Raw genomic sequence first — 112,613 nt, 5'->3', positions numbered from 1 at the left:
TCGCAAAGAGCCAGCTTGGCGGCGGCACCCGCGTGCCGCGCAAGGGCACGGTGTTCGTCTCGGTGCGCGAGACCGACAAGAACCGCATCACCGAAGCGGTCCGGCTGCTGCATTCGCTCGGCTTCAAGGTGATGGGCACTTCGGGCACCCAGCGCTTCTTGACCGACAACGGCATTCCAACCGAGAAGGTCAACAAGGTGCTGGAAGGACGGCCGCACATCGTGGACGCCATCACCAATGGCGACATCCAGCTCGTTTTCAACACCACCGAGGGGCCGCAGGCGCTGGCCGACAGCCGTTCGCTGCGGCGGGCTGCCCTCTTGCATAAAGTGCCATATTACACCACTCTTTCAGGTGCTGTGGCGGCCGCCCAGGGCATCCGTGCCTATCTGGGCGGGGACCTTGAGGTCCGCACGCTGCAGAGCTACTTTTCCGAAAACTGATCGTTGGCTGGGCCAAATGCCCGCCAAACGATTGGCAATAAAGCCGTATGGCCGGAACTCACCGCCCGTTTGGATGTTGAATCGGCCCTTGAGCGGGCCGAAATTAATAGGCTGGCGGGCTCGCGTTGGGCCATGAAAGCCCGAATTGAAATCTAAAAAGTGCCTCGTGCGCGCGACGCCCTGGGCGGTTCGCACGATGGAAGGACGGAAGATATGGTGGAAAAGGTACCGATGACCGCGAGCGGCTATGCCGCCCTGGAGGTCGAGTTGAAGCAGCGCCAGTCGGTGGAGCGTCCGCGCATCATCGAGCATATCGCCGAGGCGCGCTCGCATGGCGACCTTTCGGAAAACGCGGAATATCACGCCGCCAAGGAAGAGCAGTCGCACAATGAAGGCCGCATCGCCGAGCTCGAAGACAAGCTGGCGCGCGCCGACATTATCGACATCAGCAAGCTCTCGGGCGACACCGTGAAGTTCGGCGCCACTGTCACGCTGGTCGACGAAGACACCGAGAAGAAAACGGTGTGGCAGATCGTGGGCGAGCCCGAAGCCGACGCCAAGAAGGGCCGTATCTCGATCACCTCGCCGCTGGCCCGCGCCCTGATCGGCAAGAAAAAGGGCTCGACGGTGGAAGTCGTGGCGCCGGGCGGCGCCAAGGCCTACGAGATCACCAAGGTCGAGTGGCGATAGAGCGCGACGACATCGTCATCCCGATGACATCGTCATCCCGCTCTATCTCTTTTGATCTGAGCATGATCTCCGCGCAAACGCGTTCCGCGTTTGTCGCGAGGGAAAACCGGTATCCACTTAGCGCTAACGCGGCCCTTCGGGTCCGGATCATGCTGTAGTCACCTGCGAGTAACTGTTGCGACAAAGCCGCGTTTCGACGCGGCTTTTTTATTGCCGCCGCGCTGACAGGATTGTGAGTGGAGATGCGGCGGATTCCATAATAATCCGACTCCGGACAATGCTTATAAATCATAACTAAATGGACGAGGCGCCGGCGCTGCAGGTCTTGCCGTTTTCGCCGCAAGGCGCGCGGCGAGCGGCAGGCTCCGTTGCTTCCGGCGGCATCTTGTTGCGCTGCAATCGCGACAATGCCGTGAAGCGATGACTTGCGAAGGGAATGATTCAATCTTGGGGGTGTTGTGCCTGCATCACACGCAATCGGGCAACACCGTGTAATGTCGTGATGTTAGTAAGTGCGTCAAACAAGGGGGACTATGACATGGACCAAATCGACAAGATGCTCGCGAAATGGGAGCCGACAGCGCTGAGCCTGTTTCGCTTCATCACGGGGCTGCTGCTGTTTCAATTCGGCGTCGCGAAAATTCTGAAGTTTCCGGTAATTCCGGACGGTAACGCTTACGCCTTCCTCAACAAGGTGCAATTGATGTCGCTATCGGGCGCCGCCGGTGCGATCGAGTTGGTTCTGGGCGCGCTTTTGCTGGTCGGACTGTTTACACGGCCCGTCGCCTTCATTCTTGCCGGCGAGATGGCCTTTGCTTATTTCATCGGTCATGCGCCGAGGAATTTCTTCCCGCTCATCAACGGCGGCACGCTCGCGATCCTGTTCTGCTTCGCCTGTCTGTATCTTTCGACCGCGGGCGGCGGACCGTACAGCGTCGACGCGATGCGCAAGAAGTAAGTCGAGACCCGTGGACTCGTAGGGTGGGCAAAGGCGCACTTGCGCCGTGCCCACCCTTTCTTCGGTGTAGAAAAAAATGGTGGGCACGCTTCGCTTTGCCCACCCTACGAAAATTCCGCGCGCTCTCGCTTTAACCCGCCACCTTCACATCGAGCGGCACCGCCGCTTCATATTTCGAATTGTGCAGCACCAGCGACGTCCGCACATTGCGCACGTGGGGGGCTGCCGTCAGATGCGTGACGAAATCCTGAAACGTCGCCATGTCGGGCGCGACGCATTTGAGGATGAAATCCACCTCGCCCGACAGCATCCAGCATTCCCGCACCAACGGCTCGGCGCGGACGAAATCCTCGAACGCGCGCAAATCCGAGTCCGCCTGGCTGGACAGGTGGACGGAGGCAAACACCGTGACGTCGAAGCCGAGCCGCCGCGGATCCAGCAGGCCCCGATAGCCCTGGATGTATCCTTCCTCCTCCAGCGTGCGGACCCGGCGTAGGCAGGGTGGCGGGGAAATACCGACGCGTTTGGCCAGTTCCACGTTGGTGATTCGGCCGTCCGCCTGGATTTCGGAAAGGATTCTGAGGTCGATTTCGTCAAGATTCTTCGACACGCGCGTCGGGTTCCCTAATTTGGCTGCGCTGGGCAGACCTTACTGGCAACTCTCTTAGCGCACAGCGCGCGGCTTGCGCAATTTTATTGCGCGTGCACCGCCACATTTCGCGAATGTGACTTCAGTTCCGGGGAAAATTCGCTGGGATGAATTGCAATTCTTGCATAGCTACCCAGATATCCTAGACTTGGATTTGACACTTTCAGCGCCCCGCGACGTCCTTCCGGGCGCTTTCTGCTGAAGTCACTGAAAACCCCCGAATAAGAGAGGGATCCGCCGATGCCCGCGCCTATCCATGCCAAGGTCGTCATTATCGGTTCCGGCCCCGCCGGTTACACCGCGGCGATCTACGCGGCGCGCGCGATGCTCGAACCCGTATTGATCCAGGGCATCCAGCCCGGCGGACAGCTCACCATCACCACCGACGTGGAAAACTATCCCGGCTTCGCCGACGTCATCCAGGGCCCGTGGCTGATGGAGCAGATGGAGAAGCAGGCGGCGCATGTCGGCACCAAGCTCGTCACCGACCTCGTCAGCAAGCTCGAACTCGCGCAGCGGCCGTTCCGGCTGACCTGCGACAGCGGCGACGTCTATCTGGCGGAAACCGTCATCCTCGCCACCGGCGCGCAGGCGCGCTGGCTCGGCATTCCCTCGGAAGAAAAATTCAAAGGCTTTGGTGTCTCGGCCTGCGCGACCTGCGACGGCTTCTTCTACCGCGGCAAGGAAGTGATGGTGGTCGGCGGCGGCAACACCGCGGTCGAGGAAGCGCTGTTCCTGACCAACTTCGCCTCGCAGGTCACGATCGTGCATCGCCGCGATCATTTCCGCGCCGAGCGCATCCTGCAGGATCGCCTGTTCAAGAACCCCAAGATCAAGGTGATCTGGGATTCCGCGATCGACGAAATCTGCGGCACCGAAAACCCGGGCAAGGTCACCCATGTGCGGCTGAAGAACGTCAAGAGCGGCACGCTGACGGAAGTGCCGGCCGACGGCGTCTTCATCGCCATCGGCCACGCGCCCGCCACCGACCTCGTCAAAGGCCAGATCAAGCTGAAATCATCAGGCTATGTCGAGGTGGCGCCGAACTCGACGGCCACCTCGATCCCCGGCCTGTTCGCTGCCGGCGACGTCGCGGACGAAACCTACCGGCAGGCGGTCACGGCGGCCGGGCTCGGCTGCATGGCGGCCCTTGAGGCCGAACGTTTCCTGGCTTTGCGCGCGAGCGATCGCGCGGCGGCAGAATAATCATGCCTAGATCACGGGACGGATCGGATATGGATTGGGACAAGCTGAAAGTCTTTCACGCGGCTGCGGAGGCGGGAAGCTTTACCCATGCCGGCGAACAGCTCGGGCTTTCGCAATCGGCGGTATCGCGACAGGTCAGCGCGCTGGAGCAGGAGCTCGCGGTGTCGCTGTTCCACCGCCACGCGCGCGGGCTCATCCTCACCGAACAGGGCGACCTGCTGTTCCGCACCGCGCATGACGTATTCATGCAGTTGCAGGCGGCGCGCGCCAAGCTGACCGACAGCCGCGAGAGGCCGAGCGGCGACCTCAAGATCACCACGCCGCCGGCGCTCGGCATCAACTGGCTGATCCCGCGGCTCGACGAGTTCACCGCGCTCTATCCTGATATCCGCATCTCCCTGATCGTCACCGACGAGGATCTCGATCTGTCGATGCGCGAGGCTGACGTTGCGATCCGGACGCGCAAGCCGACCCAGCCGGACCTGATCCAGCGAAAGCTGTTCTCGATCGGCTTCCATGCCTATTGCTCGCCCGAATACATCAAGCGCTTCGGCACGCCGCGGACGCTCGACGACCTCGACTCGCACCGCATCATCATGCTGGGCGACGCGCAGGTTCCGGTGCATCTGCAGAACCGGAGCTGGCTGATCGACGCCGGCCGCAACGGCTCGGGCCCGCGCGAAGCCTACTTTAAGGTCAACAATATCTTAGGACTGGTCCGTGCCTGCCAGCAGGGGCTCGGCATCGCCGCCCTGCCCGATTACCTGGTCGAGGAAAACAACCGCCTGGTGCAGCTGTTCGGCGAAACCGATTCGATCGCGATCGATACCTACTTCGTCTATCCCGAAGAGTTGAAGACGGTCGCACGCGTGCAGGTGTTCCGCGATTTCGTGGTGAGCAAGGCGCAGCGCTGGCCCTCCTAGCGCATGATCGCCGGGCAAACGCTTCGCGTTTGTCCCGAGGGAAAAGCGTTTTCCGAGAAGATTATGCTCCATAAGAAGCTGGGCGCGGGTGACGGTTTCGTCATCCCGCTTTTGCGGATTAGCCTATTTAATAGAGGGCCCGCTCACCGCATGTCAGACATGCGGCTCGGACGGTTGCCGCACAGCACTGATGAGGATCATAGTGCTCAAACGCTGAGCGGTCGCGTCGCGCATATGTCCCCCTCCTCCAGTGGCGCGGCAGTTCAGTAATCCCTCTTGGAAGGTGATTGTGTCGGCCTCACGTGGCCAATACCTCAAGCCGGGCTCTCTTGGGCCCGGCTTTTTTTTCGTCCACGCGTCATGTTGCTACGCGGATTGACATCGAGATCCTCTGCCACCATCATCCCCACATGATCACGAGTTCGTGCGCAGCCTTGTCGTCGAAAAAAGGTCCCCACCTGGGGACCCGAGATCGACGCGCGCGCTAAACTGCCGCAACCCGCGATCCCGAAAGCCCCGCCGTCTGGACGGGGTTTTTTTATTGGTCCCGTCTCCGGCTCACCCCATGAGGAGATGGAACGATGACTACCCCTTTGACTGACGACCTCACAAGCCGCCTTCAGGACCTGTGGCTGCCGCTCATCACGCCGTTTCGCGACGGCGAACTCGACGAGGCGTCGCTACGCCGGCTCGTCAGGCACTATGCGGCCGGCCCGGTCGACGGCTTCATTCTCGCGGCGACGTCGGGCGAAGGCATGTCGCTCCGCACGGACGAACTCGAGCGGCTGGTGACGGTGACACGAAGCGAGCTATCCGGCAGCGGTCGCCACCTGCCGATCCTGCTGGGCCTGTCCGGCGCCTCGACCGCGAAGCTTTTGGATGCACTGGATGAGACGGCGACCTGGCCGATCGACGGCTATCTGATCGCGAGCCCCTATTACATCCGCCCCTCGCAGCGCGGCCTGGTGCAGCATTTCACCGCGCTCGCCGATCACGCCTCGTGGCCGATCGTGCTCTACAACATCCCCTACCGGACCGGCGTCAGCCTCACCAACGAGACGCTGCTGCAACTCGCTTTGCATCCGAACATCGTCGGCATGAAGGATTGCGGCGCCGACCGCGCGCAGTCAATCGACCTCTTAAGTCGGCGGCCACCCGGCTTTCGCGTGCTGACCGGTGAGGACGCGCTGTATCACGAAGCGCTCGCCGACGGCGCAGACGGCGCGATCCTGCTGTCGGCGCATCTGGAGACCGAAGCGTTCGCCTCGGTGCAGACGCTGTTGAAGCAGGGCGATCGCGATGGCGCACGCGCATGCTGGAAGGCCATTTCCGCGCTGACCCGCCTGCTGTTCGCCGAGCCGAGCCCGGCGCCCGCGAAGTATTGGCTCAAGCGCGGCGGACTGATCGACAGTGCGGAAGTGCGCCTGCCGATGGTGGAGGTGAGCGCGGAGCTCGCGGCGCTGCTGGATGAGGAAATCGAGCGGCGCACGCCACCGCTGTTGCGTCGGGCCTGAACGTCGCGCCAAGAGTGATGACTCGGCCCCGCTCGCCTTGGATTGCGAGCGGAAGCAATGCGCTTTAGCTGACCAGCAGCCGATAGGTCAGCACCGGCGCGAAGCCGAGCACCATCGCCCAGATGGCGAACGACGACACCAGGAGAACGTCATGCGCCCGCTGGGCGAGTTCGCTGGTCGGATATCTCTTGTCGTGCGTGATCATTGTGGTTCCCCCCGGTGATGTTCTTTGAGGAGAAACCTACAGATAAAATTTTAATGTCACGGTCGGGCCTTCGCTCGAAGTTGCGGCTTCGCACTCACCAGCCGTTAACCAGGATACCGTGCTGGTTAATCGGCGGTAGCAGGCGCGGTCAAATGCAAGCAAAATCGCAACCGGGTTTTTAAAACCGCTCGCCTATCAAGCTATCAGGAGCAACAAAAACGCGGGGGCGCGTCGTGCACTTCGAAAACAACAACACCATCCCTCAACAGGGCTTTTCCACCGAGGACATTGTGTGGGCCGTCGGCATCTGGTCGGTGATCCTGACGCTGTCGCCGGTCGTCGTGTTCTACGTGCTGATGGTGGCGTAAGCCATATCCTCCTCCGTCATTGCCTGCGACAAACGCGAAGCGTTTGCGCAAGGGAGCGAAGCGACGAAGCAATCCATCTTTCCTTTCGGGGGAAAGATGGATTGCTTCGCTTCGCTCGCAATGACGATGATAGTAAGTTGCCAAGCGCACAAAAAAGAAAAACGCGCGGAGCGCCGCGCGTCTTTGTCAGTCAAGAAAAATCAATCCAGGAAAGAAAGCGGCGTTGTTACGCCGCCTGCTTGTGCATGGCGCCCGAAGCCGACGCCGACCCGCGGATCGCCTTGATCGAACGTTCGATCGCGCCCCACAGCCTGGTGATCTCGGCAGCCGCCCGGCCTTCCGCGTAATATTCGCGGGCGCCTTCGCCCTGGCTCAGCGCCATGATCAGGTCGGCGCGGTTGGTGATCTGGCCGCTCCACACCGGCGCACGGAATTTCGCCAGGGCTTCACGTGCGATGGTGACGATGCGGCTCTCGGCGCCGTCACGTTCGGCAGGTGCGCCGTTGACCACGACCGCGTAGGGCTTGCGCGCCGAGCGGCAGGTCTGAATGGTTTCCTGCACCGCGTTGACGTCGAACACGCCGGGCCGCGCCGGAATGATCACCATCGTGGCGTTACGGATCGCGTCGTCGACGACGGCCGACAGGTTAGGCGGCGTGTCGATGAACACCCATTCGATGCCGTCGCGCTTGGCGGCAGCGACGATGCCGCTGACGGAATTCACCGCGGCCTTGATCGGCGGTTCGTTGGTGCCGCGCAATTTGTGCCAGAGCGTAAGCGATCCCTGTGGGTCGGCATCGACCAGAAGGATGGGCTTCGTTGCCTTGTGAACATGGGCAGCGAGGTGAGCAGCCAGGGTACTCTTTCCCGAGCCCCCCTTACGTGATGCGAAAACAATTACGTTCATATCTTGGCCTCCAGTTGACCCCAGAAGTCGAAAATGAATCACCGGGCTGATTCGCGAAAGAAAAATTTACTGGATGCCGCGATGAAGCCACGTAATTGCCAACAAGGCTGGTTTTTGAGTCACACGTGTGAGCACGGTCACAACCGAAAACGGAATCGGTTGAATGCCTTGCAAAGCGCCTTGATCGCTCATTGCACGGTTTTTGCGCGCTCGCGTTCGAGCTTTGCGCGCTGGCGTTCGAGCCATTTGCGCTCGATCCATCCGAGTCCCTGCGCCATCGGCTTCCGCAGCGGCGGTACGTCCTGCGCGAACAAAAGGAGTCCGAGCGGCAGCATCCAGAGTCCAAGCACTGGCAGGAAGCTGAGAAAGCCGCCGACAACCAGGAGAAGCGCGAGCGGAATCCGAACATAGATCGACGACGGCTTGCGTACCCAGCCGACGAACTTCGCCGGCCCCGACGGCAGCTTCTTCTGAAACCAGGCGAAGTGCCGGTCCAGTTCCTTTTGGTGTTTGCTCAATGAACCCTCTCCTCTTGGCCCAAGGAGATGTTCATTGCAGATGGCGCAAACAAGGCGTCCGTCGGCAGCGCGAGCGAATCTTAAAATAACGTAATACCGTCAGATCGCCCGCGTCGTCAGGTCGCCCGCGCCGTTCAGATCGCGCGTTTCGCCGGCTTTTTGGTTTTGCGCGGCTTGGCGCTCACGGCCTTGCGCGGCGTTGCGGGCCGGATGACCGTCGGCCGGCCGACCGGCCTGGCCGCAGCTTCGCGAGGTTCTGGATCCGGCCTGAAATGCGCCCGGCAAGCCGGCGAGAGCTGGGACTTCTTGGCGACCATGCAGGCGGTCACGCGGCTGATATCGGGAATCTCGGAGCTGCAGAGCCGGAACGCATCGCCGGTGCAGGCCTGCTCTTGTTCGGGCGTGTAGCCCTGAGCCGCGGCGGGCCCGATCGACACCGACAGCGCGACGGCCAGCAGCAATCCAAACTGAAAATTCCCTGCTCGAAAAATCGTCATCCATCCCCCCAGCTCAAAGTTTGGCGAAATTGTGGGTGAACGGATCAGGATTCGCAAGCACGGGTGGACAGCGCGCCACAGCACAAGTGTCGCGGAACATCGAGCCTCCGGGAAAGTAGAGGCCTAAATCAACCGCCCGCATTCATCACTCGAAGGCGAACTCTTACCTCCTCCGCTTCCTCCTTAAGTATTACAATACCTCTATGAAAGCGGACGGCGCAGATGCTGACAAATGGAAGTCGATTTCGACGTCTGCAAAGCGCTAAGCCTCCGCCGCGCGACCGAGAGCACGACATAAATGAAGTCATCCCACGCTGCCGTGAAGATTACAGGCAAGCACTGGAGCGGCTGGCGCTTTTGGCATTGCTTGCGACCGGCGGGCTCATTGCCTCAGCGCCGCACCCGGTCGATAGTATCGGGTCTCCGATAGTGGATCTTTCATGAACGTTTCCGCCCGCAACAATGTCAGGATCAATGGCTCCGGGGAAAAGGCGATGGTCTTTGCCCATGGCTTTGGCTGCGATCAAAACATGTGGCGATTTGTCGAACCAGCCTTCCGAAACAGTTTCCGAACGGTTCTGTTCGATCATGTCGGCGCGGGGGGTTCTGATTTATCGAAGTACGATCCTGTAAAATACGGCAGCTTGTCCGGCTACGCGGACGACCTCATTGAGATCGGGAGAGAGCTGGACTTGAAGGACGCCGTGTTCGTCGGTCACTCCGTGAGTGCGATGATTGGCATCCTGGCCTCGCTCAAAGCGCCAGGTCTGTTTTCAAGCCTCGTACTCGTCGGCCCATCTGCGCGGTATATCGATGACGGTGATTACAGGGGCGGGTTCAGCGCAAACCAGATCGAGGAACTGCTCGAATTCCTCGAGGCAAATCATATGGGATGGTCGGCTCAGATGGCCCCGGCCATCATGGGCAATGCTGACCGGCCGGAGCTGGGCGAAGAATTGACCAACAGCTTCTGTCGAACCGATCCCGATATCGCGAAGCACTTTGCCCGCGTCACCTTCACATCTGACAATCGCGATGATCTCGCAAAAGTGACGACGCCAACGCTCGTTCTGCAATGCTCTGAGGACATCATTGCCTCGACGGAAGTCGGCGAGTACGTCCAGCGTCGCATCCCCGGAAGCAAGCTCGTCATTTTGAATGCGACGGGCCACTGCCCAAACCTGAGTGCGCCGGATGAAGTCATCGCGGCGATGCGCGCCTTTGTCTGAACTCACACCATCGGTACCGGCTTCATCCATCATAGAGGATCTTGAGGACCTTTATGAAAACGCGCCTTGCGGCTATCTCTCGCTCGAACCGGGCGGACGCATCTTCAAGGTAAACAAGACGCTGTGCAATTGGACAGGCTATGGCCCTGAAGAGTTACTCGGCAAGCGACTCCATCACCTTCTGAACATCGCAGGCCGCATGTTTTACGAAACCCACATTGCACCGCTGCTGCGGATGCAGGGTTTCTTTCATGAAGTCGCACTCGATCTCGTCACCGCAAAAGGTGACCTCCTGCCGATGATCGTGAACGCTGCGGAGCGCCGCGATAGCGAGGGAAAGCCGATCTCCACGCGGATCACTTTTCTCAGGGCGACCGAACGTCGCCGATATGAGCGCGAGCTTCTCGACGCCCGCGATCAAAGTCGAAGCCAGGAGGCCGCCGCTCGGGCGAGCCTGACAAGCGAGCGTGAGACCTCGGAACTGCGGGAGCAGTTCATCGCTGTGCTCGGCCATGACCTGAGAAATCCGCTCGCTTCCATCAGCGCAGGCGCCCGCATACTGCTTCGCAAGCCAAAAGACGAAACCGAGACCAAAGTCTTGCAGATGATGGAGACGACCGTCCTGCGCATGGCCGGCCTGATCGATAACGTCCTGGATTTTGCGCGAGGCAGGCTTGGCGGCGGCATTACCCTGAGCAGGAATGCGGACACATCGATAGAGCCTGTTCTGCAGCAAGTGGTCGATGAGTTGCGGACAGCGATGCCGGACCGGCGCATCGAGAGCGATTTTCGGATAACACAGCCGATCAACTGCGATCGAACCCGTCTCGGCCAACTGGTTTCAAATCTGCTTGGAAATGCGCTGACGCATGGCGCGCCTGACAAGCCGGTACTTGTTCGGGCTCTCACCGACAACGGCATGTTCGAGCTTTCGGTCTCCAACGCGGGCGAGCCGATCTCGGCGGAAGCGATGGAGCATCTGTTTCAGCCCTTCTTTCGCGGACGCGTAAGGGCAAGCCTTCAAGGCCTGGGTCTCGGCCTGCATATCGCGTCCGAGATCGCCAGGGCGCACGAGGGCACATTGACCGTGAAATCGGACAGTGAGGAAACCCGGTTTACTTTTCTCATGCCGTTGCGGATCTGATCGCAGAAGCTGGTGAAAGGGCGGGGACTCTCAAGCACGGGTGAACGACACGCCACAGCGCAATCGTCGCGGCAGTTTCGAGTGGGAATTCAGCGCAATGAAGGTTGGTACAGTTGGGTGGGCTCGAACCACCGACCTCCTGTTCCACAGACAGGCGCTCTAACCAACTGAGCTACAACTGCATACCTCACGCGAGGGCCCCAAAAAGGGGGCCTGCGAATGGGCCGGAAACTAGGTGCAACGCCTCGCTTTGGCAAGGCCGCGGAGTGACTGATTGTAGTCGTCCCGAGGGCATTTTGCGTTCATTTGACAGGTCACTCGGCCCTGCCAAAATCACCCGCGGCAGCAAAAAGCCCGGGCTGCTTCGCCCGGGCTTTCGTTATCAATACCGAAAAACGGTCAGGCAGCCGGCTTGTACAGCTTCGAGGCCGAGGCCTTGATCGGCTCGACGGTCTCGCTGGCGACCTTCTGGCTGAGCTCGGCGAGCTCCTTGGCCTGGGCGGTGAGGGTCTCGTACTGCTTCTTGGCATGCGAGGTCCACAGCTCCATCGCCGCCGCCGGCGTCTTCACGCCGAACAGCTCCTGCGCGAAATCGAGCGAGGACGAGGTATTGGCCTTGAAGAACTCGATCAGCTTGGCGTTGTACTCGCTGGCACCCTTGCTGGCCGAGGTGAACACGGCCTCGATGGTGCCGTTATGGGTTTCGGCGGCATCCTTGAACTTGGCGTAGCTGTCGCGGGCCTGCGAGACGCCCTTTTCAGCAAGCGCGCGCATCTGCTCGGGGACTTCGAAGGGAATGATGGAGGCGGAGAAGGGATCGGTGGAGCTGGTCACGGCTTGCATCCTTCACAATGGGGTTAAACGATGTTCCCCCTCGCGGACGCCGGGCGGGCAAATGGCCGGACGCCGAAGGGATCACGTACTCACACACACATTCACGGGAAGTGCCCATTCGCGGGCTCGCCCAATAAGCACCCATATCGTGTCAAATTTGTGCAACGCAATGCAATTTCTGGTGCAACGCCGCAAATTTAACCCGGCATACGAGTTCCAGCAGGCGAATCAGTGGCAGCTTCTCGCCGGCGGGCGTCAGGCTTTCGGTTTCGCCGCCTCCATGGCGGCCTTGCTGACGACCTGGCCCATTTCGCTGGCCTGCTCCGCCAGCGCGCGCATCTGCGCCTGCACATATTCGCTGTGCAGCCGCATCACCTCGGGCAAGTCCTTGGCTTTCAGCAGCGATTGCGCGTGGTCGAGCGAAGCCTGCACGTTCTGCTCGGCATAGGCGATGGCCTTGCCGCTGACATCCTTGGCGCCGGCGCGAACCATGGCGTTGCGCTCCTCGATGGTGCCGGCGGCATCCTGCGCGGCGGTGACGAACTTCTCAAAAGCCTTGCGGGCCTGCTCGACGCTCGCTTCCGCCATCGATCGCATTTCCTTGGGTATCTCGAATCGGTCTCGCACTTCGTCACTCATGGGTGCGTTCCTTTGCATTGGCAGGGATTGCGTCCGGATACCGTCAGGGAGCCGCTCCGGGTCGGATGCGGCGCCGGGGAGGTTCCCCTTTGAACCCTTGACGGCCGTTTGCAACCACCCAACGCCGCGGCCGGCCAAAGGGTCCCGCCGGGTTAAGGTTATCCGCCGCTTAATTTCCGCCGGCCCGTCGGGCCGTGGACCTGCCGCTGCCGGCTTGCAATAGTAATGTTCCCTTAACGCTGTCGGCATTTGGCTGCCGATCCTGATGCCGGGCGGTCATGTGGTTGCGATGAAGGATGGGGAATTTCAGTGGCTGGCCTCGAGCGATCCGCGATTAGTGGCCTATGCGGCGAGCCGGCTGCCCGCATGGCTGTGGACCGCCGACGGCAAGCGGATCCTGTGGGCCAATGAGGCCGGCGCCCGCGTGTTCGGCGCGGCCAGTGCCGCAGCCCTTGCCGAAAAAACCTTCGGGCCGGCCGACCGGCACCGGCGGCAGGTCGCGCGGCTCGCGGGCCGGTTGCTCGCCAACGGCGCCATCCGGCTGGAGCGCTTGCAGGGATTTGGCGCGGCGCTCGGCGGGCCTGCGACCTGCGGCTGCTCGCGGTTCGACTTTCCCAATGGCAGCCACGGCGTTCTGATCGCCGCCGGCAATATCGCGCTGATCGCGCCGCGGCCGACGCAGACACAGTCCGATAACGGGATGCAGCCGGCCACCACATCATCATCCGAGCCGCCCTCATCAGAGCCGGTCTTCTCAGAGCCAGTCTTGCAGCCGAGCGCACCCATCATGCCCGTCACGGAGCAACCGGTCGCGCCGCAACCGGCTCCGGATTACCAGCAGCCGGCACAATCGGGCGAAGCGCCTGCCGAGTTTGCCCTGTTCGATGCTTTTGCCGAGCCTGCCACAGCCGAGGAGCCTGCCGCTGTCGAGGAGCCGCCGCCGGCCGAAACCACTCCCCGCGCGCCGTCGCCTGCGCCCGGCGCATTTGGGCTCGAAGCATTTGTCGGCCAGCCGGCGCCGCAGGCGCGCCGCCTGCCGCTGCGCTTCACCTGGCAGATGGATCGGGAGGGCCGCTTCACGCTCGGCACCGACGAATTTTTGGGCTTGATGGGCCCGAGCACCACGGCCGCCTTCGGCCGGCCATGGCGCGAGATCGCCGAGACCTTCGGATTCGATCCCGCCGGCCGGATGATGCAGGCCTTTGCGACGGGCGCGACCTGGAGCGGCATCACGCTGAACTGGCCGGTCGACGGCGGCGGCACCTTGCCGGTCGAACTGTCCGGCCTGCCGATCTTCGATGCGGCGCGGAATTTCATCGGCTATCGCGGCTTCGGCGTCTGCCGCGATTTCGATGCGCTGGCGCGGCTCGCCGCGCTGCGCCTGGCGGAATTGTCCGGCGAGATCGTGACGCCGCAAGAACGGTCCGCTGCGCCATCTGCCGAGCCGGCCAGCGTTGCACCGTCTTCATCAGACAAATTGCCTGAACCGATTGCTGCCAAGACCACTGCTGCAGAAACTTCTGCTGCAGAGCCTTCACATCAAAAAGATTTGGAAACGCCCGTGGAACCTCCCAAGGAAGCCTTTGAGGAAAGCGTCCAGGAAAGTGTCCAGGAAAGCGTCGACGCAAACGTCCAGGAAACCGTCAAGGACGCGCCGACGGAAACCACAATCGAGTTGCCTCCAGACGCTGCCGCAAACGTCTTGCCGTTCCGCGTCCCGGGCGAAGCGAAGCAGCCAGCGCTGACGCCGGTTGAAAACAGCGCCTTCGACGAACTCGCGCGGCAATTGTCGGCGCGCCTCCACACCGAGAACGGCAACGAGGCATTGGACGCCGACGGCGAAGCCATCTTTGAACCGCTGGCCGCGCGCGAACCGGCTCCCGCGCCGCCCGAATGGCTGGCGCCGCCCGAGCCGCCGGCGCGAGGCGAAGCGGCGCGCGACAAGGCGCTGCTCGATTTGCTGCCGGTCGGCATCCTGATCTACCGGCTCGACCGGCTGCTGTATGCCAACGCCGCCTTCCTGACGCAGATGGGCTATGCGAGCCTGCACGCGCTGGAAGATGCCGGCGGCCTCGACGCGCTCTATGTCGAACCCGGCGTATCAAACGCCTCCTCGACATCGGACACCGGCAAGCCGGTGACGATTTCGGCAAGCCAGCCCGCGGACGCGGATACGCCGGCAGCGGCGGCCGACGCGCGCCTCTACACCATCTCGTGGGACGGCGACTCGGCGCTGGCCTTGATCTTCTCGGGCACGCGCCACGAGGGCGCGGCGATCGCGGCCGCCATCGCGCGAGCCGAGCCGGTATCGGAGCCCGAACCGGCGGCCTCGGAGCCTGACGTTTTCGAACCGTCCGATGTCGGCCATGCCAACGCCGAAGACCTCGCCGCCATCCTCGACACCACGGCCGAAGGCATCCTGATGTTCGACGCCGAGGGCAACATCCATGCGGCCAACCGCAGCGCCGAAGCGCTGTTCGGCCATGACGGCAACGAACTCGCGCAACGCAATCTCGCCGAGCTGTTCGCGCCCGAAAGCCGGCATGGCGTGTTCGAGTATCTCGCCGGCATCAAGGCTTCCGGCGTCGCCAGCCTGCTCGATCACGGCCGCGAGGTGCTGGGCCGCGAAAGCAAGGGCGGCATCATCGCGCTGTCGATGACCATGGGCCGCACCCGCCCTGACGGCCCGAATTTCTTCGCGGTGTTCCGCGATCTGTCGCAAGCCAGGCACACCGAGAGCGAATTGCGTGAGGCGCGGCGGCTGGCCGAACGTGCCACCAATGCCAAGGCCGACGTGCTGGCGCGGATCAGCCACGAGGTGCGGACGCCGCTGAACGCCATCATCGGATTTTCCGAGGTGATGATCGGCGAGCGTTTCGGCGCGCTCGGCAACGAGCGCTACCGCGAATACATGAAGGACATCCGCGCCTCCGGCGAACGCGTGATCGCCATCGTCAACGACCTGCTCGATCTCTCGAGGATCGAAACCGGGAAACTCGATCTCGCCTTCACCAACCAGAATCTCAACGAACTGGTCGAGAGCTGCGTTGCGGTGCTGCAGCCGCAGGCCAACCGCGAGCGCATCATCATCCGCACCTCGCTTGCACACTCGCTGCCGCCCGTGATCGCGGATGCGCGGGCGTTGCGCCAGATCACGCTGAACCTGATCGGCAATTCGATCCATCTGGCCAACGCCGGCGGCCAGGTCATCGTCTCGACCGCGCTGTCCGATTTCGGCGAGGTGATGCTGCGGGTCCGCGACACCGGCAACGGCCTCAACGACAATGAAGTTGCCGCCGCGCTCCAGCCGTTCCGCACGCCTGCGCCATCGGATCGGGCCGAAAGTTCGGCCGTCAGCCTGTCGCTGACCAAAGCGCTCGTCGAAGCCAACCGCGCCAAATTCCAGATCAAGACCGGCGGCCGTTCCGGCACGCTGATCGAGATCGTGTTTCCGCACGCGGTCGTGCGCGCTTAGAGCGTTTTCGAGCGAAGTGGACACCGGTTCGCGTTAAGAAAACGCGTCAAAACAAGAATCTAGAGCCCGGTTCTGATTCAATCAGAACCGAAAAGGCTCTAGCGTCGATCACCCCGCTATTGGCGAGAGAAACGCTGGAACGCTGCGGCCATCGCTGCGCAAATAATCGGCCATCGGTGCGACGACTTTGATGACAGCCGGTCTTGCCGTCATGCGCTGCCGCCATTGCAGAAGGTTTGGCGTCTCATTGGTCATGCCGGCCCCCATGCGGGCACCGAACAGCTGGGCCATATAGAACGCGATATCGGCAAAGGAGTATTCGCCGGCGAGAAACTCGCGGTCGCCAAGCGCGCGCTCCATAGTTCGGTAAAAAGCGGCAGCGGCCTCGCGCGCGGGTTTCCCGGCGGGATCGTCTGGCTTATTCCAGAGCGGCATCAATTTGATGATATGGGGGAAATAGACCTCGTCCGATTCATGCTCCAGCCGGCGAGCCCAGGCTCGCGCTGCCGGAGTCGCGGGCCACAGCGCAGGATTCGGCTTGATGTCTTCGAGATATTCGAAGATCTGGGTGGAATCGAAAATCTCGAGGTCACCGTCGATCAGCACTGGGACCTGGCGCTTCGGATTGATGCGCAGGACTTCCGGATGCTTTGGCGCATAACCCTCCTTCTGGGTGAAGGGGACCATGACCAGCTCGAAGTCGATGTCCTTCTCGTGCGCAGCAATCTGAACCTTGGCGCCGAACATGCTCAAGGCGGCGGAGAACAGCCGCATCTTGCGGCCGCTGCTTCGATCGGCTTCTCGGCCGGATTGAGAATTCTCGTGCATTGATTTCCCTTCCATCATCGCCGGCGCGTTCGCGCCCCGAGCCCCTGGCCACCCTTTGTCATCGCGTCCTACTCAGGCGCCCTAGCCAAGGCCAAGCAAAGCACGGCTCCTCTTCGGACGTGCCGAGCAGTTGGCGTTTCACTTCGTTCAAGGCAAGTGCCGAACGCCAAAAACGCACACGCTTCAAAGCCCTACCGAAATCTTTGAGATCCGGTTCGGACACGTAAAGGTCCTTCTGGACAGCGGCGGCTTTTCCGGCTGATATGCGGCGAATTGACACAGAGCCGCTCTGTGTGAGCCTGGAGGAACCCCCATGATCCCGTTTCAAACGCGCCTGTTCGGCGCGGTCGTCGCGCTTTCGCTTGCAGCTAGCGCGCCTGCCCTCTCGCAGCAGCTCGAGCTCAAGATCATGGCGCCCGCCGCACCTGGCGGCGGATGGGATCAGACCGCCCGGTCGATGCAGCAGGCGCTGGTCGCCGCCAAGATTGCCCGCAGCGTCCAGGTTACCAACGTTGCCGGCGCCGGTGGCAGCGTCGGCATCGCGCAGTTCGTCACCGGCGCCAAGGGCGACGGCAACCAGATGATGGTGAACGGCTTCGTCATGGTGGGCGCGCTCGCCATGAACAAATCGCCGGTGACACTCGAACAGGTGACGCCGATTGCGCGCCTTACCGAGGAGATCCAGGTGATCGTCGTGCCGGCGAATTCACCGCTCAAGACGGCGCAGGATCTTGCCGCTGCCGTGAAGGCCGACATCGCCAAGGTGACGTTTGCCGGCGGCTCGGCCGGGGGCGTCGACCATGTGATGGCGGCGCTGTTTGCGGGTGCGATCGGCGCCGACGCCAAGAAGGTCAACTACATCCCGTTTTCCGGAGGCGGCGAGTCGCTGGCGGCCATTCTCGGCGGCAAGGTCACCGCCGGCATTTCGGGAATGAGCGAATATGAAGGCCAGATCAAGTCCGGCAAGCTGCGCGCCCTCGGCGTGACCTCGGAGAAGCGCATCGCCGGCAGCGACATTCCGACCTTCAAGGAACAGGGCATCGACCTGGTGATCGCCAACTGGCGCTCGGTGGTCGCGCCTCCCGGCATCACGCCGGAACAGCGCAAGAACCTGAGCACCGCAGTGGAGAACATGGTCAAGTCGGACGCCTGGAAGGACATCCTCAAGCAGAAGGGCTGGGATGACGCCTATCTCGGCGGCGATGCGTTCGCCGATTTCCTGAAGAAGGAAACCGCGCGCGTCACCGACGTCTTGAAGTCGGTCGGCCTCGTCAAATCATGACGGATCTTCCGCAGGAGCCGGCGTCGCGGCGCGTCGATCGCGCCGGCGTCGTCATTGCGCTGGCGCTCGCGGCAGTTGCCGCGGTGCTGGTATGGGACTCAAGGCAACTGCCGGCCACCACGATGTACGGCATGGGTCCCGAGGTGATGCCGGTCGTCATCGCCATCGGGCTCGGCCTTCTCGCGATCGGCAATCTGATCGACGCGCTGCGCGGCAACCTGCCGCCGCGCGAAAGCGCGGACCCGAAGGCTGTGCTGCTGATCCTCGGGGGCCTGGCGCTGCTTATCGCCATCATCGGCCTTGGCGGCGGCTTCATCCTTGCGACCTCGGCCTTGTTCGTCACCACCTCGGCTGCCTTCGGACGGCGCGCCATTCTCGCCGACTCCGCCATCGCCATCGTGATGACCACCCTGATCTATCTCGCTTTCGATCGGCTGCTGACGTTGAGCCTCCCCACCGGGCCTCTGGAAAGACTGCTGTAATGGAAACTTTCGCCGCGCTTGCGCATGGCATGGCCGTCGCCGTGCAGCCCATGAATCTGCTCTACGCGCTGATCGGCGTATTCCTCGGCACTGCGGTCGGCGTGCTGCCCGGCATCGGTCCGGCGCTCACGGTCGCATTGCTGCTGCCGGTCACCTACAAGCTCGATCCCGGCGGCTCGCTGATCATGTTCGCCGGCATCTATTACGGCGGCATGTATGGCGGCTCGACCACCGCCATCCTCATCAACACGCCCGGCGAGAGCGCATCGATGGCAACCGCGCTCGAGGGCAACAAGATGGCCAAGGCCGGCCGCGGCGGGCCCGCGCTGGCGACGGCTGCGATCGGCTCGTTCGTCGCGGGCACCATCGCCACCATCGGGTTGGCTTTTCTCGCGCCATGGCTGGTGGATTTCGCAGTGCGCTTCGGGCCTGAAGATTATTTCGCGCTGATGTGCGTGGCCTTTATCACGGTGTCCGCAACCTTCGGAGATTCGCCGATCCGCGGATTGACCAGCCTGTTTGTCGGGCTGACGCTCGGGCTGATCGGCATCGACAAGCTCACCGGCCAAGCCCGGCTTGCGTTCGGCATTCCCGAACTGCTCGACGGCGTCGAAGTGACGACGCTTGCGGTCGGCCTGTTCGCCCTCGGCGAGGCGCTCTACGTCGCCTCGCGCCACCATCACGCCGAGGAGAAGATCGAGCCGGTGCGCGGCTCGTTGTGGATGACGAAACTGGACTGGAAGCGGTCATGGAAACCGTGGTTGCGCGGGACGATGTTCGGTTTTCCGATCGGTGCGCTCCCCGCCGGCGGTGCGGAGATTCCGACATTCCTGTCCTATTCGACCGAGAAGCGGCTGACGAAACATCCGGAGGAATTCGGCAAGGGCGCGATCGAGGGTGTCGCGGGGCCGGAAGCCGCCAACAACGCCTCCGCCGCCGGTACGCTCGTGCCTTTGCTGACGCTCGGCCTTCCCACCTCGGCAACGGCTGCGATGATGCTGGCGGGCTTTCAGCAATACGGCCTGAACCCGGGACCGCTGTTGTTCGCCGAGCGGCCCGATTTGGTGTGGGGCCTGATCGCGAGCCTGTTCATCGCCAACGTCATGCTGCTGGTTCTCAACCTGCCGCTGGTCGGCCTGTGGGTGAAGCTGCTCGCGATCCCGCAGCCATGGCTGTACGCCGGCATTCTCGTGTTCGCGACCATGGGCACCATCGCGGCAAAACCATCGGTCGTCGAACTGTCGATGCTGGCAGGTTTTGGCGTGCTGGGCTTTCTGATGCGCCGGTTCGATTTTCCGATCGCGCCGGTCGTCGTCGGCCTCATCTTGGGGCCGATCGCCGAAAGCCAGTTGCGCCGCGCGCTGGCCATCAGCCTCGGCGATCCCATGGTGCTGCTGCAAAGCCCGATGTCGGCCACGCTGCTCGGCATCGCGCTGGTCGCGCTGCTGGCGCCGTTCGTGCTGAAGGGGATGAACCGGTTCAAGGCGAGCGAGGACTAAGGCGCGGACTCAGCGCCTCGAAGTGCCTCATCCAGTTGCTCAGCCTGTGCATTTGAACGCTGGGCGGGGGATGTGTGACCTTCGTCAAAGAGGCAGTTGAACGGATCCAATATTTGCAACGGGATTGTTCCATGAATGCGATGAATTCCCGTGAAAAACTATTTCTCATTGCTGGATCCACTGCGCTTCGGGGCCGCTCTCGGCGTCGCTGTTTTTCACCTGATGTTTTGGTCCTCGGCCTGGTCTTCAATCAACGTTCCGCCGGGTTTTGAGCACTACGTCGCCGCCGACGTTAAATTCCCGTCGGCTGCGCCTTTCACGTGGTTCGGTTGGGTGGGAGTTGAAATATTCTTTGTCATTTCCGGCTTCGTCATCGCGAATTCCGCGAGCAAGTCGTCGGCGAAGGAGTTTCTTTTCGGTCGTGCACTCCGGCTTTATCCGGCGGTCTGGGTTTGCTCCACCTTGACCTTCCTCGTTCTGCTTTTCTTTGCGCGTGAGAAGGCATCCGACTTCATTCTCCCCTACATCCAGGCGATGCTGCTCATTCCCAAGGGAATCAAAGGTCAATGGCTTGACTGCATCTATTGGACGCTGGCGGCAGAAATGGCCTTTTATGGGCTGGTGTTTTGCACGCTGCTCACGAAGAAAGTCACGCTGCGGCACCTGGCCTGGGGTCTCACCATCTATAGCGCCGCGTTCAACGCCTTTTCCATGCTGGTGCTATCGGGCGCGATACAGTCCGACATGCTTTATTGGGTTGTTTTGATGTTTCGAGTGCCGGGCGCAACATGGTTGTTGTGTCACGGCTGCTTTTTTGCGCTCGGGATTTGGCTGTTCATTTCGGCAAACAGAAAATTGACGGCCCTCGAACAGTTCGCCGTGGTCGTGACATGTCTTTCCGGGTGTGCCGAAATATACTATTTTTCCTCTTTCCTTTTGACGAATATACCCGCCATCTCGGATCAATCAGCCTTTCTGCCGATCCTCGTTTGGGCTGCGGCGGTGTTGCTCATTGCCGTCGCCGCGAACCGGAGCAGGCGCTCTGCCGGCACCGCTTCTGCTGAAGCGCCGGCTTATTTGAGAACGCTCGGGCTAATCACCTATCCGCTTTATCTGACTCACAACGTCATTGGCTCGGCGATCATTCGTGTCCTGATCGATGCTGGCCTGGATGCCACCCTGGCCCTGTGGGTTGGTCTGGGTATGCTTGTCCTGGTCTGCTGGCTCATCTGCGCGAAGATAGAGCCCGCCATCAGACGGCTGCTAAGCGAAATCTTTTCAAACTTCAAACTGCGTCCGAAAGCAGCGCCACCATCGAGCCTTCCAAGTCCGCCTCCCCGGCTGCGGCTTCCGGTGCCCATCCGAGCACAAGCGAACTTCACGGGGCGGTAGCGCAGTTCGCAGGGTGGGCTGGCGATTTGTCCGGCGAAGGTTGCAGCTTCAAGCACTGCGATACCCTGATTCCAAGCATGAAGGATGCCAAGGCCATTTTGGCCGGCGGCACGCACGCCTTCACCACGGCATGGCACACTTTGGAATCGCTCTAAATCGGAGCGTTGGAATCGCTCTAAATCGACCCGTTCGCGACATCCAGTCGCTGACGGCATGGCAGCCGCTGCGCTACTGAAACCGGCATCTTCACCAGCTTTGTCGGGCAACTCTCATGACCAAATTTCGCGCTACCGCCGCAACCGCCGCGTTGCTTTGTTTTACCGCGTTCGGAGCCTCGCCGGCGTCCGCCGACGGCGAGGTCAACGTCTACACCTATCGCGAAACCAAGCTGATCCAGCCGCTGTTCGATGCCTTCACCAAGGACACCGGCATCAAGGTCAACGTGGTCTCGGCAAGCTCAGGTCTCGAACAGCGCATGAAGGCCGAAGGCGCCAACAGCCCGGCCGACGTGCTGCTCACGGTCGATCTTGGCCGCCTCGACGACGCCGTGAAGGCCGACGTCACCCAGCCGATCAAATCCGTCGTGATCGACGAGATCGTGCCGGCGCAGTATCGCGATCCGGACGGACACTGGGCCGGCATTTCGATGCGCGCGCGCGTGATCTACGCCTCGAAGGAGCGCGTCAAGCAGGACAAGATCACCTACGAAGAGCTCGCCGATCCCAAGTGGAAGGGCAAGATCTGCATCCGCTCCGGCCAGCACATCTACAATAATGGGCTGTTCGCGGCCTATGTGGCCAAGCACGGCGAGGCCAAAGCCGAGGAATGGCTGAAGGGCGTGAAGGCCAATCTGGCGCAGAAGCCGTCGGGCGGCGACCGCGAAGCGGCGCGCGACGTGGCCGCCGGCAAGTGTGATATCGGCATCGGCAACACCTATTACTGGGCGCTGATGATGAACAACGATCCCGAGAAGAAGCCGTGGGCCGAAGCCACCAAAGTGATCCTGCCGACGTTTGAGGGCGGCGGCACCCACGTCAATCTCTCCGGCGTGCTGCTGGCGAAGAACGCGCCCAACAAGGCCAACGGCGTCAAGCTGATCGAGTGGCTCGCGGGCGAGAAGGCGCAGCAGATCTACGCCGATTCCAACTACGAATACCCGATCCGCGCCGGTGTCGCCGTCAACCCGACCATTGCGGGCTATGGCAAGCTCACCGCCGATCCGACGCCGATCGCCAAGATCGTCACCAACCGCAAGGCGGCCTCGACGCTGGTGGACAAGGTCGGATTCGATAATTGATCGCACCAGGTCGCGACAGCATTTCCGCCAATATGCCCTCTCCCTCCCCGGGAGAGGGCATATTGCTGCTTGGGCTTCGCGCTTCTTGCCGATGTGAGCCGGCGTGACCCGGACCACGCGCTCGGGCCGGATCGCCGCATCGATCGCGGTCGCGACCGCCATTCTTGTTGCCGCTCCCGTCATCTCCATCATCGCGCTGGCGCTGCAGCCTGCGCCTGATGTCTGGCAGCCCCTCATCGAATACGTACTGCCGCGGAGCCTTCTCGACACCGCGCTCCTGCTCTTTGGCGTCGCCGCCCTGTCGCTCGCGATCGGCACCGGCACGGCGTGGCTGATCTCGCTGCATGAGTTTCGCGGCCGGCAAATGCTGCTCTGGCTGCTGCCGCTGCCGCTCGCGATCCCCACCTACCTCGCGGCTTACGTGTACGTCGATTTGTTCGACCCGCTGGGCCTGGTCCACAAGACGCTCGCGCTCTGGCTGCCGCTGCAGGACGCGGTGCGCGTGCTTCCCAATTTGCGCTCGCTGCCCGGCGCCATCATCGTCATCGCGCTGGTGCTCTATCCTTACGTCTATCTTTCGGCGCGCACGATGTTCCAGTTCCAGAGCGCGGAGTTCGCTGAAGCCGCAAAGACTCTCGGCGCCGGCCGCTGGACCACCTTCTGGCGCATCTCGCTGCCGATGGCACGTCCCGCACTGGCGGTCGGCGTCGCGCTGGTGTCGCTGGAAACGCTGAACGATATCGGCGCCAGCGAATATCTCGGCGTCCGCACGCTCACGGTCTCGGTGTTCACGACCTGGCTCAACCGCGGCAGCCTTGCCGGCGCCGCGCAGCTGTCCTGCTTCATGCTGGCGATCGTGGCCGGGCTTATCGCAATTGAACGCTACGGACGGCGCAACGTCACGACGGAGTTTTCCGCCGAGAGCCCGCGGCTGACGCAGCGGACGACGCTTGCCGGCATCAAGGGCGGCTTGGCATTCGCCGCCTGCCTGCTGCCGGTGTGCCTCGGATTTCTGGTGCCGCTATCGTATCTCGCGCATCAGAGTTTCAAGCGCGGGCTGTTTGCCAATTTCGACATGGCGTTGTGGCGCGACGCCTTCAACTCGGTCGCGTTCGCGAGCCTTGCCACGCTCGCCGCGCTGCTGCTCGGCTTTGCGACCATTCTGGCCTGGCGCTGGCGGCCGAACAGGCTGCGCTTCGTCGCGATGAACATCGCACAATTGGGTTACACGCTGCCCGGCCTCGTGCTGGCGCTCGGGCTGCTGGCGCCGTTGCTCGCTATCGACAACGCGCTGAACACGCTCGCCGCATCGCTCGGACAATCGCTGCCGGGACTGATTTTGATCGGCTCCGGCGGCGCCGTTGTCATTGCCTATGTGATCCGCTTTCTGGCGGTGCCGACCGGATTCATCAAGGCAGGTTTCGAGCGGATTCCGCACGATTACGACGACAGCGCGCGCGCCGTCGGCGCTCGCCAGGCCACGACGATGCGGCTGATCCATCTGCCGCTGCTGCGCCCCGCCATGCTCGGCGCCGCCATCGTGGTGTTCGTGGATTGCCTGAAAGAGTTGCCGGCAACGCTGCTCTTGCGGCCGCTCAACGTCGAAACGCTGGCGACCTCGATCTACCAGTACGCCAGCCGCGGCAGCTTTGAGGAAGGCGCGCTGGCAGCGCTGCTGATCGTTGCCGCCAGCATCGGCCCGGTGGCGTGGCTGACGCGGTTCTCGGACATACCAAGCGGGCCGGCGTAGTCGAGAATCGTAGGGTGGGCAGAGCGCAGCGTGCCCACCATTCAGGATGGTGATCGAGGATGGATGGTGGGCACGCTGCGCTTTGCCCACCCTACGAAATTTTCTACATCGCGCGCGTAAACCGTCGGAAGCCCGGCGAACCCGTGATCGCCTCGAACGCCGGGTCGCGTTTCTCTTCAGCGAATGCAAAACCCGCTTTGGCGTAACATCGCTCCGCCGCCTCGTTGCCGATCAGGAACGAGATCGAGGCCCGCTCGAATCCCGCAGCCCTGCCGGCGGCGAGGGCGTGATCGATCAAGGCCTGCACCAGCCCGCGCCCGCGATACTCAGGCAGCGTGGCGACATGCTCGATCAGCCAGTCGCCCTCGCCGCCCTGCACCCAGCAATTCCTGGTGTAGGCGCCACGCCGGAAGATCGCCGCCACGTCCGATGCGGCGAGCCCGCTCTCGCCGGCTGCCGCTTCGATCGCCGCTTTCGCGGCAGCGCCGGTGCCGGAAGCGGGCAAGGCGCACAGCGAGGCCGCCGGCTTTCCCTCGGCTTCGGCGATGATGGATTGCGAGACGTGCCACCAGGATGGCGTTGGCGCGACCGCGATCCGCTCGACGAAGTCAAGGCATTGCGGCTCGTCCCAGCCGAGCGCGATGTCGAACCAGCCGCGCGGGAACGGGCCGCGCTGCGACGCCAGGATGTTGCGGGCAACGAAGCTTGCGTCTTCGGGACGCGCGGGACGGATCGCAGGTCGCGACCGCCCCGCCGCCATCATTTCAGGCGTTCTTCAGCGCGACGCGGAACTCGGCTTCGGTCTTTGCCTTCACCTCGTCCAGCGTGACGCCGTCGGCGAGCTCGATCAGCGCCATGCCGTCCTTGCCGTGCTTGTCGATGGTGAAGACCGCGAGATCCGTCACCACCATGTCGACGACCTTCTCGCCGGTCAGCGGCAGGTTGCACGTCTTCAACAGCTTCGGGCCGTCCTTGGCGGAGTGCTCCATGACGACGACGACGCGCTTGACGCCGGCGACGAGGTCCATCGCGCCGCCCATGCCCTTCACCATCTTGCCGGGGATCATCCAGTTGGCGAGGTCGCCGTTCTGCGCCACCTGCATCGCGCCGAGGATCGACAGATCGATATGGCCGCCGCGCACCATGCCGAAGGAATCGGCCGAGGAGAAATAGCTGGTCGACGGCAGTTCGCTCACCGTCTGCTTGCCGGCGTTGATGAGGTCGGCGTCTTCCTCGCCCTCATAAGGAAACGGCCCCATGCCGAGCATGCCGTTCTCGCTCTGCAGGTTCACGTCGATGCCGTCGGGGATGTAGTTCGAAACCAGCGTCGGAATGCCGATGCCGAGATTGACGTAATAGCCGTCGCGCAACTCTTTCGCGGCACGCGCGGCCATCTGTTCACGGGTCCAGGCCATGAGGCTCTCCAGCTTCGAGTTGAGGGTTAAGCGGCGGGCCGCGGGCGGGTGTTGCGGAACTCGATCCGCTTCTTGCCGGTGCCCACTTCGATGATGCGTTTGACGAAAATGCCGGGCGTATGGATGTGATCAGGATCGAGTTCGCCGGCCGGCACGAGCTGCTCGACCTCGGCCACCGTGATCTTCGCAGCGGTAGCCATCATCGGGTTAAAGTTGCGCGCGGTCTTGCGGTAGATCAGGTTACCGGCGGTGTCGCCCTTCCAGGCGTGGACGATCGCGAGGTCGGCGAACAGGCCGCGCTCCATGATGTATTTTTCGCCGTCGAATTCCTTCACTTCCTTGCCTTGGGCGATCAGCGTGCCGACGCCGGTCTTGGTGTAGAAGGCCGGGATACCGGCGCCGCCGGCGCGGATGCGCTCGGCCAGCGTGCCCTGCGGGTTGAATTCGAGTTCCAGCTCACCGGCGAGGTATTGCTGCGCGAACAGCTTGTTCTCGCCGACATAGGACGAGATCATCTTTTTGATCTGCCGCGTCTCCAGCAGCCTGGAGAGGCCGATGCCGTCGACGCCCGCATTGTTGGAGACGACCGTCAAACCCTTGACGCCGGAATCGCGGATCGCGTCCGACAGCGTTTCGGCAATACCGCACAGACCGAAACCGCCCGACATGATCATCATGCCGTCCTTGAGAACGCCATCGAGTGCCGATTTGGCGTCGGGGTAAACCTTGTTCATGGAATATGACCTGATGGAGGGAACGGCTGTAAGCCGGCATTTATGTCCGAATTATTAGGCGAATTCTTCGCGGTGCGTCAATGACGGGTGGATTATGCCGCCGAACCGCCCGCCGGGCGCCACCTCGGCCTTGAAAGCGTCAAGAAAACCCTTCAAGTTGTGTGGGTTGGCACGGGCTCAACCTTTGCGCCGCCTGCCCTAATCAACATAGACCCTTAATCAACAAGTACCCGTAGCATCAACCGAGTTCGGTTTAGCCAGATCCGGATATGTCATTGACGATGGCCCAAGGAATGAAGCGCCTCGGGATGCCGATTGCGGCGCTGTTCGGCGTGGCCGTGCTCGCTCTGATCGGAACCTCCTGGTTCCTTAACCGCGATGCGCTGCGGCAGGCGGTCGAGGCGCAGATCCGCGATGTCACCGGGCTCGATCTGATCGTGTCAGGCGCGATCGACGTTTCGGTGTTTCCGGGCAGCTACGTTTCCTTTCACAATGTCGGGCTGAAGGGCGGCGGCACCACCGACCCCGCGCTGCAGGTCGATGTGCTGACCGCGAACCTGCGCCTGCTGCCATTGCTGCTGCGCCGCTTTGAAATCGCCGATGTCATGATGTTGCGGCCGCATATCCGCGTCATCAGGGAAACGGGGGGCGAGAGCAACTGGACGCCGTTCGTCGAACGGATCGCGCGCACGATGAAGCCCGGCGCCGAAAACCAGGTGTCGTTCTCCGAAATCAGGATCCAGGACGGCGTGCTCAAATATGAGGACGCCGCCAACAACGTCAAAGAGCAGCTCGGCGACATCGATCTCTCGCTGGCCTGGCCATCGATCTCGCGCTCGTTCGCGGCGACGGGACAATTCGACTGGCGCGGCGAACGCGTCGACGGCTCGATCTCGGCCAGCGATTTCGTCGCGATGCTGTCGGGCGACCGCTCGGGCCTGAAGGCGCGCATCGTGAGCGCACCGCTGAAACTGGCCTTCGACGGCTCGGTCGCCAACCGCACCAGCCTGATGATGGAAGGCACTGTCACCGTCGACAGCCTGTCGCTGCGCAACGCGCTGCGCTGGATGGGACAGCCGGTGCCCGGCAGCGGCGGGTTCGGCCGTTTCGCGCTGAAAGCCCGCGCCAATGTCGTCGGCGCCTCAGTTGCGCTTACCAACGTCAATGTCGAACTCGACGGCAACGTCGCCGAGGGCGTGATGACGGTGGCCAACAACGGCCGCCAGACGCTGCAGGCGACGCTCGCCGCGGGCAACCTGGATTTCACGCCCTACATCTCCACGGTGCGCCTGCTGGCGAGCGGCGCGCGCGACTGGAATCGGCAATTGTTCGACCTCACCTCACTTTCCGCCACCGATCTCGACATGCGCCTGTCGGCGGCGAGGGTGACGGTCGGCCCGACCAGACTCGGCCGCACCGCGTTTGGCGCGAACCTGCGCGGCGGCGCGCTGGCGCTCTCGATCGGCGAAGCGCAGATGTATGGCGGTATCGCCAAGGGTTCGTTCGGGATCGCGCGTTCGGATGCGATCGCCGACGTCAAGGCGCAGTTCCAGTTCACCGATGTCGACCTGCAGGCCTGCGCCAGTGAATTGTTCGGGATCACAAAACTCTCCGGCCGCGGCAATCTCGGGGTTTCGCTGACGGCCTCCGGCTCGAGCCCGTTCGGCCTCGCCTCCTCGCTCGACGGCACCGCCACGCTGATGGGCCATGACGGCGCGATCGCGGGCTTCAATGTCGAGCAGCTCCTGAAGCGGCTGGAGCGCCGGCCGCTATCCGGCGGCGGCAATCTGCGCTCAGGTTCGACGCCCTACGACAATCTGAACGTCTCGGTGCGCTTCAACGACGGCATCGCCACCGTCGAGGACGTCCGCGTCGACGGGCCGACGACGCGCCTGACCCTGACCGGCACCGCCTCGGTGCCGAGCCGCGAATACGACCTCAAGGGCGTCGCCAGCCTGACCGCGGCCGCGGCCGGCGGCGACAAGGGATTTGAGCTGCCCTTCGTGGTGCAGGGCCCATGGGACGATCCCCTGGTATTCCCCGATCCCGAAAGCCTGATCCGCCGCTCGCCGGGCGCAGCCCCGCTGCTGGATGCCGTGAAGGACCGCAAGACGCGCGATGCGGTGCGCTCGGTGATCGAGCGGTTTACCGGTGGCGGGCGGCAACCGGCGGTGCCGGACACGACAGTGCCGGCGAATGGATCGGCTGGCGCGAAGGCGAATTGATCACCTCGCCTACTGTCGGAGCAAGCGCAGCCCGGATGAGCCAACGGGTCGCGCGAATGCGCGCCCGCTGACAGGCTCCGCGACATCCGGGATCTCATTCTCCCGCATATCGCTGCGCTCATGCGGGCTACTTGCTGTCGGTGACCCCGCGTCCTCTATACGACGTGAAGTTCCAAACCCGCACGCTTCTGAAGATAACCGAGAACGCTAAAGAGGTTCTTGGCCTGCGGATTGCCGCGCGGACCGAACATCCGGATAAGACTCTTGGGCTGGGTCCCGGTCGCTTCGCCAAGCTTTTCAAATCCGACGGTTGCCTTGATATAGTCACGCAGGATCGTCTTGCCGGTTTCGACATCCCCGCTCAGCATCGCATCGATGCCTTCTCGAAGAAGCGCTTCGGCAAACTTCTTGTCGTTCTTGACGCGGTTCTGCACCAGCTCCTTGAAGCTTCCTGTCTTCGCCATCTGTCTCTCCACTCTCCTCAACGCCGTCCGCGCTTGCTCAGCTTGTAGTCCCGCCAGTACGCCTTTGCCGCATCGATATCCCGTTGCTGCCGCTTCTTCGTACCTCCTGTGAGCAAGATGACGATCGTGTCGCCGTCTAGCCCGAAGTACACGCGATAGCCCGGACCAAAATCGATCTTGTATTCCTGCACGCCCTCTCCAACGCCCTTGGCATTGGAGAAATTGCCTTGCTCCATGCGAGCAATGGCACGCGCAATCCTGGCGCTTGCCACCGGCTCTAACTCCGCAAACCATTCGGCAAACGGCGCATCGCCGCCCACATCGACGTAGTAGCGGATATCAACTATGGGATTAGGGTAACACATATGTTACCCCACTTCAACCCTGCGATATGGGGTGGGTCGATGAACAATCTGCAATTCAACAAACACCGTCACGGAACGTTGTCATTCCGGCCTCCCCCAACGCCATACGGCTTGTTGAGAAAATAACTCCGGTTACCCAGCGCCGCTTCGGCATACTGATCGATCGCAACGATGATCGCCTGCACATGCGCGTGGCACCAGCCTTCCCGCGTCGCTCTTATGCGAACTTCCGCCAGGGCTTTTATCCATGGCGGGTTATCCGCGTTGTGGTCGTACCATCTGAGCGGTGCTGACATCGCTGGCCCCTGTTGATGAAGTCTTCCAGCTCCGCCCGCTTGCGCGAGAGCAGGAGCTGCGCCCGCGCGTTGTCGAGGCCGGATTGACTGAGCTGACGCGCAAGCTGGTCCAGTTCGCCAATCCGCCGGCGCAGGGCTTGAATCGTCTCATCGCTCACGGCGGCCTCGAGCCTTTTCCGTTCCGGTTGAATCGGATCGGGCTCCAGATTTTTGATCGGACGCGTTTTCCTGGCGCGAACCGGTCCCCACCCCGGATCAAGTCCGGGGCAGGCTTTCGTCGGAAACCGCGCTGGCGCCCCGGTCGAAGGCTTTCTGCTGGCCGAGCGGACATCCAGCTTCAGCCGCTCATCGACATTGAGCAGGCGTTCCTCGCCGCCGAGACGGTTCCTTTCGCCGATCAGGCCAAGCATGACGACCCGCATCGCCATCAGGTGAACCGCGGCCTCCGAACAGTCCTCGTCGCGGTTGACCTGTTTGCGGATATTATCCTCCGCGCCCAGCATTTCCGAACGTAAGAACCTGATTTTCCTTCTGATTTCGTTGAGCTTGTTGTCCATGGGCCACCTCGCTGCGGTTGAACCCTATAAGAACAAATAAAGAACAAATTTCAAGTTAAGAGTCCGCAGCGAAGCAAAGATTCTTAGGAAGTTCCAAATGACCCGCCTCCCCGACCAGGTCGACGCCCCGATGACGCCCCGCCAGCTGGCGACGCTCCGCACCCTCAGCGCCGAGGCGTATCAGCCAAAACAGTTCGAGAAGAACCTGACGGCCAAGGAAGCCGAGCGGCGGATTGCGGCGCTGAAGGCGGAGATCGAGTTGGCGAATTCGTTTTGAGCGGGCGGCCGCTGCTTCAAGGATAGGCCCTTGAAAGGATATCGGAGACATCCATATACCATCCATACAGATGGTTTATGGAGGGTACAATTGTGGAAACCAATGTCCGGGAACTTCGACCCAGGCCGCCTGAAACAGAGAAAATCACGATCAATCTTGGTTATGTCGACCTTGGTCACGTCGACCTCATGGTTCAGGAAGGGTTCTACTCGAACCGCACCGATTTCATCCGAACAGCGATCCGGAACCAACTCGAACGTCATGCCGACGTCGTAAAGCAGTCAACGGCCCGAAAAAGCCTGGACCTCGGTTTGCGGAACTACAGCCGCGAGGATCTCGAAGCCGTACGGCGCGCCGGTGAGATGCTGCACATCAATGTTCTGGGCCTTGCCAGCATCGCCCAAGACGTCACGCCCGAGCTTGCTCGCGCGACCATCGCCTCAGTCTCCGTGCTGGGCGCATTGCATGCCAGTCCGGCGGTCAAGGCCGCCCTAGCCGACAGGACACGGTGAAAGCCATGCTGAACCAGGACATCATTCAGGAGGCGACACGCCTCACGCGCGCGGGCCATCTCGTTGAGGCCACCGCGCTCCTGCAGCGCATGCTTCGCGGCGAGAGTGCGCCAGACGCGCCATCGCATGCCAGCGGTCGCATCGCTCTTGCGGGACCGCTCATCATTGATGCCAAGGCCAATGTTGAGAAGACGGATAGTCATCTAAAATCAGAGCCAACTACCTCAACGCAACCTCGCACGCTCCGGGCGTTGATGGATCGCAAGAAGGGGCGCTCCGGGATCGGACTGCGAGGCGTAATCAAGCGCGCCCCGCTGTCCACACCGGACATCGTGCCGGAGGGCGCGCGGTTCATCGAAAGCACGTACAGCAGTGCGGCAGGAAGCCGTTCCTACAGGCTCTTCATTCCGAGCCGCTATCAGGAGCAACCGCTTCCTTTGGTCGTCATGCTTCACGGCTGTACCCAGTCGCCGGATGATTTCGCCGCCGGTACGCGAATGAACTTTATCGCAGAAGAACAAAATTGCTTGGTGGCCTATCCTGCACAGCCCCGCGAGGCCAACCAGGCGAAATGCTGGAACTGGTTTCGCACAGCCGACCAGCAGCGAGGCAGAGGTGAACCCTCGCTGATAGCAGGTATCACTCGCCAGATCATGCGCGACTATTCGGTTGATCCAAAGCGCGTCTACGTTGGTGGACTGTCGGCCGGAGCGGCCGCCGCCGCTATCATGGGAGCAACATACAACGATCTGTACGCGGCCATCGGCATACACTCCGGCCTCGCGTGCGGGGTTGCCACGGACCTTCCCTCTGCGTTTGTCGCCATGCGACAAGGTGGCGGGTCCGATCACAGGGTAATTTCAGCTGACCGGCCACCTGTCCCGACCATTGTTTTTCACGGCGATCGCGACACTACCGTACATCCAAATAACGGCGGTCAAATCCTTGAGCAGTCCGTGAGAACGATCAGCGCTCAAAAGAAGGTGCATCGCGGGCAAGTACCCGGAGGGCACGCCTATACAAGAACGATCCTGAGTGACGCGAATGGACGGCAAATGTTGGAGCACTGGAATATCCACGGAGCCGGACACGCATGGTCCGGAGGCAGCTCTGCGGGCTCCTACACGGATCCGCGAGGACCCGACGCAACAAGGGAAATGCTTCGTTTTTTCCTCGAGCATTCGCTCCCGGAGAAGTAAGGCCGCCTCAGTCGGCGGCCATTGAAAGACAGCGGCCTCCGCATGACCCTGCCTCTTTTCTTTATCTCAAAATTGAGATATAATCAGCCGTGCCTCGGCGAGTTGAAATCCTCGACGAAACCGTCGCCGCAGAGATCGCCGTCCTTCCGGCCGACATGCAGGCGCGGTTTTTGCGACTCGCCGAGCGGATCACGTCAGCGGGGCTGGAAAGCCTGAGCGAACCGCACGTGAAGCACCTCGAAGGGAAGCTCTGGGAGTTGCGTTTGACGGGACGCGATGGAATTGCCCGCGCGCTTTATGTCACGGCGATCGGCAGAAGGGTCGTCGTGGTTCGCGCTTTCGTGAAGAAGACGCAGAAGACGCCGCGCACCGAGATCGAACTCGCGCTGCGGCGAGCAAAGGAGATCACATGACCATTCAGTTTGAAAAGCTCAAAGCCCGCCTGCTCGCCAACCCGAAGGTCAAGGCCGAGTATGAAGCGCTCGCGCCGGAGTTCGAGATTGCCGCCGAGTTGCTCAGGGCTCGCCTGCGTGCGGGCTTGTCGCAGACCGAGCTTGCGGCCCGGATGGGCACCAGCCAATCGACCATCGCGCGGCTTGAAAACGGTCACACGCTTCCAAGCACCAAGACGCTCCTGCGCTACGCGGAAGCCACCGGCAGCAAATTCCGCGTGCGGCTATCGGCGGCCTGACGCATCAGCGAGCATGGCCCGGATGAGCGCGGAAACATTCGGGGCCTTCGCTATCTAGTTCCCCGCATATCGCTGCGCTCATGCGGGCTACTTGCTGCTTGCTAGGGCGACCGTCGAATAGACCAAAGGATAGCATTCGCTAGGATTCGCTGGTAGCGGGCGTCCTGCCAGACTGACGGCTCGTGGCCCAGCGCCGTATAGAATACGCGCCCCTCGCCGTAGGTTCGCGTCCATGCGAGCGGCCATCCATAGAATCGTTGATGCACGCCGCTCCTGCCAAGGTCCACCGAGCTAGGGTCGAGGCGCAGGAGCACGCGTGATCCACGATAGTCGAAGTCGCTGATTTGGTAGATCTCGTCCTCGACTTGCAATGAATTCCCGAGAAAAGCCACCAGGGGATCACTGGGATCGACCACCTCGATCGTCACGGCCTGATGCCAGGGATGACCATTAAAATAGCCGCCGACCAGATCGAGATAGTCAGGCCAGGAGTAGAATGTGTCCGTCGCCGAATGAACGCCGAGGAAGCCACGGCCCGAACGCACAAAGTTGAGAAGAGCTGTCTTTTGCGCGTCGCGCATCGGAAGTTCTCCTGACGTGAAGAACATCACCGCGGCGTAGCGCTGGAGGTTTTCGGTGGAAAATTCAGACGTGTCTTCCGTTGCAGTGACTTCAAAGACCCCCGAATTGCTTCCAAGCTGCGTCAGGATTGCCTTGGAAAGCGGTATGACATCATGCCGGTAGCCGGCCGAGTATGTGAAATAGAGGATCCGCTCTGGCGGGCGCTGCGCATGCGCGCTGACTGGTCGCATTGCCGCCGCGCTGCCGAGGAGCGCGATGAACTCACGTCGCCTCACAATCCACTCCGTTAAACCCAACCATTCATGGGTTGAAAGAAGCTTAGTACAGATCCAGCCCCAGCGCTGGCCCTGCAACCCTCTGCCGTCCTATGCAACGCCCACGTTCAGTTCATGGCCGCGGCTTAGCGGCATTCGTTAACGGCCAGCCAGCAAGTGGATCCCGCATATCCCTCTGCGGGCTACTTGCTGCGCCAGGAGGGGGCTGTTCCCAGCTAAAAGCACAGCACAGCACAGCCCGCCCGGCGTCACCTGTGCGCATTTCGGCCCGCGGGCCGCCCAATCTTCCCCGCATTTCGACGTCAATCCGGCAAGGCGGCGGCGGCCGACGATGGGGGCTTTGGGACCGGTGTGGGAAGGAGTTTGGGAATGCCAAATTCGCAAGAACACAACCATCTGCGCCGTCAGGCGATCATGATTGTCTCGCAGCTACCCGATAATACTGCCGAGGCTTTGACAGTCCTTGATTATGCCCGTCACTTCGTGACGGAGTTCCTGGAGGAACCGTCAGCCGGCACCTCCGCCAAGTTCAAGACCATCGCGGCACCGTCCAATCACAGTTGAAAGAACGGCATAGGCTGGCGAAATGCCCGAGCGCGTGGCCAGGGGAACGCCTCCGAACGATCTGTCATCATGCCGCTTAACTGCTGATCAGCGTCACGCCCTCTTGCTCGCGATCGCTCGCGCGATGTCGGCCAGATCACTGTGGTGATCGAGCACGCGCTCGCGGCAAACTTTGATGCAGATTTGTTCGATGTCGAATTGGCTTTCCGCGACGCCGCCTGCGCGGCTCATGTGATCGCTGGCCCCAGCAAAAGCGTTTCACGTGGTCACCGGCGGTCCGTCGGCGATGTTGGCCGCGCTCGGCGCGGCCGGGAGGTCGCCGCTTGAACCCGGCGGTGCTGGCAGGCAAACCCGGAGCGCCGCGTCGCCCTTGACCAATCGCGCCGCGAGAACGCGGGTTTGCGCCATGCGGTCAGCCAACTCCCCCGCTTCCGGTATCCGAGGGCGCAATATGATTGAACCAAAAAATGATTGAACCAAAACGCCGAGGTGCACTCTCGACGGTTTGCCGTATTTGCGCCCGGAATGTCCCCCTACAGAAGTTTGTCCTGCTCCATCTGGATAACGCCTGATGGTTGCGCTATCATTAGCTAACCGGTTAATAAGCCGGCGTTTTAAGGGAGAACAACGTGATATCCAAAAAATTAGGTGGGCTTTCACTCGCGGTCGCTGCGGTCGGGCTGTTTTACGCCACTGCACCCGCGCTCGCCCAGCAAAAGACCATCACCGTCTGGTTCGGCAAGGGCTTTTACAAATCCGAGGACGACGCCCTCCTGGAGGCGATCAAGAAATTCGAAGCCAAGACCGGCATCAAGGTCGAACTGTCGCAATACGCGATTCAGGACATGATCCCGAAGACGGTGGCGGCGCTGGATTCCGGCACCGTGCCCGATGTCGCCTATTCCGACAGCTACGACGTGCAGGCGCAGGGAAAATGGGCGTTCGAGGGCAAGCTCGAGGATCTCGGCGACATCCTGACGCCGATGAAATCGGCGTTCGCGCCGAACACGCTGGAAACAGCGCTGCTCTATAACGACGTCGCCAAGAAGAAGGCCTATTACGGCTTCCCGATCAAGCAGCAGAGCATGCACGTTCAGATCTGGCAGGACTTGCTGGAGCAGGCCGGCTTCAAGCAGAGCGACATCCCAACCAAGTGGGAAGACTACTGGTCGTTCTGGTGCGACAAGGTGCAGTCCGCCAGCCGCAAGGCCACAGGTCAGCGCGTCTACGCCGTCGGCCAGCCGATGGGCGTGGAATCCACCGACTCGTTCCAGTCGTTCTACACCTTCATGGACGCCTACAACGTCAAGCTCGTCGACGACGACGGCAAGCTTACGGTCGACGATCCCAAAGTCCGGGAAAACCTGATCAAGGCGATGAAGGATTACACCGATACCTACATCAAGGGCTGCACGCCGCCCTCCTCCACCACCTGGAAGGATCCGGACAACAACGTCGCCTTCCACAACAAGACGATCGTGATGACGCACAACTTCACGATCTCGATCGCGGCGAAATGGCTCGACGACGCCAACAACCCGGCGCTGACACCGGAACAGCGGGCGCAGGGCAAGAAGAACTATGACGAGACCATCATCACCGCCTCGTTCCCGAACAAGCCGGACGGTACCCCGATCAAGTACCGCTCCGACGTCAAGACCGGGCTGATGTTCACGGTCGCCAAGAACAAGGCCGAGGGCAAGGAGTTCATCAAGTTCCTGCTGCAGGAAGAGAACGTCCGGCCCTATATCGAAGGCGCGCTGGGCCGCTGGTTCCCGGTGACGACGGCCAGCCAGCAGAGCCCGTTTTGGCAGGCTGACCGCCATCGCAAGGCGGTGTACAATCAGTTCACCGGCGGCACCACGCCGTTCGACTTCACCAAGAACTGGAAGTTCACGATCCTCAACAACGAGAACGCCTGGGCCAAGGCGATGAACCGCGTGGTGAGCGAGAAGGTGCCGGTCGACAAGGCCGTCGACGAACTGATCGCCCGCATCAAGCAGGTCGCGGGTTGATGTAACCGATGCCGGCCGCCGCGAAAGTATGTCCGTCGTCCCTGCCGAACGCAGGGACGGCGTAGCCGCGGCCGGCGTCTCCTTCTTAAGAGTAAACGTATGGCAATCACGCTAGGGGACGACCACACGATACTGTCCGCGTCGTCCCTGCGAAAGCAGGGACCCATACGCTGCGGCGGTCGTTGTGGACGGGGGTGGTCGACGGCTTGTGCGCAACAACAAAAGCCTGTGGTTATGGGTCCCTGCGTTCGCAGGGACGACGGCGTAGCTACGGCCGGCATCTCGTTCTAAGAGTAAACGTATGGCAATCACGGTTTCGGGCTCCGATGCTGCAATAGCTAGCCCGCCACTCTCGTCCCGGCTGACGACCCCGCAGGTCTGGGGCATCGTACTGCTGGCGCCCTATATCCTCGTGTTTCTCGCCTTCGTGGTCTATCCGATCGGCTACGGGCTGTGGCTGGCGCGGCATCCGGCGAGCTATGTCGCGCTCTGGCACGACCCGATCTTCGCGCGCGCCGCCGTCAACACGCTGATCTTCCTCGTGGTCGGCATCAATCTCAAGATGGCGATCGCGCTGTTTTTGTCCGGCTTCTTCGCGCAGCAGCGCACCTGGATCAAATGGCTGTCGGTGCTGTTCATCCTGCCCTGGGCGGTGCCGTCGATTCCGACCATCCTGTCCGTGCGCTTCATGCTCAATCCCGAATGGGGCATGATCAATACGCTGATCTTCAGGCTCACCGGCGAAGACGGCCCGAACTGGCTGAACGATCCGACGGTGGCGCTTTCGATGGCGATCGCCGTGCACATCTGGAAATCGCTGCCGTTCTGGACGCTGATCCTGATGACCGGGCGGCTCGCCATTTCGCACGATCTCTATGAGGCGGCCGAGGTCGACGGCGCGAGCTGGTGGCAGAAGTTCCGCTTCATCACCTGGCCGTCGATGCAGACGCTCTACATCACCTGCACGCTGCTCTCGATGATCTGGACACTCGGCGATTTCAACAGCGTCTATCTGCTCACCGGCGGCGGCCCCGCCGATCTCACCCACGTGCTGGCCACGCTCGGCATCCGCTATCTCCGGCTCGATCAGCTCTCGCTGGCGATGGCATCCATCGTCTGCGCGCTGCCGTTCGTGCTGCCGCTGGTCTATTTCATGATGAAACGGTTGTCGCGATGAAGCTGCCAACACTCCGCGAAATCGGCACCGAAGCAAAGCTGCTGCTGATCGGCATTCCCGTGCTGATCTGGACCATGGTGCCGATCTACCACATGTTCCTGTTCGCGATCTCGCCGAAGCAGGATGCGTTCTCCGGCAAGCTCTGGCCGGATCATCCGACGCTGCATAATTTTCACATCGTGTTCTACCAGCAGCATTACTTCCTGCGCGATTTCTGGATTCAGTTCTGGAATTCGGTGGTGATAGCGCTTTCCGCGGGCGCGCTGACGCTGCTGATCGCGACCGCGGCCGCGTTCTCGATCTCGCGGCTGCGCACGCCCGGCGGCCGGTGGGTGATGAATCTGGCGCTGCTCACCTATTTCATTCCGGCGGCGTTCCTTGCCGTGCCGATGTACCGGACGATGGGTACTTACGGCCTCTTGAACAATCACTGGTCGCTGATCCTGGCGATGGTGACGATCGCCTCGCCCTATGCGATCTGGGTGCTGAAGCAGGCCTCCGACAAGCTGCCGGTCGAACTCGACGAAGCCGCCACCATGGACGGCGCCACCACGCTGCAATTGTTCCGCCTGGTCTATGTGCCGCTGATGATGCCCTCGCTGGTCGCGATCGGCACCTACGCGATCCTGCTCGCCTGGAACGAGTATCTCTACGCCTTCCTGCTGCTCTCGAAGGACACCGAGATCACGCTTCCCGTCGCGCTCGGCAACTTCCTCGCGGCGGACGACTCGCCGTGGGAATTGCTGATGACCACCGGCTTCATCTACGCACTGCCGCCGGCCGCGATCTACTACGCGTTCAAGCGCTACATGGTGGGGGGACTGACCGCGGGCGCGGTCAAATCTTGAACGTTATCTTTCAACGTCATTGCGAGGAGCGTAGCGACGAAGCAATCCATCTCCCCGCGTGGAGAGGTGGATTGCTTCGCTTCGCTCGCAATGACGGAGAGCTACAGCGGCGCCGCGCTCTTAGCCTCCGAGCTCGACAGTTTCGAGACGAGTGAAGCGATCACGATGATCACCGCGATCAGCGCGATCACCATGGTGCAGATCGCGTTGATCTCGGGCTTCACGCCCAGCCGCACTTCGGAATAGATCCGGATCGGCAGCGTCGCCGAGCCCGGACCAGTGGTGAAGCTCGCGATCACGACGTCGTCGAGCGAGAGCGTGAAGGCCAGCATCCAGCCGGCGGCAATCGCCGGGATGATCAGCGGCAGCGTTACGCGAAGAAACGCCTGCACCGGATCGCAGCCGAGATCCATCGCGGCCTCCTCCAGGCTGCGGTCGAGCGAGGCGAGGCGCGACTGCACCACAACGGTCACGAAGCACATGGTCAGCGTGGTGTGGGCGATCGTCACCGTCCAGAAGCCGCGTTCGGCGTTCAGCGCCACGAACAGCAACAGCAGGGAAAGCCCCGAGATCACCTCCGGCATCACCAGCGGCGCATAGAGCATGCCTGACAATAGCGACCGGCCCCTGAAGCGCTCGCCGCGGACCAGCCCGACCGCCGCCAGCGTGCCGAGCAGCGTCGCGATCGTGGCTGATACCGCGGCGACACGAAGGCTCATCCAGGCCGCATCGAGCATCGCGCGGTCGTTGAAGAACTCGCGATACCAGCGCAACGACCAGCCGCCCCACACCGTGACCAGCCGCGAATCGTTGAAGGAGTAGATGACGAGGATAACGATCGGCAGATACAGAAACGCCATCCCCAGCGCGAGCGCGGTGATGTTGAACGGCGATAGCCTGTTGGCCTTGCGGCCCATCAGTTCGCTCCTCCGAGCGTGCGGCGCTGCAGCCGGTCGTAGAGCAGTAATGGCGGCACGAGCAGCACCAGCAATGCGACAGCGGCGGCGGCGGCGACCGGCCAGTCCTTGTTGGTGAAGAATTCCAGCCACAACGTCTGGCCGATCATCATCGAACTCGAGCCGGCGAGCAGATCGGGAATCACGAACTCGCCGACGATCGGGATGAAGCATAGCAGCGCACCGGCGCCGACCCCCGGCAGGGACAGCGGAAACGTCACCAGCCAGAAGGACCGTAGCGGCGACGCGCCGAGGTCGCTTGCGGCTTCCAGCAGCGAGGACTCCATCCTGGCGAGCGTTGCATAGAGCGGCAGGATCATGAACGGCAGGTAGGAATAGACGATGCCGATATACATCGCGGTGTCGGTCGACAGCCACACCACCGGCGTCGAGACCAGATGCAACGCGAGCAGAACCTTATTCAACAGCCCGTCATGCTGCAAAATATTGATCCAGGCATAGATGCGGATCAGGAACGAGGTCCAGAACGGCACGATCACCAGCATCATCGCAATCGCCTGCCAGCGCTGCGGCAGCCGCGCCATGCCATAGGCGATGGGGTAACCGATCAACAGCAGGATCAATGTCGAGGTCACCGCAACGACGAGGCTGCGCAGGTAAGAGCTGATGTAGAGACTGTCCGAGACCAGCAGTTTGAAATTATCCAGCGAAAGCTGCGCGAAGGCCGCCTTGATCGCCGCCCATCCTTCGCTGAAATCGAACAACGGGACATACGGCGGCTGCGCGATCGCGGTCTGCGACAGGCTGATCTTCAGCACGAAGCCGAACGGCACCAGGAAGAACAGCACCATCCAGAGGTATGGCGCGATGGCGGCATAGCGCGCCGGCTGCGCAAAGATGCGGCGCGCGCTCATCGCTCCAGCACCACGCAATCGTCGGGCCTGAACCAGGCCACCACGCGCTGGCCCGCGCTATAGGTGTCCCTGTCGAGCCGCGAGGTATTGGCTATCGACGAACGCACCACCGCACCGGAATCGAGCTTGACCTTGTAGACGGTCGAGCCGCCGAGATAGCCGACATCGGTGACGACGCCTTCGAGCCGGTTGATCGCCTCCGAAGTGACCGCGTCCGACGCCGGGCCGCGGCGCGACAGCTTTAGCTTTTCGGGACGGATCGCGACCGATACCAGGGACTTCGTGACGGGCTGACGCGGCTCCGCGACCACGATGGCGCCGCCATCCCGGGTCGCAACCGTCAGCCGATGATGCTCGTGCGAGGTGACTTCGCCCTCGAACAGGTTGACGTCGCCGACGAACTCGGCGACCCAGCGCGAGGCAGGCGCCTCGTAAAGGTCGCGCGGGGTCGCGACCTGTTCGAGCCGGCCGGCATCCATCACGCCGATTCTGTTGGCCATCGTCATGGCCTCTTCCTGGTCGTGGGTGACGATGATGAAGGTCATGCCGAGGCGGCGCTGCAGCTCCATCAATTCCAGTTGCGTGCTCTCACGCAGCTTTTTGTCGAGCGCCGCCAGCGGCTCGTCGAGCAACAGAACCTTGGGCCGCCGCGCCAGTGAGCGCGCCAGCGCCACGCGCTGCCGCTGGCCGCCGGAAAGCTGGTCCGGCTTGCGCTTCTCCATGCCCCCGAGCTTGACCAGCGCGACCATCTCGGCCACGCGGGTGTCGATGGCGGCGCGCGGCATCCCTGCGCGCTTCAGCCCGAACGCGATATTGTCCCGCACGTTGAGATGCGGAAACAGCGCGTAGTTCTGGAACATCATGTTGACGGGCCGCTCGTGCGGCAGCACCGGCGCGATGTCACGGCCGCCAAGCAGGACGCGGCCCTCGTCCGGCGTCTCGAAGCCGGCAAGCATCCGCAGCAGCGTGGTCTTGCCGCAGCCGCTCGGGCCCAATAGCGCAAAGAACTCGCCCGCCCCGATGTCGAGCGAGAGCCGGTCCACCGCGCGGAAACTGCCGAATGTCTTGGATACCCCCTCGATCCGGAGCAGCGGCATGTCGGCCGCCGCCTCGGCGGGTGCCGCCGATACGTCGACATTCGGCCTGCCGGTATCAGGCGATTCCTCGGTCATGTGGTCTGCCAGCCCCATCGTGCAGCGCACGCTAGCGGCGGATCGCCATCCGCTCAACTGGCTGGAGACGGGCAGCCACAATATTGTGGATGCCGCGCCTCTCGCCTTGCTAGGTTTGCCCCACCGCTTGCTGCCCAAGGACAAGAACAATGAACCGGGACAGATACGATCTTCCGCTGACGACCGCATCGGACCGCGCCGCGGCGCATTATCGCAACGGCGTCGACTGCATGCTGTCGGCCTGGCACGGCGCCGAGGACGCTTTCGACAGTGCGATCGCGGAAGATCCGGGCTTTGCGCTGGCGCATATCGGTCGCGCCCGGCTGCATCAGCTCAACATGGAGGGCGGCAAGGCGCGCGCCACGGCGGCGCAGGCGCGCGAGCTGGCCGCCGGCGCGACGCCACGAGAAAAGAACCATGTCGAGATCATGGCCGCCGTGATCGAGAGCAAGCCGAAAATCGCTGTCACCGGCGCCGAGGCGCATCTCGAAGAATATCCGCGCGACGCGCAGGTGCTGTCGATCCTGCTCGGCGCGTTCGGCCTCTACGCGTTCTCGGGCCGTCCGGACCACGATTCCGCCAAGCTCGCGATCTGCGAACGCCATGCGCGGCATTATGGCGAGGATTGGTGGTTCGTCAGTTACCTCGGCTGGTCGCACACCGAGGCGGGTAATCTCTCCACCGGCCGGACATTGTCCGAACACGCGATGGGGCTGCGTTCCGAAAACGCCAACGCCGCGCATGGCCTCTCGCACGCGATGTTCGAGCAAGGCGACATGGCGGTGGGCCGCAAATTTCTCGCGCAATGGATGCCTTCGCATGATCGCAAGAGTTTTCTGCACGGGCATCTCGCCTGGCACGTCGCGCTGACCCACCTCGACGAAGGCGATCTTGATGGTGCGCTTGCGATCTATGAACAGCATATCAAGCCGGCGGGCCGGCCCTATCCGCCGCTGAACATCTTCACCGACGGCGCCTCGCTGTTGTGGCGATTGTCGCTAGCCGGCAAGGCCGGGCTAGAGCCGCATTGGCGGGATGTTGCGGCTTATGGCGAGAAATATTTTCCGCAGGCGGGCGCACATTTTGCCGACGTTCACTTTGCACTGGCGGCGGCGACAACGGACAGCGCTGCCCTGGACACGCGACTGGCCCAACTGCAAGCGCGCGCGGCGGACGGCAAGCTGGCGCCGGGCGACTGCGCGATCGATCTCTGTCGTGGCATCCGGGCGTTTGCCGAAGGCGACAATGGCAGCGCGATCCGCCTGCTCGAACCTGCGATTTCCGAACTGACGCGGATCGGCGGCAGCCACGCCCAGCGGCAATTATGGGAAGACACGCTGATCGTCGCCTATATGCGCGCCGGTCACGGCGACAAGGCCGCCCGACGCATCTCGGCGCGGCTCGACCGCAGGCCTTCGGCGCGCGACGAAGCCTGGTCGCGGCAAGCGCAGCGAAATTGAAGTCGTCCGTGAGATCAGCTACGACGCTCGACGGCAAGCACCTCGATTGCCGCCGCGCGACCCCGCAAGCGAACCTCCCCCAGTGCTTCGACGGCGAAAGCCGGCTTCAGCTTCATATGGCGCAACAGGTCCGCCGACACGAGCAAATTCCGGCCAACCTCCTTGCAGTGCTCCTGCAGCCGTGCCGTCACGTTCACGGTATCGCCGAAATAGGCAAGCTGGCGGCGCGAGCTGCCGCACTCGCTGATCACCACGTGACCGGCGTGCAGGCCAGCCCGGAAACTCGGCACCATGCCGAACTCCTGGCGGTACGAGCCCGCTCGTTCCGCGATGCTGTCGGCAATCGCGAAGAAGCAGTCGATGCAGCGTCCTCCCAACATCCGCTCGTCGAGCGGCCACGTTACGATGACCTCATCGCCGACATAGGCGTGAACCTCGCCCCCGTGCGCGACGATTGCGCCGTCGATGTCGAAGAAGAACCGGGTGAGCAGGCTTTGCACGCGTAATTCGCCCATCGCCTCGGCGAGCGAGGTCGAGCCTGCAAGGTCGAGGAACATCAACACACGCGCTTCCCGCACCGGGCTCCGGTAGCGCCCGAGCGCTATATTGAACAACACGCGACTGCCGACCAGCCGTATCAATTCGTAGGCCAACCCGACGAACAGCGACGCGAAAAACCCGATCGCAACGAGCCAGGGGAAAGCGCCAAAGAGCCATTTCGCCTCGATCCGATGCCAATAAAGCAGCGCCTCCAGGCTCAGAATGACTGACGCAACGACGACGGCCATGGTCGCTGATCGCACCGCAAGATCGATCAGCAGCGGCCATTTGTTGATCCACTCACTTCGTCGCGATGTAAAGTAGAGATGAACGCCCCAGCCGGCCAGCGTCATGCCCATCCCGTGAAAGCCGCTGCGGAGATAGTTCGACACCGAGGCTTCGATCGGAAGGTCAAAGAAATAGCGATAGGCCATCCCGCCAAGGAAGCCATTCACCGCAAAAACCAGCGTTGGGTTTATCGAGCGGCGCATCTCAGCTCCGGCGTCGCTGCCGCCATGAAGGCCGCCAGCGCGTCGCGATCCGCAGGCAGCATAGTCAGCCCGAGCTTGGTCCGCCGCCACAGGACGTCGTCCGGGAAACGCGCCCATTCCTTTTGCATGAGATAACGTACTTCGGCGCCCGTCAATTCCGGCCCAAAGGCCGGGCCGAGGTCGCCGCGCTCCCTGGCGTCACCAAGGACCGCCTTGACGTTCGACCCGTAGGCCGCGACCAGACGCCTCGCTTGCTCCTCACCGAGAAACCGCCAGCGTTCGCGTACCTCATCGACCTCGTTATCGAAGCGGTCCCAGGCAAAATCGCCGCCGGGCAGCGCCGCCTTCGCGGTCCAGCGCGCCGACATCGGATAGAACGGCGCCAGCTTCGATACCGCCCTTTCGGCGCGCAGCCGCGAGGTGGTGACATCGCCGCCGAAAACCGTGAGCAGCGGCGCCTTGCCGCGTCCATAGTCGAGCGCCATCGCGCCGTCGCGCTGATGCCGCCTACCCGTAGGACCCGGCACCATGTTGGCGCCGGAAAGCGTGCGCACCACATCGACCGTCTCGATGCGCTCGCGGAAATAACGGTTCGCCGCATCGCAGAGATAGGCGACGTCGCCCGCCGCCATCGCAACGATGGCGGGATCGCTCTTGAAGGCATGGCTGACGGTGCCGATCAGGGTAAAGTCCCGCTCATAGGGGCTGGCGAAGATCAGGCGCCCATCGCTGTTCTGGAACACATAGATGTTGTCGCTGTCGAACAGGCGGCGGACGACGATCTGGTCCATCTGCACGGCGGCTACCTTCGGCGCCGGCACACGCAACACCGTCTCGGCGACGGACGGCGTCCAGGCGCCGGCGGCGTTGGCGACCGCCCTGGCCGTGACGATCTGGCGAAAGCCGCGATCTTTCGTCACCAGCCGCCACTCCTTGCCGCGTTCGGCCCGGGTGCAGCGCGCGCCGGTGCGAATCACCGCGCCACGCGCCGCGGCGTCGACGGCGGTGAGAACCACCAGCCGGGAATCGTCCACGACGCAGTCGGAATACTCAAAGGCGGTGCCGAACGGCCGCTTCAGCGCGTTGCCAACGGGATGATGGGTGACGTCGACGGTCGCCGAGGCCGGCAGACCGTTGCGCGAGGCCAGCCGGTCGTACAACAAGAGCCATGAACGCAACTGCCAGGCCGGGCGCTCGTCCGAATGCGCGGGGATGGCAAAGCGCATCGGGCGCACCAGATGCGGCGCAATCCTGAGCCAGACGTCGCGCTCGGCAAGCGCCGAACGGACGCGAAGAAAATGCCGGCGCTCCAGCCCAGCCAGATCGCCATGGATCAGCCGCGGCGAGGCCGAGGAGGCGCCCGCGCCGAGATCGCCCTGCTCCAGCAGGATGACGCGCAGGCCGCGTCCGGCGGCGTCGCGCGCGATGCTGACGCCGTTCAATCCGCCGCCAATGATCGCGAGATCGTAGTCCGCCATACGCAAGGGTACTGTAGAGAAGCTGACTTCACTACACTAGGTCATGATGGCCAAAAGTGGATGCCGCTCCCGGAAATGAATCAAGTCCAGGCAAGAACCGGCCATCCGCCGCTGCTCTAGCCGGTTGCGCCGATCGATGCGAAGAAGCGCTCCGGTCCTTCCAGTTCCACCAGCCTCTTTTTTTCGATCAGCCAGAACCGGTTTCCTACCGTTCGCACGAAGTTGCGGTCGTGTGAAACCAGCAGGCAGCTTGCCTGATGCTCCAGCAATTCGTCTTCCAGCGCTTCCTGCCCCTCGGTATCCAGGTGGTTGGTGGGCTCATCGAGCAGATAGAAGTTTGGCTGGGCCAGCCGCAGCAGAAGCATGCCGAGACGCGCCTTCTGTCCGCCGGAAAGCCGGCCGATCGGACGGCTTTGCATCGCAACCGACAGGCCTGCGCCGGCGAGCAATGCGCGCGCACGCTGATCGCCGACCTCGAAACGGCTGACAATCGCCCGCATCGGCGTGTCGGCATCGGAAAGATCGGCAAGATTCTGTTCGCAATAGCCGAGCGCAAGCGACTGCGAGACCTTGATGCCGGCTTGCGCGGCTTCCGGATTTTCAATCGCCCGACGCAGCATCGCCACGAACCGGGTCTTGCCCGCCCCGTTCGGCCCCAGCAGCACGATCCGGTCTTCCTTGCAGATGAACTGCTTGCCGGTCTTGAACAGCAACCTGCCGTCGGGGGTAGCAACAGCAGCATCATCAAGCGCAATCAGAACCTTGGCATGCGTTCCCCGGTTGGCCAGCTTGATCGTCCCTGCGGATCGTTCCAGGTGGGCGGGTTTTGCCGCATCTTCCAGCTTCTCGGCCCGCTGCTTCAGTTGCCTGGTCTTCTGCAACAGAAGGTCGCTACCGGAATTGACGCCGATATTGTTGAGCTTTGCAGCGTGCTGGCGAAGCTGCTCGGCCGCCTTCAGGTCGCGTCGATAGCGCCGTTCATCCGATGCATCCGCCTCGCTGAGCGCGGCGCGGGCCTGCGTATAGGGCAGCGAAAATATTGGCGACCGCTCGGGTCGCAAAAATACCGTGCGGTTCGTGGTTGCGTCGAGAAAGGCGCGGTCATGGCTCGATATCACGACCGGCATATCCCGTGGCAGCGCGTTCAGCCAGGCTTCAAGCTGACAAATCCTCGCGAGGTCCAGGTGGTTGGTCGGCTCGTCGAGCAACAACACATCGGCGTCGGCCACCACAACGCGGGCAAGCATGGCAAACCGCTGCCAGCCGCCGCTCAGCTGCTTCAGCGGCCTTTCCCGCAGCGCCTCGGGCACATCAAGCGATTCCAGGGCAACGTCGACCCTCCAGCCTTCACTTGCCCGTCGTTCAACGGGAAGCATGTCGAGCACCGCCGCATAGAACGGCGTATCCGCGAGCGCGGACGGTACATCCTGCTCGACATAGCCGATGGTCAGCCCGCGCGATCTGGTGATCTCGCCATCGGTGGGCTCCGCCATGCCTGCGATGCAGCGCAGTAACGTGGACTTGCCGCGCCCATTGGCGGCAACGAGCCCGATGCGGTCACCAGCATTGACAGAAAGTTCCAGTCGGGAAAACAGCGGAGCGTTCAGCGTCACGCCAAGATTACGAATATTGATAAGGGTCATGGTCGTTCCCTGGTCTTGCCGGCCAACACGACGTCCGGGGCATGCAGCCATCATCGGATGTTCGTGCGGGAGCGCGGCGAGCTACACAAATGCGGGCGCGAACGATCAGACGTTCGACGCCGCATTGCCACGGGGGCAGACCAGGAAGAGATTTACGGAGAAGTCTCTGGTCAGCCCTGCAAACGCATTTGCAGGGCGTTGACGGGGCCACACTGGCGATAGTGCCGGAAAAATGTCGTCACCGCGCAGCCCTCCTTTTTCGAACCAGCTATGTCGCCAAAATATCCGGGCCTGCAAAGGAAGGCAAGCGATGCCCTCGTCGGCTCAAATCCGAAATGCCCGAGAGGTCACGCAGCCGATGACATCGTCGGATCACAGTACCCGGCGCAGGGTGACACGGTTGGCGAAATCAGGCGCTGGCGAGCTTGCGCGCGGTTTCGACGCCGTTTGCGGCGCTGCGGCCGACGAGTACGGCGTACTGCCCGATCGGCTGCGGCTTGCCGAGGAAATAGCCCTGCACCGCGTCGCAGCCCTCGTCCGCGAGGAAGCTGAGCTGCTCCTGGGTCTCCACGCCTTCAGCAACGATCGACATTTCGAGGCCGTGGCCGAGATCGATGACGGCGCGAACGATCGCCGCCGACTGCGGATTGCGCCCGAGATTCATGACGAAGGCGCGGTCGATCTTGATCTTGTCGAACGGGAACGCCTGCAGATAGCTCAGCGAGGAATAGCCGGAACCGAAATCGTCCATCGAGATGCGGACGCCAAGCGCCTTCAGCCGCCGCAACAGCGCAAGTCCGCGGTCGAAATCCTCGATCAGCACACCTTCGGTGATTTCAAGCTCGAGCCGGTCGGGCGCCAATCCGGTTTCGAGCAGGATCGAATGCACCAGGCTGACGACGTCACCGTGCATGAACTGCGCCGGCGACAGGTTGACGGCGATCTGCATCGGCAGCGGCCAGGAGGCGGCCTCGCGGCAGGCTTCGCGCAGGATCCAGACGCCCATTTCGACGATCAGGCCGCTTTCCTCCGCCAGGGGGATGAACTCGCCCGGCGACACGAAGCCGCGCACCGGGTGCATCCAGCGTGCCAGCGCCTCGAAGCCGATGACCTTGCTGGCGGCGACCGTTGCGCCCGATGCGGCCTGCGGCTGATAGTGCAACGACAATTCGCCGTTCCTGATCGCCATCGAGAGGTCCTGGTGCAGCACGCGGCGGTCGCGGATCTGCTGGTCCATCTCGGGCGCGAAAATGCTGATCGAGCCGCGCGACTTCTGCTTGGCGCGGAACAGCGCCGCGCCGGAATTGGCGAGCAGCGAAGCCGCGTCCGAGCCGTGATGCGGAAACACCGAGATGCCGGTGGTGACCCCGGTGCGCACCGATTTGCCGTCGATCAGGAATTCGTCCGACAGGGCTTGCGCCAGCAGTTCGGCCAGCGCCTTGCCGGCATCAGGCTGCTTGCCGTCGATGATCAGGCCGAACTCGTCGCCGGAGAGCCGGGCCACCACACCGCCTCGGGCGGAAGCCTGGATGCGGCCAGCGACCTCGATCAGGAGCTTGTCGCCCATCGCATGGCCGAACACGTCGTTGATTTCCTTCAAGCCGTCGAGGTCGACGCACAGCACCGCGAATTCCTCGTCGGTGCCGGCGCAGGCCTCGATCATCTGGGCCAGCGCCTGCAGGAAGGCGGAGCGGTTCGGCAGGTCCGTCAGGCCGTCATGATAGGCCATGTGCGCCATCCGCGACTCGGTCTGGCGGCGGTCGGTGACGTCCTCGTGGGTCTTGATCAGATATTGCGGCTCGCCGGTCTCGTCGAGAACGGTCATGCGGCGGGTCAGGAACAGCCGCAGCCCGTCCTTGGTGGAGATCGGGTGCTCTTCGGTGAGCAGGCCGCGCTTCTTGATCGCGGCCTCGTCGCGCGCGATGATCAGCTTGGCTTCGCGCGGGTTGAAGATGTCGGAAGCAGTCAAGCCGGTGGCGTCCTCGCGGCGGCGATTGAGGATGGTCTCGGCGCTGCGGTTGGCGAGCAGGTACCGCCCGTCGCTGACGCGCTCGACGATCAGCGACACCGGGATGTTGTCAACCACGAGTTCGAGGAACTTCTTGGTATTTTCGAGCTCGCGCGACAGCGACCGTCTATCTGTGACGTCATCGAACAGCGTGATCAGGAATTCCGGCTTGTTGTTCTCGTTGCGGGCGACCACGCGGTTGGCGGAGAGAACGCGCCGGTCATCGCCCCGTTCGACGGTGTATTCGCTGCGATGATAGCCTTCGGGCGCCGTCAGCGCGGCGTGATCCGCAGCCTCGATGCTTTTGGCGGTTTCCAGCCGGCAGATTTCGTCGGCGCGCTTGCCGATGATGTGATCGCGGGAGAAGCGCGAGAAACGCTCGAACGCGCGGTTGACGAAGATATAGCGGCCGTCCTCGATGTTCTTGGCGGCGACGCAGACCGGAACGTTGTCGAGCACCGATTCCAGAAATTTGGTGGTCGATGCCAGCTTGCGCGACAATTGGCGCTGCTCGGTGCAATCCTCATGCGTGCCGATCGTCCCGCCATTGGGCAGGCGGAAGATCTTCGAAAGCACCGATCGTCCGCCCGGCAGTTCGGTGACGACGCCTTCAGGGCGGCGGGCAAGCTTGGCGAACTCCTCGACAGTGAGATTGAGCAGTCCCCGCGCGCGTCGCAGTTCGAGCAGTTCGCGTCCGGTCATGGCGCTCGAAATCTCGGCGCGGCTGAGCCCGTACATTTCGAGAAAGCGCTCGTTGCAGAAGACCACGCGGTTTTGCGCGTTGGTCATCATCACGCCCTGGTTGAGCGTGTTGAGGGCCGAGCTGATGAATGCGCTGCGCTGCAATTGGGCGCGCTTGGCCCCGCGTAACGCCGTCAGTATCCAGATCCCGATCGCAACCAGGAAGGAAACGACGGCGATCCCGCCGAGCAGGAGCTCCCACACCAGATTGGGATCGAGTTCGCCGATATAGCTCGCCGGCGCAAAGCCCGCGGAAGGCGCGGCAGCCCACGCAAGTCCGCACGGCGCAGCCATGACGAGCAGAGCAATGGCGAGCAGACAGACAAGGGCCTGCGCCGGAATCGAATTCTTCCGTCCTGCCTGCCGGTTCCTGTCAGCCATTACCCACCCAAGGTTTGCGGGCGGAGTGTCTGGCTTGACGGGTTTGGATCGGGTAAATGACTACCCGCACAATTCTAAAATGTGACCCAAATTACGGCAATTGGCCTGACATGATTAATGCTTCACTAACGGGACTGCGTTCGCGGCGTATTTCGAGGCAAACCAACGGGTTGTTTGACTGCTTCAGCGGACGAAACGATGATTGCCAAGCGTGGCAAGCGCCGATTTCCACGCCAGATTCCCAGGTCCGAAGCTGACATGGACAAGGTCGATTGCGTCGTCATCGGAGCGGGGGTGATCGGGCTTTCGATCGCACGACGGCTGGCCCAGGCCGGCCGCGAAGTGATCGTGCTCGAGGCCGCTGAGGGCATCGGCACCATCACCTCCTCTCGCAACAGCGAGGTGATTCACGCCGGCATCTACTACCGCGCCGGCAGCCTGATGGCGCAGATGTGCGTGAGCGGCAAGCACGCGCTCTACCAGTATTGCCGCGACCACGGCATCCCCCATCGCAACTGCGGCAAGCTGATCGTGGCGACGACGCCGAGCGAAACCGAAAAGCTACAGTCGATCCGCGCGCATGCCGAAGCCAATGGCGTCGATGATCTGCAGTTGCTGACGGGCGAGGCGGCGCGGGCGCTGGAGCCGGCGCTCAACTGCGATGCGGCCCTGCTCTCGCCGTCCACCGGCATTATCGACAGCCACGCCTACATGCTGGCGCTGCGGGGTGACGCGGAGGAAAGGGGCGCGGCCTTCGCGTTTCATACGCCACTCCTGCACGCCCGGGCCCAAACCGGGTACATCGAAATCGAAGCCGGCGGCGACACGCCAATGACCCTTGCATGCAATCTGCTGGTTAATTCGGCCGGACTCGGCGCGCCCGCGGTAGCACGCAGCATCGACGGGATGCCGATCGAAATGATCCCCTGCGCCTATCTGGCCAAGGGCAATTATTTCAGCTGCAGCGCGCGGGCCCCGTTTTCACACCTGATCTATCCCGTGCCGGAGCCCGGCGGGTTGGGCGTACACCTGACACTCGACATGGCGGGACAGGCGCGTTTCGGCCCCGACGTCGAATGGGTCGAGAGCATCGACTATGCGGTGGACCCTGCCCGAGCCGAACGATTCTATCCCGCGATCCGGCGCTATTGGCCGACGCTGCCGGATGGTGCGCTGCTGCCGAGCTATTCCGGAATGCGGCCGAAAATCGTCCCGCCGGCTGTCGCCACCCAGGATTTTCTGATCCAGGGCCCAGCCGATCACGGCGTGGCCGGACTGATCAATCTGTTCGGTATCGAATCGCCCGGGCTAACGTCATCGCTCGCGATCGCCGATCACGTCGGCGCGCTGGCGGAGCTGTAGCGAGAGCGCAACACAACCATAAAGCGGACGGGCGCATCGGCGCCCATCCGGTTGTGCGGCTTTTCGATACTCTGCTGGGACTGATTAGTGGAGGGTTTCGTCGGCGGTTTGTTTCAACCGCTCGATCTGGTCCTTGACCATCAACTTGCGGCGCTTCAACTCGACAATTTGCAGGTCGTCTGTGGAAAGGTGCACGAGCGCTTCGTGCAATTCATTCTCGAGGATCTTGTGTTTACGTTCAAGTTCAACAAGATGCGCCTGTAGTGCCATACGAAATCTCCTCGGTGGTTGAACCTCAGATTCGATCCGGACGCGAGAGTGTACACCAGCCGCCGAATCTGTCGATGGCTATCCAGAATCCGGCCTCTCAATATTTTCGGGTTTATCTGTAACCAATCGTGACTAGGGAACCCAATCGGCTTGCGGACCGGCCTGACAGGGACGATATTCACCGCCAGGAAAAATCCATTCACAACCGCATCGCGCTTTCAGTTAACGTACACCATGACCGACGATGATGAGCGCGAGCTTGAGAACGAGCTCGCCCGCCTGCAGCAAGAGCATCGCGATCTCGATGTGGCGATCGACGCGCTGCATCAGTCGCCGGCGCCGGACCTGCTGCGGCTGCAGCGGCTGAAGAAACGCAAGCTGCAATTGCGCGACCGCATCGCTTTCATCGAAGATCAGATCACGCCTGATATCATCGCCTGAGCGTCATGCCGGATTGGCATTCCGGAATGACGGAGAAAAGTCCGTCAACTCGCCCCGGCGGACCGTCGATGTCCCTTGCAAAGCCGGGCTTCGACCAAACCCCGGCAGACCCTTTTTCCCCGACATCCACAAGGCCCAAGGTCGCGACGATCTTGATGGGCGGCCAGTGCCCCTTACCGCGCCAGCGAGCTTCGACCTCTCCATCGGTCCCGGCATCTCCTGGTTCCGGCGGCCGCTTAACTCGACACACGCCAGGGCATCGGCTAGCGTTTTTTGCCGGACACGTTCAAAGGCGTATGATGTCTACTGACTTCGGCGCGGACATTGCTGCCGTGCAGGGTATCGCAGCGGTTCCGCGAATTCTGGAAGTGGTCTGCCGCTCCACCGGCATGGGTTTTGCGGCTGTGGCCCGCGTCACCGAACAGCGATGGATTTGTTGCGCAGTGCGCGATGAGATCGCGTTCGGCCTGACGCCCGGCAGCGAGCTCGAGGTCGAGACCACGATTTGTCACGAGATCCGGCAGAGCGGTGAGGCCGTGATCATCGACAGCGTCGCCGACAACCTAGCCTTTTGCGGTCACCACACGCCGGCGCAATACGGCTTCCAGAGCTACATCTCGATGCCGATCCTGCTCGCCGACGGCTCGTTCTTCGGCACGTTGTGCGCGATCGATCCGAGGCCGGCGCGGCTGAACACGCCGCACACCATCGGCATGTTCAAGCTGTTTGCCGAGCTGATCGCGACGCATCTGGACGCCGCCAGACGCGTTGCCGTCAGCGAAGCGCGGCTGCTTGGGGAACGCGAGACTTCGGAATTGCGCGAACAGTTCATCGCCGTGCTCGGCCACGATCTGCGCAACCCTCTGACCTCAATCTCAGCGGGAGCCAATTTGCTGGTGCGCGGCGGCAGGGATGCCGCACCGATCCTCGCGCTGATGCAGCAGAGTGTGGCGCGGATGTCGGCGCTGATCGACAATCTGCTGGATTTCGCCCGCGGCCGGCTCGGCGGCGGCATCGCCTTGAACCGCGCGGTGCAGCCGCTCGAGCCGGTTCTGGATCATGTGATTGCGGAACTGCGCGCGAGCTTTCCGGCGAACCGGATCTCGTCCAATTTCGATCTGACGCAACCGGTGGATTGCGACAGCGGCCGCATCGCGCAGCTGCTTTCCAACCTGCTCGGCAACGCCTTGATCCACGGAACGGCCGATAGCCCGGTTCGCGTTTACGCCAGCACTCGCAAGGGCCAGTTCGAACTGTCGGTTGCGAATGCCGGCCGGCCGATTGCGCCGGCGGCGATCAAGCGGCTGTTCCAGCCGTTCTACCGGGTCTCCGACGACGCCCGGCAGGGTCTCGGGCTCGGGCTCTACATCGCCTCCGAAATCGCGCGCGCCCATGGTGGCACGCTGGAGGCCACTTCATCGGCGGAGGAGACGCGGTTTACGTTCAGGATGCCGTCTAACTGATGGTACGGCGTCACCGCACGAGATGGGAAAAGCGGGCTCCGGCCGTCAGCACGGCTTGACTTCAAAAGAACAAAGAGAGAACATACCGGCCTGCTGCCAGCAAGGGAGTCCCGCCATGTCCGTCACATCGTCCCTGTCCGACAACAGCCGCTACGAGCAGGCCTGCGATCAGGCCATCGCGATGTGCGACGGCAATCTGCGCTCGACCATCAAGGCGCTGATCATGGCGAACGAGTATCTGGAAACCGAACTGGAGGAATTGCAGGCGGCAATTGCCGCCGGCTGCGTGCCGGCGAGAACCTCCCATGCGGAGAGCGACGCTGCCTGATCAATCAAACCCGGAGCGATACAATGGCCGATGTCACTTATTACGTCGCAATGCCATTCCTGCAGGACGATAGCGGTTTGCCGATGGCGGGCGCCGCGGAAGAATGCCAGAGCCCGACGACCGCGTTACGGCGCGCCGAGATGATGTCGCGAATGGCCGGCAGCATCGGGGCCGTCGCCTTCAGCCGCAGCGGCGATCCCATGATCGGCGAATTCGGTGACGCGAAATTGCTACGCAAGTTCGGCGATGTGCCGGATGATCTCAGCGGGCTTTGAGAATCGTCGGATTGGTAGGGTGGGCAAAGCGCAGCGTGCCCACCATAATGCTCGTTATAGAGACGGTGGGCACGGCGTAAGAACGCTTTTGCGCACCCTACAAATCTCCAGCTATTCACGACACCTCGTGCCGCCGCAGCGCCTTGCGCACATACATGGCGCTATCGGCCGCTTCCAGCGCGCGGCCGGCTTCGGAATGGGTATCGAGAAGAGAGACGCCCGCCGAGGCGCCCGCGGTAATGGTGCGGCCATCGAACACGAAAGTGAGACGATCGATGGCTTCCTCCAGCGCGGCCGCCTTGGCCCGGGCGTCGGTCTCGCTGAGATTCCACAACAGCAGCGCGAACTCGTCGCCGCCGAGCCGGCCGACCACGTCGGAAGCGCGCACTTGCGCGAGGAGTGTCGTGACGATGGCCTTGAGCACCTGGTCGCCTGCGGCGTGTCCGAAGGCGTCGTTGATCGGCTTTAAGCGATCGACGTCGAGCACGACCAGAGCACCGCCGGCGCGATAGCGTTTGATGTAGGCAATCGCGCGATTGAGCTCGCGCTCGAAGCCGCGCCGGTTCGGAATGCCCAGCAGGAAGTCGGTATCGGCGGAGGCCTGAAGTTCCTCGATCTGCGCCTGCGTCCGGGCCAGTTGCGCCTTCAGCCGGCGAATCGTCGCCTTGGTGCCGTTGGATACCGCCGGCGGCCGGGATCCTGGGGCGGATGACCGACGCGGCGCGGCTTTTCGCCCGGAAGCCCCGCTTTTGGGGCGTTTTGCGGCCCTGGAGGCGGTAGCCCTGGTTTTTTTCTTCATGGCCTTCCCTGTGCAGGCTTGCTTATGAAGGCTTGCCGGGATTCACCAAGACAGGATAGTCCATTCCTGATCCCTTGCCACGCCTTGGATGAGCCCCGGGTCGACCCTATAATCGGCCTATGTTTCTGGATTCCCGAACAGAATTGACGAGATGACCGCACCGATCGCCATCATCATGGGCAGCCAGTCCGACTGGGAGACCATGCGCCACGCCGCCGAAACGCTGACGGCGCTCGGGATCGATTGCGAAAAACGCATCGTCTCGGCCCACCGGACCCCGGACCGGCTGTTTGCCTTCGCCAAAGGCGCCAAGGCCCAAGGCTTCAAGGTCATCATCGCCGGCGCCGGAGGGGCAGCCCATCTCCCGGGCATGGCGGCGGCGCTGACGGAACTCCCCGTCTTCGGCGTTCCCGTCGAATCCAAGGCGCTGTCGGGCGTCGATTCGCTCTACTCGATCGTGCAGATGCCGGCCGGCGTTCCCGTCGGCACGCTGGCGATCGGAAAGGCCGGCGCTATCAACGCCGCCCTGCTCGCGGCAAGCGTGCTCGCGCTGAATGACGCACCGCTCGCCGTACGGCTCGCGGCCTGGCGCAAGCAGCAGACGGACGCGGTCAAGGAGCGCCCGGAGGAATCGGCGTGACCGCTTCAGGCAAGGTGAAGCTGAAGCCGGGCGACACCATCGGAATTCTCGGCGGCGGACAATTGGGCCGGATGCTGGCGATGGCGGCGGCGCGCCTTGGCCTCAGATGCCAGGTGTTTTCGCCGGACCCGGACTCGCCCGCCTTCGACGTGGTGCTGAACGCCACCTGCGCCGAATATGCCGACGTCGAGGCGCTGGAGTTGTTCGCCAACGATGTCGACGTCATCACCTATGAATTCGAGAACGTGCCGGCCGCCACCGCCATGGTACTGGCCGCGCGCCGTCCGGTATTGCCCGCGCAGAAGATCCTCGAAACCACGCAGGACCGGCTGATCGAAAAGGACTTCGTCAAACGGCTGGGCATCGACACCGCCGACTATGCCGACGTATCGTCGGTTGAAACCCTGCACGCGGCGATCGCGCGCATCGGCCTTCCCGCCGTGATCAAGACCCGCCGCTTCGGCTATGACGGCAAGGGACAGGCGATCATCCGCGAGGGCGACGATCCCGCTCAAGTCTGGGAAGACCTCGGCACCAAATCCGCGATCCTTGAAGCCTTCGTTCCGTTCGAGCGCGAGATCTCCGTGATCGCCGCGCGCTCAGCCGACGGCGAGGTCGAATGTTACGACGTCACCGAAAACGAGCACCGCGATCACATCCTGAAAACCTCGCGGGCGCCGGCCGCGATATCGGATGCGCTGGCCGCCGACGCGCGTGCCGTCGCCGAGAAGATCGCCAACGCTCTGAACTATGTCGGCGTGCTCGCAGTCGAATTATTCGTGGTCGGCGGAAACGGCGGACCGCATGTGCTGGTCAACGAGATTGCGCCGCGGGTGCATAATTCCGGGCACTGGACGCTGGACGGCGCCTCGGTCTCCCAGTTCGAGCAGCACATCAGGGCAATCGCCGGCTGGCCGCTCGGCAAGCCGGTTCGTCACGGCGAGGTCACCATGACCAACCTGATCGGCGACGATATCCTCGACTACGAGCAATGGCTGACGGTGCCCGGCGCCACGGTTCACCTTTACGGCAAGGGCGCGCCGCGGCCGGGCCGCAAGATGGGCCATGTCACCGAAGTGGCCCCGGCGAGCAAGAAATAGCGCTCTCGCCGGGCGCGTTTTTCGGATCAGGCCCTCTTCAGGCCTTCCACGACGCCGGCCGGCTCCTCGCTGAGCCAGCGATAGATCACGCCGCCGAGCGCACCGCCAATCAGGGGCGCAACCCAGAACAGCCAAAGCTGCGCCAGCGCCCAGCCGCCGACAAACAACGCCGGCCCGGTGCTGCGCGCGGGATTCACCGACGTGTTGGTGACGGGAATGCTGACGAGATGGATCATCACCAGCGCCAATCCGATCGCCAGCGGCGCAAAGCCCGCAGGCGCCTTGCCGTGGGTGGCGCCCATGATGATGAACAGGAACATCATGGTCATCACCACTTCGGTGATGAAGCAGGCCACCATGCCGTATTTACCTGGCGAATGCGCATCAAAGCCATTGGCCGCAAAACCCTTGCTGACGTCGAAGCCGGGCGCGCCGCTAGCGATCACATAAAGCAGCGCCGCGGCAATGATCGCGCCGATCACCTGAGCGATGACATAAGGCAGGATTTGACCGGTCGGAAACCGTCCGCCGGCCGCGAGGCCGATCGTGACCGCGGGATTGAGATGGCAGCCGGAGATATGGCCGATCGCATAGGCCATGGTCACGACGCTCAGGCCGAACGCCAGGGACACACCGACCAGGCCGATACCGACCTGCGGAAAGCCGGCGGCGATGACCGCGCTGCCGCATCCAGCAAAAGTGAGCCAAAACGTGCCGATCGCTTCAGCCGCATATTTTTTGGTATTCATTCGCGCCTCCCGCATGTTTTGCGTGACTCGATGCTAGGCAGGCGCCGTGAAGGGCTCGTTATTTGAGGAAACCGGGCCCTATCGGCCGAAATCCCGCCGATTTTCGGCGCTTTCCTGGGCCGGAAACCGCCTTCGCAGGTGGACATTAGCAGTTTTGTCTGCTACATGCCCGCGTTCAGGGTTAAGGGCCAGGCCTTTCGCCGGCCCTTTAACTTTACCAGAATTCCTATCCGATCAATTGAAAGAGGATGCCGCGTGCAGGTTCTCGTCCGCGATAACAATGTCGATCAAGCCCTCAAGGCGCTGAAGAAGAAGATGCAGCGCGAGGGTATCTTCCGCGAGATGAAGCTCCGCGGCCATTACGAAAAGCCCTCCGAGAAGAAGGCCCGTGAAAAGGCCGAAGCCGTGCGCCGTGCGCGCAAGCTGGCCCGCAAGAAGCTGCAGCGCGAAGGCCTACTGCCGATGAAGCCGAAGCCGGTGTTCGGCGCCGGTCCCGGTGGCGACCGTGGTGGCGCTGGCGGTCGTGGTGGCCCCGGTGCAGGTCCGCGCGGACCGCGCTGAGCGCGTTCTGAAAGATTTGAATTGAAAACGCGGGCCTTGGGGCCCGCGTTTTTGTTTTCGCCATCGCAGATCCGGCAGCATGGGATCATCGGCGCGGGTGCGCGCGGCGCGCTCGATCACTCGTTTCTCCTTCGCCGGCCGTTGCGGCTATTTTGACCGATGCATTTTGCGATCCATCGGGTTACCTATGCTGGATTCGACAAGCGAGAGTATTCCGCTGCATGGCCGTTACGGATTGCAATGCCCTTCCCTGCGCTTCGCGCTTGTCGGCCGTACCCATCGCGCTGCTGGCGATCGTTCTCACCGCTCCTCTCGGCGGCTGTTCGTTCGACCTGGGATCATGGGGATCGGACAAGGAGATGCCACAGGCCGTCGAGCAGAAACCGACGGGCACGATCAGCGGACAAAGCCTCAGCGACGCTCAAGGCTACACGACGCGCGGCCTAACTCTCGCCAAGTCCGGCAAGACCGTCGAAGCGCTGGCGGAGTTCGACCGCGCGCTCGCACTCGATCCCTACAACGTGCAGGCGCTGTACGGCCGCGGCCTGATCTATCAGGCCGACAAGCGGCATGAGCAGGCGATCGCGGATTTCACCGCAGCCAATGGCCTGACGCCGCAACGGGTCGAGCCGCTGCTGGCGCGTGCAACCAGCTACCTCGCCATCGACAAGGCAAAGGAGGCCGCTTCCGATCTCGACGAAGCGGTGCAGGCCGATCCCAACAGCGCGCAAGCCTGGTCGGCTCGCGGCGTCACCTATGAACGTCTAGGCGACAAGGCCAAGGCGTTCACCTCCTACGGCCGTGCGCTCGCGCTCCGCCCCAGGGACGAAGCCGCCCGAAGCGGCCTCGCTCGCACCGGCGGCTAACTTCTCCAGAATTATTTCGGCAGCACCGCGTGGAAGATTGACTTGGCGGTCGACAGCGCGTCCTCGGCGGCCGCCGTGGCGCGTTCGCGCACGGAAGGCTCTGCCACTTCCGCACGCAGATCGAGCGGGCGCGAGAGCGGAATCTCGGCGGGCGGGGTTGGGCGGTTCGGGTTGACGGCCTCGGCATAAGGCGGCCGTGCCGGCGACGGAGTCTGACCATGGGGTTCGCCGGCCGGCGAGCCCGAGATCATGATCGGCGGCGGCAGCGGACGAAGCGCAGGCGCATTCACGGCGGCAGGCGCATTGGCGACCACGGGTGCATTCGTCACCGCAGGCGAATTCGCTACCGCGGGTGCATTCGCTACCTTGGGCGCCTCGTGAGCGCGGGCCGCCTCGGACGCGCGCGGAGAGATTTCGCCGTTGGCACGCAGGCGCTCGATTGCAGCGCGCGCCAGATCGTTGGCATCGCGCCGTTCTTCCGGCGCAGCCGCGGGCTCGACCGGGGCGGCCGGTGCAGCCGCTACAACCGGAGCCGCCGGGGAATTCGCGGGCTGGATGGGCGACGGCAGCACGACCCGGATCTTTTCCTTTTCGCGCGGCGCCGCTGCTTGGCGGCGCTGGTCGGCGTCGGCCGGGCTCTCGGCCGATTTCACATCGGACTTGGTATCGGAAGCTTTGGCATCGGCGGACTTGGTATCAGGTTTGGCGTCAGCCTTCGCTTCGGCTTTGGCTTCGGTCTTCTCTTGGGGCTTTTCGACCACCGCCGGCCGTTCGGCAGCGGTCTTCTCCATGATGGCCTTCTCGGAGATGCCCCTCGCCTTGACGCCGGCGGCCGGGAGATTGCTGACACTGGCCGTGGTCTCAGCCGGCTTGGCATCGGATTTAGCTTCAGCCTTGCCTTCCTCCTTGGGATTGGCAGTCGACGCCGCAGCGGCAGGCGCGTCCGCGCTGGGCTTGCTCACGATGTAGTGGTTGACGATGTACGCCCCGATGACCGTTGCGGCCACCGAGGGGAAGATGTCCACCGCAAATTTCTTCAGGTAATTCAACATTCCGGCCACTCCCCGCGACCCCTCAATTGCCGGAACTTTGAGGCACATTCAGGGATCAACTGCGACGGATCGGTGGCAATTCAGCAGTTCCCGTGCAGGCCGGCGACACCGGCTTGGGTCGGTTAAAATTTCCTAACCAGTCCGGGGCGATAGGCGAGGCCCGGAGCAACCTGGAACCTGAAGTCAGGGTGGGTCAAGGCTTCAGTTCGACCTCCAGAAACACGATCTCGGCTGTCGTCTCGTTGAGCACGTCGTGCTGGACGCCCGCTTTCCGGAAGTAGGATTTGCCGGCCCCGAGCTGCGCCTTGGTGCGTTCGCCGTTCGGCGCGACGATGGTCATCTCGCCCGAGGTCACCGGCACGATCACGTAGTCCATCCCGTGGGTGTGATGGCCGGTGGCGCTGCCCGGCGCCAGCCGCCACTCGGTGACGCGGACTTCGGGGGTATCGACCTGAACGTCGGATTTGGCGGCAAGCATATCGGGTTCACTCCAGGGGAATTTACGGCACGAATACCATGAACAGGAACACGGCGAATACCAGCATATGCACGAGCCCGAACAGGATGTTGGTACGGCCGGTGCCGAAGGTGAGCATGCTGATGACGAAGGTGAGCACCAGGAGCACCATCTCCGGCGCATTGAGCCCGAGCACCAGCTGCTTGTCGAGCGTATAGGCGACCACCGCGACCGCCGGCACCGTCAGCCCGATCGTGGCAAGCGAAGATCCGAGCGCTAGATTGATGCTTTTCTGCAGGTCGTTCTTGCGCGCAGCGCCGACAGCCGCAACGCTCTCCGGCAGCAGGATCAGCAGCGCCACGATCACGCCCGCGAAGGCCGGCGGCGCGCCGATCATCGCGGTGACGGTATCGACGGTCGCCGAAAATTTCTTGGCCAGCAGCACCACCGCCAACAGGGACACAAGCAATAGCGCGATGCTGAGCGCCAGCATCCGGTTTGACAGTCGGGAATCGGCCGCCTCGCCTTCGGCCTGGTTGATGAAATAATCACGATGCCGGATGGTCTGGGTATAGAGAAACACGGCATAGAGAACGAGCGTGACGATGCTGACGAAGCCGAGCTGGACCGCCGAATAGATCGGCCCCGGCGCCGTCAGCGTATAGTTCGGCATGATCAGCGTGATGGTCGCCAGCACGAACAGCACGCTGAGATAAAGGTTGGCGCCGGAGACCTGGAAATCCTGCTCGCGGTAGCGCAGGCCGCCGATGAAGATGCAGATGCCGACGAGGCCGTTGCACACGATCATCACCACCGCAAAAACGGTATCGCGCGCCAACGCGGGCTGCGGTTTTTCGCCAAGCATGATGGTGGCGATCAGCGCGACCTCGATGATGGTGACCGCAAGCGTCAACAGCAGCGTGCCGTAGGGTTCGCCGATTCGCTCGGCGATCACCTCGGCGTGATGCACGGCTGCGAACACGGTGCCGAACAGGATCGCCAGCAGCACCACCGCGAACAAAAGACCACCAATTGACGGCGTAAAGTTGAGCCCGAGGCCGGTCGCCACGGCAAACAGCAGCATCGCCAGCGCCGGGAATATCCAGGCCGATCTCGGCATTGGTCCGTGTGCGCTCATGCGATCAAGTTCCCAACCGGTTCCTGGATGGAAGATGTGCCCCCTTCGCAAGGTTGATGAAATTTCGCGCGATTTCAATCGCGCCGAAATTATCCAGATCGTTATGTCCGCCCCGTGCAAGGCGGACAAACCGTTTTGGCTCGTTCGCCAGCGCAAACAGCCGTTCACCAAAGGCAACGGGTATCGTGGCGTCGAGCGCGCCATGCATCACGAGCAGCGGCACCTTGACCCGCGCGATGCGCGCGTCGGAGCGGAACTGATCCTGCATGAATAATCGCACCGGCGCGAACCAGAATGCCGACGCGGCCACGTCCACAATGGAGGTGTAGGGCGCTTCGAGGATCAGCTTTCCGACCGGCTGTTCGGCCGCCAGCGCAACTGCGACGCCGGTGCCGAGGGAGAATCCCCATGCCACGATCTTGTCCGCGCTGTATCGCGCTGCCGTGAAGGCATAGGCGGCCGCGGCATCCTGCAGCAATCCCTGCTCGCTTGGTTGCCCGCTCGATCCGGCATAGCCGCGATAGGACAACGCGACGATTCCCGTCCCGTCAGCGATCAGGTCGCGAAAGCGGCCGAAGAAGCCGGCGAGATAATCGCCATTGCCGTGGAAATAAAGCACGACCGGACGGCCCGGCCCGGCCGGAACATGCCAGAGGATGACCTTCTCACCGTCCGCCGTGGTGAGGACATGCTCTTCCGCTTCCGGAAAGCCTGCCGCTTGTGGCGCGGTGCGCGCACTCGTCGGGGCCGGAAACAGAACCGCGCGTTGCGCGAAGAACAGTGCGAGCAAACCACAGACATAACCCGCCGAAACGACGATCAGCAGCCATTTCAGGGCGGTCATGATTTCCTGCGTACGGTCACATCCCCTTGACGATGTTCTCGGTGACCTTCTTGGCGTCGCCGAGCAGCATCATGGTGTTATCGCGGTAGAACAGCGGATTGTCGATGCCGGCATAGCCCGACGCCAGCGAGCGCTTGATGAACATCACGGTGCCGGCCTTCCAGACCTGCAGCACCGGCATGCCGTAGATCGGCGAAGTCTTGTCTTCTTCCGCAGCCGGGTTGGTGACGTCGTTGGCGCCGATCACGAAGGCAATGTCGGCCTGCGCGAATTCGGAGTTGATGTCCTCGAGCTCGAACACCTCGTCATAGGGCACGTTGGCTTCCGCCAGCAGCACGTTCATGTGGCCGGGCATGCGGCCGGCGACCGGGTGAATCGCGTACTTCACCTCGACGCCTTCCTTCTTCAGGAGGTCGCCCATTTCGCGCAGCGCATGCTGGGCCTGCGCCACCGCCATGCCATAGCCCGGCACGATGATCACCTTCTGCGCGTTCTTCATGATGAAGGCCGCGTCGTCGGCCGAGCCGAGCTTTGCAGGCTTCTGCTCGCCGCCGCCGCCACCCGTGGCCGCCGTCTCGCCGCCAAAGCCGCCGAGGATGACCGAGATGAAGGAACGGTTCATCGCGTGGCACATGATGTAGGACAGGATCGCGCCCGAGGAGCCGACCAGCGCACCGGTGATGATCAGCGCGGAGTTGCCGAGCGTGAAGCCGATGCCGGCCGCGGCCCAACCCGAATAGGAGTTCAGCATCGAGATCACGACCGGCATGTCGGCGCCGCCGATCGGGATGATCATGAGCACGCCAAGCACCAGCGCGATGATGGTGATCAGCCAGAAGTCGATCGCGCTGCCGGACCGGACCAGGCCGAAAATGAAGAACACCAGCGCAAGCGCGAGCGCGATGTTGATGATGTGGCGGCCGGGCAGGATGATCGGCGCGCCGCTCATGCGCGCGGAAAGCTTCAGGAACGCGATCACCGAGCCGGTGAAGGTCAGCGCGCCGATAGCGACACCGAGCGACATCTCGACCAGGCTGGAAGCGTGAATCGCGCCGGGCTTGCCGATGTCGAAGGCTTCGGGCGCGTAGAACGCGCCGGCGGCGACCAGCACCGCGGCCATGCCGACCAGCGAGTGGAAGGCGGCGACCAGTTCCGGCATCGAGGTCATCGGCACGCGGCGCGCAATGACGGCGCCGACACCGCCGCCGATGGCGATGCCGAGAATGACCAGAAGCCAGGCGACACCGTCCGCCGGCGGATGACTGGCGAGCGTGGTGGCGACCGCGATCGCCATGCCGATCATGCCGAACAGGTTGCCCTGGCGGGATGAGGCCGGACTGGACAAACCGCGCAGCGACAGGATGAACAGCACACCCGCCACGAGATAAAGAATTGCAGCCAGATTGGCGTTCATCTCAGGTCCCCTTTGTCTTCGTCACCCCGAGGTGCACGCCGCTCACTTGGCCTTCTTCTTGTACATCGCCAGCATGCGCTGGGTGACAAGGAAACCGCCGAAGATATTCACACAGGCGAAGATCAGCGCGATGAAGCCGAAGCCGCGCGCCCAACCGCTGCCGCTCGAGATCATCGGGACGCCGACCGCGAGCAGCGCGCCGACCACGATCACCGAGGAGATCGCATTGGTCACCGACATCAGCGGCGTATGCAGCGCCGGGGTCACCGACCACACCACGAAATAGCCGACGAAGACGGCGAGGACGAAAATCGACAGCCGGAATACGAAGGGATCGACGACTTGGGCGATGTGCTCCATGGCTTCTCTCCTTTAGGCTTTCGGCAGGAAGTTCGGATGGACGACGGCGCCGTCTTTGGTCAACGCGGTGGCTTTCACCAACTCGTCATCCCAATTGACCGCGAGCGCCTTGTTCGGCTTGTCGACCATGGTCTCGATGAAGTTGAACAAATTGCGGGCATAGAGGCTCGAGGCCGATTGCGCCACGCGGCCGGCGACGTTGGTGTAGCCGACGATCTTGATGCCATCGACATCGACGACTTCACCAGCCTTGGCGCCCTCGACATTGCCGCCGCGCTCGACCGCAAGGTCGACCAGCACCGAGCCCGGCTTCATCGACTTCACCATCTCGGCGCTGACGAGCTTTGGCGCCGGCCGGCCCGGGATCAGGGCCGTCGTGATGACGATGTCCTGCTTCTTGACGTGCTCGGCGGTGAGCGCGGCCTGCTTGGCCTGGTACTCTTTCGACATTTCCTTGGCATAGCCGCCGGCGGTCTGCGCGTTCTTGAATTCCTCGTCCTCGACCGCGAGGAACTTTGCTCCGAGCGATTCGACCTGTTCCTTGGTGGCCGGGCGCACGTCGGTTGCGGTGACGACGGCGCCGAGCCGGCGTGCGGTCGCGATCGCCTGCAGGCCGGCCACGCCGACGCCCATCACGAACACTTTCGCCGCCGGAACGGTGCCGGCCGCGGTCATCATCATCGGGAACGCGCGGCCAAAGGACTCGGCCGCCTCGATCACCGCGCGATAGCCGGCGAGGTTCGCCTGGCTGGACAGCACGTCCATGACTTGTGCGCGCGTAATGCGCGGCATCAATTCCATCGCAAATGCCGCGACGCCGGCGTCCGCGATCGTCTTCAGCGCCGCTTCGTTGCCGTAGGGGTCCATGATGGCGATGACCAGCGCGCCGCGCTTGTATTGCGAAAGCTCGGAAGCCTCCGGCCGTTTCACCTTGATGATGATGTCGGCGTCCTTCAACGCGTCCGCGCTGACGGTGGCGCCGACGGCGGTGAATTCGGAATCCGGCAGGCCCGACTTGATGCCCGCGCCCGGCTCGATCGCAACTTCGGCGCCGAGTGCCTTGAACTTCTTCACGGTATCCGGGGAAGCGGCAACCCGCGGTTCGGACGGATCGATTTCCTTGGCAACGGCAATCTTCATGAGGCCTCCCGGCGCGGCGGGCGCGCGCGCAAGCAAACTAGCGTCTTTTTCGCTTAGTTGGATACCGGTTTCGCGACCGGCATGCGTGCAAATTGTGGCCACCGCCGGCGTGGGCGGTGCAGGCTGCGCTGCATCAGGTCAGGAAGTAGCCCATCAGGGCGACAATGATCACCACGGAGACGGTGCCGTATTTGACCAGCATGATGAACCCTTCATAGGTCTGCTCATGGGCCGGATAGTCATTGCCGTCAGCGGTCGTGTAGGCCACTTCGTTATGGTCTGCCATCGGTATCCCCAGTCAAAATCCGTGTTTCCCGCGTGCAATTACCGCAAAGCGTTTGGCAGGGCAACGGCGAACGCGCCGCTCTTCCCTGCTTATCGGGTCATTCGGAAGGCCAATTATCCCGGATCCAGCGGGTCAGGCTTTCCTCGCTGACCTCGCCTGCGGCGAGGGAGAGGATGATCGCTGTGGCGTGCGCCGGGTCGGGCGCAAAGGGTATGTCGTTGCCGCGCAAGAAGACCATCATGGCGTGGAACGCGATACGCTTGTTGCCGTCCACAAAAGCATGGTTGCGCGCAAGACCGAACGCATAGGCTGCCGCGAGTGCAGCCATATCCGCCTGTCCGCCATTCCATTGGTTGACTGATCGCAAAACCGCCAACTCGAGGAGGCCACGATGCAGAATGCCTTCTGGTCCGCCGAATATCGCCAGTTGCTCGGCATGCATGTCGATGACTTCATCGACATCGAGCCAAATTGGCTCGTTCATTTTGCAAGCGCCGCAAACGTATCGCGATATTCGTGCATGACCTGGCGGGCAATTTCCATGGTCCGCGCGTGCTTGGGGTTGAATGGCGAAAGCCGCAGGCTCCCATCCGGTTGCTCAACCGGATAGAACTTGTCCCCCTCCTTGAGATTGAGCCGGGCAAGAAGCTCTTTCGGCAGGATGACACCAACCGAATTGCCAATCTTCCGAATTTGAAGGGCGGTGTCCTCCAGCTTGTATTCGCGAGAGGCCTCTTCCATGCCGCGAGGGGTTTTGGTCATCGTATAGGCTCCGTTATACAATATGTATAACATGGTTTTCGACCTGTTCAACAAATGTTTTACGCGCGAATCCTGGTGGCCGCTGGCCCCCGTATTTCAGGGAGACGTACGAGGTAGGCTGATATCGTCCTAGGGTCGGAAAATCCTCTATCCGACCACGAAATCGAAACGCCCGGCCAGCCATCCTGCGTTCTTGGCCGTGCGTATCTGCAAGTCCTTGCGGAAGAGGCCGTCGGAGCGGTTTTTTGCCTCGCCGGGGAAATAGAGCTGGGTCGTCAGCACGCGGCCGCCGCGCGGCTGCACCTTCACATGGATGTGGCGCGTCCGGCCGACGTAAATGCCGGGCACGATGCTGCGCAATCGATAACGCCCTTCCGCATCGGTGAACTGATGGCCGCGCAGGCTGAAACCGGAATTGTCGTAGCGGCCCTTGTCATCGGCCTGCCAGAAATCCAGCAAGGCGCCGGCAAGCGGCTTGCAGGCGCGACTGAGCACGAAGCCAGCCAGTTCGATCGGCTGCCCCGGCATGCCCTCTTCGAACAGTTCGGTTCGCTCAGGCGATGACGGCTTGAAGTATGGTCCTTCGGTTTGCGGCACGGTGGCGTCGTCGCCGTCGCGGCATGCGGGCGTCGGGGCAAGCGGGGCCTGAGCCACGCTGCCATCAACCATGAGCAGCGAACCGGCTGCGAAGACTCCCGCTCCAAGTACAACGCGCCGCGTCGGGGTGTCGATCATGGGGCGCTCCCCTCCTGTCGTCACCGTCATCATGGCGGGCGACGGCGGCTGAAATTGTGTCCGCGCCATCACAAATCCGTTTCGTGGCGCCCGTCAGCCCATCTCTTCCAACTCGTCGATCATGCCTGATATGACCGACAGCCCGCCGTCCCAGAATTTGGGATCCTTGGCGTCCAGCCCGAACGGCTTGAGCAGTTCGGAATAATGCTTGGTGCCGCCGGCCGCGAGCATGGCGAGGTAGCGCTCGGCAAAGCCTTCGGAGGCGTTCTCGTAGACCGCGTAAAGCGAGTTCACCAGGCAGTCGCCGAACGCATAGGCGTAAACGTAAAACGGCGAATGGATGAAGTGCGGGATATACATCCAGAAATTTTCGTAGCCGGGACGGATGTCGATGGCCGGCCCGAGGCTTTCACCCTGCACGCTGAGCCAGATCTGGCCGATGCGCTCGGCGGTCAGCTCACCGTTCTTGCGCTCGGTGTGCACGGCGCGCTCGAACGAATAGAACGCGATCTGCCGCACCACGGTGTTGATCATGTCCTCGACCTTGCCGGCGAGCAGCGCCTGGCGCTGCTTGGCGTTCTTGGTCTGCGACAGCAGCCGCTTGAAGGTCAGCATTTCGCCGAACACGCTGGCCGTCTCGGCCAGCGTCAGCGGCGTCGGCGCCATCAGCGCACCATTCTTGGCCGCCAGCACCTGATGCACGCCATGGCCCAGCTCATGCGCCAGCGTCATCACGTCGCGCGGCTTGCCCTGGTAATTCATCAGCACATAGGGATGCGCCGACGGCGTGGTCGGATGCGAAAACGCGCCCGGCGCCTTGCCCGGCCGCACCGGCGCATCGATCCAGCGATCGGTAAAGAAACGTTCCGCAATCGCCGCCATCTCAACCGAGAAGCCGCGATATGCCGTCAGCACCATCTTCTGCGCTTCGGGCCAGCCGATCGTGCCGGTCGCGGCAAACGGCAGCGGCGCATTGCGGTCCCAATGCGCGAGTTTTTTCTTTTTGAACCAGCCGGCCTTCAGATTGTAGTAGCGGTGCGACAGCCGCGGATAGGCCGCGCGAACCGAGCCGACCAGCGCGTCGACGACCTCGCGCTCGACGCGGTTGTTCAGGTGGCGCGAATCCGCAACATCCTGGAAGCCGCGCCAGCGGTCGGAAATCTCCTTGTCCTTGGCGAGCGTGTTGGTGATGAGCGCAAAGGTGCGCTCATTGTCCTTGAAGGTCTTCGCCAGCGCCTGTCCCGCGGCCTTGCGCTTTTCCGGCGCGCGATCCTGCAGCAGATTGAGCGTCGGCTCGATCGCGAGCTCCTTGCCGGCGACCTTGAAGCGCAGGCCGGAGATGGTCTGGTCGAACAGCCGATTCCAGGCGGCATAGCCGCTCTGGGATTTTTCGTGAAACAACTGCTCGACGCGATCTTCGAGCTGATACGGCTTGTCCTTGCGCAGATCCTCGATCCACGGCCGGTAATGGGCGAGCTCGGGCGTCTGCATCGCGCGCTCGATCACGGCGTCATCGACGCGGTTGAGTTCGAGCGCGAAGAACAGCAAATGCAGCGAGGCTGCCGTCAGCCGCTCGGAAATGTCGCCATAGAATTTGGAGATGACGGGATCGACGCTGTCGCCGGCATGAACGAGGCCGGCATAGGAGCCGAGCCGGCCGGCGAGATCGTCGATCGCCTCGTAGCGCCTGACCGCCTCGGCGAGCCAAAGGCCGCCATCGTCGCGGGCAATGCCGTCCGGCAGCCTGCCCTTGTAATCCGTTTCAAACGCAACGCAGTCGGCATCCATCTTTTGCAGATCGCGCGCGACTTCGGCCGCGTCGATACCGGAGTAAAGATCGGCGAGGTTCCATTCGGGCAATTTGCCGGTCTTGGATTTGGATGGGGCCACCTTGCTGCCCATGGCGGGCTTGCGGGACGTCTTGCCGGCTCGGGAGGTCGCAGATTTTGCGCTCATGACACTTTCAAAATTGGGAGGTGATCAGGAAATGGCGGGAAGATCAGGCGAAGGCCGCAAGCTGCGGGACAAGCTGCACGACCAGCTCTTCGCCCTCGACGAGCCACGGCTCTGCCTTTTCGTGGAGTGCGCTGCGAATCGCACACCACAACGTGATCGCACGGACCATGAGCCATGACGTCGACGGCACCGCGGCCTTCGCATGCAACGCCACAAGATCGAGGTTGCGATGCTCGAACAGCAGCCGGCCCATTCCGTCTTCCAGGATGTAACGGCCCCCGAGGCGGGACACGCACAACTCGCAGGCCTGATCCGGAAGCGGGCTCAGCAGATAGAACTGGACGTCGCCCTTTTCCGTCACGCCGGTTTCCCACTCGCGTCCGGTCCCCGGCGCAGTCGCCGCGCTCAGCGCCGCCAGGATGGTGCTCAGCTCCCTTTCACTCCATTCGCCGGTGTTCTGTTTGCGCTCGAACGCCACGACGCTCATTTGCTTTCCGCTCCGAATAGCAGCCGGTGCAATTCCGGCTCGTAGTACATTAACAGATGCTTAGCGAAGGCTGACGGTTCAATACCCAATTCGTTGGCCCATGCCCCCATGATTTCAGTTGGAACTCGGCTGAACCCGTTCTCGACCTGTGAGATGAAAGTGTAATACTTCAGGCCAAGGCGTGCAGCGAGATCTGCCTGCGACAATTCGGCATCCGCCCTGCGCAGCTTGAGCCAATCCCCGGCCAGTTTCCGCAATTGCTTGGCCTCCGGCACAGCCTTGCCGGGAAGATGTTCAGTGGAAACATCTTGATGTTTTCCGCGTTTCATGTTTACTAAACTATCTAATTTGAATGACTGGGTAGGTCTTGTTCCCTACCACAATCTCAGCTCGCGAATAAGAATCAGATGGCTTTCTTAGACCGCAGTCAGATTGTTGAAACGAACCCCCGGCCCCCCGCGGCCCGCGGCAAGGAGCTGTTTGTCGGCATCCTGCTCGTGGCGCTGATCGCGACCGTGGGAATCCGGAACGTGGTGCCGGTGGATGCCTTGGCACCCGCGATCGTCACCCTGCTGTTTGCGGTTGCCGCTGTGACGGCCGGCTTCGCGCTGCTCTGCCGGCGCGATCGATTCCGCATCATGTGGTTCGACCTCGCCGGGAGCCTGACGTTCATTGGCGTCGTCCTCTCCGTTCTGATCGAGCCGGACCAGATGGTCAGGCTCCTCACCCTCTCGGATCACCCTGAGTAACGGGAATGCATTTTCCGCAGTCTGAGACTGCGTCTTTTGTCTACGCACGTCCAAGCCCGGGCCCCTCTGGCAGTTCAAACGAACTGCGATGTCGGATTGGACCATCAACGGAGTGGCCCGCATGCTGGAATTAATCTCCTCGGAACATCTGACAGCGCTCTTCCAGGTCATCATGATCGACCTGGTGCTCGCCGGCGACAATGCGATCGTCATCGGGCTCGCAGCCGCCGGGCTACCCGAGGGTCAGCGCAGGAAGGCTATCCTGATCGGGATCGTGGCCGCCACGGTGCTGCGGATCGGCTTCGCCTCCGTCACGGTCCAGTTGCTGCAGATCATCGGGCTGCTGCTTGCCGGCGGCGTTCTGCTGCTTTGGGTGTGCTGGAAGATGTGGCGCGAGTTGCGCACGTCGCATCATCATGAACCGAAATTGCAGAGTCTCTCAGCCGCAAGCACGATCGAAGGCTCCGCCCCGATCGGCCATCAAAAGACGCTTAGCCAGGCCGTATGGCAGATCACGATCGCGGACGTCTCGATGTCGCTCGACAACGTGCTCGCCGTCGCCGGCGCGGCGCGCGAACATCCGATGATTCTGATATTCGGCTTGGCGCTTTCCATCGCGCTGATGGGCTTCGCCGCCAACTTCATCGCGCGCCTGCTGGAAAAGCACCGCTGGATCGCCTATGTCGGCCTCGCGATCATCCTCTATGTAGCCGTGGACATGTGCTACCGCGGCGTGCTGGAGGTTTGGCCACACCTCAGCGTCTAGCTGCTCCTCAACTTCGCCGTTCTCAACGATTAACGCTGCGTTAATCGGCATCGGCGAAAGTGCCCCGATTCGGTACAATTCAGTAGCGTGCGGGGAGAGCCATGGCTGCCACCATTTTGATTGCCGACGACGACGCCGTGCAGCGCCGTTTGGTTGAAAACATGGTGCAGAAGTGCGGCTATGAGCCCCTTGTCGTCGATAGCGGCGATGCAGCCGTGGCCTTGCTGACCGCTCCGGATGCGCAGGCAATCGATGCGGTCGTGCTCGACCTCGTGATGCCCGGCCTCGACGGGCTCGGCGTGCTCGCAAAAATGCGCGAAGCGGGCCTGAGCATCCCCGTCATCGTGCAGACCGCCCATGGCGGCATCGACAATGTGGTGTCGGCGATGCGCGCCGGCGCGCAGGATTTCGTGGTCAAGCCGGCCAGCTTCGAACGGCTGCAGGTCTCGCTGCGCAACGCGCTCAACACTTCCGCGCTCAAGGGCGAACTGCAACGCATCCGCCATAGCCGCGAAGGCCGGCTGACCTTTGCCGACATCATCACCCGCAGCGAGGCCATGGCAGCCGTGCTGCGCACCGCGCAGAAGGCGGCAGCTTCCAGCATTCCGGTGCTGATCGAGGGCGAGTCCGGCGTCGGCAAGGAATTGTTCGCCCGCGCCATCCATGGCTCCAGCGAGCGCAAGTCGAAACCCTTCGTCGCGGTCAATTGCGGCGCCATCCCCGACAATCTCGTGGAATCGATCCTGTTCGGTCATGAGAAGGGCGCCTTCACCGGCGCCACCGAACGCCACATGGGCAAGTTCGTCGAAGCTTCCGGCGGCACGCTGTTTCTCGACGAGGTCGGCGAGTTGCCGCTGGCGGCGCAAGTAAAGCTGCTGCGCGCGCTGCAGGAAGGCACCGTCGAGGCGGTCGGCGGCCGCAAGCCAGTGAAGGTCGACGTCCGCATCATTTCCGCGACCAACCGCAAGCTGCTCGACCTCGTGAAGAACGGCGCGTTCCGCGAGGACCTGTTCTACCGGCTTCACGTGCTGCCGCTGACGATTCCCCCCCTGCGGCTGCGGCGCGAAGACATCCCGCATCTGTTGCGGCACTTCCTGGCGCGCTTTGCCGCCGAGGAAAACCGCACCATCACCGGCATCAGCGGCGAGGCCGTGGCCCATCTCGCGCAGCTCGACTGGCCCGGCAACATTCGCCAGCTCGAGAACACGGTCTATCGCGCCGTCGTCATGAGCGAGAGCGACCAGCTCGGCCTGTCGGATTTCCCGCAAGTCCTCGGTCAGGCCGTCCCGGACAGCCAGTTCCCGCACAGCGAACCGTTGGTCGTCGCGCCGTCGACGGCGCCCGCCATGGTTTCGGGTAGTGATATACCGATTGCCCCGCTCGCCACTGCCGGCAGCCTTGCGATGCTGACCGCCACCGGCGAGGTGCGGCCGCTCGATGACATGGAAAACGAGATCATCCGTTTCGCGATCTCGCATTATCGCGGCCAGATGTCGGAGGTCGCGCGCCGGCTCAAGATCGGCCGCTCCACGCTCTACCGCAAGCTCGATGAGGCCGCCGCCAACGACCCGGCCGAAGGCGGCGCGCAGGACGCTAATTGAGACGCGAATTGAGCGAACGGCTGGTGGGCGATTATGGCGCCCGCGTGGCAAAGATCGTGGCAAACCAACGACATCGATCGTTCGGAAGCTTTTGAACCGTGGCTTGGCGGTGACAGACAAATGTCGGGGGTCGTGGCAAAAACGCGGACCCGAGTTCAAAGGGGTAGTTTGAGGTCAGTTTGTCGTGAGTTGTCCCGCATGGCGCTGGCTGCATGAGAGGGGCACATGTATCGTCTGCGTTGAATCGTGGCGTGCAGGCGTACGACTGAAGCGATCGAGGCCGGCGCTTTCCCGCGCAAGCTATGACGAGCAATGCAAACGACTGTTCCATGCCGGGGCAGTTCGCCCAAGGGGGTGTGACGATGCGTGACTGTTCGACGAATCGTGCAGGATTCGACCGCGTGCTGATGGCCGTCGCGGCAACTTTCCTCACGGTATCCGCGACCTCTGCACTGGCGGCCCAGTCGACCACGCCGCGCGCCAGCGCCGCCGAGCTCGCGATCGATGCAGCAATTCCCCGCCCCGAACCCGCCAACGTCCCGCCTCCGACCGCGGGCGATTTCAAGATGGACACCACCGCCACGGTGCCTGACGCAACGAAGGCAATCGAAAAGCCGGCCGAGCCCAGCCCGGCCGCAAAGGCAGCCGAGCCCAAACCCGCCGAGACCGTCACCGCACCTGCAGCCAACGACGCTGCCACCGCTACACCTCCTGCGGCGACCGCTACGGCGCCCACCGCCGAGCCGGCCAAGGAGCCGGTGAAAGTCAGCACCGTCGCTCCGGCCGATCAGCCGGTCGCCGACCGCCTGCGCGACATGATCGGCGCCAAGTCGCTGCGCTATTTCGACCGCAAGAACGAGCGCGCAGCCGTCGAGAAGTTCTATTCGGCGCGCGACTACGCGCCGCAATGGACGCAAGCCGGCAAATTGACCGACAGTGGCAAAGGCGTGATCGCCCGCCTGAAGGATGCCGCCGCCGAGGGCCTCAATCCGGCCGACTATCCGGTGCCGGATTTTGCGGCCGCCGCTTCGCCGGACCAGCTCGCCGAATCCGAGCTGAAACTGACCGCGAGCATGCTCGACTATGCGCGACAGGCCCAGAGCGGCCGGATGCACTGGTCGCAGGTCGCTGCCGATATCCTCTATCCCGAGCACCCGACCGATCCGGCGGAAGTGCTCGCCAATATCTCGACGGCCAAGGACGCTTCCGCAGCGCTCAACGGCTACAACCCGCCACACAAGCTCTACAAGGAATTGAAGGCCAAGCTCGCTGAGCTGCGCGGCCAGGGCGACGGCCCGGTGCTTCAGATATCGGAAGGTCCTGCGCTGGCGTACAAGGCCGCCACCAAGAAGCAAGGTGAGGTCGCGCCGGAAGATCCGCGCGTGCCGCAGCTGCGCGTCAAGCTCGGCGTCGCCGAGAATCCCGACGGCACGCATTACGACGCCAAGGTCGCCGCCGCCGTGCGCAAATTCCAGGAGAGCGTCGATCTCAAGCCGACCGGCGTCCTCGACGACCGCACCGTCAAGGCGATCAACAGCCCGAAGCGGGACCGGCACATCGACACGGTCCTCGTCAATCTGGAGCGCTTGCGCTGGCTGCCGCGCCAGCTCGGCGCGGCCTCGCTGGGCAATGCCTATGTTATCCTCAACGTTCCTGACTTCACGCTCAAGGTGATGCAGAACGGCGCACAGGTCTGGACCACGCGGGTCGTGACCGGAAAGCCGGGCAAGCATGCGACGCCGATGCTGACGGAAACGATGAAGTTCATCACCGTCAATCCGACCTGGAACGTGCCGCCGTCGATCATCTACAACGAATACCTGCCGGCCCTGCAGCAGGATCCCACCGTTCTGCAGCGCATGGGCCTGCGACTGGAGCGCAACCGCGACGGCAGCATCCACATCTCGCAGCCGCCCGGCGAGGCCAACGCACTCGGCCGCATCCGTTTCAACTTCCCGAACAAGTTCCTGGTCTATCAGCACGACACGCCGGACAAGCACCTGTTCGCCCGGGACGAGCGCGCCTTCAGCCATGGCTGCATGCGGGTGCAGAACCCCGATCAATACGCGTCGACGCTGCTCAACATCGTGTTGCCGAACGAGCGCTACTCGCCGGAAAGAATCCGCAGCATGTACGGCCGCAGCGAGATCGATCTGAAATTCCCGACGCCGATCCCGGTCAACATCACCTACCAGACCGCGTTCGTGGATGACGCCGGCAAGCTGCAGATTCGCAAGGACATCTATGGCCGCGACGCCACGATGATCGCCCTGCTCAAGAACAGCCGCAGCAGGGACCTGGAAACCTTGGTCTCGCATGCCCAGCCGAGCTATGCGCGGCCGAAGGACGGTTTGCCGGCCGGCGTCAGCTTCGCCAGCGACAACACCTACTCGTCCGGTCCGTCGTTCTTTGAGCGTCTGTTCGGGGGGCCATCGACCGTCACGCCGCCGGCCCCGGTTGGCCGCCGGCCGCAACAGCGGTTCACCCGCTAATCCGCAGCACTACGGTCTTCGGCCAGAATTTCTTAATGAAATCAACAATCTCTCCCTTCGGGAGAGGTTGTTTACGTTAACCATTATCCATCCCGTATCAGGCACCGAGCACTTTTTCGCCACAGTCCACGGGTTAGGTTAAGGCCTAGCTTGGGGGCGGGATGGTAAACATCGGTTAACCTTCCCGCTTTAAGAAAGCGTTCACCCTCTTTTGCCGGGGTCTGCAAAAGAAACACCGTGAACGCTCGTCGACTGGGTGGGCTCATACGTGCTGGCTTTCGCGCGCCAATTCAATCCGCTTGCTCTGCCGAAGGCCGGATATCGGATCGGCCTGACTTCGCTATTGCTGCTCGCAGGCGCCGGCACCGTGCATGACGCGACCGCGCTGAACGAAACCCGCACCCTCTCCTTCCACCACACCCATTCCGACGAAAACCTCACCGTCACCTTCAAGCGCGACGGCCGCTACGACGAAGAGGCTCTCAAGAAGCTCAATCACTTCCTCCGCGACTGGCGCAGCCAGGACCAGACCACGATGGATCGGCATCTGTTCGACATCCTCTGGGAAGTCTACCGCGACGTCGACGGCAAGAAGCCGATCCAGATCATCTCCGCCTACCGCTCCCCCGCCACCAACTCCATGCTCCGCCGCCGCTCTTCCGGCGTGGCGCGCTTCAGCCAGCACACGCTCGGCCACGCGATGGACTTCTACATTCCGGACGTGCCGCTGGAGCAGATCCGCGCCGCCGGGCTCCGGCTGCAGCGTGGCGGCGTCGGCTTCTACCCGACCTCGGGATCGCCGTTCGTCCATCTCGATACCGGCAGCGTCCGTCACTGGCCGCGCATGACGCACGATCAACTGGCCAGGGTGTTCCCGGATGGACGCACCGTCCACCTGCCCTCCAACGGCGGTCCGCTGAAGGGCTATGAGCTGGCCCGGGCCGACATCGAGCGCCGTGGCAATGGCGACGATGCCGCAAGCGTCGGCAAGAAGCCGAGCCTGTTCGCGGCCCTGTTCAGGGGCGGCAAGTCGACCGAAGAGGATGACGAGGGCGCCAGCGTTCCGGTCAAGAACGAGAAGCCCGCACCCGCCAGCGTGGCGGCTGCGAAATCCGCCGATCCGGTTCCGACCCCGCGCGCAAAGCCGGTCGGCTCGACCATCCAGCTGGCCTCGGCCGACGCACAGATCGTGTCGGCGCCCAAAGCCAAGCCCGAGTCCAAGCCTGAAGCGAACAAGCCTGAAGCGAAACAGGCTGCGCAGGCTCCCGCCGAACCCAAGCCGCAGACACCGGCCGATATCATCAATTCGCGCGGCTTCTGGGACGACGTACCGTCCGCGACGAACCAGGCTACCCCCGCCCAGGTCGCAGCGCTGCGCGCACGCCAGGTGCTCGCCGCCACCACCGATCCGCAGCCGACCGCCAGCGTCACCGAATCGTTCAACAAGGCGATGGCCTATGCACCGGCCGCGTCCTCGCCGGTCGATCGCTCCAACGTCGTCGCCGCCTCAGCGCCAGTGCCGCGCACCGTCCGCCCGGCGCGCAATGCCGGTGCCGCCGCGACCGAAATCAATACCGTGGTCGCCAAAGGCGCGCAGGGTCAGGACGCCGTGGTCGCGACCTCGACCCGTCTCGCCGCCGCCCAGGGTAACAGTATCTGGATGCGGGTGGTGATGCTGGCGCCGAGCGCGAGCAGTGCGATGTCGACGACCGTGCTCGGCGACACCGAGATGACCCAGATGCGCAGCCACTTCGTCAAGCCGCAAGCCGCGATCGCCATGACCTTCTCGGAAGATCCGATGATGGGCATGACCTGCGACCGCTTCACGGGATCGGCGACCGTGCAACTGCAGACGCAGTCGTTCGTGCTGCGCACAGCCGCGCTGCGCTAGGGCCCACTGTCTCCGCAAAACTTGGCGTCGTCCTCGCGAACGCGAGGAGCATAACTACTGACATCTGTCATCAGTGTCGTAGCCCGGATGGAGCGCAGCGCAATCCGGGTAAGCCTATCCGCTCGCGGCGGTGCCCCGGATTTCGCTTCGCTCCATCCGGGCTACGTGCTGCGCCAACGCCTCACAGCATCCCCAGCGCCTGCATGTAGGTCTCCAAAATGGTTTCCTGCTCGGCGCGCTCATTGGCGTCCTGCTTGCGCATCCGCACGATGGTGCGCAGCACCTTGACGTCGAAACCGTTCCCCTTGGCTTCGGCATAGACGTCACGGATGTCGTCGGAGATCGTCTTCTTCTCTTCTTCCAGACGCTCGATGCGCTCGATGATGGCCTTGAGCTGGTCTTTGGCGAATTTTGTCGCGGGCTCGTCCTGGACGGCAGCGGCGGCGGAGGTGGCCATCGGGTACTCCTGAGTGGAACAGACGGTAAGGCTGAAAGATCAAGCGCCGCACGCGTTACCGCACGGCGCTTTTTGCAGGATGACCCTCAAGATCGCCGCGCCTTGCGTCAAGGAAACATCGCGCTCATCCACAGCGCGCCCACAGGAGATAGCGGATACGTAGCCCGGATGGAGCGCAGCGCAATCCGGGAAACTTTCGCGCGGCGAGCACTGCCCCGGATTGCGCTGCGCTCCATCCGGGCTACGAAGCGAAAATCAATGCCCGGGGTGAACTTTCTTCATCGCGGCCAACTGCTCCGGGGTGGCGCTGCCCTGGTGCTTCGCCTTCCATTCCTCATAGGGCATGCCGTAGACCGCCTCGCGGCTCTCGTCCTTGCTGACGGCGACGCCCTTGGCGTCGGCCTCTTCCTTCATCCAGTTGGACAGGCAGTTGCGGCAGAAGCCGGCCAGATTCATCAAATCGATGTTCTGGACGTCGGTACGGGCGCGCAGGTGGTCGACCAGGCGCCGGAAAACGGCAGCTTCCAGTTCCGTTCTGGTTTTGTCGTCGATTGTCATGGCCTTGGTCCTGGTCTTGGGTCCTGCGTCATCTGGAGCCGAGCATATTGATATCAGGTGGGAATTGTCACAGATTTTGCCATATCTGCGCGCAAAAGTGGCTATCGCACGTGGAGTCCCGGTTTCCCATAGCGCGGGAAAGGCGTGCCCGGCCGTTGACAGGTCCCGCCGGGTCACGCGAAATCGTCAATGATTTGATATAGCTTCGGTGCATGACCGCAAAAGATTCTCGCCGCTTGTCCCCCCTCTCCGCACGCATGACCGCCGGCCTGATGCCGATGCTCGCGTTGGCGGCGACGTGCCTGTGGAGCAGTCCGGCGGCAGCCGATTTCCGGCTCTGCAACAACACTTCCAGCCGGGTCGGCATTGCGCTGGGCTACAAGGACGCCGAGGGCTGGACCACCGAAGGCTGGTGGAACGTGTCCTCGCGAAGCTGCGAGACGCTGCTGCGCGGAACTCTTGTCGCCCGTTACTATTACATTTACGCGCTCGACTATGACCGCGGCGGCGAATGGTCGGGACAGGCCTTCATGTGTTCGCGTGACAAGGAATTCACCATCAAGGGTACCGAGAATTGCCTGGCGCGCGGCTACGACCGCACCGGGTTCTTCGAGGTCGACACCGGCGAACAGCGAGCATGGACCGTGCAATTGACCGAAGCCAACGAGCAACCCGCGCAGCGCGTGCCGGGAATTCCGGGAACGGTGGGACCGGGCGGCCCCGGCGGAGTTCCGGGCCTGTCCAATCCGGGCGGACCGGGTCTGCCGCCAGCCCCGGCGCCCAAGCAATGAGACGGCTCCGTCGCATCAAGATTCTCGCAACCCTCGGCCCGGCATCGTCAGACAGCGCGATGATCCGGAAGCTGTTCGAGGCGGGTGCGGACGTGTTCCGCATCAACATGAGCCACACCCCGCACGACAAGATGCGCGAGCTGGTCAACACCATCCGCAATGTCGAGTCGAGCTATGGCCGCCCGATCGGCATCCTGGTTGACCTGCAGGGGCCGAAGCTGCGGCTCGGCGCTTTCGCCGAAGGTTCGACGCAGCTCAAGAACGGCCAGAGTTTCGTGCTCGATTCCGACAAGACGCCGGGCGACAACAACCGCGTGCAGTTGCCGCATCCGGAAATCCTCGCCGCCCTTCGGCCGGGCCATGCGCTGCTGCTCGACGACGGCAAGGTGCGCCTGATCGCCGAGGAGACCTCGAGCGAACGCGCGGTGACGCGGGTGGTGATCGGCGGCAAGATGTCTGATCGCAAAGGTGTGAGCCTGCCCGATACCGACCTTCCTGTTTCGGCGATGACACCGAAGGACCGCGCCGATCTCGAAGCGGCGCTGGTGACAGGGGTCGACTGGATCGCGCTCTCCTTCGTGCAGCGCGCCGAGGACGTTCACGAAGCCAAGCGGATGATCCGCGGCCGCGCCGCCGTGATGGCCAAGATCGAGAAGCCGCAGGCGATCGACCGGCTCGCCGAAATCATCGACGCTTCCGATGCGCTGATGGTGGCGCGCGGCGATCTCGGCGTCGAACTGCCGCTGGAGCGGGTGCCGAGCCTGCAGAAACAAATGACGCGGATGGCGCGCCGCGCCGGCAAGCCGGTGGTGATTGCGACGCAGATGCTGGAATCGATGATCCAGGCGCCGGTGCCGACGCGCGCGGAAGTCTCCGACGTCGCGACCGCCGTCTATGAAGGCGCCGACGCCATCATGCTGTCGGCTGAATCCGCCGCCGGCAAATTCCCGGTCGAAGCGGTCTCGACCATGAACCGCATCGGCGAGGAAGTGGAGCGCGACCCGACCTACCGCTCGGTGCTGACGGCGCAGCGGCCCGACCCGGAGAATACGGTCGGCGACGCCATTGCCGACGCCGCGCGGCAGATCGCCGAGACGCTGGAATTGTCGGCGATCATCTGCTGGACGTCGTCGGGTTCGACGGCGATCCGCGTGGCGCGCGAGCGGCCGAAGCCGCCGGTGGTGGCAATCACGCCGAATATCGCTACCGGGCGCAAAATATCCGTCGTGTGGGGCGTGCATTGCGTCGTGGCCGAAGACGCCCACGACCAGGACGACATGGTCGATCGCGCCGGCTCCATTGCTTTTCGCGACGGCTTCGCCAAGGCCGGCCAGCGCGTGATCATCGTCGCCGGCGTGCCGCTCGGCATCCCCGGCACCACCAACATGGTGCGCATCGCCAATGTCGAGCCGGAGGGCGAGGCGAAGAAGTGACGGCGTAGCCGTCATTCCGGGGTGCGCGCAGGCGCGACCCCGGACTGACAACGCCGATTACTGCAGCGTCGCGTCCAGCGTGATCTCAGTATTCAGAAGTTTCGACACCGGACAGCCGGCCTTGGCCTTGCCCGCCAGTTCCTGAAATTTTGCATTGTCCGCGCCCGGGATCTTTGCGTTCAGCGTCAGATGCACGGACGTGATCGCAAAACCATCGCCCTGCTTTTCCAGCGTGACGTCGGCCTTGGTTTCCATGTGTTCGGCGGTGAGCTTGGCTTCACCCAAAATCAGCGACAGCGCCATGGTGAAGCAGGCGGCGTGCGCGGCGCCGATCAATTCTTCCGGATTGGAGCCGGGCTTGCCCTCGAAGCGGCTGGCGAAGCCGTAAGGGTAATCGTTCAGCGCGCCGCTCTTGGTCGAGATCGCGCCCTTGCCGTCCTTGATGCCGCCCTGCCACTTGGCGGATCCTGATGTCGTCGTCATCGCATGCTCCTGATCACGGTTGAATCCGTCGATAAGCCGCAGCGTGGCAAATGGTTGCGACAAAGGCGTGTCGCAAAACAGGCGAGAGGTTTCTATGCCCCGACCAGCGCCTTCGCCGGCAGCACCGCCTGCACCACGAGGCCGCGGGCGCGGGCATCCATCACGCCGACGGCGCGCAGCGCCAACAACGTGACGGTTTGCACGGCGTCGCGCAGCTTCGCGGGATCATCCAGATTCTCGGGCGCCAGCGGGCCGACCAGCGATTCATGCAGCGCGCCGAGCAGCGCGGTGGCAGCGAGCGCCGTGTCTTGTGCGGGGAGATGTCCGGCGCGCACAGCGGCGTCGATCCTGGCCGCAATCTCGCCGGAGATTTCGCGGCGGCTGGCGAGCCGCGACACCGAGACGTCGACATCGACAGGTTCGGCCAGAATGCCCCAGGCGAGCTTGCGCTGCGACAGCACATGCACGGCAACGGTGGTGACGGCGCCGGCCAGCGCCGAGGACGGGCCTGGCGCGGCATCGGCCGCGCGGCGGATCGCGGCCAGTTCGTCGCGCGAGACCTCGGCGATCAGCTCGGAAATCAGCTCGGCCTTGGAGGGGAAGTAGCGGTAGACGGTGCCGGCCGCGACATTGGCGCGGACCGCGACGGGAGCGATCTGCACCGCCGCCATGCCGCCCTCGGCCGCAGCGTCCCGCGCCGCCGCCAGGATGGCGCTACGCCGCGCCGCCAGCCGCTTTACGACCTGATGGGTTCGCCGATAGACCATGGCGCGTCTTCCGTCCCCGGCGCGCCCTAGAGCCCCGTGGAGCCTGCCAGAACGCGCACACCTTCAATGTCTTGAGCGATAAGTGCACCATCGCTTTGAAGAAGTGAACAACTATTCACGCCTGATGACAAGACGGCTTCAAGACTTTCCGAGCCATTAACAGGATCGCAACGCCGAAACGGCTGTCAAATGAGCAGCCTCCGATCGTGTGCTCTGCCCTGCATGCGGCCATCGTGGGATGCCCAGCTTTGAAGAGAACGGAACTATCCGGAGACCATTCCATTGCGGCGTAAACTGGCGTTCGTGCTGATCGGCACGAGGGCGCAGGCCGCTATTCCGCGGGGACGCCGAACGCGCTCGGCATCAGCGAGGCGGTGCGCTGCAACCGCGCAAAAAGCCATTGCGCAGCGACAATGGCGCCAATCGCGAGCGCAATACCTGCAATAACGTCAACCAGATAATGCCCACCGATGACCGGCGTACTCGCGATCATTAGCGCGTTGACGACCAAGGCCGCCGGTCCAAAAACACGAACGGGAGCAAAGGCCCATGCGTAAAGAACAGCTGACGCCGTGTGAAAGCTCGGAAACGTGACGATTCCAGCCAGCTTGAAAAGCTCGAGATTGCGAAGCGATCCATCGCGAACCGCAGGGATATCACGCTGGCCGTGAAGAAACGCATGTATGTTCACGTTCGGAACATCTTGAGGCGTCAGTCCCAACAGCTGATAGTTTCCGATCGCAGGAACAAGGATCGAAATCAGGATTGTGACCGCGAGTGCGATCGTCAGCGCCATCACAAACTGCTGCAATCGCGCAAAGCGACGCGTTGCAGCGAGAACGATCGGAATCGTCAGCAGCGGCAACTTGATCATCACGTAGCCGAAAAGGAGCGCACCTGCCAAGGTAGGATTATCGTTCACGAACAGGATGACGGCTTTCGCATCGAAACCGATGGCATGATCGATGGCTGCCAACGCGTGATCCTGCAACGGCCAGCCGACGGCAGCGACGACGTAGCTCAGCGGCCCCACGATCGCCGTGACCATAATCACCTGCGCGACCGTCCCCAGCATGAAGACCAATTTGGGATCGGCCCGGTCGGATTTTACATGACGATGCAAGTAGGCGATCGACGCCAATGCCACCGCTATCGCCATCGTGATACCGAAGGCGAACGGCTCGATCGAGAACCTCGTCAAGCTGATCGCGAGCAACAGGACGCCGCCCATGGCCAGGACGGGAATCCAGTTCAGATTGAACATTCGCCAATGAAGATGGCCGTCCTGGTCGGTCATGCAGCACCTGAATCGTGTGCCGCACCGTCGCCAGAATCGTTTAAGGCAGAGGTAAGGAATATAGTTAGCAAACCCACAACACGGTCGTGGCCCTGACCTTCGCGCCCACGTGCGATTTCGACGACAATTCCGCACCGCTGGCCACAAGTGCTGGATCACGTTCAGGGCTGGAAGCGGCTCTATGCTGACGAGACCGCCGTCATCCATGTTCGGACAAACCAGGCGCGAATGAATGCGATGCCAGCGTCGGAAGGCTCCGATTGAGACTTCCCGCCTGGCTGGACTTGCGCGGCGAGCGCAAATCGTAAAACTGAACAAACATTCAAAACAGCGGGCATGCAGGATGACACGACCAGCGAGGGCGCCGGTTCGCCGGCAGCCATTGTTACTCCCAGCTCAGCGCGCCGCCGTTCTGATATTCGATCACCCGTGTCTCGAAGAAGTTCTTCTCCTTCTTCAGGTCCATCGCCTCCGACATCCAGGGAAACGGATTCTCGGTCTCGTCGAATACCCGCTGCAGCCCAAGCTGCGCGCAGCGGCGGTTGGCGATGAAGTGCATGTAGGTCTCACACAACGCTGCATTCAGGCCGAGGAAGCCGCGCGGCATGGTGTCCCGGCCATAGGCCGCTTCCAGTTCGGCCGCATCGCGCACCATGGCACGGACTTCGTCCTGAAAGGCCTTGGTCCATAGATCCGGATTCTCGATCTTGATCTGGTTGATGACGTCGATGCCGAAGTTCAGGTGAATCGATTCATCGCGCAGGATGTACTGATACTGCTCCGCGATGCCGACCATCTTGTTGCGGCGGCCGAGCGAGAGGATCTGGGCAAACCCAGTATAGAACCACATGCCCTCGAAGATGACGTAGAAGGCGACGAGATCGCGCAGGAACGCCTGGTCGGCTTGCGGCGTCCCCGTCTTGAAATCGGGATCGTCGAGATGCTGGGTATGCTTCAGCGCCCACGCCGCCTTGTCGGTGATCGACGGCACCTCGCGGTACATGTTGAACAGCTCGCCCTCATCGAGGCCAAGACTTTCGACGATGTACTGGAAGGTATGGGTATGAACGGCCTCCTCGAAGGACTGCCGCAGCAAATACTGCCGGCATTCCGGATTGGTCAGATGGCGGTAGATCGCCAGTACGATGTTGTTGGCGACGAGGCTTTCGGAGGCCGCGAAGAAGCCGAGGTTGCGCTTGATGGCGCGGCGCTCGTCTTCCGTCAGTCCGTCGCGCGACTTCCAGAGCGCGATGTCGGCCTGCATCGAGACTTCGGTCGGCATCCAGTGATTGTTGCAGCCGGCGAGATATTTCTCCCATGCCCATTTGTATTTCAACGGCAGCAGTTGATTGACGTCGGCGCGGCAGTTGATCATCCGCTTGTCGTCCACGGACACCCGTCCGCCGCTGCGGTCGATGGTGCCGAGGCCGGTTTGATCGGCAGCAACAGTAGCTTGCGCCACCAAGGGAAGTGGCATCCGGAGCGAGGGCGCAGCGGGTTCTGACCAGTCGAGCATTGTCGTTTCCTTCTCTTCTTGTCTGCTTACTGGCAGGCTTCGCATTCGGGATTGTCGATGGAACACGCGATAGCGCCGGACAGGTCAGGCGCCGTGACGGCTGATGGCACGATGATCGGCGCGCCTGCCGACAACACAGGCGCGGCCGCAACGGCGTTGAGCTTGCCGTCAGTGCCCCGGAGCGTGGATTTTTCGACATGCGTGGCACTGCGCGAGCGCAGGTAGTAGGTCGTCTTCAACCCGCGCGACCAGGCCAGCCGATAGAGCGCATCGAGCTTCTTGCCGCTAGGATTGGCGATATAGAGGTTGAGCGACTGCGACTGGTCGATCCATTTCTGCCGCCGCGAGGCCGCCTCGATCAGCCATGCACTGTCGATCTCGAAAGCGGTGGCATAGAGCGCCTTGAGGTCGCCCGGAATGCGATCGATGGCACCGACGCTGCCGTCGAAATATTTGAGGTCGTTGACCATCACCTCGTCCCACAGCCCGCGCGCCTTGAGGTCGCGCACCAGAAACTCGTTCACCACGGTGAAGTCGCCGGACATATTGGATTTGACATAGAGGTTCTGGTAGGCGGGCTCGATCGACTGCGCCACGCCGCAGATGTTCGAAATGGTCGCCGTCGGCGCGATCGCCATCACGTTCGAATTGCGCATGCCTGATGATTTGACACGCTCGCGCAAGCGACCCCAGTCAAGCGTCATGGCACGATCCATCGCGAGGCCGCCGCGGGCTTCCGCCAGCAGTTCGATCGAATCGATCGGCAAAATGCCCCGGCTCCACAGCGAGCCGTCGAACGACGGATAGCGTCCGCGCTCGGCCGCCAGATCGACGGAGGCCGAGATGGCGTAATAGGAAATCATCTCCATGCTGGTATCGGCAAAGGCAACCGCCGCATCGGAGGCCATCGCGATCCGCAACGCCTGCAGCGCATCCTGGAATCCCATCAGCCCGAGACCGACCGGGCGGTGCCGCAGGTTCGAACGGCGCGCTTCCGGGATGGTGTAGAAATTGATGTCGATGACATTGTCGAGCATCCGCATCGCAATGGTCACGCTGCGCTTCAGCCGCGGCTCATCCAGCCGCCCTTCCCGCACATGGTTGAGCAGATTGATCGAGCCGAGATTGCAGACGGCGGTTTCGTCGTCGGACGTATTGAGCGTGATTTCGGTGCAGAGGTTGGAGGAATGAATCACGCCGGCATGGCGCTGCGGCGAGCGCAGATTGCAGGGATCCTTGAACGTGATCCAGGGATGCCCGGTCTCGAACAGCATGGTCAGCATCTTGCGCCACAAATCCGTGGCGCGAACCTGCTTGAACACGCGGATCTCGCCTCGCGCCGCCTTGGCTTCATAGGCGGCGTAACGCTCGGCGAAAGGCTGGCCAAAGAGGTCGTGCAGATCAGGCGTCTCGTCCGGCGAGAACAGCGTCCATTCGCCGTCAGCCTCGACGCGCTGCATGAACAGGTCAGGCACCCAGTTCGCGGTGTTCATGTCATGGGTGCGGCGGCGGTCGTCGCCGGTGTTCTTGCGCAGGTCTAGAAATTCCTCGATGTCGATGTGCCAGGTTTCGAGATAGGCGCAAACCGCGCCCTTGCGCTTGCCGCCCTGGTTGACGGCGATCGCGGTGTCATTCGCCACTTTCAGGAACGGCACCACGCCCTGGCTTTCGCCATTGGTGCCCTTGATGTGGGCGCCGAGCCCGCGCACGCGGGTCCAATCGTTGCCGAGCCCGCCGGAATATTTCGCCAGCAGCGCGTTGTCCTTGACCGACTTGAAGATGCCGTCGAGATCGTCGGCAACGGTGGTGAGGAAGCACGATGACAATTGCGGCCGCAGCGTTCCCGAATTGAACAAAGTGGGCGTCGAGGCCATGAAGTCGAACGACGACAGCAGATCGTAGAACTCGATGGCGCGCGCCTCGCGGTCGATCTCGCGGAGCGCAAGACCCATGGCGACGCGCATGAAGAACGCCTGCGGCAGTTCGATGCGGTTGCCGCGCGCATGCAGGAAATAGCGGTCGTACAGCGTCTGCAGCCCCAAAAACTGGAACGCCAGATCGCGCTCCGGCTTCAGCGCCGCGGCGAGCTTCTTCAGGTCGAAGCGCGCCAGATCGGAATCGAGCAGTTCGGCCTTGATGCCGGTCTTGATATAGGCGGGAAAGTATTCGCCATAACGCACCGCCATGTCGGCCTGCGAGGCGCTGGTCGGCGCCCCCTCCACAAACGACAGCACCTCGGTGCGCAGCTTGTCGAGCAATAGCCGCGCGCTGACATAGGCGTAGTCCGGCTCCTGCTCCACCAGCGTGCGCGCAGCCATCACCGACGCCAAGGCCAGTTCGCCCTCGCCAATTCCGTCGTAGAGATTGCGCTGCGTCTCAGTGAGCACAGCAGCGGCGCTGACGCCGTCGAGACCGGCGCAGGCCTCCTCGATGATCAACGTCAGGCGCGCGATATCGAGCGGGACCTGCACGCCGCTGGCCAGCGTGACACGCAGCGATGGCTCGCCCGACGGCTGAGCGGCGTTGGCGGCTTCCTGCCCGGCGCGCTGCCGGGTGCGCTCCTCGCGATACAGCACATAGGCGCGCGCGACCTTGTGGTGCTCGCTGCGCATCAAGGCCAGTTCGACCTGGTCCTGCACGTCCTCGATATGAAAGGTGCGGCCCTCGCTCATCCGGCGCGACAGCGCGCCGACGACTTCCGAGGTCAGTTCCTCGACGATTTCATGCACGCGGCGGGAGGCAGCCGCGCCGTGCCCCTCGACCGCGAGGAACGCCTTGGTCATCGCGACCGAAATCTTGCTGGCGTCGAATTTCGAAACCGTGCCGTTGCGGCGGATCACCTGCATCGGCGGCTGCGCGCTCGGCGCGGCAAGCGATTCGGGACGCAGGTGGATGAATGGAACAGCGCTGGCTTCGCGATCGAAAGAGAGTGACATCAAGAGACCCCGTGGTGATGTTGTTGGGGCTGGATGTCAGAGAGGACGCTGCTTCAAATGCGCGGGCAGGAAACGCCGGCATGAGTCTGCAAGCGCCGCCGGGACACCCCGCCCGTGGACGTTTTTTCGGTGTCGCGGCAGGTCTCCTGGCTCGCAGGTCGCCGTTATCCCCGTGTCTTCCCAATGCGATGCCGCATCAGTGACTTTGAGATTCGGGAACAACTCACTGCTTACAGTTGCGGGGGCAGCGCCGGAATCTCGCGCTTTTTGCGCGACCACCGGCTTCCCTCTTAGCCACCAAATCTTGCGATCAAGTGGACCGTGACGGCTACATGTGGTGATATTCGCTGCGAGGTGTCAATGCCCCATTCGGGACATACGCACGAAATTCACATGGCTGCCCTAACGCGATGTGGCGTATGGGGCAAAATAGGACCGCGTTTCATCGACATTGAGAGCGCGGCCGACCGGCGGAAACGCGCGCTGCGGACAATCCGGCCGTTCGCACACCTTGCAGCCCATGCCGATCGGCGTCGCCTGTGACGGATCGATCTTGAGGCCCTGCGAATAGACGATTCGCTCCGCATGGCGAACATCGCATCCCAGCGCGACCGCAAACGTCTTGGCGGGCGCTCCGTAGCCCCCTCGGCCGTGCGACACCGTCCTGGCAACCCAGAGATAGGTTCGATCATCAGGCATCCGCGCCAGCTGCGTCAGGATACGCCCAGGGTTGGCGAAGGCCTCATAAACGTTCCACAGTGGACACGTCCCGCCGACCCGCGAAAAATGGAAATCGGTCGCCGATTGGCGCTTCGATATGTTGCCGGCGCGATCGACGCGGATGAAGAAGAACGGCACGCCCCGCGCATTGTGGCGCTGCAGGGAGCTGAGCCGGTGACAGATCGTTTCAAAGCCCACGCCGAATCGGTGACTGAGCAATTCGATGTCGTAACGGCACCGCTCCGCCTCGTTAAGGAAAACGGAGTAAGGCAAGATCAGCGCACCGGCGAAATAGTTTGCAAGCCCGATGCGGGCGAGGCCGCGGGCTTCGTCGCTGGTGAGTTTTGCCTTGTCGACGATCGACCGTATCGCCTCATCCAGTTCCAGAATGGCGATCTGCGTCGCGAGCTGAAACGCCTGCTGGCCCGGATCGAGGCTCGGCGACAGCCGCAGCATTCGTGTGCGGCTGTCGAAGAGGCGCTGCGTTCCCGGTCCCAGCTCGTCAATCGCATCGATCAGGACAGTCACGCCATGCCGGCTTTCGAGATACGACACCAGACCCGGCGTCATGCGTCCGATAGGAAGCTCCAATCGGCCGGCGATTGCTTCCGCCGCATCGTCGAGCTCGGCAATGTAGTTGTGCTGCACATAGAAGAAGTCGCGGACTTCCTCGAACGGCGTGGAGGGCAGAACCGCCGCTGCGGCCTGACGGTCCTCGCCGAGCCGCGCGGAGATGGCCGCGTATTGCTCGGCGGCGTGGCGATATTTGCGGTGGAGATTGACCAGCGCGCCCGACCGCGGGCATGTTCTGCGCGAGTTCACGAAGTTCAGCGACAGCGATCGACTCGCCCAATGAAGGATCCGCCAGCGCTTCACGGAGGTCCGAGATCAAGCGGGCTTCGTCGCCCTCGGCGAACGACTGCACGTCAAGGCCGAACACCGAATTGAGCGCCAGCAGCACCGGGACGGTGAGCGGCCGCTGATTGTTTTCCAGTTGGTTGAGGTAGCTCAGGGAGATCCCGAGTTTGCCGGCGAGCGCCGCCTGCGTCAGGCGCTGCTCCTCCCGCAGTCTTTTCAACCGCACGCCCATGAAGGTCTTTTTCATCGCATCACCTTCGCAAACTTTGCAGATCAGCCGGCTTTTCTTCGCAAGACTATGCTTTTTCAGCCATTTCGACGGTGTACGTTTGTAGATATTGCGAAGTCGTGAGGGAATAACAAGTCGTCCGGAGCAGGAAAATGCATTCAGCGGCGTCGCCCAATCTCCATCCCGACCCGGTTCGTGGAAATGGTGTTTCCGGAGCAGGCCAATCACTACGGCACGCTGTTCGGCGGCCATGCCCTTAGCCTGATGGGCAAGGCGGCATTCGTCACGGCCACGCGGCACGCCCGCCAGAGCGTCGTCATGGCGACCTCCGACAGAATCGAATTTCACGAGCCGATCCATGTCGGCGAACTCGTCGAGCTCGTTGCCCAGGTCGTGCGCGTCGGCCGCAGCTCCATGACCGTTGCCGTCGACATGATCCGCGAAGACCTGATCAGCGGCAGGCGGAAATCCGCGGTGCGCGGAACGTTCGAAATGGTCGCGGTGAACGAATTCGGCCGCCCGGTCCCGATCACGCAACCAACCATCACCGATCCAATCCAGAAGGAAGCTGCGTCTTGAAACAGCATAGCGTTCGTACTTTCAAATCGGCCGATCGTCTCCCGCGAGCGAGCCAACTGGCCTGGAAGATCGCCGAGGTCGCCGCCGACCCGGTCGCGGTCGAGAGCGATGTGGTGGAGATGCTGGGCAACCGCATCATCGACAACGCCGCCGTCGCTGCAGCCTCGGTCGCGCGTCGCCCCGTCGTCAGCGCGCGAGTGCAGGCCGAGGCGCATCCGTTCCAACCGGGAGCCACCGTGTTCGGACTGACGCCGTCACAGCGGATTTCGCCGGAATGGGCCGCCTGGGCCAACGGCGTGGCCGTCCGCGAACTCGATTTCCACGACACGTTCCTCGCCGCGGACTATTCGCATCCCGGCGATAACATTCCACCGGTGCTGGCTGTCGCCCAGCACTGCGGGCTGACGGGCGCGGACCTCGTGCGTGGGCTGGCTGCCGCTTACGAAATTCAGGTCGATCTGGTGAAGGGCATCTGCCTGCACGAGCACAAGATCGATCACATCGCTCATCTCGGCCCGTCCGCCGCCGTCGGGATCGGCGCACTGCTCGGATTGCCTGCCGAGACGATCTATCAGGCCGTCCAGCAGGCGCTTCACGTCACCACGACCACGCGGCAATCGCGCAAGGGCGAGATCTCGAGCTGGAAGGCCTATGCGCCGGCCTTCGCCGGCAAGATGGCGATCGAATCCGTCGATCGCGTGATGCGTGGCGAAGGCGCGCCATCACCCGCCTATGAAGGCGAGGACGGCTTCATTGCCTGGCTGCTGGGCGGCCCCAAGGCGGAGTACATGGTGCCGCTGCCTGAGAAGGGCGAACCCAAGCGCGCCATTCTCGACACCTACACCAAGGAGCATTCGGCGGAATATCAGAGCCAGGCCCTGATCGACCTCGCGCGCCGGCTGGGACCGAAGATCGGCGATCTCTCGAAAATCGAAAGCATCGTCATCCACACCAGCCATCACACCCACTACGTCATCGGTACCGGCGCCAACGATCCGCAGAAGATGGACCCGAAGGCGAGCCGCGAAACGCTCGACCATTCGATCATGTATATTTTCGCGGTCGCGCTCGAAGACGGCGGCTGGCATCACGAACGATCCTACGCGCCCGAGCGCGCGGGCCGCGAGACCACGGTCGCGCTGTGGCGCAAGATCTCGACCGTCGAAGACCCCGCATGGACCCGCCGCTACCATAGCCATGATCCGAAGGAAAAAGCGTTCGGCGGCCGCGTCGTCGTGAGGCTGAAAGGCGGCTCCGTCATCAGCGACGAGATCGCGCTGGCTGATGCACATCCGCTGGGAGCCCGTCCGTTTGGGCGGACGGACTACATCCGCAAGTTCCGCAACCTGGCGGAAGGCGTGATCGCCGCGGCTGAGCAGAATCGCTTCATCGCAACGGTGGAAAGACTGCCGTCGCTGAAGGCAGGCGAGCTGACCGACCTCACTTTCACGGTTGATCCAAAGTTCCTCGGCGCGACATCGACGCACGGAATCTTCGACTGGCGCGACACTGTTCCGGTTACGGTCCAGCGCGCCGCCGGCAAGCGATAAGGGAGATTGAGATGACGGATATCAAGCCGCCGCCGAAGAAATCGGTCGCGCTATCAGGCGTGATTGCCGGCGACACCGCGCTGTGCACGGTCGGCCGCACCGGAAACGACCTGCATTATCGCGGCTACGACATTCTCGATGTCGCCGAAACCTGCGAGTTCGAGGAGATCGCGTATCTTCTGGTTCACGGCAGCCTGCCCACGCTGTCGGAGCTCAAAAACTACAAAGCCAAGCTGAAGGCGCTGCGCGGGTTGCCGCTCGCGGTGTTGCAGACGCTGGAACTGTTGCCCGCCGCCGCGCATCCGATGGACGTCCTCCGAAGCGGCGTCTCCGCGCTCGGCTGCATCCTTCCCGAGGCCCATGATCACAATCAGCCCGGCGCGCGCGACATTGCCGACCGGCTGATGGCCTCGCTTGGATCGATGCTGCTCTACTGGCACCACTACGCCCACCATGGCCGCCGGATCGACGTCGAAACCGACGATGATTCGATCGGCTCGCACTTCCTGCATTTGCTCCATGGCAGGAAGCCGCCGCCATCGCACGAACGCGCGATGCATACGTCTCTGATCCTCTACGCCGAACACGAGTACAACGCCTCGACGTTCACCGCGCGCTCGATCGCCGGAACGGGCTCAGACCTGTATTCCGCCATCACCGGCGCGATCGGTGCGCTACGCGGGCCGAAACATGGCGGCGCCAACGAGATCGCCTTCGAAGTGCAGAAGCGCTACGGCGATACGGAAGAAGCGGAAGCCGATATCCGCCGGCGCATCACGGCCAAGGAGGTCGTGATCGGCTTCGGTCACCCGGTCTACACCATTGCCGATCCGCGCAACAAGGTGATCAAGGAAGTCGCACGGCGCCTCAGCATTGAGGGCGAAAGCACCCGGATGTTCGAAATCGCCGACCGGATCGAGGCGGTCATGGCCGATGCCAAGAAGATGTTCGCCAATCTCGACTGGTTCAGCGCGGTCTCCTACCACGCGATGGGCGTGCCGACCGCGATGTTCACGCCGCTGTTCGTGATTTCACGGACGTCGGGATGGGCGGCGCATGTGATGGAACAGCGCATCAACAACAAGATCATCCGCCCGGCCGCGAACTATGTCGGCCCGGAGAACCTGAAGTTCGTGCCGCTGCATGAGCGTGGCAAAGCGACAATCGCGCCCCGCGCCGCGTAAGGAGCAGTAATGGTGTATCTCCTGGGTACCGACATCGCCGACAAGCCGGCCGGGGCTCGCTTCCGCGACCTCCTGGACACACCGGGCATTCTCCAGATGCCGGGCACGCATAACGGAATGGCCGCGCTGCAGGCGCGCGACGCCGGCTTTTTCGCACTCTATCTGTCGGGTGCGGCGATGACGGCTTCGATGGGCCTGCCGGATCTCGGCATCATTACGATCGAGGAAGTTTCCTTCTTCATCCGCCAGGTGGCGCGCGCCAGCGGCCTGCCGGTGCTGGTCGATGGCGACACCGGCTATGGCGAAGCGCTCAATGTCATGAACATGGTGCGCACCTTCGAGGATGCCGGTGCTGCGGCCGTTCATATCGAGGACCAGCTGCTTCCGAAAAAATGCGGCCATCTCAACGACAAGAAGCTGGCGGATGCGCGCGACATGGCAGCCAAGGTCGCCGCCGCCGCCAAGGCGCGGCGTCATCTTTATCTGATCGCAAGGACTGATGCCGCAGCCAGCGAGGGCATGGACGGTGCGGTAGCGCGTGCCAAACTTTATCTGGAAGCGGGAGCGGACGCGATCTTTCCGGAAGCAATGATTTCGCGCGAGATGTTCGAGGAGTTCGCCAGGCGCATTCCCGGTGTCCCGCTGCTCGCGAACATGACGGAGTTCGGCAAGACGCCGTTCTTCACCGCGTCGGAGTTCGAGGCGATGGGTTATCGCATGGTGATCTGGCCGGTATCGTCGCTCCGCGTCGCCAACAAGGCCCAGCAGAACCTGTTTACGGCACTTAAGCGCGACGGCAGCACCAGCAAGATGCTCGACCAGATGCAGACGCGCGCTGAACTTTACGCAACGATCGGCCTGCACGATTACGAGGCCCTCGATGCCTCCATCGTCAGAACCATCGTGCCCCAAGGAATGCCGCAGAACTGAGCTACTTCGATATCTCGCCCAATGGTATCCATCAAGAGTGATGGGTAACTGCCCACTCCGGGCTCGTATTGACTGGGGTCACGCTTGACCTTAACTGAATCCGTCGTGGTTCTTCGGGCTCGTTCGGCCCGAAGCTAAGAGGGAAGCCGGTGCGGCCGAAAAGCCAAAGCCGGAGCTGCCCCCGCAACTGTAAGCGGCGAGCCGCTGTCCAACAAAGTCACTGAGACCATGATTGGTTTCGGGAAGGCCGGACAGCAGCATTGACCCGTGAGCCAGGAGACCTGCCTCGACAACATACACGTCCTCGGGCGGGGTGTCCCGGTGGTGCGGTTGCGATTTCCGCGCACGCTCCGCCGTACGCGGAATCCAGACGTGTCACTTCGGCCTTTGCCCCCAACTTTTGGGGTTAAGCCAATGTCTACTGCAACGTCTCCTTCTACAATCTCCACTTCCTCACTTCCCGTTGCCTCCCTTGGCACGCCACGTATCGGCCCGCGCCGCGAGCTGAAATTCGCATTGGAAAGCTTCTGGTCCGGCGCTTCGGACGAAAAAGCCCTGATCGAAACCGGCGCGGGTCTTCGCGCCGCCAACTGGGCGCGCCAGAAAAAGCTCGGCGTCAGCGTGATCCCGTCGAACGATTTCTCGTTCTACGACCAGATGCTCGACACGTCAGTGATGGTCGGCGCGATCCCGGAAATCTATCGCTGGAACGGCGGCCCGGTCCCGCTCGCGACTTACTTTGCGATGGCCCGCGGTGCGCAAGGAAAAACGCATGACGCGAGCTGCGGCCATATCAATCACGGGCATGACGCCGCGCACGGCGTACCGGCGCTGGAAATGACAAAATGGTTCGATACCAACTACCACTACATGGTGCCCGAACTGGCGAAGGATCAGCAGTTCACCCTCGCCTCGCGCAAGCCGATCGAGGAATACGAGGAAGCCAAGGCGCTGGGCTATCAGACCCGCCCTGTGCTTGTCGGCCCGGTCACGTTTCTCAAGCTGGCAAAAAGCAAGGATGCCGGTTTCAACACGCTGTCGCTGCTCGACCGGTTGCTGCCGGTCTACATCGAGGTGCTGCGCGAGCTGGCCTACCGCGGCGCCGAATGGGTACAGATCGATGAGCCATGTCTCGTGCTCGACCTCGATATCGTCGCCCGGCAGGCGCTGCATTACGCCTATACGGAGATCGCCAACGCGGTGCCGCAGCTCAAGGTCATGCTCGCGACCTATTTCGGCGGGCTGGGCGGCAATCGCGCTACAGCGCTGGCGCTGCCCGTCGCCGGCCTGCATCTCGATCTGGTGCGCGCGCCTGAACAGATCGATGGCCTCGCCGATTTTCCAAAAGACCGCGTGCTGTCGCTCGGTATCATCGACGGCCGCAACATCTGGCGCGCGGACTTGAGCAGGATCCTCGACCGGCTCGAACCCGTGATCGCGAAACTCGGCAAGCACCGTGTGCAGATCGCGCCCTCCTGTTCGCTGCTGCATGTCCCGATCGATCTGGCGCTGGAAACCGGGCTCGATTCCGAAATCAAGAGCTGGCTGGCGTTCTCGGTGCAGAAGCTCGAGGAACTGAGCACACTCGGGACGGCACTCGCCGGCGGACGCGGCAGCGTCGCAGCCGCCCTGCGGGGCTCGGACGAGGCGGCCGCCGCGCGCACGGCCTCGCCGCGGATTCACGATGCGAAGGTCGCAGCGCGCATCGCCGGCATCGATGACGCCATGCGTCGTCGCGCCAGCGTGTTCACTGAGCGTGTCGGCGTGCAGCACGAGCGCTTCAACCTGCCGGCGTTCCCGACCACGACCATCGGCTCGTTCCCGCAGACGACCGAAGTCAGGAAAGCGCGCGCCGCACACGCCAGCGGCGCCCTGACGGATGAAGTCTACAAGATTTATTTGCAGGACCAGACGGCCCAGGCGGTGCAATGGCAGGAAACCATCGGTCTCGACGTGCTCGTGCATGGCGAGTTCGAGCGCAACGACATGGTGCAGTACTTTGGCGAACAGCTCGCGGGCTTCGCCTTCACCAGCCACGGCTGGGTGCAATCCTACGGATCGCGCTACGTCCGTCCGCCGGTGCTGTTCGGCGACGTCTCGCGCCCGAAGCCGATGACGGTCGAGTGGTGGCAGTACGCGCAGTCGCTGACGAAGAAGCCGATGAAGGCGATGCTGACCGGTCCCGTCACCATCCTGAATTGGTCGTTCGTACGTGACGATATTGCGCGCAGCGAGGCCTGCCGGCAAATCGCGCTCGCGATCCGCGACGAGGTCGCCGATCTCGAGGCCGCCGGCGCCGGCATGATCCAGATCGACGAGGCCGCACTGCGCGAAGGCTTGCCGCTGCGCAAATCGGAATGGCAGGGCTATCTCGACTGGGCCGTCGATGCCTTCCGCCTCTGTTCATCCGGCGTGCGCGACGAAACGCAGATCCACACCCATATGTGCTACTCGGAGTTCAACGACATCATCAACGCGATCGGCGCGATGGACGCCGACGTGATCTCGATCGAGACCTCGCGCTCGAAAATGGAGTTGCTCGACGCGTTCAGGGACTACCGCTATCCGAACGAAATCGGCCCCGGCGTCTACGACATCCATTCGCCGCGCGTCCCCGAGATCGAAGAGATGACCAGCCTGCTCAGGCTGGCGCGGATGCGGCTCTCCGACGCCCAGATCTGGATCAATCCGGATTGCGGATTGAAGACCCGCAAATGGGAAGAAGTGCGGCCCGCGCTCGTCAACATGGTCGCGGCGGCTCGTGAGTTGCGGACGCTGGCGTAGCACGGGAGTTGCGTAGGGTGGGCAAAGGCGCACAAGCGCCGTGCCCACCATCGTCTCAAGACCGCCACTGCGAATGGTGGGCACGCTGCGCTTTGCCCACCCTACAATTTGCCGCGACTATCTTTATGATCAAGCGCGATATCGAAGGAGATCGTGATGCGCTTCTGGATTCAATGCACGGGATTCGAGACGAGGCAGCCCATCCACATCAACATCGCGCTCGTCGGCAGCATGTCGCGCGACGGCGAGCGCACCATTCTCACCTACGTCGGCGACGGGCAGACGATCGAGGTGACGGAGACGCCGGAGCAAATCCTCGAACGTCATTTCGCGCCGACATAACGGGGACATAAAAAAACGCAGCGTCTCCGCCGCGTTTCTTATTCAGATACGAGCCGCTCTTACGCCTGCGGCTGCGGCTCCAGGCCGGGGTCCGGATCGGGACGCGGGCGCGGCTTGCCGGCCGGCGGCACGGCGGAGGCGCGCGGCGTGCTCGGCTCCAGCACCGACTCGCGGTTGGGCTTCTTGCCGTTGAGCAGGTCCTGAATCTCGTCACCGCTCAGCGTCTCGAACTCGAGCAGGCCCTTTGCCAGGGTTTCGAGGTCCTCGCGCTTCTCGGTGAGAATTCGCGTGGCTTCGTTGTAGCCCTCTTCGACAAAGCGCCGGATCTCGGTGTCAATCTTCTGAACCGTGGCTTCCGATGCGTTCTGGGTGCGGGATACCGACATGCCCAGGAACACCTCGTCCTGGTTTTCGCCGTAGGACACGGTGCCAAGCGCTTCGGACAGACCCCAGCGCGTTACCATCATGCGCGCCAGTCGCGTTGCCTGCTCGATATCGGAAGAGGCGCCGGACGTAACCTTCTCCTTGCCGAAGACCAGTTCTTCCGCAACGCGGCCGCCCATCATGATGGCGAGACGCGAGGTCATCTGCTCGAGCGACATCGACAGCTTGTCGCGTTCGGGCAGTTGCATCACCATGCCGAGCGCACGGCCGCGCGGAATGATCGTGGCCTTGTGGATCGGATCGGTCGCGACGACGTTGAGGCCGACGATTGCGTGGCCGCCCTCGTGATAGGCGGTCAGCAGCTTCTCTTCCTCAGTCATGACGAGCGACTTGCGCTCGGCGCCCATCATCACCTTGTCTTTGGCTTCCTCGAACTCGGCCTGCGTCACCATGCGCTTGTTGCGGCGGGCGGCGGTCAGCGCCGCCTCGTTGACGAGGTTCATCAGGTCGGCGCCGGAGAAGCCCGGGGTGCCGCGCGCGATGGTCTTGAGGTTGATATCCGGCGCCAGCGGCACCTTGCGAACGTGAACTTTCAGGATCTGCTCGCGGCCGACGACATCAGGGTTCGGCACCACGACCTGGCGGTCGAAGCGACCCGGACGCAGCAGCGCGGGATCGAGCACGTCGGGACGGTTGGTCGCCGCGATCAGGATCACGCCTTCATTGGCCTCAAAACCATCCATCTCGACCAGCAACTGGTTGAGCGTCTGTTCGCGCTCGTCATTGCCGCCGCCTAAACCTGCGCCGCGATGACGGCCGACCGCATCGATTTCGTCGATGAAGATGATGCAGGGCGCGTTCTTCTTGGCCTGCTCGAACATGTCACGGACGCGGCTGGCGCCGACGCCGACGAACATTTCAACGAAGTCCGAACCCGAGATGGTGAAGAACGGCACGTTGGCTTCGCCCGCGACCGCACGCGCGATCAGCGTCTTACCGGTACCGGGAGGGCCGACCAGCAGCACGCCGCGCGGAATCCGTCCACCGAGGCGCTGGAATTTGCCGGGATCGCGCAGGAATTCGACGATCTCCTGCAGGTCCTGCTTGGCTTCGTCGACACCCGCAACATCCTCGAAGGTGACGCGGCCATGGGCCTCCGTCAGCATCTTGGCGCGCGACTTGCCAAAGCCCATCGCCTTGCCGGCGCCGCCCTGCATCTGGCGCGACAGGAAGATCCACACGCCGATCAGTGCGATGAAGGGTAGCCAGGAAACCAGCAGCGAGACGAACCACGGCACGTTGTCGCCGGGCGGCTTCGCGGTGATCGAGACCTTGGCGTCATAGAGACGCTTCACCAGGTTCGGGTCGCTCGGCGCATAGGTCTGGAACGAAGAGCCGTTGGTGAAGGTGCCGTGGATGTCCGGCCCCTGGATCACGACGTCGCGCACTCGGCCCTGGTCGACATCGCTCAACAGTTGCGAAAACGAGATGTCCTGCGAGGACGTGCGCTGACCGGGATTCTGGAAAAGCGTAAACAATGCCAACAGCAGCAAAACAATAATGACCCAGAGGGCGAAGTTGCGCAGATTGGCGTTCATTGATCTTCCTTCGTGGTCGCGCGGATCGCGGCCCTATGTCCTTGGCAGTAACCCTAGAGTATTCCTTGGGTAGTGAGGCGAGAATCCCCGGTCCACTGCACCCAATTTAGGTGGCGCCCGGGTCAATGCCAAGGGAACCACTCAGGACTATTTAACGCATCTAAACGCGATTCCCGGTCAAAAAATGACGCAAAAGCCGAGGTTTTTCCGGGGTGGTTAAGGCTCTTCGTGCCGATATCGCGGATATTGCGGTATGGGAACGCTTCTCACGGCCGGTTGCCCCTCCGCGGCGGTGCTGAATCGACATGAATTCGTCCCTTCGTCAAGCTGATCGCCGCCCCGGCCAGCGTTTGTTTCAGCCTTGTCTGCCCCCCGCCATTCGCAATGGCCCGGTCCAGCACCGCCAGCAGCGCCTCGACCTTGCCGAGTTCCGCAGGCCCTTCGTGACCGGCCCGGTCAATCGCGCGCTTGAGCAGCCGAAGCCGGATTTCCTCTGGCAGACCGGCAAACGCTCCGGCATCGAATCCGAAGCGCGAGGCATCATCGCGATCTCTCAAAGCGAGATAGCGCTCGGCGCCGTCGGCCAGCACTTCAATCGCGGCATTCGCCCGCGCCAGCCTTGTTGCCAGCCGCGCCAGGTTTCGGCTGTCGCCACCCTCCTCGACCAGCGCAGGCATCAACGCGCGCAGCCGCGGCCGCGTGAAGCTCGTGTCCCGATTGGTGGGATCGTCGGCAAAGGCGATCTTCGCCTTGCCCAGCGTCGCAACGAGCCGGGATTTCGGAACGTCGAGCAACGGCCGCGCCAGCCACACGCCCTCGCGCTCGGTCTCGCGCGCCATCGCGGCGAGACCGGCGATGCCGCTACCGCGCAGCATCCGCATCAAAAGCGTCTCGGCCTGGTCGTCACGGGTATGCGCGGTAAGGATGTGCGTGGCGCCGCCAGCGCGCGCGGCTTTCGCCAACAGCCGATAGCGCGCCGCGCGGGCTGCGGCCGGCAGGCCGGTCTTCGGCTTGGTCCCGGTCCAACGCAGCGTGCGATGGGGCAGATCGAGCGTGCGTGCGAGACGTTTGACGTCGCGCGCCTCGCGTGCGGCCTCGGGGCGCAAGCCGTGGTCGACGGTGGCGGCGATCAATCGCGGCCCGCGCGAAAGCGCACGGCGCCAGCGGGCGGCAAGCCACATCAGGGCAAGGGAATCGGGACCGCCGGATACCGCTAGCACGAGCGCGGGCGCGGCCTTCCAGTGTGCGAACAGATCTTTCGCTTGCTGGACCGAGATCGGGGACTGGTCAGGATCGGGCATGGCTCGGCCGCGCAATGGGAACGCCTATGTTTGGAGCCATCCGCCGACGATCGCAAGGCGCTGGCAACACCATCAACCGCCGCGTCAGGCCCGTTCCGATTGAGACGGAGCACGGCCTATCCCCACACGGTTTAGTTAGGAACAAAGCACAGAGCGTGCCGTTCGGGACTCATCATCCCAACCTTCGAGGCATCCCATGTATCACCACGTCAAGAAACTGATGTTCACCGTTCGCGTTGATGAACCCGACCCACGCTTTGGCAATATGCTCCTTGAACAGTTCGGCGGCGCCAATGGCGAGCTTGCGGCCGCGATGCAGTATTCGATTCAGGGGCTCAATTGCGAGGATCCGGACCGCAAGGACCTCTTGATGGACATCGGCACCGAGGAACTGAGTCATCTTGAAATCGTCGGCACGCTGGCGCGCATGCACCTCAAACCCATGAAGTTCGACCGCCAGGCGGCGGAAGCCGATCCGTTGATCGCGATTGCGGGTGGCGGCGGGGTAAATCTGTTCAATTCGCAAGGCAACGCCTGGACGGCCGACTACCTCAAGGTAACAGGCGAACTCGACGTCGACCTGCGCAGCAACATCGCGGCCGAGGCGCGCGCCAAGATCGTCTACGAACGGCTGATCAATTTCTGCGACGACGCTGGCACCAAGGACGCCCTGCAGTTCCTGATGACCCGCGAAATCACCCACATGAAGGCGTTCTCGCTGGCGCTGGAAAGCATGAGCAAGCCCGCCTTCAGCATCGGCCGCATCGCACCGACGCCGGGCTTGGTCGACCAGTTCTTCAATGATTCCACCGGAACCGGTGAGCATGGCGAGATCGATACCCGCGGGCCCTGGAACGAAGGCAACGGCTGGGTATTCACGGAATCACCGGCCATTCAGGCCGAACCGGGCGCCGCCAGCGCCATTGTCACGGAAAGCTCGCCGCCGGCCGACGAGGCCGGGCTGAACGATCTGTTGATCGATGAACTCCGCGACATCCTGCATGCGGAAAAGCAACTGACCAAGGCGCTGCCGAAAATGGCCCAGGTGGCGCGCTTCGATCAGCTGCGCGAGTTGTTCGAGCAACATCTGGTCGAGACCGAAAACCAGGTCGAGCGCATCAACGAGTGCTTCGATCTGCTCGGCAAGACAGCCCGCGCGAAACCCTGCAAGGGCATGATGGGGCTGATCGAGGAAGGCCAGGAGGTGATGGCCGAAGGCGAGAAAAAGGAAGATGCCGCAGCCGACCTCGCGCTGATCGGCGCGGCGCAACGGGTCGAACATTACGAGATGTCGGCCTACACGACGGCGAAGAACCTCGCCCAGCAACTGCGCCACAGCGCGGTCGTCGCCCTGTTGTCGAAGTCGCTGGCCGAAGAGGAGAACTCGGATCAGCTTCTCAACCAGGTGGCGCGATCACTGATGTCCGTGGCAAGGATGCCGGCTGCAATCGAGCAGGCGGAATAGATCGCTGCGATACGCTCTTGCGGTCCACCATGGGCCGCAAGAGAAATCAGCGCCAATCGCCGACACGGCAGATCAGCACTTGACCCGCTTCTGCTCACGATCGACGGCAGCCTTTACGCCGGCAGACGCGCGCGGATATTTCCGCGTCACTTCGCCGAGCGCGGCGCAGGCGGCTTCCTTTTCTTTCAGCGCTGCCAGCGACTGACCGAGCCGCAGCAGGGCGTCGGGCGCCTTGCCCGACTTGTCGAACTTGGTGGTCACGCCGAGGAATGCTTCGGCGGCGTCGCGATATTGCTGGCGCTGGAAATAGCTCTCACCGAGCCAGTATTGCGAGTCCGCGATCAGTGGATCGCTCGGATACTTCTGCGCAAAGTTCTTCATCGTCGCTTCGGCCAGCGCATAATCCTTGCGCTGCATGTAGCCGATGCCGAGATCGAATTCGTCCTTCGACGTGGCTGAAGGCGGCAGCGTGGTCAGCGCGGCGCTGGCGCCGGGCCCGGGGCCGCGCGGGGGCGGTGCGGCTGCAGCAGGCGGCGGCAAGGCGGCGCCACCGGGATCGCGGGGACCGCCGAGATTGAGCGGTTCGCCCGGACCGCGCCCGCCCGGCGCACCGGCCGCCGCTTCGCTCGACATCGGCATCTGGCCACCGCCGAGCGCGCGCGGTGCGCCCGGGGCGTTGGGATTCTGGGACGGGTCGAAGGCATCGCCGCGGCGCCGGCCGCCGGCCGCAGGGGCCGCCGGATCCTGTGCGATCGGCGCGGGCGAGGCGACCTGCGGTTGCTGGTCGTAGCTTGGCTGGCCCGGTGGATAGCCCTGCTGCTGACGAGCGCCCTGCTGCGGATATCCTTGTTGCGGATAGCCCTGTTGCCCCTGTGGCGGGCCGGACTGAACTGGAGGCGGCGCCGCGGCCACGCTGGGCTGCGCGCCCGGCGGTTGGCCGCCGGACGCAGGCGGCGCGGCGCCGAGCTGGCGCAGCCGCTCTTCGAGCTGCCGGTTGCGGAATTGCAACTCCTCGTTCTGGCCGGTCAGTTGCCGGAGCTGGCTTTCCAGCCGCTGGATCCGCATTTCCAGATCGGCGTCATCGGACTGCGGCTGGCCCTGCGGGTAGCCTTGCGGAGCGCGTTCGCGCTCCCACGGGAACGTGATCTGTGCGGATGAGGTCTGCACAGACAAAGCCAGCGTCGCGGCAATCACCGCGGCACTGGCAGCATTGATGAATCTGGATGACATTTTGCCCTGACGACGAAATCGCGTGTCAAACGAAAGCAGAACACACTGAGGGAGTGCGCCGGAATTGTGACTGGCATTTCCGAATCCGGACGCCGGGTTCCGATATGGTTTAGTATCCCCTTCAAGACAAGTCGCCCAGTCCGACGGCGTTCACAAATCGAAGGATTTCAGCTCATGCACGTATCTGTGAACGGGGTGCGGCTGTTCTTCGATGTCGAGGGCGCGAAATTCGTCCCCGACGGCCCGGCGATGCGGGAAAAGCCGACCCTCCTCCTGCTCCATGGCGGCCCCGGCTTCGACCATTCGATTTACAAGCCTGCCTATTCCGCCTTGGCCGATATCGCGCAGATCATTTATCTCGATCATCGCGGCAATGGCCGAAGCGAGGATGGTCCCAAGGAAAGCTGGCATCTGGCGCAGTGGGGCGACGACGTGCGGGCTTTCTGCGACGCACTCGGCATCGCCGACCCGATCGTCTTGGGCGCATCATTCGGCGGCATGGTGGCGCTGGCCTACGCCACTCGCCATCCCGACCACCCATCAAAGCTGGTGCTGATCAGCACCGAAGCCGCTGGAGACACCTATCTTGACCGGCGCGTGGCGCTATTCGAGCGCCTCGGCGGGCCCGAAGTGGGCGCGCTTGCGCGCCGCAGGTTTCTGGACGTCGACAGCCCGCGGGATCAGGCTGCGGTCGACGCCTGGCGAAATCTCGCCTTCCCCGTCTACACGCGGACGCCGCGCGACCCGAACCTCGGAAGCCGTACGGTCGGAAAGCCAGAGGTGGCGCTGCATTTTTCCGCAAAGCCGGGTGGCGAGAGCCACACCTTCAACATGTTCCCCGACCTCCATCGCATTCAGTGCCCGACCCTTGTGATGGGCGGCGAAGACGATCCGATGCATCCGATCGAGAGCCAGGTGGACATCGCAACGGCGCTACCGAAGCACCTGGTGCAATTCGAACGGTTTGCGAATTGCGGGCACGCCGTGGTGCCCGATGCGCCTGAACGGGCGATGGCACTTCTCCGGAACTTCATCCTGCGACGCTAGATTAAGTTCTTGACGCGTTTTCTCAAGCCGAGCCGGCATCCGCTTGGCTTGCAAGCACAATGTGCAGTTAAACCGGCGCATGAAGCGCCGGTTCTGAGATCTGAAAAAGGTCGAACGCGTCAGGCGCCGGCGTTCAACACCGTGACGGCGCGACGGTTCTGCGACCAGCAGGAGATGTCGTTACAGACCGCCACCGGACGCTCCTTGCCGTAGGAGATCGTGCGCATGCGGTTCGGGTCGATGCCGCGCGAAGAGAGATAGCTGCGCACCGACTGGGCGCGGCGTGCACCTAGCGCGATGTTGTATTCGCGGGTGCCGCGCTCGTCCGCATGGCCTTCGATGGTGAAGGAATAGCGGTTGTAGGTCTGCAGCCACTGCGCCTGCTTCTCCAGCGTGGCGATTGCCTGCGGGCTCAGCTCGGTCTGGTCGCTCTCGAAGAACACGCGGTCGCCGACATTGACCACGAAATCCTGCTGGCTCCCCGGGGTCGCCGCGCTCGCCATCGCGCCATCGGCGCCGACGTTGTTCTTGGCGCAGGCGCCCATCGACAGCGCCACCGCGACCACAGCCGCCAGCTTCCATCCCTGGAGGATACGCATCTGATATTTCATTCCGGAGCCTCCGCGCTCACGTTTTTCGACTGTTATCCGGTCTACAGGTCGATGGTTAAGCGAACGTTCCGTCAACCTTGATGGAACCTTGCCGGACCCGGTCAAATGCCGACAAACCGTGAAAAGCGACCGCGATAGTTAATGGTTTGTAAATGTGGCGCGAGGGTGAAGGCAAGTGTGCGCTGGGCCCAAATCACCACATTTGGGGCTTTGTCATGGGCATCGGGGCGAAATACGCCGGCCCCGAGGCATGAGGAAGCCTTGCCGGGTTGCCGGGCGCGGAGGAAGCAGACACGGACCGGGCAGCTGATTCTGCCCGCGGTCCGTCCCGTTCAGGAACTCGGAGCAACCGAGGCCCGCTCGTATGCGGAGGCGACACGGGCCGGCCGTGCGGCCCGGCCACCGGCGCGCTCGAACAGCATCCGCCGCTCGAACGCGGTCGATCGCATGATCGGATAGCGCTCGAAGACCTTTTCCTTCATCACCGGAAAATCCGCCGCCATCAGCCCGACCGGCTTGAGCAGGCCGGGGAACATGCGGGGTTCGGCAATGGTTTCGTGCAGGAACACGCGGCGATAAAACGCCTGGTGCTCGGCACGCACGATCGCCAGCCCGAGATCGGCGTTGAAATATTCGCAAGCCAGATAGGCGAGCCGCAGCGTCAGATAGGGCAGCTCCGGAAACCGCTTGACCTTGTCAGGGTCGGCGACGAAACGCGCGGGGTCAATGATGACCTCGCCCCGATCGAGCCGGGGATACAGAATTTCGCCGAATGCCTCTGCCGAACAGGACTCCCGCCACTCCGGGGTCAACACGCTGATGCGAACGGAACTGTAGAGTTCCCCAAACAGATAGACGCCAAATGTCCAGGAATTCGGCAGGTCGTCATACTGATCGGTGACACGCTGCGCGGGAGATTCCTTGACAGCCCCTTCGCGAAGATAGGCACGGTAGCGAAGGTTGTAAATTTCTTCTTTTTCTTCAGGTGTTTGCGCTAGACGATAGTCGACTTGATCCAACAGGTCCGAACTCCGTCCAAAGGCCGTATTAAGTTCGGCCGGGGACCTCATGCTGCACTCCTAACGCTTCCAAGCAACCTCTACGAGCGGGTAGAGGATTAACAGCTTGTTAACGAGATTGCAAAGGCTTCGAGAGATTAAGGTTACCCCGGGAGACCCGATTCCCCCGTATTTCCACGGAGATACGGGATCAAGCGATGGACCGTGAGGCGACCGGAACCAGCACGCTGTCCGGCGGACGGCGGCCATGCGAGGCATTCAGCAACTGGCGAACCCGCACCGCGGGCACCGGCGGGCTGAACAGATAGCCCTGTGCCTCCGTTACCGCGCCATCGGCGCTAATCAATTCGAGCTGCTCATTGGTCTCGATGCCCTCCACCACCACGGACATTCCGAGATCGGCCGACAGCCGCGCCACGCCGCGCAGCAGCGTCAGCGGACGGTCGCTGTCGATCCCTTCCAGGAAGGAGCGGTCGATCTTCACCTTCTGCAGCGGGAAATTATGCAGGTAGCTCAGGCTGGAATAGCCGGTGCCGAAGTCGTCGAGCGAGATCCGCACGCCGAGTGAATGCAATTGCGACAGCACATCGTGCGTCAGCTGCGTGTTCCGCAGCAGCGAGGACTCGGTAATCTCGATTTCGAGGCGGTTCGCCTGCAGGCCGGAGACCTCGAGTGCATAGCGGACTTCGCTCAGCACGTCGCGCTGATGGAACTGCTGCGGCGAGAAGTTGACCGCGACGCTGACGCCTTCGGGCCATTTCATGCATTCCATGCAGGCCTTGCGCAAAATCCAGCGGCCGAGATCGACGATCAGGCCCATGTCCTCGGCGACCGGAATGATATCGGTCGGGGAAACCGTGCCGCGAACCGGATGATTCCAGCGCAACAGCGCCTCGCAGGTGGATATCCGTCCCGATTTGAGATTGACCAGCGGCTGGAAGAACAGCTCGAATTCCTCGTTGGCCAGCGCCTTGCGCAGGTCCAGTTCGAGGATGCGGCGGGATTCGACGACTTGCGCCATCTCTTCCCGGAAGAAGCAGAAGGTGCCGCGGCCGTCGGCCTTGGCGCGGTACAGCGCCATGTCCGCGTTCTTCAACAGCGTATCGGCGCTGACGCCGCGAGAGGTCATGGCGATGCCGACGCTGGCGCCGATCTCGACCAGATGATTGTCGATCTTGTAGCGCTCGCTCAGGCGATCGACGATGCGCCGGGCGAGACCGGCGGCGTCGTCGGGGGAATGGATGTTTTGCTGAAACACCACGAACTCGTCGCCGCCGAACCGCGCCACGAAGTCCTCGGGCCGCAGCATCTCGCGCAACCGTTCGGACACCGCGCACAGCAACTGGTCGCCGCAGGGATGGCCGAGCGTGTCGTTGACCTGCTTGAACTGGTCGAGGTCGACGAACAGCAGCGCCGACAATTGTTCGGCGCCCTGCTGGACAGCCAGAAGCCGCCCGATCTCGTCCCGGAAATTGACCCGGTTCGGCAGCGCCGTCAGTTCGTCGTAACGCGCCAGATGACTGATCCGGGCTTCCGCATTGCGGCGTTCGGTGATGTCTTCGACCAGCACGACCGCGCCGCCGCCCTCCATCGCCTGGAACGTCCACGACAGCGATCGGCCCCGCGTGACGTCGGGATCGGTGGTGATCATGTCACGGGCCTGCGTGTTGACGATCTCCGACAGGATCATCTTGCCGCTAGCCGCCGAAATCGAGTCCGAGTTGATGCAGGCCGTGACAATGTCGTGCGCGCTGGCGCCGCCCTGGATAAGATCCTCGGAGAGGTTCATCATCTCGCTGAAGCGATGATTCATCACCGCAAGCCGGCCATCGGCGCGAAACATGCAGAGCCCATGCGGCATGTTGTTCAGCGCGGTATCGAACTGGCCGGCCAGCGCCGCTTCCCGGAAGCTCGACGTCAGTGCCTTGACGAAGATGGCGTGCAGGCTGAGGTTGATGCCCTTGAGGCCCATGAAAAACAGCGCCAGCAGCGTGGCGAGGCTGATGTAGAAAAAATCGGCATGCGTCGCCAGCGCCAGCGACATCGGGCCGCAAGCCAGCAGGATGTGATACTGGATCAGCTTGGGACGGCCGTAATTGCGGGCAGCGCCGCCGGCGGTGTAGCCGACCGTCGCCGCGACGCAGATCATGTGCGCGACCGCGTCGTTGTTGCCGAAAATCGTGAGGAAGCACCAGACGCCCAGCACGCTGGCGTAGACCATGGCGCCGATCGCATAGCGCGGCTCCAAATACCTGGCCTGCTCGAACGAAAGGACCTGGGTGCGCCGTTCGTATTTGCGCATCTGGAAGGCGCGAACCGTACCGATGCCGATGATCAGCGCCGCGCACGGCCACAGCAGCACGTTGCCGGTCTTGAGCGCCGTCAATACCGCGGCGACGGCAGTGCTGACCGAGCCGATGAACATCGGCCAGAAATTCTGGCACATGGAATCGACCAGCGCTGCATAGAGCGCCGGCTCCGGCTCTTCCCGGCTGCCTCGTTTCTTCGCGTCGACCAACTGCATCGGCAGGGCACGTGTCCTGTTAGGGTAGGTAGTTCTACCCTTCTCAGATGAAGCCTTTCTGAGGGAACATCGTTACCGAGACGTTGCTTTTTGCTTCGCACAGCAAAAATATGCCCGGAATATCAGCGGGCTAGGCAATGATTGCCGATTAACGACTGTGCGCCCGCGCGACCGGGTTCCATCAAGACAAGAGCGGCGACCATGCCGGGTCGGAGGCAAAACCGGGCGTTGGTACCCGCAACTCGTTACGACCTGAGATATCCACCGTATAGAGCGACGGGCCGCCGCTGCCGCCGGGCTCGCGGAAGAACATCACGACCCGGCCGTTCGGCGCGAAGGTCGGGCCTTCATTGTGGAAGCCCGAGGTCAGGATGCGCTCGCCCGAACCATCGGTCTTCATGATGCCGATCGCGAATTGTCCGCCGCCCTGCTTGGTGAAGGCGATGTAGTCGCCGCGCGGCGACCACACCGGCGTCGAATAGCTGCCCTCACCGAACGAGATGCGCTGCGCGCCGCCGCCGGTGGCCGCCATGACATAGATCTGCGGCTTGCCGCCGCGATCGGATTCGAAACAGATGCGGGAGCCGTCGGGCGAATAGGACGGCGAGGTGTCGATCGCCGGCGTGTCGGTCAGCCGCGTCGTCGATTTCGAACGCAAATCCATCACGAACAGGTTCGAGTTGCCGCCCTGCTGCAGGCTCATGATGATGCGCTGGCCGTCCGGCGAGAACCGCGGCGAAAACGACATGCCCGGGAAATTGCCGACGATCTCGCGCTGTCCGGTTTCGATATTGAAGAGGAAAACGCGCGGATCGCCCTGGCCGAACTCCATGTAGGTGATTTCCTGGGTCGACGGCGAGAAGCGCGGCGTCAGCACCAGATCGCTTCCCTTGGTCAGGAATCTGACATTGGCGCCGTCCTGGTCCATCAGCGCCAGCCGCTTGACGCGGCGCTCCTTCGACCCGGTCTCGTCGACGAACACGACGCGGCTGTCGAAATAGCCTTTCTCGCCGGTCAGGCGTTCATAGATCTGGTCGGAGATGATGTGCGCGATCCGCCGCCAGTATTCCGGCGAGGTGAAATATTGCTGGCCGGTGAGCTGCTGGGCGGTGTTGACGTCCCACAGGCGGAATTCCGCCTTGAGGCGGCCATCGCCCTGCCGCGTCATGCGGCCGGTCACCAGCGCCTGCGCGTTGATCTGCTTCCAGCTATTGAATTGCGGCGCGGTGTCGATGTTGGTGATGCGCTCGATGTGGGCGGCCTGATCGACCGGCGCGAACAACCCGCTGCGCTTGAGATTGTTGGTGATGACCTGCGCCACGCCGACGCCGACCTCAGCGTCGCCCGGCGTGCCCGCCACGAAATTCGGGATCGCGATCGGAAGCGGAACGAACTCACCTTCGGGAATGGGGATCCGCTTCGGCGCCTGCGCAAATGCGCTGCGAACCGGCGCGGCCGTGATCGTGCCAAGCGCGGCCATTCCGGAAATGATCTGCCGGCGGCTCAGGCGGAACGACATATCAGGCAATGCATCTTTGTCAGTCATGGCTTCAATCTTGCTCTTGTGTGATCGCCAATAAGTGTGATCGCCAATGGGCGAGCGCGGTCAGATTTTTTCCTTGAACACCGGCGCGAAATATTTCCATTCCTCGTAAAGGGCCGCCGGCAGCTTGTACGGCTGGCATTCGAGGATCGCGCGTAACGCGCTCTCCTGATAGACGCGAAGGAAGGGTGTCGACGGAACGCCTTCCGGAACCGGCGAGCCTTCAAGGGTGCCGTCGCGCTTCAGACGAATGGCAAACGCGACCTCAGGCTTCTGCGATTCGATTCCGCCATAGGGCTTTTTCCAGCACCGTTCGACCTGCCGCTGGAACATCGCGCCCCATGTCGCGGAATTGTCCGCAGCCGCGCCCTTCGAAAGGCCGAGCGCGGCGTTCGAATTCAGCGTGTCGCCAGTCGTGGCCTGACGCGACGGGTCACGCTTGTCGAGGAGGGCCGCGATCTGTGTCTGATCGAAGTGCCGTTCAACGATCTTCGGCTTCGCCGGCTCCGGCGGCTTGGCGGCCTGCACCGGCTTCGGCGGCGGCTTCTTCTCTTCCTTCTTGATCGCTTCAGCGATCGGGTCGGGCTTGACCGGATCCGGCTTCTTCTCGGTCGGGTTGTTCTCGGCGGCCTTTGGCGGGTCGGGCTTCTTCTCGACCGGCTTCGGCTCTTCCTTCGGCTTGTTCTCGACGGCCTTCGGCGGGTCGGGTTTCTTCTCGACCGGCTTTTCTTCGACCTTGGGCTGCGGGGGCGGCGCGGTCTCGGTCACGACGGGCGCCTTCTCGGTGACCTTGCCCACGGCATCGTCGACCGGCTTGGCCTCGGCGACCTTCTCGACCAGCGGCTTCGGGTTTTCCTTCTTGCCGGTCTTCATGCCGGCCATGACCTTGGCAAGCTGGTCGGGAGAGATCACATCGACCGGCACCGAATCTTCCGGCGGCATTTCGAGAGCCTTGGTCGAGACAGACACCATCGCCCACCCCAGCACGAGGACGTGCAGGGCGACCGACGCAACCAGTGTCTTGTCGACGTCCTTGACCTTCACTTGAGCTTTCCCGCTCCGCTATCAGCCGTCGCGTGCCGCTTCATGGCTCATGAGCCCTGCTCTGGGATGATGACGATATTGGCCTTGAATCCCGCCGTCCGAATATACCCCAAAAGTTTCATCATATCCGTGTAACAGACGTCCTTGTCGCCGCGCAGGTATACCACGCTCTCGGCATCCGACCGGGTCTCCCGGATCGCCTTGATCTTGGGCAACAGGTCATTGGCCGAAATCAGCGTATCGCCGAGATAGAGCTCGACGTTCGAATTGCACGCTCCGCCGGTGCGCTTGACCGACAATGTCAGCGGCGGCGCGTTGGCGGCGAGCGACTTGCCGCCGCCGGCGACGGGCAGATCGATATCGATGGTCGACGTCATCAAGGGCGCCGCGACCATGAAGATGATCAAGAGCACCAACATCACGTCGACCATCGGCGTGACGTTGATCTCCGCCATCACGGCGGCGCGACGCCGGCCGCGGCGTCCACCGCCACCGCCGGCCGAACCTGCCATGTTCATCGCCATGATCTTGCTCTCACGATGCGCTCGTCATTTGCCGTCCTCACGCCCGCTCGTCGATCTGGCGGGACAGGATGGCTGAAAACTCGTCGGCGAAGCCTTCCAGCCGCTGCGCCTGCCGATTCACTTCGGACGTGAACTTATTGTAGAAAATGGTCGCGGGGATGGCAGCGATAAGACCGATAGCGGTCGCAAACAGTGCCTCCGCAATGCCGGGCGCCACAACGGCGAGTGAAGTGTTTTTCGAGGCCGCAATCGACTGGAAGCTCGACATGATGCCCCAGACGGTTCCGAACAGGCCCACGAACGGCCCGGCCGAGCCGACGGTCGCCAGCACCAGGAGTCTTCGTTCCAGCCGCTCGACCTCGCGGGCGATGGAGACGTTCATCACCTTCTCGATCCGCATCTGCAGGCCGGCAAAGGAGCGTGTCTGGCTCTCGAACGAGCGTTTCCACTCGCGCATGGCCGCAACGAAACACGCCGCCATCGACTGCGTCGGTTTGGCTGACAGCGCGCGGTAGAGTTCCTCGATCGACTGGCCCGACCAGAAGGCCTGCTCGAACCGGTCCATGGCGCGCTTGGTGCGCGAATAGAGGAAAATCTTGTCGATCGCGATCGCCCAGACCCAGACCGAGCAGGCCAACAGCCCCAGCATGACTGTTTTCACGACCCAGTGGGCCTGCATGAACAGGGCTATCAGCGACACGTCGGCGGAGACCAACGGCAGGGCTGCCGGAGCCACGTCGGCGGGATTCATGGGCGGTATCCTCTCAACGCAAGTGTCCCTATTTTCCTCCGGGAGCAAACGGCTGCCGGTACCACAGCCGCGCGTCGGGCGCGGCGTCATGCGCCAGCGCGAAAGCTCTCTTGGTGTCGCATGGGGGGCCCGCCGAAAGCCGGGTCCTGCTTCCCCTGCCAACATGTCAAAACGAGGGCTATCAGCGCGTCATTCCGTCCCTAACCAGACGCTAAGCTTGGTTAACTTTAGGTTACCAAAGGGGAATCCGACTGCCGGAAATCGAGGCAGGCCGGGCGGTTACGGCGGCCGGAGGTCCGGGTTCCATGACCTCGGAGATGGTGTTCCGGCCAGTCGCCTCGCCCTTTGGGACGGCCGCTCCACGGCCTCCTCAGGGTGAGGGATGGACACGTGGCGCAGCCTCTTTCTCCGTCATTGCGAGCGCAGCGAAGCAATCCATAGCGCGGCGCCGGGATAGATGGATTGCTTCGCTGCGCTCGCAATGACGTGGACATAGCGACGCAA

General features: G+C 62.8%; 109 protein-coding genes, 1 tRNA gene, 1 pseudogene and 2 riboswitches (1 of these 113 running past the window's edge). Of the genes and pseudogenes, 52 read left to right on the top strand and 59 right to left on the bottom strand.

What is annotated here, in order from left to right; all coding sequences use genetic code 11:
- From carB to KIP88_RS24915, 3 genes are all read left to right on the top strand, one after another.
- Nucleotides 1–443, top strand: the 3' portion of a protein-coding gene (carB, locus tag KIP88_RS24925) for a carbamoyl-phosphate synthase large subunit (protein ID WP_214490678.1). The gene continues 3,022 nt to the left of window position 1, outside the view; the window shows 443 of its 3,465 coding nt (coding positions 3,023–3,465); its start codon lies beyond the left edge, outside the window; the stop codon is at nt 441–443.
- A gap of 213 nt (nt 444–656) precedes the next feature.
- On the top strand, nt 657–1,133 hold the full coding sequence (gene greA, locus KIP88_RS24920) for a transcription elongation factor GreA (protein WP_214490677.1): 477 nt from the start codon (nt 657–659) through the stop codon (nt 1,131–1,133).
- A 547-nt stretch (nt 1,134–1,680) separates the two neighbouring features.
- Entirely contained in the window at nt 1,681–2,091 is a 411-nt protein-coding gene (locus KIP88_RS24915; protein ID WP_214490734.1) for a DoxX family protein, read from the top strand.
- 130 nt (nt 2,092–2,221) lie between these two features.
- Here KIP88_RS24915 and KIP88_RS24910 read toward each other — a convergent pair whose 3' ends face one another.
- Entirely contained in the window at nt 2,222–2,701 is a 480-nt protein-coding gene (locus KIP88_RS24910; protein WP_214490676.1) for an Lrp/AsnC family transcriptional regulator, read from the bottom strand.
- Between the two features lie 279 nt (nt 2,702–2,980).
- Between KIP88_RS24910 and trxB the strand changes: the two genes are divergently transcribed.
- The 3 genes from trxB (at nt 2,981) to dapA (ending at nt 6,383) form a co-directional block, all read left to right on the top strand.
- On the top strand, nt 2,981–3,946 hold the full coding sequence (gene trxB, locus KIP88_RS24905; protein WP_214490675.1) for a thioredoxin-disulfide reductase: 966 nt from the start codon (nt 2,981–2,983) through the stop codon (nt 3,944–3,946).
- Between the two features lie 2 nt (nt 3,947–3,948).
- On the top strand, nt 3,949–4,869 hold the full coding sequence (locus KIP88_RS24900) for a LysR family transcriptional regulator (protein WP_214490674.1): 921 nt from the start codon (nt 3,949–3,951) through the stop codon (nt 4,867–4,869).
- A 581-nt stretch (nt 4,870–5,450) separates the two neighbouring features.
- Complete coding sequence (gene dapA, locus KIP88_RS24895; protein ID WP_214490673.1) at nt 5,451–6,383, top strand: 4-hydroxy-tetrahydrodipicolinate synthase; 933 nt, start codon at nt 5,451–5,453, stop codon at nt 6,381–6,383.
- Nucleotides 6,384–6,447: 64 nt separating this feature from the next.
- On the opposite strand, the gene KIP88_RS24890 is transcribed toward dapA, so the two are convergent.
- Complete coding sequence (locus KIP88_RS24890; RefSeq protein ID WP_214490672.1) at nt 6,448–6,588, bottom strand: hypothetical protein; 141 nt, start codon at nt 6,586–6,588, stop codon at nt 6,448–6,450.
- Between the two features lie 233 nt (nt 6,589–6,821).
- On the opposite strand from KIP88_RS24890, the gene KIP88_RS47905 reads away from it, so the two are divergent.
- Nucleotides 6,822–6,956 carry a hypothetical protein gene (locus KIP88_RS47905; protein WP_283848527.1) on the top strand — a complete coding sequence of 45 codons (135 nt, stop codon included), beginning with the start codon at nt 6,822–6,824 and terminating at the stop codon, nt 6,954–6,956.
- Nucleotides 6,957–7,182: 226 nt separating this feature from the next.
- On the opposite strand, the gene KIP88_RS24885 is transcribed toward KIP88_RS47905, so the two are convergent.
- From KIP88_RS24885 to KIP88_RS24875, 3 genes are all read right to left on the bottom strand, one after another.
- A complete protein-coding gene (locus KIP88_RS24885) occupies nt 7,183–7,863 on the bottom strand; it encodes a ParA family protein (RefSeq protein ID WP_214490671.1) in 681 nt (226 codons plus the stop codon).
- Between the two features lie 188 nt (nt 7,864–8,051).
- Nucleotides 8,052–8,381 carry a hypothetical protein gene (locus KIP88_RS24880; RefSeq protein ID WP_214490670.1) on the bottom strand — a complete coding sequence of 110 codons (330 nt, stop codon included), beginning with the start codon at nt 8,379–8,381 and terminating at the stop codon, nt 8,052–8,054.
- A gap of 134 nt (nt 8,382–8,515) precedes the next feature.
- The gene (locus KIP88_RS24875) at nt 8,516–8,878 is read right to left on the bottom strand and encodes a hypothetical protein (protein ID WP_214490669.1); all 363 of its coding nucleotides are present in this window, start codon (nt 8,876–8,878) and stop codon (nt 8,516–8,518) included.
- A 440-nt stretch (nt 8,879–9,318) separates the two neighbouring features.
- On the opposite strand from KIP88_RS24875, the gene KIP88_RS24870 reads away from it, so the two are divergent.
- Both KIP88_RS24870 and KIP88_RS24865 read left to right on the top strand, forming a co-directional pair.
- On the top strand, nt 9,319–10,107 hold the full coding sequence (locus tag KIP88_RS24870; protein WP_214490668.1) for an alpha/beta fold hydrolase: 789 nt from the start codon (nt 9,319–9,321) through the stop codon (nt 10,105–10,107).
- Nucleotides 10,100–11,251, top strand: coding sequence for a PAS domain-containing sensor histidine kinase (locus KIP88_RS24865; protein ID WP_249790996.1), 1,152 nt, complete (start codon nt 10,100–10,102; stop codon nt 11,249–11,251). Before KIP88_RS24870 ends, KIP88_RS24865 begins: the two co-directional genes overlap by 8 nt.
- A 105-nt stretch (nt 11,252–11,356) precedes the next feature.
- Here KIP88_RS24865 and KIP88_RS24860 read toward each other — a convergent pair.
- The 3 genes from KIP88_RS24860 to KIP88_RS24850 form a co-directional block, all read right to left on the bottom strand.
- Nucleotides 11,357–11,433 (bottom strand) — tRNA-His (locus KIP88_RS24860).
- A 217-nt stretch (nt 11,434–11,650) separates the two neighbouring features.
- On the bottom strand, nt 11,651–12,085 hold the full coding sequence (locus tag KIP88_RS24855; RefSeq protein ID WP_214490666.1) for a phasin: 435 nt from the start codon (nt 12,083–12,085) through the stop codon (nt 11,651–11,653).
- Nucleotides 12,086–12,340: 255 nt separating this feature from the next.
- On the bottom strand, nt 12,341–12,724 hold the full coding sequence (locus tag KIP88_RS24850; protein WP_214490665.1) for a phasin: 384 nt from the start codon (nt 12,722–12,724) through the stop codon (nt 12,341–12,343).
- A gap of 265 nt (nt 12,725–12,989) precedes the next feature.
- Between KIP88_RS24850 and KIP88_RS24845 the strand changes: the two genes are divergently transcribed.
- Nucleotides 12,990–16,199 carry a PAS domain-containing sensor histidine kinase gene (locus KIP88_RS24845; RefSeq protein ID WP_249790994.1) on the top strand — a complete coding sequence of 1,070 codons (3,210 nt, stop codon included), beginning with the start codon at nt 12,990–12,992 and terminating at the stop codon, nt 16,197–16,199.
- A gap of 108 nt (nt 16,200–16,307) precedes the next feature.
- Here the strand turns inward: KIP88_RS24845 and KIP88_RS24840 are convergent, their stop codons facing one another.
- On the bottom strand, nt 16,308–17,027 hold the full coding sequence (locus KIP88_RS24840) for a glutathione S-transferase family protein (protein ID WP_214490664.1): 720 nt from the start codon (nt 17,025–17,027) through the stop codon (nt 16,308–16,310).
- Between the two features lie 313 nt (nt 17,028–17,340).
- Here KIP88_RS24840 and KIP88_RS24835 point away from each other — a divergent pair, with 313 nt between their 5' ends.
- The 6 genes from KIP88_RS24835 (at nt 17,341) to KIP88_RS24810 (ending at nt 24,729) form a co-directional block, all read left to right on the top strand.
- Nucleotides 17,341–18,309 (top strand): tripartite tricarboxylate transporter substrate binding protein, encoded by a 969-nt coding sequence (locus KIP88_RS24835; RefSeq protein WP_214490663.1) that lies wholly within the window; start codon nt 17,341–17,343, stop codon nt 18,307–18,309.
- A complete protein-coding gene (locus KIP88_RS24830; protein WP_214490662.1) occupies nt 18,306–18,791 on the top strand; it encodes a tripartite tricarboxylate transporter TctB family protein in 486 nt (161 codons plus the stop codon). The genes KIP88_RS24835 and KIP88_RS24830 overlap by 4 nt, the downstream gene beginning before the upstream one ends.
- Nucleotides 18,791–20,290: a tripartite tricarboxylate transporter permease gene (locus KIP88_RS24825; RefSeq protein WP_214490661.1), complete on the top strand. Its 1,500-nt coding sequence runs from the start codon at nt 18,791–18,793 to the stop codon at nt 20,288–20,290. The genes KIP88_RS24830 and KIP88_RS24825 overlap by 1 nt, the downstream gene beginning before the upstream one ends.
- A gap of 150 nt (nt 20,291–20,440) precedes the next feature.
- Nucleotides 20,441–21,682 carry an acyltransferase gene (locus KIP88_RS24820; protein ID WP_308163633.1) on the top strand — a complete coding sequence of 414 codons (1,242 nt, stop codon included), beginning with the start codon at nt 20,441–20,443 and terminating at the stop codon, nt 21,680–21,682.
- 271 nt (nt 21,683–21,953) lie between these two features.
- The gene (locus KIP88_RS24815) at nt 21,954–22,979 is read left to right on the top strand and encodes a Fe(3+) ABC transporter substrate-binding protein (protein ID WP_214490660.1); all 1,026 of its coding nucleotides are present in this window, start codon (nt 21,954–21,956) and stop codon (nt 22,977–22,979) included.
- Between the two features lie 103 nt (nt 22,980–23,082).
- Complete coding sequence (locus KIP88_RS24810; RefSeq protein ID WP_214490659.1) at nt 23,083–24,729, top strand: iron ABC transporter permease; 1,647 nt, start codon at nt 23,083–23,085, stop codon at nt 24,727–24,729.
- Between the two features lie 103 nt (nt 24,730–24,832).
- Here KIP88_RS24810 and KIP88_RS24805 read toward each other — a convergent pair whose 3' ends face one another.
- Genes KIP88_RS24805 through KIP88_RS24795 form a run of 3 tightly spaced genes read right to left on the bottom strand, consistent with a single transcriptional unit; the run spans nt 24,833 to nt 26,878 of the window.
- Nucleotides 24,833–25,492: a GNAT family N-acetyltransferase gene (locus tag KIP88_RS24805; protein ID WP_214490658.1), complete on the bottom strand. Its 660-nt coding sequence runs from the start codon at nt 25,490–25,492 to the stop codon at nt 24,833–24,835.
- A 1-nt stretch (nt 25,493) separates the two neighbouring features.
- Nucleotides 25,494–26,144: a 3-oxoacid CoA-transferase subunit B gene (locus tag KIP88_RS24800; RefSeq protein ID WP_214490657.1), complete on the bottom strand. Its 651-nt coding sequence runs from the start codon at nt 26,142–26,144 to the stop codon at nt 25,494–25,496.
- Nucleotides 26,145–26,170: 26 nt separating this feature from the next.
- Nucleotides 26,171–26,878, bottom strand: coding sequence for a CoA transferase subunit A (locus KIP88_RS24795; protein WP_214490656.1), 708 nt, complete (start codon nt 26,876–26,878; stop codon nt 26,171–26,173).
- 281 nt (nt 26,879–27,159) lie between these two features.
- Between KIP88_RS24795 and KIP88_RS24790 the strand changes: the two genes are divergently transcribed.
- A complete protein-coding gene (locus KIP88_RS24790) occupies nt 27,160–29,103 on the top strand; it encodes an AsmA family protein (RefSeq protein ID WP_214490731.1) in 1,944 nt (647 codons plus the stop codon).
- A gap of 155 nt (nt 29,104–29,258) precedes the next feature.
- On the opposite strand, the gene KIP88_RS24785 is transcribed toward KIP88_RS24790, so the two are convergent.
- The 3 genes from KIP88_RS24785 to KIP88_RS24775 all read right to left on the bottom strand — a co-directional run bounded on the left by KIP88_RS24785 (nt 29,259) and on the right by KIP88_RS24775 (nt 30,228).
- A complete protein-coding gene (locus tag KIP88_RS24785) occupies nt 29,259–29,567 on the bottom strand; it encodes a transcriptional regulator (protein WP_214490655.1) in 309 nt (102 codons plus the stop codon).
- Between the two features lie 17 nt (nt 29,568–29,584).
- Complete coding sequence (locus tag KIP88_RS24780) at nt 29,585–29,932, bottom strand: type II toxin-antitoxin system RelE/ParE family toxin (RefSeq protein WP_214490654.1); 348 nt, start codon at nt 29,930–29,932, stop codon at nt 29,585–29,587.
- Between the two features lie 68 nt (nt 29,933–30,000).
- Complete coding sequence (locus tag KIP88_RS24775) at nt 30,001–30,228, bottom strand: hypothetical protein (RefSeq protein WP_214490653.1); 228 nt, start codon at nt 30,226–30,228, stop codon at nt 30,001–30,003.
- Here KIP88_RS24775 and KIP88_RS24770 point away from each other — a divergent pair.
- The 6 genes from KIP88_RS24770 to KIP88_RS24745 all read left to right on the top strand — a co-directional run bounded on the left by KIP88_RS24770 (nt 30,219) and on the right by KIP88_RS24745 (nt 33,464).
- On the top strand, nt 30,219–30,743 hold the full coding sequence (locus KIP88_RS24770; protein ID WP_214490652.1) for a hypothetical protein: 525 nt from the start codon (nt 30,219–30,221) through the stop codon (nt 30,741–30,743). The two genes, KIP88_RS24775 and KIP88_RS24770, sit on opposite strands and share 10 nt — an antisense overlap.
- A 139-nt stretch (nt 30,744–30,882) precedes the next feature.
- Nucleotides 30,883–31,062 (top strand): DUF3072 domain-containing protein, encoded by a 180-nt coding sequence (locus KIP88_RS24765; protein ID WP_249790993.1) that lies wholly within the window; start codon nt 30,883–30,885, stop codon nt 31,060–31,062.
- Nucleotides 31,063–31,154: 92 nt separating this feature from the next.
- Nucleotides 31,155–31,574 carry a CopG family transcriptional regulator gene (locus KIP88_RS24760; RefSeq protein ID WP_308163632.1) on the top strand — a complete coding sequence of 140 codons (420 nt, stop codon included), beginning with the start codon at nt 31,155–31,157 and terminating at the stop codon, nt 31,572–31,574.
- Nucleotides 31,575–31,579: 5 nt separating this feature from the next.
- Nucleotides 31,580–32,773 (top strand): PHB depolymerase family esterase, encoded by a 1,194-nt coding sequence (locus KIP88_RS24755; RefSeq protein ID WP_214490650.1) that lies wholly within the window; start codon nt 31,580–31,582, stop codon nt 32,771–32,773.
- Between the two features lie 89 nt (nt 32,774–32,862).
- Nucleotides 32,863–33,186: a type II toxin-antitoxin system RelE/ParE family toxin gene (locus tag KIP88_RS24750; RefSeq protein ID WP_214490649.1), complete on the top strand. Its 324-nt coding sequence runs from the start codon at nt 32,863–32,865 to the stop codon at nt 33,184–33,186.
- Nucleotides 33,183–33,464 carry a helix-turn-helix domain-containing protein gene (locus KIP88_RS24745; RefSeq protein ID WP_214490648.1) on the top strand — a complete coding sequence of 94 codons (282 nt, stop codon included), beginning with the start codon at nt 33,183–33,185 and terminating at the stop codon, nt 33,462–33,464. The genes KIP88_RS24750 and KIP88_RS24745 overlap by 4 nt, the downstream gene beginning before the upstream one ends.
- Before the next feature lie 101 nt (nt 33,465–33,565).
- Here the strand turns inward: KIP88_RS24745 and KIP88_RS24740 are convergent, their stop codons facing one another.
- Nucleotides 33,566–34,321, bottom strand: coding sequence for a ThuA domain-containing protein (locus tag KIP88_RS24740; protein ID WP_214490647.1), 756 nt, complete (start codon nt 34,319–34,321; stop codon nt 33,566–33,568).
- Nucleotides 34,322–34,690: 369 nt separating this feature from the next.
- Between KIP88_RS24740 and KIP88_RS24735 the strand changes: the two genes are divergently transcribed.
- On the top strand, nt 34,691–34,885 hold the full coding sequence (locus tag KIP88_RS24735; RefSeq protein ID WP_214490646.1) for a hypothetical protein: 195 nt from the start codon (nt 34,691–34,693) through the stop codon (nt 34,883–34,885).
- 93 nt (nt 34,886–34,978) lie between these two features.
- On the opposite strand, the gene KIP88_RS24730 is transcribed toward KIP88_RS24735, so the two are convergent.
- Complete coding sequence (locus KIP88_RS24730) at nt 34,979–35,116, bottom strand: hypothetical protein (RefSeq protein WP_214490645.1); 138 nt, start codon at nt 35,114–35,116, stop codon at nt 34,979–34,981.
- A 398-nt stretch (nt 35,117–35,514) separates the two neighbouring features.
- Between KIP88_RS24730 and KIP88_RS24725 the strand changes: the two genes are divergently transcribed.
- The 3 genes from KIP88_RS24725 to KIP88_RS24715 all read left to right on the top strand — a co-directional run bounded on the left by KIP88_RS24725 (nt 35,515) and on the right by KIP88_RS24715 (nt 38,925).
- Entirely contained in the window at nt 35,515–36,900 is a 1,386-nt protein-coding gene (locus KIP88_RS24725) for an ABC transporter substrate-binding protein (RefSeq protein WP_214490644.1), read from the top strand.
- A 301-nt stretch (nt 36,901–37,201) separates the two neighbouring features.
- Entirely contained in the window at nt 37,202–38,077 is an 876-nt protein-coding gene (locus KIP88_RS24720) for a carbohydrate ABC transporter permease (RefSeq protein WP_214490643.1), read from the top strand.
- On the top strand, nt 38,074–38,925 hold the full coding sequence (locus tag KIP88_RS24715; RefSeq protein ID WP_214490642.1) for a carbohydrate ABC transporter permease: 852 nt from the start codon (nt 38,074–38,076) through the stop codon (nt 38,923–38,925). Before KIP88_RS24720 ends, KIP88_RS24715 begins: the two co-directional genes overlap by 4 nt.
- Before the next feature lie 101 nt (nt 38,926–39,026).
- Here the strand turns inward: KIP88_RS24715 and KIP88_RS24710 are convergent, their stop codons facing one another.
- Genes KIP88_RS24710 through KIP88_RS24700 form a run of 3 tightly spaced genes read right to left on the bottom strand, consistent with a single transcriptional unit; the run spans nt 39,027 to nt 41,928 of the window.
- On the bottom strand, nt 39,027–39,842 hold the full coding sequence (locus tag KIP88_RS24710) for an ABC transporter permease (protein ID WP_214490641.1): 816 nt from the start codon (nt 39,840–39,842) through the stop codon (nt 39,027–39,029).
- A complete protein-coding gene (locus KIP88_RS24705) occupies nt 39,842–40,756 on the bottom strand; it encodes an ABC transporter permease (RefSeq protein ID WP_214490640.1) in 915 nt (304 codons plus the stop codon). Before KIP88_RS24705 ends, KIP88_RS24710 begins: the two co-directional genes overlap by 1 nt.
- The gene (locus tag KIP88_RS24700; RefSeq protein WP_214490639.1) at nt 40,753–41,928 is read right to left on the bottom strand and encodes an ABC transporter ATP-binding protein; all 1,176 of its coding nucleotides are present in this window, start codon (nt 41,926–41,928) and stop codon (nt 40,753–40,755) included. Before KIP88_RS24700 ends, KIP88_RS24705 begins: the two co-directional genes overlap by 4 nt.
- A gap of 149 nt (nt 41,929–42,077) precedes the next feature.
- On the opposite strand from KIP88_RS24700, the gene KIP88_RS24695 reads away from it, so the two are divergent.
- Nucleotides 42,078–43,388: a tetratricopeptide repeat protein gene (locus KIP88_RS24695; RefSeq protein ID WP_214490638.1), complete on the top strand. Its 1,311-nt coding sequence runs from the start codon at nt 42,078–42,080 to the stop codon at nt 43,386–43,388.
- A gap of 14 nt (nt 43,389–43,402) precedes the next feature.
- On the opposite strand, the gene KIP88_RS24690 is transcribed toward KIP88_RS24695, so the two are convergent.
- From KIP88_RS24690 to KIP88_RS24675, 4 genes are all read right to left on the bottom strand, one after another.
- On the bottom strand, nt 43,403–44,419 hold the full coding sequence (locus KIP88_RS24690) for an adenylate/guanylate cyclase domain-containing protein (protein WP_214490637.1): 1,017 nt from the start codon (nt 44,417–44,419) through the stop codon (nt 43,403–43,405).
- Nucleotides 44,404–45,897: a glycerol-3-phosphate dehydrogenase gene (locus KIP88_RS24685; protein ID WP_214490636.1), complete on the bottom strand. Its 1,494-nt coding sequence runs from the start codon at nt 45,895–45,897 to the stop codon at nt 44,404–44,406. The genes KIP88_RS24690 and KIP88_RS24685 overlap by 16 nt, the downstream gene beginning before the upstream one ends.
- 116 nt (nt 45,898–46,013) lie before the next feature.
- Nucleotides 46,014–47,540 carry an ABC-F family ATP-binding cassette domain-containing protein gene (locus tag KIP88_RS24680; RefSeq protein ID WP_214490635.1) on the bottom strand — a complete coding sequence of 509 codons (1,527 nt, stop codon included), beginning with the start codon at nt 47,538–47,540 and terminating at the stop codon, nt 46,014–46,016.
- 409 nt (nt 47,541–47,949) lie between these two features.
- Nucleotides 47,950–50,670 (bottom strand): EAL domain-containing protein, encoded by a 2,721-nt coding sequence (locus KIP88_RS24675; protein WP_214490634.1) that lies wholly within the window; start codon nt 50,668–50,670, stop codon nt 47,950–47,952.
- Nucleotides 50,671–50,928: 258 nt separating this feature from the next.
- Between KIP88_RS24675 and KIP88_RS24670 the strand changes: the two genes are divergently transcribed.
- Complete coding sequence (locus tag KIP88_RS24670; RefSeq protein WP_214490633.1) at nt 50,929–52,032, top strand: NAD(P)/FAD-dependent oxidoreductase; 1,104 nt, start codon at nt 50,929–50,931, stop codon at nt 52,030–52,032.
- Between the two features lie 84 nt (nt 52,033–52,116).
- Here the strand turns inward: KIP88_RS24670 and KIP88_RS24665 are convergent, their stop codons facing one another.
- A complete protein-coding gene (locus tag KIP88_RS24665) occupies nt 52,117–52,302 on the bottom strand; it encodes a YdcH family protein (protein WP_057858669.1) in 186 nt (61 codons plus the stop codon).
- Nucleotides 52,303–52,536: 234 nt separating this feature from the next.
- On the opposite strand from KIP88_RS24665, the gene KIP88_RS24660 reads away from it, so the two are divergent.
- The 4 genes from KIP88_RS24660 (at nt 52,537) to KIP88_RS24645 (ending at nt 54,809) form a co-directional block, all read left to right on the top strand.
- Nucleotides 52,537–52,743 carry a YdcH family protein gene (locus KIP88_RS24660; RefSeq protein WP_214490632.1) on the top strand — a complete coding sequence of 69 codons (207 nt, stop codon included), beginning with the start codon at nt 52,537–52,539 and terminating at the stop codon, nt 52,741–52,743.
- A gap of 299 nt (nt 52,744–53,042) precedes the next feature.
- Entirely contained in the window at nt 53,043–54,206 is a 1,164-nt protein-coding gene (locus KIP88_RS24655) for a GAF domain-containing sensor histidine kinase (RefSeq protein WP_214490631.1), read from the top strand.
- Between the two features lie 115 nt (nt 54,207–54,321).
- On the top strand, nt 54,322–54,534 hold the full coding sequence (locus KIP88_RS24650) for a hypothetical protein (RefSeq protein ID WP_214490630.1): 213 nt from the start codon (nt 54,322–54,324) through the stop codon (nt 54,532–54,534).
- A gap of 23 nt (nt 54,535–54,557) precedes the next feature.
- A complete protein-coding gene (locus KIP88_RS24645; protein WP_214490629.1) occupies nt 54,558–54,809 on the top strand; it encodes a hypothetical protein in 252 nt (83 codons plus the stop codon).
- 115 nt (nt 54,810–54,924) lie between these two features.
- On the opposite strand, the gene KIP88_RS24640 is transcribed toward KIP88_RS24645, so the two are convergent.
- Entirely contained in the window at nt 54,925–55,608 is a 684-nt protein-coding gene (locus KIP88_RS24640) for a diguanylate cyclase domain-containing protein (protein WP_214490628.1), read from the bottom strand.
- Between the two features lie 151 nt (nt 55,609–55,759).
- On the opposite strand from KIP88_RS24640, the gene purE reads away from it, so the two are divergent.
- A complete protein-coding gene (gene purE, locus KIP88_RS24635; protein WP_214490627.1) occupies nt 55,760–56,248 on the top strand; it encodes a 5-(carboxyamino)imidazole ribonucleotide mutase in 489 nt (162 codons plus the stop codon).
- A complete protein-coding gene (locus KIP88_RS24630; protein ID WP_214490626.1) occupies nt 56,245–57,348 on the top strand; it encodes a 5-(carboxyamino)imidazole ribonucleotide synthase in 1,104 nt (367 codons plus the stop codon). Before purE ends, KIP88_RS24630 begins: the two co-directional genes overlap by 4 nt.
- Nucleotides 57,349–57,374: 26 nt before the next feature.
- On the opposite strand, the gene aqpZ is transcribed toward KIP88_RS24630, so the two are convergent.
- Nucleotides 57,375–58,097 (bottom strand): aquaporin Z, encoded by a 723-nt coding sequence (aqpZ, locus tag KIP88_RS24625; protein ID WP_214490625.1) that lies wholly within the window; start codon nt 58,095–58,097, stop codon nt 57,375–57,377.
- 255 nt (nt 58,098–58,352) lie between these two features.
- Here aqpZ and rpsU point away from each other — a divergent pair, with 255 nt between their 5' ends.
- Both rpsU and KIP88_RS24615 read left to right on the top strand, forming a co-directional pair.
- Entirely contained in the window at nt 58,353–58,658 is a 306-nt protein-coding gene (gene rpsU / locus KIP88_RS24620) for a 30S ribosomal protein S21 (RefSeq protein ID WP_057838472.1), read from the top strand.
- Between the two features lie 263 nt (nt 58,659–58,921).
- Nucleotides 58,922–59,524 carry a tetratricopeptide repeat protein gene (locus tag KIP88_RS24615; RefSeq protein ID WP_249790992.1) on the top strand — a complete coding sequence of 201 codons (603 nt, stop codon included), beginning with the start codon at nt 58,922–58,924 and terminating at the stop codon, nt 59,522–59,524.
- Nucleotides 59,525–59,535: 11 nt separating this feature from the next.
- Here the strand turns inward: KIP88_RS24615 and KIP88_RS24610 are convergent, their stop codons facing one another.
- The 14 genes from KIP88_RS24610 to KIP88_RS24545 form a co-directional block, all read right to left on the bottom strand.
- Nucleotides 59,536–60,576 carry a hypothetical protein gene (locus KIP88_RS24610; RefSeq protein ID WP_214490623.1) on the bottom strand — a complete coding sequence of 347 codons (1,041 nt, stop codon included), beginning with the start codon at nt 60,574–60,576 and terminating at the stop codon, nt 59,536–59,538.
- A gap of 193 nt (nt 60,577–60,769) precedes the next feature.
- Entirely contained in the window at nt 60,770–61,054 is a 285-nt protein-coding gene (locus tag KIP88_RS24605) for a cupin domain-containing protein (RefSeq protein ID WP_214490622.1), read from the bottom strand.
- A 22-nt stretch (nt 61,055–61,076) separates the two neighbouring features.
- Nucleotides 61,077–62,171, bottom strand: a complete 1,095-nt coding sequence (locus tag KIP88_RS24600; protein WP_214490621.1) for a calcium:proton antiporter — start codon at nt 62,169–62,171, stop codon at nt 61,077–61,079.
- Nucleotides 62,172–62,175: 4 nt separating this feature from the next.
- Nucleotides 62,176–63,015 (bottom strand): alpha/beta hydrolase, encoded by an 840-nt coding sequence (locus tag KIP88_RS24595; protein ID WP_214490620.1) that lies wholly within the window; start codon nt 63,013–63,015, stop codon nt 62,176–62,178.
- Nucleotides 63,016–63,031: 16 nt separating this feature from the next.
- Nucleotides 63,032–64,429 (bottom strand): NAD(P)(+) transhydrogenase (Re/Si-specific) subunit beta, encoded by a 1,398-nt coding sequence (locus tag KIP88_RS24590; protein ID WP_214490619.1) that lies wholly within the window; start codon nt 64,427–64,429, stop codon nt 63,032–63,034.
- A gap of 42 nt (nt 64,430–64,471) precedes the next feature.
- Complete coding sequence (locus tag KIP88_RS24585) at nt 64,472–64,789, bottom strand: proton-translocating transhydrogenase family protein (RefSeq protein WP_108514133.1); 318 nt, start codon at nt 64,787–64,789, stop codon at nt 64,472–64,474.
- Between the two features lie 12 nt (nt 64,790–64,801).
- The gene (locus KIP88_RS24580) at nt 64,802–65,929 is read right to left on the bottom strand and encodes a Re/Si-specific NAD(P)(+) transhydrogenase subunit alpha (RefSeq protein WP_214490618.1); all 1,128 of its coding nucleotides are present in this window, start codon (nt 65,927–65,929) and stop codon (nt 64,802–64,804) included.
- 133 nt (nt 65,930–66,062) lie between these two features.
- Nucleotides 66,063–66,215 carry an aa3-type cytochrome c oxidase subunit IV gene (locus KIP88_RS24575; RefSeq protein ID WP_214490617.1) on the bottom strand — a complete coding sequence of 51 codons (153 nt, stop codon included), beginning with the start codon at nt 66,213–66,215 and terminating at the stop codon, nt 66,063–66,065.
- Between the two features lie 97 nt (nt 66,216–66,312).
- Complete coding sequence (locus KIP88_RS24570) at nt 66,313–66,699, bottom strand: type II toxin-antitoxin system death-on-curing family toxin (RefSeq protein ID WP_214490616.1); 387 nt, start codon at nt 66,697–66,699, stop codon at nt 66,313–66,315.
- Nucleotides 66,696–66,956, bottom strand: coding sequence for an AbrB/MazE/SpoVT family DNA-binding domain-containing protein (locus KIP88_RS24565; RefSeq protein ID WP_057838483.1), 261 nt, complete (start codon nt 66,954–66,956; stop codon nt 66,696–66,698). Before KIP88_RS24565 ends, KIP88_RS24570 begins: the two co-directional genes overlap by 4 nt.
- Nucleotides 66,957–67,124: 168 nt before the next feature.
- Nucleotides 67,125–67,712 (bottom strand): intradiol ring-cleavage dioxygenase, encoded by a 588-nt coding sequence (locus tag KIP88_RS24560; protein ID WP_214490615.1) that lies wholly within the window; start codon nt 67,710–67,712, stop codon nt 67,125–67,127.
- Between the two features lie 93 nt (nt 67,713–67,805).
- The gene (locus KIP88_RS24555; protein WP_249791003.1) at nt 67,806–69,614 is read right to left on the bottom strand and encodes a M3 family oligoendopeptidase; all 1,809 of its coding nucleotides are present in this window, start codon (nt 69,612–69,614) and stop codon (nt 67,806–67,808) included.
- A gap of 97 nt (nt 69,615–69,711) precedes the next feature.
- Nucleotides 69,712–70,155, bottom strand: a complete 444-nt coding sequence (locus KIP88_RS24550; protein WP_214490613.1) for a hypothetical protein — start codon at nt 70,153–70,155, stop codon at nt 69,712–69,714.
- Nucleotides 70,152–70,484: a helix-turn-helix domain-containing protein gene (locus KIP88_RS24545; protein WP_214490612.1), complete on the bottom strand. Its 333-nt coding sequence runs from the start codon at nt 70,482–70,484 to the stop codon at nt 70,152–70,154. The genes KIP88_RS24550 and KIP88_RS24545 overlap by 4 nt, the downstream gene beginning before the upstream one ends.
- A 78-nt stretch (nt 70,485–70,562) precedes the next feature.
- Here KIP88_RS24545 and KIP88_RS24540 point away from each other — a divergent pair, with 78 nt between their 5' ends.
- The 5 genes from KIP88_RS24540 to KIP88_RS24520 all read left to right on the top strand — a co-directional run bounded on the left by KIP88_RS24540 (nt 70,563) and on the right by KIP88_RS24520 (nt 77,654).
- The gene (locus tag KIP88_RS24540; protein WP_214490611.1) at nt 70,563–70,904 is read left to right on the top strand and encodes a hypothetical protein; all 342 of its coding nucleotides are present in this window, start codon (nt 70,563–70,565) and stop codon (nt 70,902–70,904) included.
- A 121-nt stretch (nt 70,905–71,025) separates the two neighbouring features.
- Entirely contained in the window at nt 71,026–71,670 is a 645-nt protein-coding gene (locus KIP88_RS24535) for a TerC family protein (protein ID WP_214490610.1), read from the top strand.
- Nucleotides 71,671–71,771: 101 nt separating this feature from the next.
- Nucleotides 71,772–73,271, top strand: a complete 1,500-nt coding sequence (locus tag KIP88_RS24530; RefSeq protein ID WP_214490609.1) for a sigma-54 dependent transcriptional regulator — start codon at nt 71,772–71,774, stop codon at nt 73,269–73,271.
- A gap of 362 nt (nt 73,272–73,633) precedes the next feature.
- Nucleotides 73,634–75,763 carry a murein L,D-transpeptidase gene (locus KIP88_RS24525; protein ID WP_214490608.1) on the top strand — a complete coding sequence of 710 codons (2,130 nt, stop codon included), beginning with the start codon at nt 73,634–73,636 and terminating at the stop codon, nt 75,761–75,763.
- A 256-nt stretch (nt 75,764–76,019) separates the two neighbouring features.
- Nucleotides 76,020–77,654, top strand: coding sequence for a DUF882 domain-containing protein (locus KIP88_RS24520; protein WP_214490607.1), 1,635 nt, complete (start codon nt 76,020–76,022; stop codon nt 77,652–77,654).
- Nucleotides 77,655–77,835: 181 nt separating this feature from the next.
- On the opposite strand, the gene KIP88_RS24515 is transcribed toward KIP88_RS24520, so the two are convergent.
- Together KIP88_RS24515 and KIP88_RS24510 are read right to left on the bottom strand one after the other, a co-directional pair.
- On the bottom strand, nt 77,836–78,111 hold the full coding sequence (locus KIP88_RS24515) for a DUF2312 domain-containing protein (protein WP_214490606.1): 276 nt from the start codon (nt 78,109–78,111) through the stop codon (nt 77,836–77,838).
- Nucleotides 78,112–78,366: 255 nt separating this feature from the next.
- Nucleotides 78,367–78,669 (bottom strand): DUF1244 domain-containing protein, encoded by a 303-nt coding sequence (locus tag KIP88_RS24510; protein ID WP_214490605.1) that lies wholly within the window; start codon nt 78,667–78,669, stop codon nt 78,367–78,369.
- A gap of 212 nt (nt 78,670–78,881) precedes the next feature.
- Here KIP88_RS24510 and KIP88_RS24505 point away from each other — a divergent pair, with 212 nt between their 5' ends.
- Together KIP88_RS24505 and pyk are read left to right on the top strand one after the other, a co-directional pair.
- Nucleotides 78,882–79,460 carry a DUF1036 domain-containing protein gene (locus KIP88_RS24505; protein WP_214490604.1) on the top strand — a complete coding sequence of 193 codons (579 nt, stop codon included), beginning with the start codon at nt 78,882–78,884 and terminating at the stop codon, nt 79,458–79,460.
- Nucleotides 79,457–80,893: a pyruvate kinase gene (pyk, locus tag KIP88_RS24500; RefSeq protein ID WP_214490603.1), complete on the top strand. Its 1,437-nt coding sequence runs from the start codon at nt 79,457–79,459 to the stop codon at nt 80,891–80,893. The genes KIP88_RS24505 and pyk overlap by 4 nt, the downstream gene beginning before the upstream one ends.
- 57 nt (nt 80,894–80,950) lie before the next feature.
- Here pyk and KIP88_RS24495 read toward each other — a convergent pair whose 3' ends face one another.
- The 6 genes and pseudogenes from KIP88_RS24495 to KIP88_RS24470 form a co-directional block, all read right to left on the bottom strand.
- Nucleotides 80,951–81,376, bottom strand: coding sequence for an OsmC family protein (locus tag KIP88_RS24495; protein WP_214490602.1), 426 nt, complete (start codon nt 81,374–81,376; stop codon nt 80,951–80,953).
- 92 nt (nt 81,377–81,468) lie between these two features.
- Nucleotides 81,469–82,143: a TetR/AcrR family transcriptional regulator gene (locus KIP88_RS24490; protein WP_214490601.1), complete on the bottom strand. Its 675-nt coding sequence runs from the start codon at nt 82,141–82,143 to the stop codon at nt 81,469–81,471.
- 331 nt (nt 82,144–82,474) lie between these two features.
- The gene (locus KIP88_RS24485; RefSeq protein ID WP_214490600.1) at nt 82,475–83,374 is read right to left on the bottom strand and encodes a phosphatase PAP2 family protein; all 900 of its coding nucleotides are present in this window, start codon (nt 83,372–83,374) and stop codon (nt 82,475–82,477) included.
- Nucleotides 83,375–83,825: 451 nt separating this feature from the next.
- Nucleotides 83,826–84,956, bottom strand: coding sequence for a ribonucleotide-diphosphate reductase subunit beta (locus tag KIP88_RS24480; RefSeq protein WP_214490599.1), 1,131 nt, complete (start codon nt 84,954–84,956; stop codon nt 83,826–83,828).
- A gap of 26 nt (nt 84,957–84,982) precedes the next feature.
- The gene (locus KIP88_RS24475; RefSeq protein WP_214490598.1) at nt 84,983–87,892 is read right to left on the bottom strand and encodes a ribonucleoside-diphosphate reductase subunit alpha; all 2,910 of its coding nucleotides are present in this window, start codon (nt 87,890–87,892) and stop codon (nt 84,983–84,985) included.
- A gap of 118 nt (nt 87,893–88,010) precedes the next feature.
- Nucleotides 88,011–88,231, bottom strand: a riboswitch (cobalamin riboswitch).
- A 63-nt stretch (nt 88,232–88,294) separates the two neighbouring features.
- Nucleotides 88,295–89,717: pseudogene (locus KIP88_RS24470) on the bottom strand (short-chain fatty acyl-CoA regulator family protein).
- 183 nt (nt 89,718–89,900) lie between these two features.
- Between KIP88_RS24470 and KIP88_RS24465 the strand changes: the two are divergent.
- The 6 genes from KIP88_RS24465 to KIP88_RS24440 all read left to right on the top strand — a co-directional run bounded on the left by KIP88_RS24465 (nt 89,901) and on the right by KIP88_RS24440 (nt 97,068).
- Entirely contained in the window at nt 89,901–90,278 is a 378-nt protein-coding gene (locus tag KIP88_RS24465; RefSeq protein WP_214490729.1) for an acyl-CoA thioesterase, read from the top strand.
- Entirely contained in the window at nt 90,275–91,828 is a 1,554-nt protein-coding gene (locus tag KIP88_RS24460) for an MmgE/PrpD family protein (RefSeq protein ID WP_214490597.1), read from the top strand. The genes KIP88_RS24465 and KIP88_RS24460 overlap by 4 nt, the downstream gene beginning before the upstream one ends.
- 11 nt (nt 91,829–91,839) lie before the next feature.
- A complete protein-coding gene (gene prpC, locus KIP88_RS24455) occupies nt 91,840–93,012 on the top strand; it encodes a 2-methylcitrate synthase (protein ID WP_214490596.1) in 1,173 nt (390 codons plus the stop codon).
- A gap of 9 nt (nt 93,013–93,021) precedes the next feature.
- Entirely contained in the window at nt 93,022–93,942 is a 921-nt protein-coding gene (gene prpB / locus KIP88_RS24450; RefSeq protein WP_214490595.1) for a methylisocitrate lyase, read from the top strand.
- 89 nt (nt 93,943–94,031) lie between these two features.
- Nucleotides 94,032–94,246: riboswitch (cobalamin riboswitch) on the top strand.
- A 110-nt stretch (nt 94,247–94,356) separates the two neighbouring features.
- Nucleotides 94,357–96,726 carry a 5-methyltetrahydropteroyltriglutamate--homocysteine S-methyltransferase gene (gene metE / locus KIP88_RS24445; protein WP_214490594.1) on the top strand — a complete coding sequence of 790 codons (2,370 nt, stop codon included), beginning with the start codon at nt 94,357–94,359 and terminating at the stop codon, nt 96,724–96,726.
- 156 nt (nt 96,727–96,882) lie between these two features.
- Nucleotides 96,883–97,068: a hypothetical protein gene (locus KIP88_RS24440; protein ID WP_214490593.1), complete on the top strand. Its 186-nt coding sequence runs from the start codon at nt 96,883–96,885 to the stop codon at nt 97,066–97,068.
- 59 nt (nt 97,069–97,127) lie between these two features.
- Here the strand turns inward: KIP88_RS24440 and ftsH are convergent, their stop codons facing one another.
- Nucleotides 97,128–99,050: an ATP-dependent zinc metalloprotease FtsH gene (ftsH, locus tag KIP88_RS24435; RefSeq protein ID WP_214490592.1), complete on the bottom strand. Its 1,923-nt coding sequence runs from the start codon at nt 99,048–99,050 to the stop codon at nt 97,128–97,130.
- A gap of 266 nt (nt 99,051–99,316) precedes the next feature.
- Nucleotides 99,317–100,351 carry a tRNA lysidine(34) synthetase TilS gene (gene tilS, locus KIP88_RS24430; RefSeq protein WP_214490591.1) on the bottom strand — a complete coding sequence of 345 codons (1,035 nt, stop codon included), beginning with the start codon at nt 100,349–100,351 and terminating at the stop codon, nt 99,317–99,319.
- Between the two features lie 196 nt (nt 100,352–100,547).
- Here tilS and KIP88_RS24425 point away from each other — a divergent pair, with 196 nt between their 5' ends.
- The gene (locus tag KIP88_RS24425) at nt 100,548–101,816 is read left to right on the top strand and encodes a DUF892 family protein (RefSeq protein WP_214490590.1); all 1,269 of its coding nucleotides are present in this window, start codon (nt 100,548–100,550) and stop codon (nt 101,814–101,816) included.
- Between the two features lie 72 nt (nt 101,817–101,888).
- Here the strand turns inward: KIP88_RS24425 and ybgF are convergent, their stop codons facing one another.
- Nucleotides 101,889–103,046, bottom strand: a complete 1,158-nt coding sequence (ybgF, locus tag KIP88_RS24420; RefSeq protein WP_214490589.1) for a tol-pal system protein YbgF — start codon at nt 103,044–103,046, stop codon at nt 101,889–101,891.
- Nucleotides 103,047–103,220: 174 nt separating this feature from the next.
- Here ybgF and KIP88_RS24415 point away from each other — a divergent pair, with 174 nt between their 5' ends.
- A complete protein-coding gene (locus KIP88_RS24415) occupies nt 103,221–104,093 on the top strand; it encodes an alpha/beta fold hydrolase (RefSeq protein ID WP_214490588.1) in 873 nt (290 codons plus the stop codon).
- Between the two features lie 119 nt (nt 104,094–104,212).
- Here the strand turns inward: KIP88_RS24415 and pal are convergent, their stop codons facing one another.
- The 7 genes from pal to tolQ form a co-directional block, all read right to left on the bottom strand.
- Nucleotides 104,213–104,704, bottom strand: coding sequence for a peptidoglycan-associated lipoprotein Pal (gene pal, locus KIP88_RS24410; RefSeq protein WP_108514164.1), 492 nt, complete (start codon nt 104,702–104,704; stop codon nt 104,213–104,215).
- Nucleotides 104,705–105,036: 332 nt separating this feature from the next.
- Nucleotides 105,037–105,774, bottom strand: coding sequence for a hypothetical protein (locus tag KIP88_RS24405; RefSeq protein ID WP_214490587.1), 738 nt, complete (start codon nt 105,772–105,774; stop codon nt 105,037–105,039).
- 139 nt (nt 105,775–105,913) lie between these two features.
- Entirely contained in the window at nt 105,914–108,247 is a 2,334-nt protein-coding gene (locus KIP88_RS24400; protein ID WP_214490586.1) for a bifunctional diguanylate cyclase/phosphodiesterase, read from the bottom strand.
- A gap of 181 nt (nt 108,248–108,428) precedes the next feature.
- On the bottom strand, nt 108,429–109,766 hold the full coding sequence (gene tolB / locus KIP88_RS24395; protein WP_214490728.1) for a Tol-Pal system beta propeller repeat protein TolB: 1,338 nt from the start codon (nt 109,764–109,766) through the stop codon (nt 108,429–108,431).
- An 87-nt stretch (nt 109,767–109,853) separates the two neighbouring features.
- Entirely contained in the window at nt 109,854–110,762 is a 909-nt protein-coding gene (locus KIP88_RS24390; RefSeq protein ID WP_249791000.1) for a protein TolA, read from the bottom strand.
- Nucleotides 110,763–110,881: 119 nt separating this feature from the next.
- A complete protein-coding gene (locus KIP88_RS24385; protein WP_214490584.1) occupies nt 110,882–111,358 on the bottom strand; it encodes a biopolymer transporter ExbD in 477 nt (158 codons plus the stop codon).
- 37 nt (nt 111,359–111,395) lie between these two features.
- The gene (gene tolQ, locus KIP88_RS24380; RefSeq protein WP_214490583.1) at nt 111,396–112,109 is read right to left on the bottom strand and encodes a protein TolQ; all 714 of its coding nucleotides are present in this window, start codon (nt 112,107–112,109) and stop codon (nt 111,396–111,398) included.
- Nucleotides 112,110–112,613 lie beyond the last annotated feature (504 nt).

Source organism: Bradyrhizobium sp. SRL28, from assembly GCF_018596315.1.
Lineage (GTDB): Bacteria > Pseudomonadota > Alphaproteobacteria > Rhizobiales > Xanthobacteraceae > Bradyrhizobium.
This window is presented reverse-complemented; position numbering and strand designations above follow the sequence as displayed.

Bases quoted from the DNA above. Each gene is read 5' to 3' on its own strand.
- aqpZ (WP_214490625.1), bottom strand. From the start codon at position 58,097: ATGAATACCAAAAAATATGCGGCTGAAGCGATCGGCACGTTTTGGCTC.
- KIP88_RS24505 (WP_214490604.1), top strand. From the start codon at position 78,882: ATGACCGCAAAAGATTCTCGCCGCTTGTCCCCCCTCTCCGCACGCATG.
- KIP88_RS24890 (WP_214490672.1), bottom strand. From the start codon at position 6,588: ATGATCACGCACGACAAGAGATATCCGACCAGCGAACTCGCCCAGCGG.
- pyk (WP_214490603.1), top strand. From the start codon at position 79,457: ATGAGACGGCTCCGTCGCATCAAGATTCTCGCAACCCTCGGCCCGGCA.
- KIP88_RS24675 (WP_214490634.1), bottom strand. From the start codon at position 50,670: ATGGCTGACAGGAACCGGCAGGCAGGACGGAAGAATTCGATTCCGGCG.
- KIP88_RS24475 (WP_214490598.1), bottom strand. From the start codon at position 87,892: ATGTCACTCTCTTTCGATCGCGAAGCCAGCGCTGTTCCATTCATCCAC.
- KIP88_RS24440 (WP_214490593.1), top strand. From the start codon at position 96,883: ATGCGCTTCTGGATTCAATGCACGGGATTCGAGACGAGGCAGCCCATC.
- KIP88_RS24425 (WP_214490590.1), top strand. From the start codon at position 100,548: ATGTATCACCACGTCAAGAAACTGATGTTCACCGTTCGCGTTGATGAA.
- KIP88_RS24550 (WP_214490613.1), bottom strand. From the start codon at position 70,155: ATGAGCGTCGTGGCGTTCGAGCGCAAACAGAACACCGGCGAATGGAGT.
- tilS (WP_214490591.1), bottom strand. From the start codon at position 100,351: ATGCCCGATCCTGACCAGTCCCCGATCTCGGTCCAGCAAGCGAAAGAT.
- KIP88_RS24805 (WP_214490658.1), bottom strand. From the start codon at position 25,492: ATGATGGCGGCGGGGCGGTCGCGACCTGCGATCCGTCCCGCGCGTCCC.
- KIP88_RS24495 (WP_214490602.1), bottom strand. From the start codon at position 81,376: ATGACGACGACATCAGGATCCGCCAAGTGGCAGGGCGGCATCAAGGAC.
- KIP88_RS24775 (WP_214490653.1), bottom strand. From the start codon at position 30,228: ATGTCAGCACCGCTCAGATGGTACGACCACAACGCGGATAACCCGCCA.
- KIP88_RS24800 (WP_214490657.1), bottom strand. From the start codon at position 26,144: ATGGCCTGGACCCGTGAACAGATGGCCGCGCGTGCCGCGAAAGAGTTG.
- KIP88_RS24525 (WP_214490608.1), top strand. From the start codon at position 73,634: ATGCGTGACTGTTCGACGAATCGTGCAGGATTCGACCGCGTGCTGATG.
- KIP88_RS24580 (WP_214490618.1), bottom strand. From the start codon at position 65,929: ATGAAGATTGCCGTTGCCAAGGAAATCGATCCGTCCGAACCGCGGGTT.
- KIP88_RS24490 (WP_214490601.1), bottom strand. From the start codon at position 82,143: ATGGTCTATCGGCGAACCCATCAGGTCGTAAAGCGGCTGGCGGCGCGG.
- KIP88_RS24790 (WP_214490731.1), top strand. From the start codon at position 27,160: ATGGCCCAAGGAATGAAGCGCCTCGGGATGCCGATTGCGGCGCTGTTC.
- KIP88_RS24650 (WP_214490630.1), top strand. From the start codon at position 54,322: ATGTCCGTCACATCGTCCCTGTCCGACAACAGCCGCTACGAGCAGGCC.
- KIP88_RS24700 (WP_214490639.1), bottom strand. From the start codon at position 41,928: ATGACCGAGGAATCGCCTGATACCGGCAGGCCGAATGTCGACGTATCG.
- KIP88_RS24680 (WP_214490635.1), bottom strand. From the start codon at position 47,540: ATGACCCTTATCAATATTCGTAATCTTGGCGTGACGCTGAACGCTCCG.
- KIP88_RS24390 (WP_249791000.1), bottom strand. From the start codon at position 110,762: ATGGTGTCTGTCTCGACCAAGGCTCTCGAAATGCCGCCGGAAGATTCG.
- KIP88_RS24575 (WP_214490617.1), bottom strand. From the start codon at position 66,215: ATGGCAGACCATAACGAAGTGGCCTACACGACCGCTGACGGCAATGAC.
- KIP88_RS24685 (WP_214490636.1), bottom strand. From the start codon at position 45,897: ATGGCGGACTACGATCTCGCGATCATTGGCGGCGGATTGAACGGCGTC.
- KIP88_RS24545 (WP_214490612.1), bottom strand. From the start codon at position 70,484: ATGAAACGCGGAAAACATCAAGATGTTTCCACTGAACATCTTCCCGGC.
- KIP88_RS24715 (WP_214490642.1), top strand. From the start codon at position 38,074: ATGAAGCTGCCAACACTCCGCGAAATCGGCACCGAAGCAAAGCTGCTG.
- KIP88_RS24415 (WP_214490588.1), top strand. From the start codon at position 103,221: ATGCACGTATCTGTGAACGGGGTGCGGCTGTTCTTCGATGTCGAGGGC.
- ftsH (WP_214490592.1), bottom strand. From the start codon at position 99,050: ATGAACGCCAATCTGCGCAACTTCGCCCTCTGGGTCATTATTGTTTTG.
- KIP88_RS24515 (WP_214490606.1), bottom strand. From the start codon at position 78,111: ATGGCCACCTCCGCCGCCGCTGCCGTCCAGGACGAGCCCGCGACAAAA.
- KIP88_RS24560 (WP_214490615.1), bottom strand. From the start codon at position 67,712: ATGATCGACACCCCGACGCGGCGCGTTGTACTTGGAGCGGGAGTCTTC.
- KIP88_RS24485 (WP_214490600.1), bottom strand. From the start codon at position 83,374: ATGGGCGGCGTCCTGTTGCTCGCGATCAGCTTGACGAGGTTCTCGATC.
- metE (WP_214490594.1), top strand. From the start codon at position 94,357: ATGTCTACTGCAACGTCTCCTTCTACAATCTCCACTTCCTCACTTCCC.
- prpC (WP_214490596.1), top strand. From the start codon at position 91,840: ATGACGGATATCAAGCCGCCGCCGAAGAAATCGGTCGCGCTATCAGGC.
- KIP88_RS24730 (WP_214490645.1), bottom strand. From the start codon at position 35,116: ATGAGCCGCGCAGGCGGCGTCGCGGAAAGCCAATTCGACATCGAACAA.
- KIP88_RS24605 (WP_214490622.1), bottom strand. From the start codon at position 61,054: ATGCTTGCCGCCAAATCCGACGTTCAGGTCGATACCCCCGAAGTCCGC.
- KIP88_RS24825 (WP_214490661.1), top strand. From the start codon at position 18,791: ATGGAAACTTTCGCCGCGCTTGCGCATGGCATGGCCGTCGCCGTGCAG.
- KIP88_RS24660 (WP_214490632.1), top strand. From the start codon at position 52,537: ATGACCGACGATGATGAGCGCGAGCTTGAGAACGAGCTCGCCCGCCTG.
- ybgF (WP_214490589.1), bottom strand. From the start codon at position 103,046: ATGTCATCCAGATTCATCAATGCTGCCAGTGCCGCGGTGATTGCCGCG.
- KIP88_RS24670 (WP_214490633.1), top strand. From the start codon at position 50,929: ATGGACAAGGTCGATTGCGTCGTCATCGGAGCGGGGGTGATCGGGCTT.
- tolB (WP_214490728.1), bottom strand. From the start codon at position 109,766: ATGTCGTTCCGCCTGAGCCGCCGGCAGATCATTTCCGGAATGGCCGCG.
- KIP88_RS24705 (WP_214490640.1), bottom strand. From the start codon at position 40,756: ATGAGCGCGCGCCGCATCTTTGCGCAGCCGGCGCGCTATGCCGCCATC.
- KIP88_RS24875 (WP_214490669.1), bottom strand. From the start codon at position 8,878: ATGACGATTTTTCGAGCAGGGAATTTTCAGTTTGGATTGCTGCTGGCC.
- KIP88_RS24850 (WP_214490665.1), bottom strand. From the start codon at position 12,724: ATGAGTGACGAAGTGCGAGACCGATTCGAGATACCCAAGGAAATGCGA.
- KIP88_RS24480 (WP_214490599.1), bottom strand. From the start codon at position 84,956: ATGCTCGACTGGTCAGAACCCGCTGCGCCCTCGCTCCGGATGCCACTT.
- KIP88_RS24755 (WP_214490650.1), top strand. From the start codon at position 31,580: ATGCTGAACCAGGACATCATTCAGGAGGCGACACGCCTCACGCGCGCG.
- purE (WP_214490627.1), top strand. From the start codon at position 55,760: ATGACCGCACCGATCGCCATCATCATGGGCAGCCAGTCCGACTGGGAG.
- prpB (WP_214490595.1), top strand. From the start codon at position 93,022: ATGGTGTATCTCCTGGGTACCGACATCGCCGACAAGCCGGCCGGGGCT.
- KIP88_RS24595 (WP_214490620.1), bottom strand. From the start codon at position 63,015: ATGACCGCCCTGAAATGGCTGCTGATCGTCGTTTCGGCGGGTTATGTC.
- KIP88_RS24665 (WP_057858669.1), bottom strand. From the start codon at position 52,302: ATGGCACTACAGGCGCATCTTGTTGAACTTGAACGTAAACACAAGATC.
- KIP88_RS24735 (WP_214490646.1), top strand. From the start codon at position 34,691: ATGCCAAATTCGCAAGAACACAACCATCTGCGCCGTCAGGCGATCATG.
- KIP88_RS24610 (WP_214490623.1), bottom strand. From the start codon at position 60,576: ATGTTGAATTACCTGAAGAAATTTGCGGTGGACATCTTCCCCTCGGTG.
- trxB (WP_214490675.1), top strand. From the start codon at position 2,981: ATGCCCGCGCCTATCCATGCCAAGGTCGTCATTATCGGTTCCGGCCCC.
- KIP88_RS24815 (WP_214490660.1), top strand. From the start codon at position 21,954: ATGACCAAATTTCGCGCTACCGCCGCAACCGCCGCGTTGCTTTGTTTT.
- KIP88_RS24720 (WP_214490643.1), top strand. From the start codon at position 37,202: ATGGCAATCACGGTTTCGGGCTCCGATGCTGCAATAGCTAGCCCGCCA.
- KIP88_RS24565 (WP_057838483.1), bottom strand. From the start codon at position 66,956: ATGGAAGAGGCCTCTCGCGAATACAAGCTGGAGGACACCGCCCTTCAA.
- KIP88_RS24840 (WP_214490664.1), bottom strand. From the start codon at position 17,027: ATGCACGAGAATTCTCAATCCGGCCGAGAAGCCGATCGAAGCAGCGGC.
- KIP88_RS24465 (WP_214490729.1), top strand. From the start codon at position 89,901: ATGGTGTTTCCGGAGCAGGCCAATCACTACGGCACGCTGTTCGGCGGC.
- KIP88_RS24405 (WP_214490587.1), bottom strand. From the start codon at position 105,774: ATGAGGTCCCCGGCCGAACTTAATACGGCCTTTGGACGGAGTTCGGAC.
- KIP88_RS24780 (WP_214490654.1), bottom strand. From the start codon at position 29,932: ATGTGTTACCCTAATCCCATAGTTGATATCCGCTACTACGTCGATGTG.
- KIP88_RS24765 (WP_249790993.1), top strand. From the start codon at position 30,883: ATGACCCGCCTCCCCGACCAGGTCGACGCCCCGATGACGCCCCGCCAG.
- KIP88_RS24570 (WP_214490616.1), bottom strand. From the start codon at position 66,699: ATGAACGAGCCAATTTGGCTCGATGTCGATGAAGTCATCGACATGCAT.
- KIP88_RS24710 (WP_214490641.1), bottom strand. From the start codon at position 39,842: ATGGGCCGCAAGGCCAACAGGCTATCGCCGTTCAACATCACCGCGCTC.
- KIP88_RS24540 (WP_214490611.1), top strand. From the start codon at position 70,563: ATGGCTTTCTTAGACCGCAGTCAGATTGTTGAAACGAACCCCCGGCCC.
- KIP88_RS24785 (WP_214490655.1), bottom strand. From the start codon at position 29,567: ATGGCGAAGACAGGAAGCTTCAAGGAGCTGGTGCAGAACCGCGTCAAG.
- KIP88_RS24870 (WP_214490668.1), top strand. From the start codon at position 9,319: ATGAACGTTTCCGCCCGCAACAATGTCAGGATCAATGGCTCCGGGGAA.
- KIP88_RS24655 (WP_214490631.1), top strand. From the start codon at position 53,043: ATGTCTACTGACTTCGGCGCGGACATTGCTGCCGTGCAGGGTATCGCA.
- KIP88_RS24690 (WP_214490637.1), bottom strand. From the start codon at position 44,419: ATGCGCCGCTCGATAAACCCAACGCTGGTTTTTGCGGTGAATGGCTTC.
- KIP88_RS24835 (WP_214490663.1), top strand. From the start codon at position 17,341: ATGATCCCGTTTCAAACGCGCCTGTTCGGCGCGGTCGTCGCGCTTTCG.
- greA (WP_214490677.1), top strand. From the start codon at position 657: ATGGTGGAAAAGGTACCGATGACCGCGAGCGGCTATGCCGCCCTGGAG.
- dapA (WP_214490673.1), top strand. From the start codon at position 5,451: ATGACTACCCCTTTGACTGACGACCTCACAAGCCGCCTTCAGGACCTG.
- KIP88_RS24830 (WP_214490662.1), top strand. From the start codon at position 18,306: ATGACGGATCTTCCGCAGGAGCCGGCGTCGCGGCGCGTCGATCGCGCC.
- KIP88_RS24600 (WP_214490621.1), bottom strand. From the start codon at position 62,171: ATGAGCGCACACGGACCAATGCCGAGATCGGCCTGGATATTCCCGGCG.
- KIP88_RS24530 (WP_214490609.1), top strand. From the start codon at position 71,772: ATGGCTGCCACCATTTTGATTGCCGACGACGACGCCGTGCAGCGCCGT.
- tolQ (WP_214490583.1), bottom strand. From the start codon at position 112,109: ATGAATCCCGCCGACGTGGCTCCGGCAGCCCTGCCGTTGGTCTCCGCC.
- KIP88_RS24845 (WP_249790994.1), top strand. From the start codon at position 12,990: ATGCCGGGCGGTCATGTGGTTGCGATGAAGGATGGGGAATTTCAGTGG.
- KIP88_RS24510 (WP_214490605.1), bottom strand. From the start codon at position 78,669: ATGACAATCGACGACAAAACCAGAACGGAACTGGAAGCTGCCGTTTTC.
- KIP88_RS24400 (WP_214490586.1), bottom strand. From the start codon at position 108,247: ATGCAGTTGGTCGACGCGAAGAAACGAGGCAGCCGGGAAGAGCCGGAG.
- KIP88_RS24555 (WP_249791003.1), bottom strand. From the start codon at position 69,614: ATGGGCAGCAAGGTGGCCCCATCCAAATCCAAGACCGGCAAATTGCCC.
- KIP88_RS24640 (WP_214490628.1), bottom strand. From the start codon at position 55,608: ATGAAGAAAAAAACCAGGGCTACCGCCTCCAGGGCCGCAAAACGCCCC.
- KIP88_RS24590 (WP_214490619.1), bottom strand. From the start codon at position 64,429: ATGAACGCCAATCTGGCTGCAATTCTTTATCTCGTGGCGGGTGTGCTG.
- KIP88_RS24585 (WP_108514133.1), bottom strand. From the start codon at position 64,789: ATGGAGCACATCGCCCAAGTCGTCGATCCCTTCGTATTCCGGCTGTCG.
- KIP88_RS24695 (WP_214490638.1), top strand. From the start codon at position 42,078: ATGAACCGGGACAGATACGATCTTCCGCTGACGACCGCATCGGACCGC.
- KIP88_RS24385 (WP_214490584.1), bottom strand. From the start codon at position 111,358: ATGGCGATGAACATGGCAGGTTCGGCCGGCGGTGGCGGTGGACGCCGC.
- KIP88_RS24885 (WP_214490671.1), bottom strand. From the start codon at position 7,863: ATGAACGTAATTGTTTTCGCATCACGTAAGGGGGGCTCGGGAAAGAGT.
- KIP88_RS24900 (WP_214490674.1), top strand. From the start codon at position 3,949: ATGCCTAGATCACGGGACGGATCGGATATGGATTGGGACAAGCTGAAA.
- pal (WP_108514164.1), bottom strand. From the start codon at position 104,704: ATGAAATATCAGATGCGTATCCTCCAGGGATGGAAGCTGGCGGCTGTG.
- KIP88_RS24645 (WP_214490629.1), top strand. From the start codon at position 54,558: ATGGCCGATGTCACTTATTACGTCGCAATGCCATTCCTGCAGGACGAT.
- KIP88_RS24535 (WP_214490610.1), top strand. From the start codon at position 71,026: ATGCTGGAATTAATCTCCTCGGAACATCTGACAGCGCTCTTCCAGGTC.
- KIP88_RS24745 (WP_214490648.1), top strand. From the start codon at position 33,183: ATGACCATTCAGTTTGAAAAGCTCAAAGCCCGCCTGCTCGCCAACCCG.
- KIP88_RS24795 (WP_214490656.1), bottom strand. From the start codon at position 26,878: ATGAACAAGGTTTACCCCGACGCCAAATCGGCACTCGATGGCGTTCTC.